Raw genomic sequence first — 115,343 nt, 5'->3', positions numbered from 1 at the left:
AAGAAATATACAAAAGCAAAAAAATAGGTTTGTTAGATATTACATTAACTCGGGCTTACACAACAGTTCCTTCTATGGAAACAAAGGATTCAGTTCAGCTATTTTTGCAAGAAATAGTAGCAGGTAAAAAGGCATCTCTCTATCTATACCTGGATGCATTGGAACGATTTCATTATTTTGTAGAGAAGGAAAATTTATTAAAGGAGCTATATAACTATCCATTCCACAAAAAGATTGACAACAAAACTTATCTTTTGATTTATGACGAATATAAAAATCAGCTTACGCAATTATCCAAAGATGCCAATGGATTTAACGATACCATACCTCTCTATCAAGAAACATATTTGAAGCGATATATTGAAAGGTATAACAGATCATTTCCCGATAAACGCGAAATATACAAGGCGAAAGATAAGAAGTTGATATACGACCTCGACATAAATATCGGTCTTGAAAATTGGAACGAACGCCCTGTTATCCTGGACAATGAACTAACTTATGGTATAGGTCTAAGGATAAACTTTCCAAGAAAGTTTCAGAACCGCTACCTCAAAATGAGTTTTTTTCTGACGCCTAATGTGCTGATTGGTTATGATCAAAATTCATACCGAAAAACCTCTTTGAAAACATTTGAGATCGCGGTGGGTAGTCACATAGGCGCTGGTAAAGTGCGTCCATACCTTGGCTTTATTTATAGCGGGATTTACGGCGGTTACCGGGAAGACTTTCTTGGGTTTCAGGCAGGAATCAGTTATAAACGCCGCATTAATCTTGAAATCGGGCATTTTGCTAATTTTTATTCGGTAGTTACAGAAACGTCCTTTCTGACCGCTCCCAGAATCAGCCTGCATTATATGATTAATTTGAATCAATAACCCCTACTCCCCAAAAGCCACCAGCAAATCCTCCACCCTAAACTCATCAAACCCCGCCACCACAATATCCGCCTCAGTCAGTATCGATTTATGCCCGATCCCTACTGCGAACATTCCAGCACCTTTGGCCGATTGAATGCCCGCTACTGCGTCTTCGAAAACTACGCAGTGCTCCGGTGCGATATGCAGATCATCTGCCCCCATTAAAAAGACCTGCGGATCGGGTTTGCCTTTCGTAATCCTGTTCCCATCCACAATGGTTTCAAAATACTTTAACATATCGATTCTTTCCAGGATCACACGGGCATTTTTACTCGCAGAACCCAGTCCGATTTTGATTGACTTTGCCTTTAAATCATCCAGAAAAACTCGGACGCCTGGCAAAGTATCGTCTGGTGTCATTTGCTGGCAAAGTTCGAGATAATGGGTATTTTTCTCCGTCGCCCGCCTTACTTTTTCATCTTCCGACAGCTCTACTCCGCCAATCGACAAAATAATATCCAGCGACTCCATTCTGCTGATCCCTTTCAGTAACTCGTTTTGGCTGTGAGACAAATCGAATCCCAGATCGTTGGCAACCTGGCGCCAGGCAATGTAATGAAACCTGGCTGTGTCTACTATTACTCCGTCCAGATCAAAAAGGCAAGCTTGTATTGAGGGCATATTATTTCAAATTTAATATCTTGCAAAATAGTAAAAATTCCCATTCCCCTGCTCCATGGCCAAAATCCGCTGGTTCTGCAACGGTTACCGGGGTTCTCAAAATCAATATAAAACATATGTCACTCGTCAATAAGGATAAATTTATCATTTACCAGGTTTTTACCCGATTGTTTGGTAATCAAAACAGCACCAACAAATGTTACGGGACCATTCACGAAAACGGATCCGGTAAATTCAATGACATTACTGATACCGCACTTTCTGCTCTGAAAGACTTCGGGATCACGCATATGTGGTATACCGGTGTGCTGGAACATGCGACACTGACCGATTATTCAGAGTACGGGATCGCCAGCGACCATCCATTGATCGTGAAAGGAATTGCCGGCTCACCTTATGCCGTCAAAGATTATTATGATGTTGATCCTGACCTGGCTGTTGATGTCCCTAATCGTATGCAGGAATTTGAGCAGCTTTTGGAACGGACACACCAACATAAACTCAAAGCAATCATTGATTTTATTCCAAATCATGTGGCCCGGCAGTACCATTCCGACGCCAGGGCTGTAGGCATCAAAGATTTCGGCGAGGACGATGATAACACTGTCACTTTCAGGCCTGACAACAATTTTTATTATATCCCAAACCATGATTTTGTAGTCCCGGAAGGGCATAAGCCACCGGTTGACGTAACTAGTCCGTACCATGAACGTCCTGCAAAAGCAACCGGGAATGATGTTTTTCAGGCTCAGCCCAGCCAGTACGACTGGTACGAAACGATCAAGCTGAACTATGGTGTGGATTACCTCAATAACCGCGCTACCCATTTTGCCCCCATTCCATCTACCTGGCGCAAAATGTACGACATTCTTCGTTTTTGGGCAGAAAAAGGCGTAGATGGTTTCCGGTGCGACATGGCGGAAATGGTGCCTGTTGAATTTTGGTCGTGGGTCATTCCGGAGGTAAAAAAAGTAAATCCGGAAGTGATTTTTATTGCAGAAATCTACAATCCGTACGAATATCACAATTATATCAACATCGGTAAATTTGATTATTTGTATGACAAAGTAGGTTTGTACAACTCCCTGCGCAGACTGATCGAAGGCCACGGTACCGCCGAGGACATTACCAGATTATGGCAGCAGGAATCGGGTGACATTGCCCCGAATATGCTCCGGTTTCTTGAAAACCACGATGAGCAGCGAATCGCTTCCAGGTACTTCGCGGGAGACCCGTGGATCGCGGTACCTTCCATGGCATTGAGCGCCACATTGCATACCGGCCCCTTAATGCTCTATTTCGGGCAGGAACTGGGAGTGAATTCAACCATTTCGGAAGGATTTCAGGGCGAGGATGGACGCACTACCATTTTCGATTACTGGGGCGTAACCGAATTTCAGCAATGGGTGAATGGCGGCAAATATAATCTGGACCAACTGACCAGCGAACAAAAGAAGCTGCGTGCATTCTATGAAAACCTGAATCATTTCGTCCTCGACAACGAAGCTGTATATGCCGGCGCATTTTACGATCTCCAATACGCCAACATTGACGGACAGAGCTACAACTACGACAAAACCTGCATTTACAGCTATCTGCGATACACTGACAAACAGAAACTTCTTTTCATTTATAATTTCAACAGGGACAATTCCATTGAAACAAATGTCAGGATCCCTCAAAATACCTGGACAGATTTCTTGAAACTGGACAACACTAACAACTACTTCCTCAAACCCGTTTTCCCGGATTTTATCACGGCTCACAATATCAAAACCGCTGAAATTACCTCAACGGGCATACATGTGGAGCTGCCGCCGGTATCTGTGCTCGTGTATGAAATCGTGGAGAATCAGCATTAAAATACCCAATTGTATAATTTTAACAGGTTTTATAACAAAACTCCAATTTGTGCTACGCCAAATCAAGAATGTTTAAATTTACTTTTAGTGGTTATGAGATACAAGCCGTTTTGGTTCCAATCGCAATAGTGCATTTGGTATAAGTGAACGCTTAACTGGCAGATTATGGATAGTGTTTTAATGCCCGAAAGAATAGATTATGCAGGAAAGCTAATAGAGATCATACGAGGCCGGTGGAAAGCAAAATCAGGAAGGAAAGCCAATTTTTCGGACATATTAAATGATATTTTGTTGGACCCGAGAGAGAAGGACCTGATCGCCGAACAAATTTTAGCCATACTTTTCTCTACGAAATTCGTCTCTCTTTTCACCGAATCCGAAATCGGCTCCAATAAAGGCTTTTTCTCAGACGCTTCGGCCAGGCTGAGCTTCAAATTTCTTCCTCCCGTTGACGAGCCTGGCGAACTCAGAACGCATTTTGATCAGCTCTTTTGCGATAAAAAGGATTACCATTGGGTTCAGGCAATCCCCGATGAAAAATGGAGCGAATCTCTCCAAAACCTTTTTAGGGAAATCAGCCCGACCGTCGGGAAATACATTAGAAAAGAAGTCCTAAACTCCATACTGATCCTAGCCCAGCGAGCAGCGACATTGGGGGTGGACCCTGAGGTAGTTTCCAAAATTCCGAAAGCCGACGACCTGGACTCTCCTTTTCTGGGTTTAAATCGGGAAGTGATGTTGTATGTGGAAAACACATTGAATTCCACAGACTATACAGAAACAGATCAGGATAATGATTACAAGCACATTCTGGTGATGATCAGCCAGTGCAAACGCCAGGTCAGCTACATTTACAAGCATAAGGATGTCTTCGGGATCAGTTTACAGCTTACCTACCTTGTCAGGCAACTCGAACAGTACCTTCGCAGACTCGCGCAACTACTGGAAGCGTTGCAAACTACTGACATTGAGCGGAAATGGCTGACCATTGTCACGTTGCTCAAAGAATTTGTTTACGCAGAAAACACCAGGTATAGCCTTCGGAAGCATTTTTCTACGAATCTTCAGTTGCTTGCGTTCAAGGTAATTGAAAACACGTCGAAGACTGGCGAACATTACATTGCATCTGATAAATCGGCCTACTGGAAGCTGTTTACCAGGGCTTTGGGAGGTGGAGTTATTGTCTCGTTTCTCTGCGCTGACAAAACGAGGCTGTATTTCCAGCATTTACCGATCTTTTGGGAAGCATTTTTTTACAGTGTGAATTACTCCGTCGGCTTCATGCTGATCCATATCCTGGGCTTCACGCTTGCCACCAAGCAGCCGGCGATGACGGCCTCTACCATTGCGGCCAATCTTAGTAATAACGGTGAAAATCCGGACTGGCTAAATTCCACCACCGCCCTGCTGATCAGGCTGATACGCAGTCAATTCATCTCACTGGTGGGAAATGCTATTATCGCTTTCCCCGTCGCATACGGGCTGGATTGGTTGTATTACAAGTATCTCGGCCATCACATTGCCGACCCGGCCAAAGCGATCAGGCTCATTACTGAGCTTAATTTATGGGAGAGCCTGGCGCTTCCTCACGCGGCACTTGCGGGTTTTTATTTAATGGTTTCCGGCCTTATCTCAGGGTATTATGAAAACAAATGGATTTACAACAAATACACATTGCGCGTCCGCAGCCACCGGAAATTGATCCGTCTTTTTGGCCAGAAAAAGCTGGACCGTATCGCCGGCTATTTTGAAAGGAATTTTGGCGGACTGGCTGGTAACCTCTTTTTAGGCATTTTCCTCGGTTCAACGAGCGCCATTGGTTTCACATTTGGCCTGCCGTTGGATATCAGGCACGTTACTTTTGCATCAGGCAATTTCGGGCTGGCAGTGGCGGGGCTTGATAACTATGTTTCGACGGATCTGTGGATCAACTCCATCATCGGCATCGCCGGTATTGGTATAATGAATGTGCTGGTGAGCTTTGGACTTTCTATTGCATTTGCACTAAAATCACGAAATGCAAGGATGAGCGAAGTGAAAAGCCTGATCGGGAATTTGTCGTGGCAGTTTTTCCACCACGGCCTAGCATTCTTTTTTCCAGTCAAAAATGTCGTTGAAACACAAGAGGAAATGCAGGAAGCATAAAGCAAGCACATTGACAAGATTGCAATTCGCCCTTTTGATCCTTATTTTTACATAATTGCCTATTTTGGCACTTATTTCGTTATAGAAAAAAACAGCAGCACCAGTTAACGTACCCGTTTAAAGAAGAAATTCAGTATGACCAGAATTTTCGTTTTATCCTTTTTAATTCTGTTTTCGAATGCATTACAGGCCCAGACAAGTCTGCAGAAAGTTTTCGGACAAAAAATGGATCTGCCTGAGAACAGGGATATCGGTACCCAGGTACTCAGGATGGGTGAATCGTTCATGGGGACGCCATATGTAGCAGGCACACTGGAAGGCAACCCTACGGAAAGACTTGTGTGCAAATTCGACGGACTGGATTGTACGACGCTCGTGGAAAGCGCTATTGCACTGGCCGTAGCCAAAGCTGAAAACCCTACTTACGAAGGCTTCAAAAACGAGCTGACCAAACTCCGTTACCGTGAAGGAGAAATCGACGGCTACCCTTCCAGGTTACATTACATTCTCGACTGGATGTATGAAAATGAAAAACGGGGGCGCCTGGAAGACATTACTGCGAAGGTAGGTGGCGTACCATTCAAAAAAGAGATCAATTTTATGACTAACCACGCAAACCTTTACGCGCCGCTGGCAGAAAGCGAGGTTTGGGAAAAAGTAAAAGAGCAGGAAAATCAAATCAATTCCCGCGAGCATTCCTACATTCCGAAAGCGGGCATCCAAAAGGCTGAACCGATGTTGCACGATGGCGACATTGTTGCTTTTACGTCGTCGGTTGAAGGGCTGGATGTGAACCATATGGGAATAATCAGTAAAGTTGGTAGCCGGGCCTATCTTATTCACGCCTCTTTATCCGGAAAGAAAGTGATCATGACCAACGTTCCTTTGGCAGAGTATGTAGCCTCTGTTCCAAAACACACCGGAATGATTGTGGCGCGCCTCAACGATATCTGATTCAATGGACCAATTTTTGGAAGTACTTGATTACAAAAACGCGCCTTGGTTAATCATTCTGCTCGCAGGCACCATTGGCCTGATCATGAGTGGTATATTTATCAGCGCGATTAAAGTAACTGCTTCAAAGAAACAATGGAGGGCCGTACGGGCCATTCGTGAAAACCTGAGCAGTGTACTCTATTTCTTTGGCCCACTGGTTTTCATAACTGCTGTCGTAAAAACATTCTCGCTTTCTCATCCGCATTACGAGTGGCTTTTTGCAATCAGCAAAACCTGCCTCATTGCCGTCACAACCTGGCTTATCACCCGCATTGTGATCATTGTCGAGAAAATTCTGATTGACAAACTTGATTTCGACACGCCGGATAACAATCAGGCGAGGCGGATGTTCACCAAGATCAAATTTGTCAAACGGATCGTCATTATCCTGATCATTACCATCGGTCTTTCGATCCTTTTGCTCAGCTTCGACAGTGTGCGGCAGTATGGAGTAGGAATACTAACGTCAGCTGGTATTTTCAGTGTTATTATCGGTTTTGCGGCTCAAAAGTCGCTTGCCAACCTGATGGCCGGAATTCAGATCGCATTCACCCAGCCCATTAAAATTGACGATGTAGTCATCGTGGAAGGCGAATGGGGACGCATTGAGGAAATTAACCTGACTTATGTGGTCGTCAACATCTGGGACCTGAGAAGGATCGTATTGCCGATCACCTATTTTATTGAAACTCCTTTCCAAAACTGGACACGTAATGAAAGCGCGCTGATCGGTACTGCTTTTTTCCAACTAAACTACCTCACTCCCATCCCAAAACTCAGGGAAAAACTCAAAGAGATCCTGGATCAAACACCGCTCTGGGACGGCCGCTCCTGGGCTTTGCAGGTAACCGACACGCAGGGACAATTGATGGTCGTGAGGGCATTAATGTCGGCGAGGAATTCATCCGACACATTCGATCTTCGATGCATCGTCAGAGAAAAACTCATTGAATTCATTGTCCAGGAATATCCCGACGCACTTCCTTCCACCCGTATTGAAGATTTCAAATCAGGCCCAGCCGGATTTCCCGGAACTCGTGTATAAAAAAATTGGCCTCCGGAAAATCCGAAAGCCAGTCTTTTCTTACTACTCACCTAACTCAATTTAACTCAATACTGTTTGTCTTTGATTTCTTCTGGCGGCCAGCGGGTGATCCGACAATGCGAGATGATATTGAAAACCAATCAGCTCCATATGTCCTCCCCTCTGGTCGTAATCATTTTTAAATCTTGTTATATTTTCCATGACGGTATGGTCTACATAAGGTGTATCTGAAAAATCCACCTGAACCATTTTGCCTTTGGGAATCGCTTCCAGTTTACTTTTCAGGCTTAAATAATTGGTAAATACAGCAGCTCTGGGCACATTGACGAAGGTTACATCTTTGTCGACCGTCACTTCAATTTTCGGGTTGAAAATGTGAGATATTTTAACGCCGTAAATAAGCTGGATCATCAGTTTCGTCAGGATACCGCATCCGATACCGATCAGCAGATCAGTACTCAGGGTTGCCACAATCGTTACCAGGAAAATGACCAGCTGCTCTTTTCCAATGTGGTAAATATGCCTGAATTCGGAAGGTGAAGCCAGACGGAAACCTACGAAGATCAACATTGCCGCCAAAGCTGCCACCGGAACCATTTTGGTCACCGGCGCAAGCAGCAACACAAATATCAGCAGGCATATTCCGTGGAAAAGATTCGCCCAGCGTGTTTTAGCACCATTATTAATATTGGCAGAGCTACGTGCCACTTCGGATATCATTGGAAGACCGCCCAGGATGCCCGCAACTACATTGGCCGCTCCTACCGCTGTTACATCACGGCTAAGGTCCGACTTGCGTTTATAAGGATCCAGCAGGTCTATCGCTTTCACTGTTAATAAAGATTCAAGGCTTCCTACCAGCGCAAACATGGCTACATATTTACTAAAAACAGGCAGCAGATCACCCGAAATTCCTGCAAAACTCACATGATATGCTAATGAAAAATCACCCGGATTGATCAATGGCTTAAAACTAGCATATGAAGGTTCGAACAAGTGGAAAAACTGGCCTAGCCCTATCGCTACGATCAATACCATTAAGGCCGGCGGGATTTTTTTCAGGAAAGAGAAAGACAAATACCGCCATCCGAACATGATCATTAAGCCCACCAGACCAATGATCGCAATGTGGTATTCCATATTCAAAATGCTGTGAGGAACCATTCCCAGCAATTCGAGCGGCTTTTTGCCTTTCAACTCAGATGGTGCAATGCCCACTGCAAGGTGAATTTGCTCCGACATAATAATGATTCCAATCGCAGCCAGCATGCCATGCACGGCCGAAAGCGGGAAAAAGTCAGCAAACCTCGGCAATTTCAACAGACCCATTAAAACCTGAACAACTCCTGCCACAACGATCGCACCCAATGCGAGGTGCCATCCCAAAACGGTATCACCTTTACCCAGCTCATTGACAGCCCCTGCCACAATAACGATCAGACCTGCGGCCGGCCCTTTAATCGTTAGCTCGGAATTTGTCAGAAAAGAAACAAGTATACCTCCTACAATCGCGGTCATAACCCCCATAATCGGCGGAAAATTACTTGCACCTGCGATCCCCAAACTGAGTGGCAGCGCAATGAGCGATACCAGAAAACCAGACATCAGATCCTGCTTCCAGTTTTCCTTTAAGCCTTTGAAACCCGTGGCCGGTTTCCATAAGGCAGGCTTTCCTGAGGCAGGATGTCCTGTTACTGAATTCATGATCGCTATTTGGATTGACAGGTAATTTTTGTTTGTGACTGACAAAAATTGCCTGAAAATGAATTAGAGAAACGCAAAAGAGAATGCTTCACAGCATGTACAAATCAAGACAGTTGATTTATGCTACAAAAAACATTTAGGGGTGTTAAAGGCACATTAACACCGAATTAAAAGAGAATTAAAAAGGCGGAAACCGCAGGATAAATGTAGTACCGGCACCCAGTTTCGACTCCACATCTATACTGGCTCCCTGCATGTTAATGATCCGCTTGGTCAACGCCAGGCCAATACCGTAGCCCGCCTCGCTGATTGTAGTGGCGCTTCTGTAGAATGTATCAAAAATGTATGGAAGTTCGTCCTGGGCGATACCGACGCCAACGTCTTTGAAATAAATTTTAATGAGGTCTTTCTGAATTTCCAGAAACACATTCACAGCTTTGTTCGAAGAGTATTTGCAAGCATTGTCCATCAGGTTCATGAACGCCGTGCGCAGGAGACTTTCATCGCCGTACCTTTTCAGCTGTTCTTCGTCATCAGGGATCTGGTCGTAGTGAATGTGTACATCATAACCCGGATTTTTTTGTTGTACCGATGCTTTGGCCTGCCATAACACTTCATCCACACGGATTTTCGAGAATGTTACCTTGAACGCATGCTCTTCGGTGCGGGCAAGTTCCAGCAACCTGCTTACCAGCTCATTCATTTCTTTGGCTTCGGCCCAAATCCCCTTCAATGCGTCCTGATACTCCGGTCCCGTCCTTTCTTTCATCAGGCCAAGCTCCGCCTCGCTCATGATCAGTGCGAGGGGCGTACGCAGCTCATGCGACGCGTGCGACACAAAGTTTTTCTGGGCGACGAAGGCGATTTCCACACGGTTCAGCATTTGGTTAAATGTCTGCGCCAGCAATGCCAGCTCATCCTTTTCCCTACCTACCGTTACTTTTTCATGCAGGTTACCAGCCGAAATGTTGTTCACCTGATCAATAATGTCAGACACGGGTTTAATGGCATCATTCGCAAACTGCCAACCCGCTACACCCACCAATACCAATGATAGCAGCCAGCCGATCACAAGAATTTCACGCAACCGCTGTAACTGGTTCATACCGGGGTAATCTTTTGCGACGGCGACTACCACCCAAGGCTTGCGATGATCCTGTAAAATGTGGCGAATGATGATGACCTCGTTCTTCTGGTATTTGGTATGAATCTCCTTTCCTCCCCTCGCCTCAGTCAACATGGCTTTGGTGAGATCGAAGCCTTCTTTTCCGCTGGTAAAGATCAATGAATCGGAACCGTCATAGATCGTAATTTCCTCGTCCAGCAGAACGGTATTGTTCTCTTTTTCTATTTTTTCAATGTCAGCCTTACTAATCCCGGTACTTGCTTCTACCAATTGCGCAATGGTCTGCCCGCGCTCATTCAAAAAAGAATAAAATTGCTTCTCCCGATACTGGTCGTAAAAGAAGTAAATGGACAAGCAGAACAAGGCCATGATAGAACCTACCAACATGGTGAAAAGAAGCGTCAGCCGGGACTTGATGTTCATTCCTCTTTGAAGATATAACCCATACCCACCACTGTGTGAATCAACTTGTTAGGATAATCTTTGTCCACTTTCTTTCTCAAAAAGTTAATGTAAACGTCGATCACATTGGTACCGGTGTCGAACCGGATGTCCCATACCTGCTCGGCAATGTCCACACGCGATACCACACGCCCGCGGTTACGCATGAGGTATTCGAGCAATGCAAATTCCTTCGCCGTGAGGTCGATTCGGTTTCCTCCTCTCCGCGCGACTTTTTCGTCGAGGTTCAGTTCCAGATCGGCCAGGCTCAGCACCTGATTGGACTGGTCCCTCGAATTGTTTCTTTGTGAAAGAACCTTGATCCGCGCGATCAGCTCGCGGAACTCAAATGGTTTAACGAGATAGTCATCGCCGCCGGCTTCAAAACCGTCCAGCTTGTCATCAATGGTCCCTAATGCCGTCAAAAATAAGATCGGGGTCGCAAGTCCGTCGTTTCGCAGTTGCTTGGCCAGGTCATACCCGTTGAGCAAAGGCAGGTTCACATCCAGAATGATCACATCGAACCGGTAATTGGATGCCATCTTTTTCCCGACCTGTCCGTCATAGGCCAGTTCAACTTCCCAGGATTGTTCTTCAAGGCCGCGTTTCAGAAAGCCTGCCAGTTTGGGTTCATCTTCAACGATTAATATTTTCATAGGGGGTTGACCAAGCGGTTTAGATGCCAAATGTTGCACACAATTTTCCATAAAAAAAGGCTGTCCGAAACAACGGGCAGCCTTTTTGTCTATATCCACACCATTAGAACGTTTGTATTTTTTAGAATACTACGTTCTATTATTATGCAAAATATAAAATTTAAATTATAAACAATAGGTATTTTTCTATTTTGACGAAATTTCATGTAGGTTTCAGTAGTAGTCGGTTCCGTTATCAAAATCCGAGCGATCATCGAATGCACCGTAATCATCCTCTTCCAGTCTCATTCCTTTTACTGCCTTTTTAATGAGCCCGATTTGCCCTGCGTGATACACATCATGCTGAATAACACCGTGTATCAATGTGTAATAGGAATAGTCACGGCCCGGTACAAACTCTTCCAGAAAGCTGTCACTTTCGATCTTTTCCAGTTCAGAAACCAGCTCTTCCTGCGACAAGCTCAGCTCCATCTGGATTGCTTCCCATTCAAATTCGTCCACGATCGGAAACTTCTTCCAATCCTTATCTTGTGTCTTGATATCAAACTCGGCATCGCCCTGAATCTTGCGTACGGCAAAAATACGCCAGGTAGTCATGTGGTAAACAATTTCAGCAATAGAGTGTGTATTGCTGCTTAACCTTACCTCAGCCATTTTGGGCGTTACGTCCCGCAGCGCCTCCACCACAGATGGACCATACCATGCTTCTTCGCTTTCGTAGGTGTCGTTCAGTACATCTATTATTCTTAAAATCTCTTCCTTTGTTTCCATATTTTTTTATTAAAGCGCCGCGCTAATTTACATTCTTTCGTTTCAATGATGATCGAAATTTCTTCTAAGTATTAAAGAGTTATTTTCCGGGAAACCATACTCTTCTTTGTCGTTCAATGAATGTCAATCTATTATCGCTGATCCAGGACGGACAAAAAAAAGTAGCACAGATCGTATTACGGCAGGTTTTGAAGACAGTTGCAACCAATTTTCCAGGATAATAGTCTCTTAAAATGTCGTTTTTATTTTAAACTAAAAAATTGAACCGGAAATAACCAAAAATAAAATGTTCGATTTCAAATTTCGTTTATTTAACAAATTTTAAATGCAAGACCAAAATGTTAAAAAAAGCCTCAATATTCCTTCTGATAGCCGGCCTGGGTCTCACTTCCTGCTCCAAAGATCCGATTAGTGATCTTTCGACAGAAGAAACACTGGTATATGTGACCAACCACGACAAGTCCGCCAACTACAAACAGTACAAGACTTTCAGCATTGTTGATTCAGTACTGATCGTTGAAAATGAACGTTCCGGTACAGCACTTACGGACATCGATCGCGCCCTACTTCAGCGTATCATGACCAATATGCAAAATCTTGGATACAAGTACGTTAGCCCAAAAAATAAGCCGGACGTAGGTATCAATGCCGCCTGGATTACCAACACTTATCTCAATGTAGTTTCTCAGCCATCGTCTTACTATGGCGGATATTGGGGTGGTGGTTACGGATATGGTTATCCGAGCTACTATAACTATTATGAAACCAGCGAAAGCTACTGGCTGGTGTCCATGGTGGATTTTAAGAACCCAAATACTGCGGACAAAACCTTCAATGTGATCTGGGATGCACAAATACGCGGTGCAGGTATCGGGGAAGAGCAGTACATTGACAAGATGGTTGACTCCGTTTTCGGCCAGTCTGATTATTTAAAAATCAATTGAAATGAAAAAACTGATCATTATAGCCCTGTTTCTTTCAGGCGGTTTGACTGCATATGCGCAGGAAAAACCCAAGCTTTATACGCTTCCATCTCCATTTGAACGTTACACGCATTACCTCGCGACAGCCCGCTTCATGGGTGCGGTGCCGCTGGGATCGTTCGCGGACAATTATATCGATAAGTCCTCTTTTCAGAATTTCTCTGTATCCATTGAGTGGGTTTTAAGAAACTCCCCGATCTCTGTCGGCGGTGAACTCGGCTCGACCTATTTTGAGAAAAGGGTACCGAGAGCCATCTATGAAAATGGCGAGGAAACGCTCTCTGCCGTTCAAACCAGGACATTATCGCAGTACCCGGTCGAGCTTTTTGGTAACTATAACTTTTTACCCAAAAATGCGACCGTACAGCCTTATGTGCAGCTGAGCGGCGGCGTCAGTATCGTCGACTATACGTTATACTACGGAAGCCTGTCAACCCAGCACCAGAAAGTTGCGCCCAAGTATGGCGTCGGTGTAGGATCCAGGTTTCTGTTTAAAAAAGACGGCTCTTTCGGCCTGGACGTGCGCGTCAAATACGACGGGACTTCCTACAAACATGAATACATTGAAAAAGGAGTATCTTCGGTAAATGGCTCAGTAGGCGTTTTCTACCGCTGGTGGTAATCTTCATAATGTGGTACGTAAAAACAGGATTTTGTCAAAAACATCGCTTCTCTGGGTTACCGGTATCATAGTTGTACTGGCTGGTTCGGGCATTTGGGCCTGGAACCGCTTCGGGCCTACCAAAAGCCAGTCTTATCCCGAAATAACAAAGGGTTTTCCGGTTGCGAAAACCCTTGATTCTTCTTCCAACGCCTGCGATCTCGTGGTGAGGCGCTACCGGCAAATTGGCATGGAAATGCAGTTTGAACTGGCTGCCAATGCAGGTGGTCTGGCTCCATACAATGTTCAAATTACCCAAAACGGAAAGGTACAGCAGTTCAGCTCCCTGCCGCATCGGTACGGAACCTGGCTCACGATCCCCAAAGCCGAACTTTCGGCAGGTCCTGCACAGATTAAAGTCACCAGCCTCGGCCAGCAAGGTTGCGAAACCAGCGCTGCTTTTGAATTTGACGGCAGCATTAAAGACGAAATTCCCGACGCCAGCTCCTGGATAAGGCATGGAAGTAAAGACAATTGGCTTGACGTCAGACCTGTAACAAAAAACGGAAAGCTGTATCTCAAAGACTTTGGCAACTATAATGACGGCAGGACGAAGGTGGTCATGATCGATGGTATCGCGATCAATGGTCTCGAAAAAGGCGTTGAGGTAAAACCCGGCTATTTGTATTCCGTGACGGCAAGGTGGATCGATGCACCATATAACGATTGGTGGAACCCAGTCAGAAACCGGTCGCTGCGCCAGCAAAACCTATGGATTTCCGGTAAAGCACCCGCCAGGGAAAATCCGGTACTGACGAGAATTGAGATCCCGGAATGGTTTTCACCGCCGACTGGACTCAATGTAACATTTGACACCAAATTCCCTGAATTTCAACCCATTGACGGCAAGCTGGTGATGCAATACCGGCTGAACAATTTTGTCCCCTCGGCCAATTATTACAATCGCGGGGTCAGGTACTTGCAAAATGGTGACGGGGATTTTCCTGTTTCCAAAATGCATTACACTGCTACGCCCAATTATTTTGATGATAAAGATGAAAAATGGTTTGGCCAGCTTTCCAAGCAGGAAGTAGAAGCAAAAGCAGGCGTACCCGGTTTTGGAGTGTATGCATTTGATTTCGAGTTCTGGAACCAGCATTATACCCCCGAAGTAAAGCAGCGCCTGATCTGGTTTTCAGAGGTTATCAAAAGAAATCACCCGGAAATGTACCTGATGGATTATTGGGGCGGCGGTGCCTATACCAATCCACATATTAATAAGGTTGGCGGTGCAAATCCAAAGGATTTCATGAAGGATTATGAAAATCCAAAGGCCAATAACTCCAACTTCGACATTTTGCCAAATGGTGAAAGCTTCCGGAATTTGTTCAACACGACGCCGATAGATGTTTATCCTAAACCCATGTTCGGTACCGACGAGCAGGGGAATTCACCTAATAATTTTGTCCTGCTTTCCGCTGTACATTCACTAAGGATCAACAAGTTGATACCCTACCAGAAGAATAATAAGTTCATTTTCTACGGCTGGAACAGGTACATGCCATTGTATAAAGACCCGATCGTCCCCTGGAATTACCAGCTTACTGATCCAAAGGGAGAGCTGATCATGAACCAGCTGGAAATGATGCCCGCCAGCCAAGCGCTGAGTTTTTCGTTGTTCTCACTCATTATGTTTGATGGCTACTACTTGTGGCAGGACGCCGGACCCAGCGGAAATGACCCGAATGCTTACCATGTTTCCAAAGACGGCCCCGGCTGGGGATTTGAATGGTACCCAACGGACGGCAAAACGCCTGAAAGTGAAATTGGCAAAAACCGAAAAAGCAAAGGCGACGCACCGGCATACTGGGACTTCCCTACCGAATATTACGTATTGGGCAACTGGATGGCCAAACAGGTAGAAGACGTTCTCAAAGGTGGCGCAAACCGCGACCTCGCTTTTCAGCTTGACGGCAAATGGCTTGAACCAAAGAAAGAACAAGCGTTGATTTCCATTGATCAGAAACTGCCTTTTATTACTTCTATTGTTAAAGGAAACCAGATCGTGGTCCTGGGAGTAGATTCATTTCAGTCGCCAAATGCCAATCGCGAAGTCAAAGTGCGCTTACCGGATGGTACCGAAACTACGATTGAGCTCTACGGAAACTGGCCGTCGCTATACCGCGGAACATTGAAAAAATAGCATCAAAATTCTAGGACAGCATTAAAATGAAAAAACACGGCCTGAGCCGTGTTTTTTCATTTTACGATATTCTTACATAACTACCCAACCATTTCAGGTGAGTACCGTATTTATGCATGATCTCCTTAACAGGTTCGTCGTCGATGTGTCCCAGGAATTCCACCAGGAACCACGCCCTGAATGCTGCCTCGCCACGCATCGGCCTGCTTTCAATTTTGGTAAGGTTGATCCCGCGGTCATTAAAGTCTTTAAGGAACTCATAAAGTACGCCCGGACGGTTGGTATTTGGCAAATTTGCGATAATGGTTGTTTTGTCATCACCGCTTTTAATGTTGGCAAAATCTTTGGCAAGAATCAAAAACCGCGTCCTGTTCTGATCGCTGTCCTCGATGTTGTCAAAAAGAATAGGGACCCCAAAAAGCCGTGCCGAAATAGATGAGCAAATAGCCGCCGAATCTACTTCCTGCCCCGCCAGCTTGGCCGCTTTGGAAGTCGAATCAACCGGGATCAATTCAATACCCATCCCTTCCAGGTACTCGCTAATGAACTTACCGCACTGCCGGAATGCTATATCTTTGGAGTAAATCCGCTTGATATCTTTCAGGCTGTCGGACTGGGAAGCAAACGTAAAATGCACCTGCAACAATATTTCCGCAACAATGGATAGATTCTTTTCTCTCAAAAAATCCACTGTTTCGATGACAATCCCTTCCTGATTATTTTCAATGGGAACCACCCCGAATTTCGCTCTGCCCGTTTCCACACTCTCAAAAACCGAGTGAATGGTAGGAAGCACCAGGTACTCGCTCATTCCACCAAAACGGCCCTCAGCCGCTTGATGCGTAAAACTCCCCTCGGGACCGAGATACGATACTCTTTCGGGTAATTCGAGGTTACGGGAAACGGCAAAAATTTCAAAAAAAATGGCGTCTATTGCCTGACGTGTCAGCAGCCCGTTGTTTCGCTTTTCAAGCCTGTCCAGGATCTGCTTTTCTCTTTCGGGACGGTAAATAATCGACTGCGACGAGCGTTTCAGTTCGCCAACCTTTTTCACAAGCTCCATACGCTCGTTCAAAACGTTCAAAAGTTGGTCGTCTAGGTCGTCAATTCTATTTCTTAAATCCTGTAATTCCACAAAGAATTTTCTAAATTAAAAAGATGAGCAATGCCCGTTATAAAGGAGTTCTTCATTCATTCATGTAAAGGCTAGCCTTTACGGATATTACTTTATGGGCGCCAAAGATAAACAATGCACTACCTATCCCGCCAATGCGAGTTCTTCGATGTTCTTTTCAATTTTCAGGTTATCAATGATAAATCGTTGTCTTTCAGGTGTATTCTTACCCATAAAATAACTCAACAATTTATGGATAGACGTCTCTTTTTGCAGGATCACAGGCTCCACACGCATGTCTTCACCAATGAAGCGACCAAACTCATCCGGTGAGATCTCCCCAAGTCCTTTAAACCTGGTAATCTCAGGTTTGCTTCCCAGCTTGCCAACCGCTGCCTGTTTCTCTTCTTCATTGTAGCAATAAATCGTCTCTTTTTTATTCCTAACCCTGAAAAGCGGTGTTTCCAGGACAAACAAATGGCCATTCCGAACCAGGTCAGGGAAAAACTGCAAAAAGAATGTCATCAGCAGCAACCGAATGTGCATGCCGTCCACGTCCGCATCAGTAGCGATCACGATCCTGTTAAAACGCAGGTTTTCTACACCGTTTTCAATATCCAGGGCATGCTGAAGCAAATTAAACTCTTCATTTTCGTAAACTATTTTTTTCGTTAACCCGAAGCAGTTCAACGGCTTACCTCGCAAACTAAACACTGCCTGAGTCTGAATATTGCGGGATTTGGTGATAGAACCACTCGCAGAATCACCTTCGGTAATGAACAAAGTGCTTTCGTAACGCAGCTCGTTTTTAAGATCGGTCAGGTGCAACCGACAATCTCTCAATTTCTTATTGTGGAGATTAGCCTTCTTGGCACGATCATTGGCCAGCTTCTTGATACCGGCCAGCTCTTTACGTTCTCTTTCGGACTGTTCAATCCTCTTTTTCAAAGCATCCCGCGATTCGGGGTGCATATGCAGATAGTTATCAAGCCTTTCCTTGACAAAATCGTTGACAAAAGTCCGTACCGTGGTGCTATTCGGGTCCGGCGTAATGGTATTGGACCCCAATTTTGTTTTGGTTTGAGATTCAAAAACAGGTTCCTGCACACGTATCGCCACGGCCGCGATGATAGACGAGCGGATATCTTCCGGCGCATAATCCTTCCCGAAATGTTCCCGTACTGCTTTCACCACCGCTTCACGGAAAGCCGCCAAATGCGTTCCTCCCTGCGTCGTGTACTGACCGTTAACAAAAGAATAATATTCCTCGCCGTATTGATTGCCATGGGTCATCGCAAATTCAATATCGTCACCTTTCAAATGAAAGATCGGATAACGCAATGTCTCTGCGTCCGATTTGCTTTGCAACAGATCCAGCAGCCCATTTTGTGAAATATACTTCTGACCATTAAAATTGATCGTAAGCCCGGCATTCAGATAGCAGTAGTTCCAGATCATATTATTCAGGTACTGGGGTATGTACTTGAAATTCTTGAAAATCATACCGTCAGGCTCAAATGCAATGTGCGTTCCATTGCGCTGGTTGGTTGGTTCCTCCTTCGATTCGTTTACAATTGCCCCCTGATGGAATTCGGCGTTTTTTGTTTTTCCCTCCCGGAACGACTGTACTTTGAAATACTGTGAAAGTGCGTTTACAGCCTTCGTTCCCACTCCGTTTAGCCCTACAGACTTCTGAAATGCCCCCGAATCGTACTTTCCACCGGTATTAATTTTCGAAACGCAGTCCACCACTTTGCCCAAAGGAATTCCCCTGCCATAGTCCCTCACTTCTACCCGGTGTTCTGTGATTTTGATCTCAATGGTCTTCCCATTGCCCATCATATGTTCATCGATGGAGTTATCCACGATTTCCTTTACAAGCACATAAATTCCATCATCTATCGACGAACCATCTCCCAGTTTTCCAATATACATCCCCGGGCGCAACCTGATATGCTCTTTCCAGTCCAGTGACCTAATACTATCCTCGTCGTATTGAACGTTGGTACTTTCCATAATTATAAATATTCTTTTAGGCGGATTTCTTATTTTGAATATTGTATTTTAATAATTTTGACTATTTATCGTTACCCTGTTATAACTTTGCGAGATACATGGCAAGCAGCCGATTACTAGAAATTCTTTAAAAATAGGAAAAATCTAATTTACTTTGCCATCATATACACATCCAGATAATAAGCATGCTCAGATTACAAATTCAAAAATACTAGTCTAATACATAGTTTTAATGAATTTTCAGCATTTCAATAGTACAATAATTCTTCTTATGAACAGATTCAAATTGGCTAAAACTTATAAATCTTTACTTCCTTATTTCCTAAGTTTAATAATTTCCCTACCAGCCCTTTCACAGGTAACTGCTCCGTCGTCTCAGACACCCGCCTCAGCCGGCAACCAGGGAAATCCTCAATCCAATACACCGAAAGGCAATTCCACAGGAAATCAGCCCGCAAGCCCTAATTCTCAATCTGGAAATCAACAGTCAGGAAACCCGCAATCAACTGATCAGCAGGGTGCTGACAAGGGAAAGAATGCTGCGAACCAAAACGGGGAAGCGAACACGGATCAAAGTAAAGTTAACAAAACCACATCATCCTCTCTTACTCCGGAGGAACAGGAAAAAGAAGCTTTTCGCCAGAAAATTTACGGCTACTCCCTGTTTGCAGATAAAAGCCTTAATCCAATTCCTGATATACAAATTGCCACGCCTACCAATTACATAGTAGGCCCTGGCGACGAGTTGAAAGTTTATCTCTACAACTATGCAGAGAGCACCTACGAAACTGTGGTTAATAAAGACGGATTCATCAGCATTCCACGTGTTGGTAACGTATTTGTTTCAGGAAGGACCATTGAAGAGGTAAGAAAGATATTAATTGACAAGTTTGCGAAGTTCACACCTGGTTTAATAGGTACCGGTGGTGAAACAGCCAGAACAAAATTGATGGTTACGCTGGGTGAAATACGCTCTGTCAAAGTATTTGTAACGGGTGAAGTGATCAATCCGGGAACATACGAAGTCTCTTCGCTATCATCCGCTTTCAACGCATTGTATCAGGCAGGAGGCCCTAACGAAATTGGATCTTTCCGCGATATCCGCGTAGTTCGTCAAGGCAAAGTCATTTCACGTATTGACGTCTATGACTGGCTTGTAAACGGTAAGATAGATGGTGATGTTCGTGTGCAGGACAATGACAATGTGGTGGTAGGCTATTATATAAAGAGAGCTGAAATCACAGGTATGGTGAAACGTCCGGGTATATATGAATTGAAACCGGAAGAAAAACTAGGAGATGCTTTACGTTATTCGGGTGGATTTAGTGACAGAGCTTACAGAGACAGGATTAAAGTTCAGCGCATAACGTCACGCGAAAGAAAACTCTTTGACGTCCCACAAGACAGCTATGATTCATTTGAAGTCGTTACAGGTGACTCCATTGATGTAGGAACCGTCTTGGACCGTTTTGAAAATAAAGTAACCATTGAAGGTGCGGTAATGCGTCCGGGAGATTATTCGCTGGACAACAGCCCGACATTGAAAAAACTGATAGACAACGCTGACGGATTGAGAGAAGACGCGTTCGTAGGAAGGGTAAATGTATTGAGAACCCGTACTGACCTTACGATTGAGAACATATCTCTGAATTACACTGATATCATTAATAATGTGGTACCTGACCTGGTACTCGCCCGACTTGACCAGATTATTGTACCATCAAGATTTGACATGGCAGAGACCGCTTATGTTAGTGTTGAAGGCGAAGTGAACAATATAAAAGTGGGTGAGAATGAAGGCAAGTTTCCCTACACAGCCAACATGACACTGGAAGACCTTTTGGTACAGGCCGGTGGGTTAAAAGAATCCGCATACACTTCCGAAATAGAAGTCGTGCGACGTAAAAGGGATAGCGTTGCAGGTGCCGCAAATGCACAGATTTCCGAGGTTTTCAAATTCAACGTGAGCCGTGACCTTTCGCTGAACAGCAAAGCGAGCAATTTTACGCTGTTCCCCTTTGATCAGGTAACGGTACGGAAATCTCCGAACTATGTGGAGCAACAAACCGTGTTTGTGGAAGGAGAAGTATTGGTCACAGGACCTTACACGATCGTCAATAAAAATGATAAGATAAGCGATATCATTAAACGAGCCGGTGGCCTGACGGAACTGGCTTACCCTGAGGGAGCTACCTTGCTGAGAAGAACATTGATCCAGAGCCTTGAACAGCCTACGGATTACGATGCAGCAGAGGCTACCGAAAAAAGCATTAAAAAAGGTACTATTTTAGGCGATCTTCCGAACGTTAAAGAAGAAAAGATCGGTATCGTATTGAAAAATATCTTGAAAAATCCTGGTTCTTTCGAAGACCTTGTTGTTCAGGAAGGCGACATTATCCGTATTCCTAAGAGGCTGGAAACAGTACAGGTAACCGGTTCTGTCCTTTACCCTACCACTGTAAAATACGGCAAAGGACTGGCATTTACAGATTATATCTCACAGTCAGGTGGCTTTACAATTCAGTCACTTAGAAAAAGTTCATACATTAAATATCCGAACGGCAATATTGACCGCACCAGAAGATTCCTATTCTTCAATGTGTATCCAAAAGTAGAGCCGGGGTCAGAGATATTTGTACCGGTGAGATCTGCTCCTGCATTGAACACTCAGCAGACTATCTCAACTGCGACTGGCTTACTTAGCTCGGTAATGGGATTAATTGTAACAATATTGGCTTTCCGCTCATTAAACTAACATGGCCACAACCACGCAAACCTTACACCCAATTCCAGACGACGAACTATCACCAAAGGAAGTCGTAGAGAAAGTACTTGTGGTGAAAACCGCAATATTCAAAAACTGGAAAATGATATTACTCCTGCCTATCGTGGGATTTGGAATAGGGTATGCCATGGATACCTACCTCAAAAAGCCTAATACTTATGAGGCTAATGTGGTTTTTAACCTGGGAGGGGGTAGCCAGGCTTCCGGCTTGGGAGACGTGGCAGGCTTACTTGGGTTAGGCAATGCTCCGGATGCTAACATTTTTACAGGGGAAAACTTTTTCTACTTTGTAAAATCACGTCCGGTACTCGAGAGAAATCTATTAAAGGAAGTCGAAATCCATGGCAAAAAAGAGATTTTCGCCAATTTCTACATCGATTCAAGTGGAATCAAGACCTCTGATTGGGAAGAGAGACCAGATCTACAGAAGTTCCATTTTCAGAGTAATGATATTAAAAAGCTCGACCTGAACTCGCGGATCGTACTGAATGCGATTGTGAAGAGAGCTGCTGAGGCTACTGATATCGCATCCCTGGATCGTAAGTCGTCATTTATTGCCATTTCTACCAAAATGGAAAATGAGACGCTGGCGGGAATGTGGGTTACTACGCTTCTGAAAACGGTGGAAGAGATGTATACTGAGAACCAAACTCAGAAAACCAGAAAAACATTACGCCTTCTGCAACATCGCGCCGACTCACTGGCGTTAGTATTGGGTATAGCGGAACACAAGCTTGCAAGGCAAATGGATTACAGCCAGCAAATAATGATGCCGGAAGCCAAAGTTTCGGCTAACAGTATGGAGCGTAAATCGACATTTCTCCAGCAGCTTTACTACGAAGCAATGGCCAATGCAGAGAAAATGCGTGTGTCCCTGGTTAGAGAAGCGCCTCTGTTCACTGAAATCGAAGGAATTAAAGTACCTTTGGATGTAAAGTCTGAAGATAAGAGAAATGCAAAAATAGGTGCCCTGGCTGGTCTGATGATCGCTTTGATTTTCACCTATTTCCGGACGGTGCTCACTCCTGCTCCAAAAGAAGAAAAGGCATAAACAATGGCATCACAACACACAATTACGATAAAGGCGGGAGGATCCGAGAAGGATTATTGGAAAGATCTCTGGCTGCACAGACAATTGCTTTGGATATTATCCAAACGGGACATTTCAGTCCGCTACAAACAAACACTATTGGGTGTCGCTTGGAGCGTGCTAAGGCCGTTTATGACCATGACTGTGATGGTCTTTGTTTTCAGTTACGTAGCAAAAATCGATAGTGATCCCGGAATCCCCTACCCATTAATGGTATTAAGTGGGTTAACGATCTGGACATTCTTTTCTAACACATTTCAGCAGATCAGCAATAGTATACTGCTTAATTCGAATCTCGTGTCAAAAGTATATTTCCCAAGGTTACTTATGCCGCTCAGCTCTATTGCCGTTGGTTTTGTTGACTTTCTGATCGCGCTTGGCATATTCATCGTGCTTACCCCCTTCTTCGATTACACGATAAGCTGGCAGATTATATACATTCCTTTCTTTGTTTTACTTACATTTATTACATCAATGGGCTTTGGCCTCGTTTTTGCCGTTTTGAATGTTCGTTTTCGTGATATTGGTCAGTTGATTCCGTTTTTGATACAAGTAGGAATGTATGTCTTGCCGGTAGCTTATCCGAGTTCACTTGTAAAGGATACATGGTTTGAAAAATATTATAATTTGAATCCGCTCGTTGGCATCATCGGAGGATTTCGCTGGTGTTTGCTGGGAGATAAATCGTATTTTAATCCACAAAGTTTATACTCGACTGTGATTATTTCCTTTTCGATTCTCGTACTATCTTTAATCTATTTTCGAAGGAAAGAGAACACATTTGTGGATCACATCTGAAAATTACACTAGGGCATGCCTGTAATCGTAGCTGAAAACATCAGTAAAAAATATATCATTGACCACCAACGCAAAAGCGGGTCAACAAGCCTGCGCGATGTCGTTACGGAAACCGTAGACAAGGTATTTTCAAGAAAAAAAGCGCAGGATGACTTTTCGGACAAAGAGGAATTCTGGGCACTTAAAGACGTTAATTTCAGTATTGACCAGGGCGACCGCATTGGCATAGTCGGTCATAACGGTGCCGGAAAATCTACTTTGCTCAAAATTCTTAGCAGGATTACAGAGCCTAGTACTGGCCAGATCAAGATCGAAGGCCGCATTGCAAGCTTACTGGAAGTTGGGACTGGCTTCCATCCTGAACTTACAGGAAGAGAGAATATTTTTCTGAATGGCGCTATCCTGGGAATGGCCAAAAATGAAATCCGTGAATCTTTTGATGCAATTGTGGATTTTGCAGGTGTTGAAAAATTCCTGGATACTCCTGTTAAACGATATTCGTCGGGTATGTATGTGAGGTTGGGATTTGCGATTGCAGCCCACCTTAACCCGGAAATCCTGATTGTAGATGAAGTTCTGGCAGTAGGTGATACTGAGTTTCAAAAAAAATGTCTCGGCAAGATGCGCGATGTATCCGAAAGCGGCAGGACTTTGATTTTCGTAAGCCACAATCTTACCGCCATTCAGGCACTTTGCAATAAATCTTTCTATTTCGAAAAGGGCAGACTGATCGATCAGGGGGAAACGACGCATATCGTCACCAACTACCTGAGCAAAGTATCCCACAAATCCCTTGAAAAGCATTGGGACAATATCGACAATGCACCCGGTAATGATCAGGTGCGTGTAAAACGGTTCAAGCTTTTCCCGGAATACCAGGACGACCTGAACCACATTGACGTTCGTACTCCCATTAATTTCCAATTTGAATTCTGGAACCTTGTTGAAGGTGCAACCCTTAATTTAAGCATGCACTTATATACATTCACCGGTGAATGTATCTTCAATGTTGGAACACAGGCTGAAACGTTTTCAAAAGGTCTCGTAAGCGGAACCTGCGAAATACCCGGCCACTTCCTGAATGACGGATCTTATGTGGTTTCCATGATGATCGTCAAAGACACCAGCACGGTTCTTTACAATATGGAAGAAGCGCTGGTTTTTGATATCGAAGACTACCGTGAAAATGTTACCTGGTATGGCAAATGGCCCGGATATATTCGCCCTCAACTTAATTTTTCCATTCGCCAAACTGAACACGTAGTGAATGATTAACGTCACTAAAACTTTTCTACCAGATCAGGAACAATATCTGCAGTACGTCCGGGAAATTTGGGAACGTGGATATCTTACCAATAACGGGCCGGTTTTACAGCAACTTGAAGCACAGCTTAAAGATTATCTGAAAGTCGATCACTTGTACTTTTGCGGCAATGGGACCATTGTGCTCCAAATCGCTATCAAAGCGCTGGAAATTACAGGAGAAGTAATCACCACGCCGTTTTCATACGTGGCAACATCCAATGCTATTCTATGGGAAAATTGCACGCCGGTCTTTGTTGATATTGATTCGGAGACTTTCAATATCGATCCCACGCTGATCGAAGCTTCCATTACTCCTTCCACTACGGCCATTTTGGCTACCCACGTTTACGGTAATCCTTGTGACGTGGAAGCGATTGAGGTTGTTGCAAAAAAACACAATTTAAAAGTCATTTACGACGCCGCTCACGCATTTGGCGTAACATATAAAGGCCGCTCTCTACTTTCTTATGGCGACCTGAGCACCTGTAGCTTTCATGCAACCAAGGTTTTTCACACCATTGAAGGAGGCGCATTGATTTCGAACCATCCTGAACTGGACAAGAAATTGCATTTATTGCGCGCATTTGGTCACCAGGGCGACGAGCATTATTTGTATGCAGGTATTAATGGAAAAAATTCGGAGTTTCACGCAGCGATGGGCCTCGCGGTACTGCCGCATGTTCGGGATATCATTAGTGCGCGTAAAGAAGTATTTGCTGCCTATGACAGCCTGTTGAACTGGGATATCCTTTACAAACCAGTCATCAACAAAGAAATTGAATATAACTACGCTTATTATCCGGTGGTGTTTCCATCAGAGCAAGTTATGTTTAAAGTTATGGATGCGTTACGGGAACAAGACATTATCCCGCGGCGGTACTTTTACCCTTCACTCAACACGCTTTCCTTCATGCCACGCCAAATTGCTTGTCCTGTTTCGGAAGATATCGCGGTAAGAGTGTTAAGTTTGCCATTATATGTTGGACTGCCCTATGAGGATATAGCCCGTATTTCCAGCATCATTAACGGTCACCTATCACCATAACCTTATGGTTTTTCTTTATTGGATAACCTTTTTGCTGTTTTTATACGGTACCAGTTTTGTTGCAAAAAGGATAGCACAACCTTCGCTTACAGAGTGGATCATTACCTGCTTCATTCTATTTGTTGGCAGCATCATTCCCACTGGCTTCGTCCTTTCTGCCCTGGATCTTACCGCGAATGTTTTTGCGTGGATCGTCGGTACCTATATTGCACTGGCGCTGCATTACATAATCTGGTCGTTTCTGGTAAGTAACAAACCGGAATACTCGATCAGAAGCATCATTGCCAATCGCGGATCAGCATTCCGGCTGTGGTTTAGAGAACTATCCCCCTATCTGAAAACGATTTTTGTGTTCATGTTTGGTACCCTCGCTATCATTGCGGTTACCAACCTGATTTTGGTCCTGTTTACTGTGCCCAATGAATGGGATAGCATGACCGGCCATTTAAACCGTGCCATTCGATATATCCAACGCGGCACAATGGCTCATTTCGGTGGAACGAACTGGAACATGGATACGTATCCAAAAAGCCCCACAACAATCCAGATATATTCCTATCTGATCAGCGGAAACATAGAGAATGCATTCAAACTTTTGCATCATGTTTCCTACTACATTACACTGGTCGCCATTTTTGGAATCGCTCAGAGAATAGGAAGAAATCTGTCCGCAAGCTTTTTCTGCGCACTTGCATACAGCATGTTCCTTGACTTTTTGATGCAGGCAGTAACAACCGAGACGGATATTGTACTGGCAGCATATCTAAGTTGTCTGATGTATTTTCTCTTCACCTATTACAGCAGCAGGGACTATAAATATCTTTATCTGGCTGGTATTACATTTGGAATTGCATTTGGGCACAAAGTGACATTCGCCCTGCTGCTTCCGTCTGTTTTTATAATCATGATTTACACGGTCTTCCTGGCACCCGATCTGAAAATATTTTTCAATCGGTTCATCAGATTAGCTGCGGCTATTTTCATCGCCATGCTGATCTACACTTTCCCGACCGGATACATTAAGAATATAATGGTTTTCGGGCACCCGATCGGTCCGCCAACCGCGTTAAAACACCAGTCCGTCGAGCGATTTGGGACTTTACCAAACCTTTTCGAGCAAGGCAGCCGGAATGTAATGCGGTATACCTACGAGTTTTGTAACCTCGACGGAATTCGGAATGCCCAATGGGGATACGATTTGAACACGTTCATGCGCAAACCATTGGTCCTGCTGGAAGACAAGCTGCATATGCGATTGGATGAGGAAACGTATTACACCATTGTCCCATTCGCGTTTCAGCGCCGTTTTGATAATTTCAATGCCAATCCATATTGGGGCATTTTTGGGTTTGCTCTCACACTTCCTCTCATTTTTCTGGTTCTAATACGTGTGTTCCGGTCACGGGTGCACTGGTTTTTGGCATTGGCATTTTGCCTTCATTTTGCAGCGATATCCTATTCAGCCGTTTATGATCCCTTTAAAGGCCGATATTTCATAGAGACCGGCCTGTTTGGCGTTCTATTCCTCTTATTGTTATTCTCAAATCATCGGCTGTCGATTATCAAGCCGAGGAGAAATATCTGGAAAGGTTATGTGATGATCGTTGTCGGTCTTGCATGCGTTTCAGCGATCATGTCTGTGTTTTTGAACATCAGATGTTTGCCTTTTCCTGCCTACGGTAATGAATCCGCATTGACAATGGACCGTATTAAATTTCAGACATTTGCACGACCGGACATCACGAAAGCATATGAACGTTACGATTCTATCGTACCCGCTAATGCCACAGTGGCACTTGCGACTATCAATGATGACTTCGAATATCCGTTGTATGGTGAAAAGCTTACCCGAAAACTGATCTCTATTAATCCTTTCGAACAAGGCTTGAAACCTATTCCCAAGGACGCCGACTATCTGTTTTATGCAAGAAGCGTCATCAATGACACCAGCAGGATCAAGGCATTGCCAACAGATATCCGCCTGGGCTCAGACACTACTATCACAGGATTAGCTGTAAAAGGACAGGACTATTACCTGAGAAAACTTAAATAGTAACCCCATGACCATTGCAATCATGCAGCCCTATATTTTTCCTTATATAGGCTATTTCCAACTGATCAATGCGGTTGATAAGTTTGTCATTTACGATGATGTAAATTATATCAACAAGGGCTGGATCAACCGGAACAACATCCTGGTTTCAGGTCAGGGCCACCTTTTTACTATTCCTTTAAAAGATGCCAGCCAGAATAAGCTGATCAATGAAGTAGAGCTTTCCAAAAATGATCCGTGGCAGAAGAAGTTTCTAAAAACCGTTCAGCAGTCGTATCAGAAAGCCCCATATTATCAAAAGGTTTTTGTTCTGATTGAAGAAATTGTAAATTTAGATGTTCAAACCGTTTACGAACTTACATTGAACGCACTGACCAGAACTTGTGCGTTTATGGAAATTAACACGGAAATTGTCCCCTCTTCATCAATATACAATAATACTAACCTGAAAGGACAGGAGAGAATTCTGGATATCTGTAAACAGGAGAACGCCAGCCATTACATCAATCCGATTGGAGGAATGGAATTGTACGATAAGAGTAAATTTGAAAAAGAGGGAATAAGGCTCGACTTTATTAAAAGTGTTTCAAGCCCCTATACTCAATTTAAAAATGCTTTCGTACCTTGGCTGTCGGTTATAGATGTCCTGATGTTCAATAGTCCCGACGATATCAGGAAACAATTGGAAGCTTACGAACTAATTTAGGAATGGCGAAGGTTATCGTTTTTGGAGTACTTGATACAGCAGAACTAGCACACTACTATCTAACTCATGACTCTGAGCATGAAGTTGCTGCTTTCACAATCAATCGCCAGTATATAGAGCACGATTCCTTTAAAGGAGTGCCTGTTGTAGCTTTTGAGGATGTGGAAACCATTTTCTCTCCCTCTGAGTATTCATTTTTCGCACCTATGACAGGACGGAACATGAACCGGAACCGAGAAGGCATCTACAACGAGGCCAAAGCGAAAGGCTATCAGTTCATTTCTTATATCAGTTCCAGGGCTACGATCTTCGATAAAAGTGTAATCGGTGAAAACTGCTTTATACTGGAAGATAATACCATTCAACCGTTTACTACGGTAGGGAACAACGTTGTCATGTGGAGCGGTAACCATATCGGCCATCATGGACAGATCAAAGACCACGTATTCTTCACCTCTCATGTGGTTCTTTCGGGTCATTGTGTAGTTGAACCATATTCATTTTTTGGGGTTAACAGTACGATCAGGGATTATACGCCTATCGCACAGGGGACTTTGGTGGGTATGGCCTCGGCGATCACCCGCGAAACGGAAGAGTGGGGCATTTACATTGGTAACCCGGCAAAAAAGGTTCCTGGCAAAAAGAGTTTTGAAGCCTACTGATACATTGGTATCCGTGTGAAGATTGGGAATCGGGGAAACCCGAAGTTTGGAGATAGCAATTTACTTGGTTAATGGAGCAGAAGAAAATACTATTTGTAAGTCACGATGCAAACAGGGCTGGGAGTCAGCTACTGTTGTTGCAGCTGCTTCGGTTGTTGAAAGACCGGGGCGTGCCGATGCATCTGTTACTTTGCAGTGGTGGAGAACTGGAACAGGAATTTGAGGAAGTAATCAGCATCACACGTCTATATCAGATCGATAAGGTCGCTCCCACCCCATTCACCGGAAAGCTGCTTAAAAAGGTCAATCTTTATAAATTATACGAAGAAAGATCTGTTCAGCGGGTCAATGAAAGAATTGCGGCTGAACTCGAACTTCAAAATATTGGATTGGTATTCATCAATTCCATTGCCAATTCAGGCGTTTACCACGACTTTCTCACATTTCTGCACCATTTGCCACTGGTATTATTTGTGCATGAACTGGGTATGTCGGTGAAGATCTATACGCACGAAAAACATCTGAACTTTCTATTAAAGAAAACAGATCACCTTATTGCGGTTTCTCACGCGGTAGCCAACTATTACGTCAAGAAATATAATTTCCCCGAAAAACACGTCAGTACTTTTACGTTGATCGACCATGATCACATTGATCAAAAATTAAAATCGATCCAGCATGACCTGCTCGAAAAAACATACAGGATCCCCGAGGATGCGATTGTAGTAGGAGGTTGCGGAAATGCGGAATGGCGTAAAGGAAATGACATTTTCAACTGGATCGCCAAGCGGGTAATTCATAAAACCACGCCGCTGCCCGTTTACTTTGTATGGATCGGTGCAGGTCCCCAGCATGAGATATTCGAACTCATTGAGAGCGATATCAGGTTGATGGGGCTAAGCGACCGGATTATATTGGTACCACCTACTGCTAACGCGCTGGACTACATTAACCGCTTCGACATTCTATTGCTTAGCTCACGCGAAGACCCTTATCCATTGGTAGTAATGGAAGCTGCTTTACAAGAGATTCCGGTGGTGTGTTTTGAAGATGCAGGCGGCGCTCCCGAACTGATCGAATCTGACGCAGGCTTTGTGGTTCCTTATATGGACATATCCGCGGCTTCGGAAGCCATCATTCAATTGGTACTGGATCCTTCCATGAGAGATGCAATGGGTCAGAATGGCCGTAAGAAGGTATTGGAAAGGCACAATACGGACAAAAGCGTGGCGAGGATCGAAGCCATCATTCAAAAGTATTTACCTTTACAGGTTTCGGAACAGCAAAATCAATGACCATTGCCTTTACTATTTGCTCCATCAATTACTTAGCGCAGGCCAGGACACTGGGAGATTCACTCAAATCCACCAACCCGGATGTACTTTTTTTTATAGGCCTGGTTGATGCACTGAATGGTGTGGAGTTTGAAGATTCGTACGCGCCAAAATACCCGATGATCGAAATCGATAAAATTGACATCCGGGATTTTCAGGAAATGTGCGACCGGTATAATATTACGGAGCTGAACACAGCTGTCAAGCCATTTTATTTCACCTACTTTTTCAAACATTACCCGGAAGCAAAAAATGTAATCTATTTTGATCCGGATATCATTGTTTTTCAGCCATTAACCGAATTAAAACATTCACTGTCCAACCATAGTGCAGTTCTGACACCCCATATCAACACACCGATTGAGGATCAGCTGACCCCAAACGAACTGCATCACTTAAATACCGGCGTTTACAATCTTGGTTTTGTAGCTTTTAGTCGTAGTGAAGAAAATACCCAGTTTATCAGCTGGTGGGAGGAAAAATTGAGATACGAATGCCTGATTGATCTTTGCAACGGTCTTTTCGTAGATCAAAACTGGATGAATTTTTTACCGGTTTTTGTTCCGAACACCCATTTGGAAAGGAACCCGGGATACAATGCTGCCTACTGGAATTTACACGAACGTGCCTTCAAACAAGAGGACGACACCTTTTATGTAAATGGTACCGATCCGTTGATTTTCTTCCATTATAGTGGCTACGATCCTGCAAAACCTGAAATACTGTCCAAATACCAGGACCGGTTTGAGCTCGGAAAACGGAAAGACCTCACTGCATTGTTTGATCTTTACCGAAACAATCTTATAAACAATGGTAATGCATATTACCGAAAATTTCCCTGCGCTTACATCAAACCTACCCCCGTACGTCGTTATCAGCGGGTAAGAAAGTTTTTAAAAATGCCAGTCAATTACGTGATTGGTCAGCTTGAAACGATCTGATGAAAGAGCTGGTAACTGTTGTCATTCCGATATTGAATCCGCAGATTAATCCTACGGAGGAAATGATGTTGCACCATTGCCTGGAAACACTGCATAAATATCCATTGATTTTCATCGCAGGCGAAGGTGCAGATCTTTCTATTGTCAGGGAGCATAATGAGAATATTGACGTCATTTATTTTCCAAACAAATATTTTCAATCGAGAAACGACTTCGCCGGCCTGCTGCTGATGGAGGATTTTTATGACCGGTTCAACTGGTGTGATTTCCTGCTCGTGCATGAACTCAACAGCTGGGTAATCAAAGACGAGCTGTATTATTGGTGCAAGCAGGGTTATGATTATTTAAAGTCGGGACCGGTATATGATTCAGTCACGAAGAGCAAGGACGGCGTTATTTCGCGAACTTTGGGCCTGAATGATGAGGAAAAACGATTATTCGGAAGTGGTTATGACGACAATGGCCTTTACCTTTGTCGGATTGAACGCATGACAAAAACGCTGAAAGCAAAGAATAAGGAGGCATATGCGTATCGTCATGATGACAAATTACCGAATGCCGATTCCGTATTCTGGGATATTGAAGCCAATCGTTTCTGGCCTTATTTGCGAAAACCGACTATACCAGTAAGAAATTATTTTGCTCAAAATGCAGCAAACCTCAACAAAAACAAAACATTACCATTTGCAATAACAGGCATATCGCGGGCGAACATTCAAACTTTGCCCTATTTCAAAGCACTGCCGGAAGCAGATTAATCGTACATGAATATTATATATACAGTATGTAACCGGACAAACCTAAACCACGCGCTGGTTCTGGCAGACTCCGCGTTACGCCACCAACCCAATGATACTTTTTACCTTTGCTGGGTTGACACACTACCGCTGAACAATCTTCCATCACACATCAAATTGCTCGATGTCGCTCAAATCAACATCCCGCAATTCAAAAACATGGAAGCCCGATACTATCATTTTGAATTGCTTCCGGCTTGCCGTCCGTGGTTTGCATTGGAAATATTAAAGAAGAACCCGGAATGCGAACGCATTACTTTTCTAGCGCCGACTGTTCTGCTTACGCAATCCATGGAAGACGTTGCAAATACCGGTGCCGATATTCTCCTAACCCCCAACATTAACAAGCCGCTGGCCCCATCCGATATTTTGGATGATAAAAGGATCCTTAATGTAGGTATGTTCCATTCGGGAAGCTGGGTTTTGAAATCGGGTCCATTGACCATTCAAACATTGCAATGGTGGGGCGAAAGGACCATTGACAGGGCCAAATTTGACCTGTGCAATGGCATGAACACCGATCAGCTTTGGCTGAATTACATTCCGGTTTGGGTGCCGGATACAATTCACGCCCAACATCCGGGCTGGCATTACGGACTTCATGCAGTGTTAAACAGAAACCTGGTTTCTGAAAAAGATGGTTTTACAATTGATAATCAACCATTAATTTCAGTCGACTTTGCCGGACTCGATCATTTTGATCCGATTTGGTCCAATCACGCAGGCCTTTTGCAAAAGAGTAACGCATTGAAAGCATTGTACTCGGACTATAAAAGATCACTAAAAAATCTTCCTGCATACGCGCAGACAGACGGCGTGCCTGGCTATGGAAAACCGGCAGACATCAAGAAAAACAGGATTTTAAGAAATAAACTTGCGGATAAGCTAAAAGCTTTAACCGTCTATATCGATCAGTTTTAATTTACAGCGGAAAAAGGATTCTATGCATTTCCTTGAACAAAGCACGCAGGACCTGCGGAATTTTATATCAGGCTTAAAAACCAACACACACCAGGGCGGGGCTTCAAAATATCCGAAGCTGACGGTTATCACACCTTCATACAACCAGGCGGCCTATCTTGAACGCACTATACTCAGCGTTTTAAATCAAAATTACCCCAACCTGGAATACATTATTGTCGACGGTGGTTCCACTGACGAAAGTGTTGAGGTGATCAAAAAATATGAAAAGTACCTTTCCTGGTGGGTTTCCGAGAAGGACCGCGGCCAGGTTCATGCCATCAATAAGGCGCTTGAACGCGCAACCGGGGACTACATTACCTTCCAAAATTCAGACGATGTATATTTTCCGGGCACTTTCAGTCGTTTTGGAGAGGCAGCTTTAAAATACCAGTCTGACATCCTATACGGTGATCTGTACATGATCACGACCGACGATGAGGTGACGGAGATTTTGAAAACGACGTCATACAGTTTTACCTGCCAGATTTTGGAAGGTATGCAAATTCATAATCAGTCCTTGTTTTTCAAACGATCGCTGATCCGGCAATACGGAACATTTGACGAAAGCTACCGGTTTGCATTCGATTATGAGTTTATAACCAGGTACACTTCTCATGCAACTACCTCGATACGCAAAATCGACGGACTGGGTGGAGCGTTGCGGGTTCATGCTGACGCTAAGTCGTCAACCATTGCATCGGTGGGAAAAGAGGAACATTCGAAAATACAAAAATTGTACATTTCAACGAACAGTTCCTCTGCTCTCAACAAAATGAGGTATCTTTGGTGCCGGATTCGCAAAATATCTTACTTCGTCCTGCGATTGGATATAAAATACATTAGTTTCAGATTATCCAGATGAATTGGAGTTTACTTAATGTAGCCACAAATTTTAACTATCTCAGGTACTCAGTGGGCATCGCGATGATGTTCAACGGATTCCCTCTGATATTTTTTATCCGCGATACCCTGGGTGTAGGACCAGCCAGCAGTGTTTTTACAGCTATTTTCTTTTCGCTGGCACTTTTGCTGATGGTACCGCCAACCATTTTCAAGCGTCTATATAAGCCCAATGTTATTCTATTGAATCTCGGAATAGGCTTTCTCGCACTGACCTTGTATTATTTCTTTTTCATGAATTCAGTGGGTAAATCAGTGGCGGACATTGGCAACTTTGTCTTCACATTCGGCTTTATAGCCCTGCTGCTTCACGTTCCGAATGACGTCAAGGATACGCTTATTATGGTACTATTTCTCTTCTCCTTTTTTACCAATATCACGCTCGTCTACTCGCTCCTTACTGACCCTAACTGGACGCCCGGTATGCGTGCGGCGGTGAGTTTTGCGAACGAAGGAGCCCAGCCGGGAGGAAATCCGCACATTACTGCCCGTAATGGCGTCATTTGCATGGTATCCGCATTTGTAATGCTCAGCCGGACGCCAGGTATATTGACCAAAATATTTCTGTTCTTTTCCATTCTTTTTGGTCTGGGAGTACTCGTGCTTTCACTTGCCAAATCCAGCTATCTGGGTGTCGGTATCATGATCGGCGCTTACTTTCTCTTTCAGTTCAAATTCTCCAATATCACTACGGCAATCCGGAATGCATTCAAGTTCCGTAATATGCTGTTTATCATATTGATATTAGTCGGTATCAACTATTTCCTCAGCCGGTACGGCGATATCCTGAACCTCTTACTAGGCTATTGGGATATTTTTGAGAACCGGATTCTGGATGTAATCTTTACCTCTACCGGGGTAAAACTTTCGGATACCGCCGATGTCGATGCCTCCGCGATGGGCCGCGTAAGTGGTTTTGGCGAATTCCTTGAAACACTATTCTCCTGGGAAGTATTTTTGGGTAGAGGGTATAAAAATGAGTACCTGGACGTCCCTATTCTCGAATCGTGGGTTAACCATGGGATATTCGGGTTTGTATTTTTTGCGAGTTTCAACTTTTTCCTGTTCATTTTCGCAATCCGGGAAGTCAAAAGATATACCAATCCACTCACTACATTCCTTGCCTATTTCTTTTTGTCAATGATGGTTTTGCTGGTTACCGGCGGAAGGCCATACGATATCGCTTTCTGGTTCCCTTATTCCGTCATGATCCGCTTCCTGGGAATCCGCTATCTGGATAATATCCGTAAACCTGTTCCTAATAATACGTTGACAACCGTAACGTCTTAAAATACAGCATCCTTGATCTGTTGATTCAGGAGCTCCAACCACACGCATGAAAGACCGAGTTGAACAACTGGATGGATTAAGGGGCATTTTTGCAGTTCTCGTTATCGCCCACCACCATAATGCATTTAAGGAGTCGGTCTTCTATAACAATTTCTTTGTCATCAACGCCAGCCTTTTCGTTGACTTTTTTTTCGTTCTGAGCGGCTTTGTGATCGCATTGAATTATGTCAATCGCATTCACACTCCCAGGGATTTTTTTACATTCCTTAAAAAGCGCTTCATTCGCCTGTATCCTCTCCTTTTTTACACCGAAGTGGTTTTTATAATCGCCAACTTGCTCGGAGAACAGAGCCCTTTGAAAAATGTCGGAAGTCTGGGACTGAGCTATTACTTTTTTACAGCTTTTGATACCCTCACTTTTATGGGTTCCAGTACCGTTTTTGGCGCGTGGATCAGCAATAATTATCCTTCCTGGTCCATTTCAGCAGAAATGATTTCTTACCTGGTTTTTGGGTTGGTCCTGTTGCTACTGCCCCGGTTCAAATATTTCGTATTCATTTTAATCACCATTCTTTCCGCGGTTTTCATCTATTCGCGGGGCGAGTACCTACTCGCATATGACTATGGTTTCGTCCGTGCGCTGCTGAGTTTCTGTTTGGGAATATTTACACATCTCTTGCTCAGTAAAAAAAGCTTTCATCTTTCTGCATTCGAAATTCCCTTTTTGCTGTTTCTCGTGCTGTCCATGTACTGCGTCCACCATTTGGACCTAAACCTTTGGAAACTGGTTTTCCCCTTCATTTTTGCATTAGGCATCATTATTTTCAGCAGTTCGACGGGCATAGTGACGCAGCTGCTTTCGAGTAAGCCTTTTCAATATCTGGGTAAAATCTCTTATTCTATCTACCTGAACCACGCCATTGTGCTGATCTTTGTCAATGTGGTTCTTTTTCGCGCATTGAAATCTCCGGAAAATGAATGGATGTTCGGACTTTCGCTGGCCTTGTCCATAGCGCTGACGATCCTGTACTCGCATTTCACATATGAATGGGTGGAGAAGCGGTTTGGTAAATTTTTGAAAACCCGACTGAACTGACATTACCCTAATGTGGCATGGTCTTTATCTCGTTAAATTCATCCACAAGCTGCAAACCTTTCGCCGCTCAGGTTGGTTACTACATAAACAGATATTTGAAATCATGGCAACATTCTCAGAACTCATCAACAGCAACAAACCGGTCCTGGTAGACTTTTCAGCGGAATGGTGCGGCCCCTGTAAAATGATGAAACCCATTTTGGAACAAGTGAAAGCCGACCTGGGCGACAGCGCGACCATTATCAAAGTAGATGTGGATAAAAATCAATCTGCTGCGAATGCTTACAAAATTCAGGGCGTGCCGACTCTGATTGTTTTCAAACATGGCAAACCAATGTGGCGGCAATCCGGAGTGGTACAGGCAGACCAATTGAAATCAGTCATTAAAAAATACATCTAAGAGTCTCCGAAGCAATTTTCAACAGTAATGATCCGAAACAACAGCCTGGAAGTAGTTAGTAACCTTGATTTTAGCCTTGGACAACCTGATCAAGGCAGTTATGAACAATACAAATTTGTAAACTGCACTTTCTCGGATCTTTCAGGAATTGATTTCATCGATTGCATTTTCCAGGACTGCAATATGAGTAACGTCAATGTTAAAAATTGCAAGATTTCAGACATTGCATTCATCAATTGTAAATTGACGGGAGCCAACTTTTTCGAAAGTAAAGAGTTTGCCTTCGCCGCTAATTTTGAAAGTTGCATTCTCGACTACGCCATTTTCGACCGAAAAAAACTGAATAAATCAGCATTCAATAACTGCAAAATTCATGGTGCCGACTTCACCCAGGCCGATCTTTCCAAATGCAAAGTGCATAACTGCGATTTCTGGGATGCGGTTTTTTTTAATACCAATTTGCAGGGCGTTGATTTCAGTACCAGTAAGAACTTCACCATTGATCCCACCGCCAACAGTATCAGGAAAGCGAAATTCCTCTCTTCCGATCTGGCCGGGCTTTTGACCAAATTTGACATAATTATCAAATAGAATTTTGTCTGGCTTCCCTTTTTTTGTTTCTTGGCGGAGTTAAATTTTATAAACGGGATCATGTCAATTCAACTATTCGCGGAAAGGGTTTTTACAGGCATAGAAGTTCTTGAAAATCAATTAATCACAATCCAGGATGGTAAAATTGCCGGAATGGAGAACGCGAAACCCGATCCCGGAATTACAAAAGTTGCCAATCTCGCCCCCGGGCTTTTCGACAGTCACATTAACGGCGGTGAAAAATATTATTTTACCGAGAGAGCCGACGAAGAAACGATTGATGACATATACCAGGCCAGCCTGAATACCGGCGCCGCCTACGTGCTTCCAACCCTGATCACATCTCCACGGGAAAATATTTTAAAGGGGATAGAAGCCACTCGTAGCTATATTTCCAAAAATCCTGCATCCGGTGTTCTTGGTATGCATTTGGAAGGACCATTTCTGAACCCGATCAAACGCGGCGCTCATCTTTCGGAATATGTACGAAAGCCTGGCAACGAGGAACTTGCTGAAATCATCAAATATGGGAAAGGCGTGATCAGGCTGATCACCATTGCACCTGAAATGTTCACGGACGACCAGCTGGCTATGTTGCTGGAATCCGGTATCACCGTTTCCGCAGGTCATTCCAATGCTACCTATGAGGAAGCCACCAGCGCATTTGGAAAAGGAATTCAGCTGGTTACCCATTTATATAATGCCATGTCAGCGTTCGGGCACCGGCAGCCCGGCCTGGTAGGCGCTACTTTTGACACGGAATCAGTGTATGCCCCTATCATCATTGACGGCGTACATTGCGATTTTGGAGCAGCAAGTGTGGCTTATAAGATCAAAAAAGACAAGCTTTTCCTGATCTCCGATGCACTATTCTTAGGAGAAAAAGTAACTGAATTCAAATGGGGTGAATTTGATGCTTACCTTAAAAATGGTCGTTATACCAATTCAGATGGAAATTTGGCAGGCGCAACGATCTCACTCGGAGATGCAGTTCGCAATGCTGTTCAGCACGTAGATATCCCTTTGCAGGAAGCAATTGAAATGGCAACCATCCGACCCGCGACAGCATTAGGTTTGAATGACAAGATCGGAAGCATTGCCATCGGCTATCCCGCCACGTTCACAACTTTTGACGATAACCTGGACTTGTTCCATGTCCTGTCACCCAGGGCTTAAGCCCTGGGCAATACGGGCCTAGATTATAGCACGAGCATACCGCTCTCCCTCAGCTGTACCCAGGTAGCAGATTTGCTGAATGCCTCAAAACTGCCCAAACCGGCAGTTTCGAAGTCATTTTTCAGTTGTTCCAATGAATATGGTTCGGGATTCGAGATCAGCAGATCAGGGAGTATTTCCACGAGCCACTCTCCTACCGGCACATTCGTTTCGACCGCCCATTCTTTCTTTTTGTTAAAAAAAACGAGCTCCCCCACTTCCAGTACTTTTTTACCGCGCTGCTCTTCAAATACAGATAGTTCCGGAACGCTGCCAAGCCAGGTTACAATCGCATTGGGACGTACATTGGAATCAGCAGGTTCGCTAATGCTTCTTTCAATGTATTTGGGAGAAACAGAAGTCGTAGGCACCTTGAAATCAAACCACCTGGAAAGCGGAAAATCCAGGCAAACCCCATGCATATAATTGAACAATGATTTCCTCAACCCCTCTGCGAACCGGTCGTGATCAGCACCGAGCGGATCCTGGTGTTCAAGATCATTATTCGCAAATTTGCCCGTATTCGGGCCTAAACGCATGACATCAAACTCTTCCGGGTATAAACCGACCGGGCTGTGGGCAGTCATCGCAAACCGATGCCAGAACCCCGATTGGACTATCCCGACCTGAAAAAGCTGCCGCACCATTTCCAATGCGTCAATCGTTTCGTGAGCAGTTTGCGTCGGAAAGCCATACATCAGGTAGGCGTGCACCATGATACCTGCCTGCGTAAATGCATCCGCTACCCGGGCCACCTGAGCAACAGTAACTCCCTTTTTCATTCTTTCCAGCAACCGGTCCGAAGCTACTTCCAGGCCGCCGGAAATCGCAATGCATCCGGAAGCTTTCAGCAGCAGGCAAAGATCAGGCGTAAAATTCTTCTCGAAACGGATATTGGTCCACCAAACTACCGTGATTTTGCGCCGTATGATTTCCAATGCCAAGTCCCTCAATAAGGCAGGTGGTGCCGCTTCATCAACAAAATGAAACCCATTCTGCTGGGTTTGTGCAATGATTTCTTCAATCCTGTCACATAACAACGCCGCCGTCATAGGTTCGTAGCGACGGATATAGTCAAGGGAAATGTCGCAAAACGAGCATTTACCCCAATAACAGCCGTGCGCCAGCGTCAGCTTGTTCCATCGCCCATCACTCCAAAGGCGGTGCATTGGATTGACGATTTCAATGACGGACAAATAATCATGCAATGGCAGATCGCTGTAATCGGGCGTGCCGGTATCACGCTGCGGAACATCCTTTTCCTTCGCACCATTGTGGTAAATTACTTCACCATCGACCAGCGAATAAACCCTTTTCAGCATCGAAAGTGACCTTTCTCCGTCCAGATATTCCAAAAGCGACAGCAAAGGCGCTTCGCCATCGTCCAGGCAAACAAAATCAATGTAATTGAAAACCCTCGGTTCTTTCAATGAGCGAAGTTCGGTATTAGCAAAACCGCCACCCATTACTATTTTGATCTCAGGATAATGCGCTTTCAGGTACTGACCGCATTTGAAGCCACCATACAGATTACCAGGAAACGGGACCGAAATGCAGACAATATCAGGGGCGTATTTCTGAATTTTTTGTTCCAATACTTTCTTCAATGTGTCTGACAAAAGCGTATCCGGCATTTCCAGCGCCTGTTCCATTTCATCGAAACTGGTCGCCGACCTTCCCAAACGCTCAGCATAGCGGCTAAACCCAAAATGCGGATCGACTGCTTCCTGAATCAAATCTCCGAGATCTTCCAGATATAATGTAGCCAGGTGACGCGCTTTATCATGAATTCCCATGGTTCCGAAAGCCCAGTCCATGTCTTCCAGCTGCTGAAACCTACTGGCTTCAGGCAGATAGCTTCGATCACAAATGCTGTGAGCTAGTGTAGGATTTATATTTTTAAGAAAACGGATGACGGGATCAATGGTACTGATATAATCATCTTTGAGCGAATAAATCCGGAAACTATTGTCACTCAGTTCAATGTCAGAAGCGTCCAGGTCTGAAAACAGCTTTTTTAGACCTTGCGAAGAGAACAATTCAAGGATCACATCAATACCCAGATCGGCCTGATACGACTTCCTTCCCAAAGTGTTCAGAAATCCTTTCAGGTAAGCAGTGGCGGGATAAGGCGTATTAAGCTGGGTAAATGGCGGGGTTATGAATAATGTCTTCTTCACAGATGCTGATTTTCTTCATCGCAAAGTTAGGGGTTTTGGAATTTCAAACCCGATCTATGTTCGCGCAACAGGAGATATAATACTCCGAACGCTTTTTGAAATCGTTAGCAGTCAGTGAATGAACATCAGCAAAACTTACATTTTCAAATTACGGTATATCATTCCCGATTTCGTGGTCATATCATTTGGCTCGGTACTGATATTGGGATTTATCCGGTGGTTTTTCTTTCTCGAATATCCGATCCTCGAAATCAAGGAAGAGGTCTGGAATTTCTGGATACCGGTCATTTTCCCGTGGATTCCCAATTACTTCTGGTTCGGGCACAAGTTCAAATTTCTTACATTCAAAAAAGACATTGAAAAAAGGCGCTTTTCCTTTCAGCTCATCATATGGTTCGCCATGGGAATTATGCTTATTTTCTCCCAGCACTATCTCACCACCACGACCGGAAAGCTACTGACCGTTAAAAATGTCAAGGAAATTCAAAAACATGACCGAGTAAGATACTACCGCATTACCGATTTTGCTGTGCACAAGTTTATTGGCGGTGTACAAACTCATTTCAGGGTCTCGGGCAAGTGGAACTCGGATCTTAACATTACCATTTACTTTGTTAATCCTATTTTAACGCATAAAACACAGCACATCGTTACCACTCCCGCATATTGGTACGGAGTAAAATTTCACAAAAGAATCAGCAATTTGGGTAGCAATGCGAAGAAGGAAAGAAAGTATCAGGCCTTTTTCAAAGAGTGTGTGACCAAAATGGAAAAGTATGATTACCACAAACTAGATCATTTCGAATGCAAACCTGCATCTGTGGACAGGGAAAACTTCCGCACAGCAATCCAGTTTGCAACCAGGGCTAATGTAAAAAACGATGTAATGGTGCTTGAACCAGTTTTCGAACCTTACGAAAAACGCGACGGACACAAACTCGCATGGATGTTCGGATCATTTATTATAGGATTGGCAATTCTGATGCTCACATTGATCAAACCGGCATTGATGGAGAACGAAGAACTTAATGCGGTTCCGGATTTTTCAGGCCCGAATGAAAATTGAAATTGACTGCCCTTCCCTTCCTGCCATCCTCTCGTATTTGGAAAAAGCCAATAAGAAGTATGTTATGAAAATATGAATTGAGCGACGCTGCTAGCCTGTTTGATTTCAAATGAGGTATTATTGTTATCGGAAAAATAACAAATCTTTATGCGGCACCTTACCCAACTATATTTCAAATCGTTTTTTACGCTTATTCTACTATTATCCTGCTGTTTAGCTTATTCACAAGAGAATAAGACTTATCCTGCGTCAGTTTTTCCCGACCGCATCATACTGGGTTACAAAGGCAACCCTGCCATTTCACAGGCCGTTAACTGGCGTACCGATTCTACAGTTACCAATGCCGTTGCAGCGATTTCGGAAGCTGATCCCTCGCCGGATTTTCAACCACATGCGAAAATAGTAAAGGCATTGACCCAACCTACGATTTTAGATGGCAAAACTGTCCTCTACCATGAAGTGAATTTTACAGATCTTAAACCAGCCACGCAGTATGCCTACCGTGTTGGAAATGGCAAGCAATGGAGCGAATGGTTTCATTTTAAAACCGCTTCTGATAAGCCAGAACCGCTTTCCTTTGTTTATTTTGGCGATGCTCAAAATGATATTCGCTCGATGTGGTCACGGGTAGTACGTGGCGCTTACTCGAATATTCCGAAGGCCAATTTCCTTATTCATGCCGGGGACCTGATCAACCGTTCCAATAGTGATTATGAATGGGGCGAATGGTTTGAAGCCGGTGGCTGGATCAATGGTATGGTACCGAATTTGGCAGCGCCTGGTAACCACGAATATTTTACAGATACAGATAAAAAAGAGAAGGTTTCGAAACACTGGCGGCCACAATTTGCATTACCGGAAAACGGCCCGGACGGCTTACAGGAAACCGCCTACTACATTGATTATCAAGGAAGCAGATTTATTTTTCTTAACTCAGAAGAAGCAACCATTGGTCGCAAAGAACTTGATAAACAGGCAGATTGGTTTGAGCAGGTTGTGAAAGAAAACCCGAACCGCTGGACCATCGTTGTTCATCACCACCCGATTTTTTCAACCAAAAAAGGACGTGACAATGATGAGTGGCGCGATAAAATGGAACCACTTTACAGAAAACACAAAGTTGACATTGTGTTGCAAGGCCACGATCACACTTACGGCAGAGGCATCAATATGCCTGTGGGGCAGAGTCGCAAGAAACCGGATGGCCCTATATATGTAGTGTCGGTGAGTGGTCCAAAACAGTATGACATCGGTTTACAAAACTGGATGGACAGGGCCGCTTCCAATACGCAGCTTTATCAGGTGATCACGGTTGAGCAGAACAAACTGTCTTTCAAGGCTTTTACAGTGAATGGTGATCTTTACGACGCTTTTGACCTGAATAAAGACAAAGCGGGAAGTAACACATTAGTTGAGCTTTCCACAGCTCTGAAAATGCAGGAAAGACTGGAATTGCCTGAGCGTTACCAGAAAAGCTTCAAAGAAGCCGAGCTGAAAGAGTATAACGAGCGCTACCAGGAATATAAAAAGCGGAAGGGTATTAAGTAAAAATAAAACAAGACTTGGTAAGTCTGCCAGACTTGCCAAGTCTCGGAGCTATCCCATCATCTGTTGAATGTTCATTCGCGCCTACATTAAATCTCAAAGCCAGTGTGCTGGACCGAAATGATCCGTACCAGCGCTAAAATTTTGTGTAGCATTTTTCAGATTATTTCTTCGAGGCCCAAAGAATAGCGTTTTTGAAAATGGTTTTGTAGTCTGCGCTTTCGAACAGCACAGGCGAATGTCCCATAAAAATGTAGATATTTCTCGCCTTCATTTTGGGATTGGACCAGATCACCGGATGGTCGCCCATTTTGATCTTCGAGTCGGGCGAGTAAGTCGATTCGTCCACACTCGCGATCACATTTACATTCGGCCTCGGGCTCTTATCGTAGATGTACCATTCCTCTTTTTTGACCAAAAATGAAGCGGGAACACCTTTCATAACCGGATGCTTTTTGTTTTCAACGTTGACTGTCGCCGCAGCAAAATCGGCAATGTAGTTCTTGTACCTGATTCCGCCCATAAAATCCGAAAACCAGGGCCAGATCTTGTATCCGTCAAACTCTCCAAGCAATGTCGCGTGATGAAAACCGATCCAGCCACCTTTGCCTTCATTGATATATTTTTCAAAAGCCCCCACAGCCTCCGGTTTCCAGGCATAGGGAACGTAATCCAGCTGAATAATCAACTGATAATTTGCAAGATAGGCCTCGTTGATCGGATCTGTCTTATCAATGTAATCAATGGAAAAATTTTCTTTACCAGCCAGCGAATCCAGCCATACTCTGGCCGCTTTGGAATACGCAATATGGTGCCCACCAGGTTCCGCCATCGCCAGAACCTTGAATTTTGATGGTTTCGACTGACCTTTTGAATCAATAGAAAAAAACAAAAAGACAACAATCAAATAAACGGGAAGCTTCCCGAACACATTGTTCATAGGATTTAGGAGATTTAGGAATCATTACGGCCTCATTTCAGAACCGGCAAAAGTATGCTGCTGCTGTTTTTAGAATCGTGGTGAATGGTAATCCTGGACTTTTGAAAATCCGATTCATTCGCTTCAAAGATATTGACGAACTTCTGCGGATTCCGGTCCACCAGCGGAAACCAGCTGCTCTGTACCTGCACCATTATCCGGTGCCCTTTTTTGAAGGTATGGGCTGTTTCATTCAGCTTTACTGTCACTTTCTCGATCTTATCTTTTATAAAGGGCTCTGGCTTAGAAAAGCTATTCCGGAATTTCCCACGCAGCACTTCGGCACGCACCATTTGCTGGTACCCGCCCATTTGTATTGCCCGCTGACCATCCTGAGTCGCGGGCAAGGTCGCTCCTGCAGGCCACACATCAATCACTTTCACGATAAAGTCAGCATCCGTACCGGTTGTGGAAACCATTAGATTCGCAATGATTTCGCCGGTCAATGTCACATCGTCGGTCAATGTATCTGTCTGAAATGTCAAAACATCCGGACGCCTGGCAGCAAACCGCTGATCTTCGGCCATGTACTCATTGTTACGGTTGCCGCCGATCACATTGGTATAAGGAACTGGTTTGGCCGGATCACTTTCATATTCCGACGCACTTTTAGCAGCAGTCGGTTTGGTTGTCGAAAGCTTACCCTTCGCATCAAAATAGTAGGATGTAGGCTGGCTGTTTTTAGGTGGCCACACATCATAATTTTTCCATTGATTAGAGCCCGTTTCGAACACAGTTACCTCAGGCTGATCGAATGTGCCTTTTCCTTTCAGGTAAAAATTAAAAAATCTGGTCTCAATTTCCTCCTGAAAATACTTGTTCACATCAGCCCCAAACTGGTACTGAGCAAAAGATTTCCAACTCGGCGATGCCCAGCCCCCATGCGTCCAGGGTCCCATTACCAGCCGGTTGTTGTTACCCGGCGTTTGCTTTTCAATGGCCGCATAAGTTTTCAATGCGCCATAAAGATCCTCCGCATCAAACCAGCCTCCGACTATCAAAACAGCAGGTTTGATGTTTTTCAAATGGTTTTTAATATTTCTCGATTGCCAGAATTCGTCGTAAACCGGATGCGCCACTGTTTGTCGCCAGATACTATTTTCATCAGCAAAATAAGGAGCGGCATTCGCTTTTTTCAATGGTCCAAAGTCTAGAAAATATTGGTAGGCGTCATTGAATTTCACATTGAAATGGCTTTGGTAGTTTTGCCCGTCCTGACTTTTCGGACCATCAAAACCACTGTAAAAACCAAAATTATCCATTAAAAAGAATGCCCCGTTGTGGTAGCAATCGTCGCCAATGAACTCGTCGGACATCGGGGCTTGCGGTGAAACTGCTTTCAATGCAGGGTGCGCATCAGGCAAGCCGGCGGAAGAGTAGTAGCCTGGAAATGAAATCCCCGATTGGCCCACATTGCCATTGTTTTTGGTATTTTTCAACAACCACTCGATCGTATCATACGTATCGCTGGACTCGTCGACATCCTTGTTACTCTTTTTTACATCAATGGCCGGAGTCATTTCACGGAAGTTTCCTTCGCTTTTGTAGCGGCCCCGCGCATCCTGATAAACGAAAATGTACTTTTCACGCATCAGATAACCATTGGGCCCCAGGCTACGGCGGTAATTATTCGCCCCATATGGCCGTACCGAATAAGGCGTCCGATGCATCAGGATCGGGTAACTTTGTGAAGAATCAATCGGTGTGTAAATGGCGGTAAAAAGCTTTACACCATCCCGCATGGTAATGTATTGTTCTGTCTTTTTGTAATTATTCCTAACCCAGCTTGTGTCCTGGACGGTAGTATTTTGTGCATTAGAAAAGAATGAGGTAACCAGCAAAAGGCAACAGAGGAAACTTATTTTCATGACTTACAATTATTTGATGAAGAATATGCCCACCAAAAATACAGAAGAAAGTGGTTGGCGTGCTTAAAACTTTTACCTTCCCGAGAAATTGCCTCACTCAAATAAATGAAACGAATAATCAAAAAGACTTTTATGATATTTTTTATATTACTGGCATTGCTGGTACTAGCCGTGGTCATGTTTATGCAGCAACCACAATTTGGAAAACAACCCTCCGGTGCCCGACTGGAAAGAATTAAAAAATCGGCCAACTATCGCGACGGGCAGTTTCAAAATGAAAGCTTTACGCCTGACCTGGCCGAAGGTGCTAGTTATTTCAAAGTGATTACGAAATTCTTCTTCGGCAAAAGCAAGCACAACCTCCCTGGTGCTACTATTCCTTCGCAAAAAACTGATTTGTTGCATTTAAACCCCGATGAAGATGTGCTGGTATGGTTTGGCCATTCGTCCTACTTCATGCAGATTGACGGCAAAACGATACTGGTCGATCCGGTCTTCAGCGGAAGTGCCTCGCCTCTCAGTTTCACAACGCCGAGTTTCAAAGGTACGGACGTGTACAAAGTTGAAGATTTTCCAAACATTGATTACTTGCTGATCTCGCATGATCATTACGACCATTTGGATTATGAGACGATCTTAAAACTCAAATCCAAAGTCAAAAAAGTAGTTACCGGACTCGGTACCGGCGAACATTTCGAGCTTTGGGGCTATGATCCGGCTGTTTTGTTGGAAAAAGACTGGAATGAAGAGGCTGATCTGGGGAATGGTTTCAAAGTCAATTTCACGCCGGGGCGTCACTTTTCCGGTCGTGGTTTTAGCCGGAACAAGGCACTTTGGGTCTCGTTCGTGCTGCAAACTCCAAGTAAGAAGATCTTCGTAGGCGGCGATTCCGGGTATGATCATCATTTCAAAAAGATTGGAGAGCAGTTCGGGCCATTCGACCTCGTGCTACTCGAATGCGGACAGTATAACGAATATTGGAAATACATTCACATGATGCCGGAAGAAACCGTAACAGCAGCCAAAGAATTACGCGCCGCCAAACTAATGCCCGTACACTGGTCGAAATTCTCCCTTTCCCTCCACGACTGGAACGAGCCCATCGAAAGAGCCACCATCGAAGCCAAAAAGCAAAATATGCCACTAGTAACCCCCATGATCGGCCAGAAAGTGGATTTGAATGGGGATATGGTTTTTGGGGAATGGTGGAAGGCGGAGGCTTTGCAGGTTGAGTAAATGTAAAAACAACTTGCATTACAAGTAACAAAATTGTTACTTTACGAAATACACACTATGAAATCAAGTAATGACATCAAAAGAATTGCTCAGTTTACTTATAGATGATGGTTGGTTTAAGAAAAGTCAAAAAGGAAGTCACTTGCAGCTAATGCACCCTACCAAGGCGGGGAAAGTTACAGTTCCAATGCACAAAGGAGACGTTAGACCTGGGACTTTGCACAATATTTTGAAACAGGCCGGGCTTAAATGACAATCCAGTTGGCAGAGGCCGGGGATTCAATCGACGTTAAAACTTTCAATAATGAAATCAAATCAAACCGTAAACAAAGACAATATCATCACACTGATTGTAGAGGGCGAAGGGAATTCTCTTTGGGGCCGCGTTCAATACGAAGACAATCTTATTGTTGATGAAGCCAGCTCTATCGAACAGTTAAAAATAAATATGCAGCAGTTGTTGTTCGATTTCCACGATCTTAATGCTGACTCGTACGAATTTCGAATCGAATATGATCTGACTGTTTTTTTCCAGCAATTTGATTTTTTAAAGGTGACTAAAATCGCCGAAGTATCTGGTCTTAATGGAAGTTTGGTGAGGCAATATGCTAGTGGAAAAAAATATCCTTCTGCCAAGCAAGTCGAAAAGATTGAGAATGCGATCAAGCAATTGGCTCATAGGCTTGAACAAGTGCACATTTACGCGCATTGAATTAGGTAACTCTATAAGCCGGAATTTTCAAAGAAACTAAGAGATATGACTCAAGAACTCGTTGAGAAATTTAAGGCTTACGCCGAAGAACGTCGAAAGGAAAGAGAAGCTTCCACAGATCGCGCCGGGCTTGCGCGAAAACGCTTGCAGAAAATAGGCTACCTCGATGAGAATGGAGAAGTGAGTGAGGCCTACCGCGGAGGAATTCCTAATCGCATTGAAACAATTAGGCTAATAGTATCTAAATAACGGGGGAGATAAGGAGCCCGTTGAGTTGGAAAAGACACTAGAAATTCCCAAATTTGGTTAGCAAGGAAAAGTAGATTCACCATTCAAATACACATTATGGATCAGGAAACAGTTGATAACGTGAGAGCTGTGATTGCAGAAAAGGAAAGAGCTATTTTCAACTCTGATAATCCAAAAATAGCTGCTACTAACTACCTTATTGAAGTAGGTTATTTGAATCCTGATGGCTCGGTCTCAGAAAAATATAGAGATGGAATCATTGAACCAGATAAGACTTCCGTAAGAAAGAAAGAGAAAGTATCCGTTTAAAGGCCGCTATCTCATATTTATAGTTTTCTAACAAATACGATATTTGATAATTATTCAAATATTACACACACTATTTTATGAATCAATATTACTACCGTAACACCACCGTGTTTGGTTTTCATGGATGCCGCAATGACATCAAACAGGATTTGCTGACAGGCAGGAAGAAATTCAACATCAGTACTAAGTCTTATGATTGGCTGGGCTCTGGTGCTTTACCCCGGCAGCGCATTTCGCGAACACGACCATATACACCTATGCGTTCGGAATCCCGATTTATTGACCGAGTTGTTCGACCCTGAGGACTACGGGTAGCTTTGAAACACAAATCAAGCCAAAACCACTTCCATCAACTTCTCGCCAAGACTGTGAATAGCATCTTCTAATTTTTTGGCCTGTTGCTCCGACGGAAATTTCGTACCAGCAACGTAATGTCTTACCAGCGAAGGATTTAGACCGGCACGTTTTGCTATTGCTCCTACTTTTACATCATCAAACAACTCGAAAAAAGCACTGAGATCATAAACATGGTCAAAGTGAATATTGCTGATATTCAGATTCTTCCATTCCTCGAAAGCCTTCCCCTCGTGATTGATATAATCATCAAGCAATTCCAACAAATTCTTCTCAATTTCTTCCAGGTTTTTGCCGGAAGTAACGGGAAGGTAACCAGGAACATTATCGATGCGTCCCCAAAGTTCGCCGTCACCTTTTTCAACTATTATTGTCAGTTTCATATCGTTCTTTATTTTAGACCGGACAGTTTCAAGATTTTACGGAGTGTTCCGATTGGAATGTCTTTGCTTCCATGAAATGGTACCGGGAGAGATCCATTTTTATCAGGATGCTGGAAAATCCGATGGCTTCCGCTACATCTCACTTCTTGCCATCCGCTTTCTTCAAGCAGTTTGACTAACTGTTTAGCATTCATAAATTATAGTGTGTGAGCAAAAAAATAAAGGTCGCAAATTTGCGACCTTTATCAAATATCTTTCGATAAAATTTTCAGTTAGTCTTCCCCAACTCCTGCACCTGCCTCTCCAACTCCCTTATCCGATCCTCCTGCCGCAAAGCCTTACGCTGCAACTCAATAAATTCATCTTTGGTAATGGTAATCAGGTTCTCCGATGGATGATCTTCAATGTTCCCCTGGCGGTTGTCTCGGTTATCCTTCAACATTGAATCTACACCGCAAACTAACCATTCTAAGTTGACATTTGAATATTTGATCAAAATTTTACCCAACACCTCCACTCCTACTGTCTTCTGGTTTTTAATCGGTTTCGCAATTGCTCCTTTTGAAACTCCAATGGAAGCCTCAAATGATGTGATTGATATTCCTAGATATTCTATTAGGTGCTTTAAACGCTCAGAAAACATTTTGGATAAAATTTTCTTCTAAATAATTTGTTGATCAAAATTTTCTTCACATCTTTGCTCAACAAAAACTGTTAAACGCAAATTACACATTATATGCACATGGAAACAAGTTCAAGTCAGCGCAGGGGCGTTTCGATTAAGCAACGGTTGCTGGCACGTTTTGGAAAGGCTAAGGAAATTGTGGGGCCAGGCTGGAAAGATGCACTGGCGAAATCGGATCCGTTTTTCAATACGCGGGAAGGTGAAGCCTTCATGCGGTCGGTAGCGCAGGCTTACTCGGATCCCAAGCGGGGGCATGTGGACCGTATTGAATGTGTAATGCTGGCTTTGGAAAAGATTTCAGGAATCGACGAGCGTTCGATTTGACTTGTAATCTTCGGCTCGGACATGCCACAGATCTTTTCTAAAAAACAAATGGCTAAATGACTGTTTGATTCACAAACCAGCCATTTAGCCATTCTCAAAGTCAGTACTTGACTATTGATTTTAATTCACTTTCGTAAAACGTAACCTTGACGTTTCGCCGCCGTGAGATATTTTAATGAAATAATTCCCGGTTGAAAACCGCTTCACATTCAAACGGTGATTGTTTTTCCCTTCCGTGATCTGAATCTGCGATTTGCTGACCTCCACACCCGAAACATCATAAATGCTAAGGTTTGACAAGCCCGATGTGCGGGATGAAAATTGAAGATCTACATAATCCTGCGCAGGATTAGGCGCTACTACCGTTCCTGATATCGTCGCCGGGGTTACAGAAACAATTTTGCTCCTTTGGAATGTCCCGTCAGTATCAATTTGTTTCAGCTGATAGTAGTTAGTGCCCAGCAATGGATTCTTGTCAACAAAACGATACTGGCCTACTCTCTGGTCGGTTAGCGATACTTTGCCAAGCATTTGCTCATTCTTCATCTGGCTGTCATAACGAAGCACTTCGAATTCTTTTCCATCCTGTTCAGAAACCACTTCCCAGGATAATTCTACGCCTTTTTCAACCACTGCTCCTTTAAAATTTGAAATATAAATCGGCAGAGGAACATTCACTCCGAAGTTCATCGCACTCGCCGTAGACTTACAGTTTCCGCCCTCTACTTGAAGTGTATACACCCCAGTCGGCAATGTACCAAACTGGATCACAGGATGGTTATCTTGTGGCGCGACGCGGTTTTGGCGAAGTACAGTACCACTTTGTAAAATCTTCCAGTCAATGGCGAAAATGTTATTCCCGTCAAAAAGGAATGAAAGAGTAGTTTCGTCAGAAGACAATATGGATTGCAAACTTGGCCCTCTTGAACATGCAGTACGGGTATCGGTAGCAGCAACGCTGAAACTTTTAACCGTTGGAGATGCCGCCTTACAATCTACCGGTGTAAGTTCGAAGTTGTATGTTCCATTTTGCAGGTAATTGAATGTCAGTGCTGTTGAATTGGTAGCCAGCGTACCCGTTTTCCCGCTTGCTACTGCATACGTTCCTTGCAAAATACGCCACGAGAAAGTGTGAAGGTTATTGCTAGCATAGTTAACCGTGATACCGCTAGGCGTGATATTGGTGATCGTAGTCGTTGCCGCAGCCGGTCCATTCAGGCAGTCGGGGATCGTTACTACGGGCGGGTTAATGGTAAAATTGAGCTTCGTTACTGCCGAGGTACAGTTTCCTCCTTCGATTTCCAATGAATAATTACCAGCCGCAAGTGAAGCGTAGGTAAGATTAACCGTTTTAGCGCCGGCCAGGTCGGGTGTTGTGCCTGTTCTTACGTCAGTAGTATTCGATTTGATTCTCCATTTCACGGTACTGATCCCCGTTCCATCGAAAGTGAATTGCAGGCCTGTTTGTGTAACATTTGTAACCGTTTTCAATGTCGGTCCAGCTGTACAATTGTTTTCTACGATAGGTGTTGCCGATTTTGGAACAATCGGCCAGAAGCAGCCGTCGACCATCTGAGTAGTCAGGACATTCTTCCATTTTGCACTCATGTAACTACCGTTTGCTCCCTGAATGGTAAAATTGAGCAAGCTCATATTGTAGTTTGTCGTGCGGTCGTCATTCTCACCCTGCTTAATCATTACCCTTAGCATACCGTCTACGTATTTGGTATACTGGTAAGTGTTCATGCCTCCACCTACATAAGTACCAAGCAAATCGCCGTTAGTCATTACAATACCGTTGCAGGTAATTTGCCCGTCTCCGGTACGTCCCAGCAAATTGCTTGGTGCAGTACTCGGGTCCACCGGATTGACGCAGTTACTGATCGTTGCACCGTCCGTCGGGTTGTCCTGAAATGTACCTTCTTTCAAATGGTAAAGAATCCAGATGTTGTCAGCGATCCGGCCATTCCAGTTCAGATAGATCCTGTTGTCCTGAATTCTGACGTTAACGGGCTGATTGTCCTGCGTGTGGCCGAGCAACTGACCATGCTCCCAGGTACGGCCTCCACAAGATACTTTGGTGGCAAGCGGTGCAGCGGTTCTGCTAGGGCTCTTACTTGCGATGGTAAAAGGCGCGTCCGCAGACTCAGCGTAAGGATTTTTAATTTCGTATGAACTATTCAAACCACTCATCACGACAACATCCGATTGACTGTTGTCGGTGTGTGTACTGTCGGCACTAAAAGGTGTACTTCTGATGCCTTCATGCGGAGCCGCTACAACCGACCCCGCCATTCCTCCTGCAAAAACAAGTTTTAATAAAAAATTCATAGTTTGTAAAAATTTGTGGGCTATAATAATTGTGTGTTTAATCCATTAATATATTAGTAACTTATTCTATCGTTGGCGCCAAATATACTACAAACCACTATAAACATTTCGTACAACAATAGAATAAAATTACTATACGAACGTCTTCGGACTTAGCCTTTTAGCAAAAATCGCGGCATACGGCGTGGAAATGCGGAAAACAAAAAAACCGTCCTGATCCAGGACGGTTTTTTGAAGATTGAAAGTGCAATCGCACGGTTTGTGACCCATAGGGGAATCGAACCCCTGTTTCAACCGTGAAAGGGTCGTGTCCTAACCGCTAGACGAATGGGCCGACTGGTCTCCTACTTCGCGCGTTTTTTTGCACTTTCTTTCACTTTGCGATTCCTTTTTCCGAAATCGTGGTGCAAAGATGCACGGTTGGATTTTAAATTGCAACTCCCCTGACGAAATAAAATTGAAATATTTTTTAGTTCTCTCATTTACAGACGATTCAATTCAAAAGTTTTTTTTATCCTTTTCCCCATGGCGGTAAATTCAGGTAACTTTCTAAATTTGGGTTTACGGGTTTTCACAAATCTCTTCCTATGACCAAATTTATCCGGTACTTCCTGTTACTCCTCTTGACAAACCAGGCCATTGCACAAAGCATCACTCCCGATGAGTACCTCGGGTTTCCGCTAGGTTCCAAATTTGCCTTTCATAGCCAGATCACCGATTACATCAATACGCTGCAAGCCCGGAACCCTGACCGCATGAAAATAACGCGTTACGGGACCACCAATGAAGGAAGACCTTTAATGGTTGCATTTATTGCTTCACCAGAGAATATGAGCAAGCTGAATGCGATCCGGGAAAATCATTTGAAGAGCATAGGTATGCTTCCGGGCAAGCCCGATGCCAGTGTTCCGCCCATTGTATGGCTGAGTTACAATGTTCACGGGAATGAGTCTGTTTCGGCTAATACGAGCATGAAAGTTGTTTACGAGCTGCTCAACAAAAACAATGCACTCACACAGGAGTTTCTGAAAAACATGGTGATCATGATCGATCCCTGCATTAATCCCGACGGATATGAACGCTATTCGCAATGGTACAACCGCGTACAGAATGTAACTCCGGATGTTACCCCATTTGCATTGGAACATGACGAACCCTGGCCAGGTGGCAGGTTTAATCACTATTTGTTTGACCTGAACCGTGACTGGGCCTGGCAAACACAAAAGGAGACGCAGGAAAGGATCGTGCTGTACAACCAATGGATGCCGCATTTTCACGCCGATTTCCACGAAATGGGCCCGGCAAGAAGCTACTACTTCCCTCCCGCCGCTAAACCCTACAATAAGGACGTTACGGCATGGCAGCGTCAGTTCAATGAACTGATCGGAGAGTACTGCCGCAAATATTTCGACAAAAACAACTGGGCCTACTTTACCAAAAATGACTATGACCTGTTTTATCCAAGTTATGGTGATACCTGGCCCACAGCCAACGGTGCCATCGGCGTTACTTACGAGCAGGGCGGCGGCGGCCGCGCCGGACTGGCGCTGGAACGTGAAGATGAGCACGACACATTAACCCTGAAAAACAGGATCGACCATCATTACGCGACGAGCCTTGCTACTTTGGAAGCAGTACTATCTCAAAAAGACAAGGTGGTTTCAGAGTTTATCAAGTTTCATCAGGATGCGATTAATGCGCCGATTGGAAACTTTAAAACTTACGTGATTAAAGCGAAAGGCAATGAAGAGCGTATCCGGTCATTTGGCAGCTGGATGGAGAAACAAGGCTTCACGTATGGTATTGCCGGAAAATCTATTTCAACCAAAGGTACCGAGCTCACAACAGTTACGGAACAGGCGATCAAAATCGAAAACAATGATTTGCTGATCAGCGCTTACCAGCCCAAGTCCAATTTGCTGCGCATTCTGTTTGATCCCAAACCGGTACTGGAAGACTCTGTTACTTACGACGTTACCAGCTGGGGACTTGCCTATGTTTTTGGACTAAAAGCCTATGGTTTGAAAGAGAAACTGGTCCCGGCTGCCTATCAGCCTGCAAAGATCGAAAACCCCATACCGGCCTCCTCGCCTTACGCTTACATTGCCAATTGGTCGGAAGTGGAGGATGCTGTGTTCCTGGCTGATCTTTTGAAAAACGGGATTTTGGTTAAAACCTCCAATGTACCGTTCGAAATGGACAAAATTTCCTACTCGGCTGGGACATTGATTATCACCAAAAAAGGGAATGAGAATGTCGCATTCGATAAGCTGGTAACTTCTCTTGCGACAAAGCATCACATTCAATTGATGCCCGTTAAAACTGGCTACGTGAGTTCAGGGCCCGACTTTGGTAATGACAATGTTGTCGCGATCAAAGCACCGAAAATTGTGGCGGTATCCGGAGACGGCATATCCCCGACGGCTTTTGGCGGCGTGTGGCATTTTTTTGAACAACAAATAAAATACCCGGTAACTATCGTCAGCGCTGCCCGTCTGGCCAGCCTACCCTGGAACGAGATTGACGTCCTGATCTTACCGGACGGCAGATATGGTGACATTATTAATGACAAACACCTGGAAGCATTGCAAAATTGGGTGAAGAATGGTGGCAAGATTATTGCAATGGAACGCGCGACAGAGGCATTTATGAACAAGCCCGGCTTTGCGCTCAGCAAGAAATTTTCAGACAAAAAGAAAGACGCCGACTTTTTCAAGAAATTCGGGGAACAGCAACGCGAAGAAGCCAGCGACTCATCACCGGGAAGTATGTTTCAGATCACCCTGGACCCTACCCATCCTTTGGCATTTGGTTGCAGCAAAGAATATTTCACGATCGTGCGGGATGCGTACGAGCGGGAATATCTCAAAGACGGCTGGAATGTGGGCTACCTGACCGAGGACGGGTACAAGGCAGGTTTTGTTGGAACAAAAATGACCGGAAAGCTAAAAAACACCCTCATCATGGGCGTACAAGACCTGGGACGCGGGCACGTCGTTTACCTCATGGATGATCCCGTTTTCAGGTCGATGCTTTATAATGGGAAGATCTTGTTCAGTAACGCGGTGTTTAGGTAATGAGTGGATTTTTAATGAGTGAATTGCGAATGAGTGAATGAGTGAATGGTAAAATTAAAATATTCACTCACTCACTCATTCACTAACTCACTCATTAAAAATACCGCACGGCCAACTCGTAACCCCTAAGCCCCAGCCCGCAAATCATACCTTTGCAGCGGGAGGTAAGGTAGCTGTGGTGACGAAATGATTCCCGGGCGTGGATGTTTGAAATGTGAACTTCCACGGCTGGTGTCGTTACCGCAGACAGCGCATCGGCCAATGCAATGGAGGTATGGGTATAGCCGCCTGCATTGATCACAATTCCGTCAAAAGTAAAGCCGACCTCATGAATTTTGTCGATCAATGCACCTTCGTGATTGGATTGAAAGTAATGCAGTTCTATTTCCGGGAAAGTGCTTTTCAATGTTTCAAAATAATCATCAAATGACTGATTACCGTAAACGCCGGGTTCACGTTTTCCCAAGAGATTCAAATTAGGGCCGTTCAGGATCAGTATCTTTTTCATTTGGCAACACAGGATTTAATATTTTTCTTCTTCCTATTATATGTGGCAAAGCTACATCAAACATTTTAAAAATTACCTGCGGCTCGAACGTTCGCTATCCGGGAATTCTGTGGATGCGTACGTCAGGGATGTGGAAAAGCTGGAAGAATTTCTGGAACTAAGTGAAATTACCCTACCGCCTGCAAAAATTACCGAAGAGCATCTGGCCGCATTTTTGAAATACCTGTCTGACCTAGGCCTGGCGGCACATTCGCAGGCACGAATGTTGTCCGGGATCAAGGCTTTTTTCAAGTATCTTTTACTGGAAAACGAAATAACCGAAGATCCTACGGAGCTACTGGAATCACCGCGGCTCCCCCGAAAACTTCCTGACGTGCTTTCGTACGAAGAAATCGAGTCCATGCTGGCTGCTATCGACCATTCCACGCCGGAAGGTACCCGAAACAGGGCCATTATGGAGGTATTATACAGCTCTGGCCTGCGCGTTTCCGAGCTCACGGGCTTACAGCTTACCCATTGCTATTTCGACATTGGTTTTATCCGGATACTTGGAAAAGGAGACAAGGTAAGGTTGGTACCGATCGGGAAAGAAGCGATTAAATACACGCAGATCTATCTGGAACATGTCAGGAATGACATTGCTGCTCAAAAGGACAGCGAAGACATTGTTTTCCTGAACCGGAGGGGCGGACAACTTTCCCGTGTCATGATTTTTTTAATGATCAAAGACACCGCCGAAAAGGCTGGAATTGACAAAAATGTGAGTCCTCACACTTTCCGACATTCATTTGCAACCCACCTCATCGAAGGTGGCGCCAGCCTGCGGGCGGTTCAGGAAATGCTGGGCCACGAATCTATTACTACTACGGAAATTTACACGCATTTGGACCGTGATTACCTGAGGCAGGTTATCACCGAGTTTCATCCACGGGCCTAGGGTTATTTGATGTCTTCCAAAAGGGAGTCTAATTTCAGGGAATCCGCATCGGGAGTGGCTCCGGGCAATGCACGGTTCAGCTGCTTTGGCTTGTTCCACGGTGCAGTAGTACGGCTTGACATGTCGTAAGAAATGTAGGCAAACAGCGTTACAAACAATATAAAAACAATGATAAAAATCCGGCTGTTCTTGTTGGGTTTATTCATTTCACTCATCTCCTCTAACCTGCTTTGGTGTTTTGTAAAGGACAAGATCTCCGGTTTTTGCAGATATCTCCTCCCACTTCTGTTCTTTAAATTCAACGATCGCAATCGCACCTTTTTTCATGGAACCAATGCTCGCGCCCGACAGATACTCTGCGAAGTAGGTGATATCCGGGTTATGGCCGAAAAGGATCAGCGACGACGACGTTTCCGAAACGTGCGTTACCGCATGAAGGTAAGCCCTGGGCCCGCCGTCATAAATGTCTGCCTGTGATTTAATGGCCGATAGGTCCACGCCAAGCTGCTCAGCAATGATTTCCGCAGTTTTGTAGGCTCTCGAAGCCGGACTGGAGATGTAAACATCCGGGTTGATCTTTTGCTCCGACAACCACTTACCCATCACCAGAGCTTCCGATAACCCTTTATTATTGAGATTTCTATCAAAATCCTTTATTCTGAAAGTCTGGTCCTCCGCGGTGGCGTGGCGGACTAAAATGAGGGTCTTTTTCATGCGTTTATTTTTTTTCAAAAATACAGAATCTCAATCGGTAAATATCCGCGCGGCGCACGAAAAAATTAGGTGTAATCATTTGACCATTTAATGTACTGAAACTACCTTTCGACATTAATTATTCTATCAAGCGCGACAAATAATCCGTAATTTTGTTCCTTAGGTATTGAATAGAAATCCATTATAAAGCATACCATGTTACAATTTTTGAAATATGTCCTGGCCACGTTCGTCGGAATAATCGTTTTTATCTTTCTCTCCTTTTTCATCCTGGCTGGTATTGGCTCCGCATTATCATCGGACGACACCGTGGTGGTTGAAGACAAATCAGTACTCAGGCTCGACCTCAACCAGCCCATTCAGGAAGTTGGGGTAGATAATCCCTTTGCCGAACTTGGCGGCCCATTCGGAGGAAATGAAAATGTGGTAGGATTGAAGGATATTCTGGAAGCATTGAAAAACGCCCAGATTGACGACAAGATCAAAGGTGTTTATCTGAAAACAGAAGGACCCGGTGCAGGCTGGGCAACTCTTGAAGAGATCAGAAACCAGCTAATTGAGTTTAAAAAATCAAAGAAATTTGTTGTTACCTACGGTGAAACTTATTCCGAAAAAGGATACTACATCGCTTCCGTTGCGGACAAAATATACCTTAACCCAGCCGGTGGCTTAGAATGGAACGGGCTTTCAGCCGAATACAGTTTCTTCAAAGGTACTTTTGACAAACTGGAAATCAAGCCATTGGTGTTCCGGGTTGGTGAATTCAAAAGCGCGATCGAGATGTTCTCTCGTCAGGATATGAGCGAAGCGAGCAAAAAACAATCTATCGAACTCATTCAGGCTATCAATAACAACTTCCTGAAAAATATCTCCGCTTCCCGCAATATCTCCACCGAAGAATTGAAAGGATTGGCCGATTCTCTGGCTGTTGAAGATCCTAAATCTGCATTGAAATACAAATTTGTGACGAATCTTGGTTACCAGGATGAATTGGAAACCGTTCTGAAACGCGATCTGAAAATCGAGGAGAAAAAGGGGATTTCTTACATTGGTGTTGAAAAATATCTCAAAGGCGAGAGCAAGATTAAGGAAGGTGATTTCAATAACCGTGTAGGCGTTTTAGTAGCAGAAGGTGAAATTACCAGCGGCGACGGCGGTGACGAAAATATTGGCTCTGAAAAATTTGTAAAAGAACTGAAAGAGATCCGCGAGAATGATAAAATCAAAGCGGTTGTGATCCGTATCAACTCTCCCGGCGGCAGCGCTCTCGCTTCTGATGTGATGTGGAGAGAAATCCAGCTTACTGCTAAAAAGAAACCTGTAATTGCCTCCATGTCGGACGTCGCCGCATCAGGTGGCTACTATATGGCAATGGGCTGCGATACCATTGTAGCTCAGCCGAATACAATCACCGGCTCTATCGGTATCTTCGGATTGATCTTTAATGTGACTGATTTTATGAACAATAAGCTGGGTATCACCTTCGACGGTGTAGGCACCAGTCCCCACGCTGATTGGCCCACTGCTACACGCGATATGACGGATTTTGAAAAATCAAGGATTCAGAAAAGCGTGAATGAGGGTTATGAGACATTTACAACAAAAGCGGCGGCTGGCAGAAAAATGTCGGTTGAAAAACTAAAAAGCCTTGCTCAGGGCCGCGTTTGGTCAGGTGTAGAGGCTAAGGAAAATGGTCTTGTGGATGTTTTAGGTGGTGTGGATGATGCGATTAAAATTGCTGCCAAAGCTGCTAAATTGAAAGAAGGTGACTACCGCGTTCGCTACTACCCGGAAAAGAAAAAGCCATTCGATGAGCTTTTGACCAAAATCATGGGTGATAACGAGGAAAAAGCAACAGCCAAAACACTGGGAGATCTTGCCCCATACGTCAAAATGTATAAAAAACTGATGAACATGGGCGGCACCCAAACCAGAATGCCTTTTGAGCTGATTATCAGATAAAAAGAAGCCTATTTCAACAAAAAATCCTTGCTCCGACCGGCAAGGATTTTTTATTAGTCAACTTTCTGGCCGGTCATTTCATCAATTTCCTTACGGACGATAAGTACCGCATGTTTGTTTGGAAAAATGGCAATGCCGTCTTGCCTGGCATAAACCTTTGTAAATTCCGCCCCGAAATAGAGGATAATGGAAGAATAATAAATCCAGGTGAGTAAAATGACAATGGACGCTGACGTGCCGTATGCTGCTCCCAGGTCGGACTGGCCCAGATAGAAGCTGATAATAAACTTACCAATCAGAAAGAGGATTGCCGTAAAAGCAGCTCCAACCATACATTCCTTCCAACGAAGTTCCCCATCGGGCAGCACTTTGAATATCACTGTAAACAACGCGGTAATGATCGTCAGCACCAGCCCCAGGTTCACAATGTAGAAAACAACAACTGACGCCTCTGAAAAAAGCCGTTCCAGCCTGTTGCTGAGCAGATCGACCAAAGCACTCGCCCCTAGCGAAACGACCAGCAAAAATCCCAGTGTAAGAATGAGGGAAAAAGAGATCAGTCTGTTTTTCAGGTATTGCAGCCAGCCTTTTTTAGGTTTTGATTTGATTGACCAGATATAATTGATCGAATCCTGCATTTCAGCAAAAACCCCGGTTGCACCAATCAACAACGTGCCGATTCCCAACGCAGCTGCGATTCCTGATTTGTTGGATAGTTCTGCATTTTTCAGGATCTCCTGCAACTGAGCCGCAGCACTTGCACCGACAAGTCCCCGGATCTGTCCAAAAAGCTCGCCCTGAATCGCATCTCTGCCAAAAAAAATACTAAAAACCGAGATGATGACCAATAGCATCGGGGCGAGTGAAAATATGGTATAGTAGGACAACGCCGCACTCAATTTCAGGCCGTTATCATTCATAAATTCACTAAAGCTTTCTTTTAGGATAGAGAAGTATAGTTTGATGTTCTTCATAATCAGAGTGATCGCTGTTAATGTGTTGTGCTTTTTGAAGTTAGTCACAAATATTCATGCCACAGTCGGCTAGTGAAAAAACTCTTAATCAATGCAAACAACACATTCTCGTGAAAAAGGGTGTTTTTCACCGGACGTTCCGAGAAAACCCACATTACCGGTCCCAATGGTTTGAACTAGTTTAGTGGAATCTTTTAACCCTCAAAACTAACCATTATGGCAGAGCTAGCGCTTAAAGCATTTCACGCATGGAAAGAGTCACATGATCTGAGAAATTCAAAAGTAGGATCACAAAGCGAAGTAGACTTGACTGGCGAGCAGGAAGTAGTGTATTTTTACAAAAGTACTTTAAAGGCAATCCTTGACGAGAAGCCGACCAGTATCGTGATCCGGTTTGGATGTTCCGACGCCGGCAGCAAATTTCGTTTATTGGACGCGGCAATTCAGGGGCGTGATGGCTCGGACGGCTTCACTAATACGTATTTGAGCCATAAGACTCTAGGAACTGGCGCGGATGAATTAAATCCTCCCGGCTGGTTGCATTGTGAAGGTTACTTTAAGGAAAGAAATCAGGTCATCAATGACAAAAAGTATTCTTTTCAGTTTGAAGACGAGCGCGGCGGTATCCGCCATAGCGTAGCCGATTTCACGACTTGGTTTGATCAGCTTGATCCCAATGGTGAGGTAGCGGCCTATTTTCTTCGCGATCATGAAAAAACAACGGTTGGGTTTGTAGATGCAGGATTCAACCCATTAAGCCCAACGACCATTTTCCAAATATTTGACCAAGGCAATAAATGTTGCCCATAAACCAAGTTAATGAGTAATTACATTTACACATTCGTTCTGATTATATGCGTTTTGGTGGGATTTTACCACCAAAACGCGTTAAACAAGCCAGTCAGTTACATCTTTTGGCTGGTTTGCATCACACTATTAGTAGAATCCATCGGCCTGTACAATTTGAAGGTTGCTCACAAAAGCGTCGAATGGCTCTACGACTCGTTTCTATTCGTCGAATACGCATTAATGGCTCTCTATTTTAGAGATATCATCGTCTCGGTGCCCATAAAAAAGACCATAATGGTCAGTATCCCGATCCTTTTTTCCTGGATACTGGTCTCATTCATTTTCAGCCGGGAAATGTTTCTCTGGACTTCCATTTCATTCTTGCTGGTTGCTTTCCTGCTATGCATTTATTCCTGTGTTTATCTCCGGCAAATGCTGCAAGTCCATATCGAAGATCATCTCTCTCAAAATCCCCATTTCTGGATATCAACCGGCATACTCTTTTTCTATGCGGGAACATTTTTTCAAAGTGGGCTGCATAAATACCTTGCTACTGTTGACCGAGAAACCGCCAATCAGTTGTATATGATTATAAATCACATGCTTAATATTATATTGTACAGTTTATTTACTTATGGTTTTATATGCAAAGCCAAATATCAGAAGTTGCCATCATAGTGATTGCGGGAACCGTACTGGTATTATTTCTACTTCTGTTCCTTGTGTCCTTTTTTTATATTTTTCAAAAACGGCAACTCCAAAACCGTCAGGAAAAAACTATCCTTCAGGCTCAGTTTTCTCAGGAAATTCTTAAATCTCAGGTCGAGGTTCAAAACGCTACCATGCAGCAAATTGGCCAGGAGCTTCACGACAACATTGGTCAGCTTTTGTCCGTCGCCAAAATCTACCTGAATATTTTGGAAGGGACGAAACAGAAAGAGGAGGACAAGGAATACATTAAACTCACCAATGAAATCGTGGGGCAATCCATTCACGACCTGCGCGCGCTGACCAAAAGCCTCGACGGCGACTTCGTTGAACAGTTCGGATTGCAGGAAAGTATCTCGCATGAACTTCAACGGATTCGTAAAACCAAAAAATTCCAAACCGAGATCAGCATTCTTGGAGAACAATATCCATTGGGCTTTGATATAGAAATCATTCTGTTCAGGATTACCCAGGAAGTTTTAAACAATGCTCTTAAACATTCTGAGGCTCAAAACATTAACGTAAGAGTACACTATACCACCGACAATTTTTTACTTTGCATTTATGATGACGGGAAGGGCTTTAATTTTGATCGTGTCAATACAGGTATATTGCACAATTCCGGTGCAGGAGTCAGAAATATTCAGCGGCGTACCGAGCTGATCGGAGGCGACTTCCAGATCGAGACCGGTGCCGACAAGGGAACCAAAATCGAGATTAAATTGCCGAAACCATCCATTACAGCGGATTCATCACAAACTTAATTCTATAAATTTAAAACCATGAAAACTACCATCGCAATAGTTGATGATCATGAACTAATGGCCAAAGCCCTATCGGGATTGGTTCAAAAATATGAAGATTACGATGTCCTTTACGAGGTGTTGGGTGGCAAAGAGCTAATTCAACGCATCAAGCTGAACATGGTCCCTGACATTGTTCTACTGGACATTAATATGCCGGAAATGGACGGCTATGAGACGGCGCTCTGGCTAAAAAACAACTATCCGGAGATTAAGATACTTGCACTTTCAATGAATGACAAAGAGGAGTCGATCGTCAAAATGCTCCGCAATGGTGCCGGTGGCTATTTGCTGAAAGGCTGCAAACCGCATGAACTCAAACAAGCGTTGGATTCTATCGTTCAAAAAGGATTTTACTACACAGAATACATTACCAGCCAGCTCATTAAAAGCCTCAACCCGGAAACGTTCCAAAACCCGCTGGACCTGTTAGGATTGAATGAGCGGGAGACACAGTTTATCAAACTTTCGTGCAGCGACCTGACTTACGCGGAGATTGCCGACAAAATGTGCGTAAGTCCCAGAACCGTTGATGGTTACAGGGAATCGGTCTTTCAAAAAATGAATGTAAAAAGCCGCGTGGGAATGGTACTGGAAGCGATCCGGCTGAAACTGTTCGAGGTTTAAATTTTACAACAATAAACCAGCCAGCGTCGCGGACATATAGGAAGCCAAAGTACCGCAGATCAGCGCTTTAAATCCTAATCGGGCCAAATCGGCGCGACGTGAGGGTGCGAGTTCACCAATACCTCCTACCTGGATCGCAATGGAGCTAAAATTAGCAAATCCGCACAATGCAAAACTGGTTATCACAATGGTTTTGTGATCCAATGTATCTTTCATCTTCACCATATCGAGATAGGCGACAAACTCGTTGATCACCATTTTTGTCCCCATTAGCGAGCCGGCAGCCTCAATATCCTTTGCCGGTACGCCCATAGCCCAGGCAAAAATGGAAAAAACCTTTCCTAAAATGTAATTGAAGCTCAGTTGCGGGAAAGAAAGCAATCCTCCAATGTAACCCAACAGATAATCAAGCAACGCAACAAGTGCTATGAAGCCAATTAACATCGCAATTACATTGAAACCCACTTTTAAACCTTCGCTGGCACCGGCCGCGATAGCATCGAGCAAATTAGCATGCGTTTTCTGGATCTCTAATTTGACAGCACCTTTTGCGTCTGACTGGAGAGTTTCAGGAAAAACTATTTTTGAAATAACTAATGCGCCTGGCGCTGCCATTAAACTGGCAGCAATAAGGTAAGGTGCAGGTACGCCCAATGAAATATAGACTGCCATAACCCCTCCGGCAATACAGGCAAAACTACCTGTCATAGAAGCCATTAACTCAGAATTAGTCATATTCTTAAGATAAGGCTTGATCATAATCTGTGCTTCTACCTGGCCTACAAAAGTGCTGGCTACGTTTGAAAGTGCTTCGACCCCGCTGACGCCCATTAACCAGTAAACCAATCTTGCAATGAGAGAGACTACCCTTTGCATGATGCCAAGGTGATACAGCATGTTGACTAAAACAGCAACAAAAATGATGGTAGGAATAATCTTGAAAAAGAATACAAAGTCGTTCCCCGGACCGAAAGCGCGTTGCATGAGATCAGGCCGCACAAGCGTACTAAAAACAAAATCGGCACCCTTATCTGAGAAGGAAAGTAATTTCTGAACTTTTTCGCCCAGCCATTGAAAAATGGCCTGACCTATATCTGTACGGAGAATGAAAACGGCAAGTCCGAATTGAAGTGCAAGCCCTACGCCTACTGTTCGGTAATTAATTGCTTTTCTGTTGTTCGACATTGCGAAGGCAATGCCAAGAATCAAAATAATACCTAGCAGTCCCGTAAATCTTTCCATAAATATTCCGTTGTCACTTTTTTGCCAAAGGTGCAAAATAACAACAAAATACTTGTAAGTTACCTATGACTCAAAATATCAGGAATGAGCCCAATTATTTGCTTGATTTGTCTGATTCCCTGGCGGAAGCGGAAAGATCCGATTGACGGTGAATGATCTTCCATGAGTTGGCTTCTTTGCGAAACAAAACCGTTACATGCAGGTCGATTACCCTTCCGTTTGCAAGCTTGTAGTGCTCTTTTTGTAACAGATAACCCTGGCCAGCAGCTTCATGGCTTGCTATCTTTTCAAAAGTGTATGTTGATTCTTTCGACAGTTGTTTGCTCGTCGCATTTAATGTAGCCTCAACGGCCTGCCATCCTTTAATTTCGCCCACTGCCTTTTCATCGAAAATAGTCACGTCTTCTTTATGTGACCACATTGATTTGGCGAGGTCAGGATTGCCTTTTGAAAGTTCACTATTTGCTTGTTGCAACTTCTCAATGGCAGCATTGAATGATTCAACCGGGAAAGTTTTTTGAGGGCTTGCGCTGCTATAACCGGCAGTGACGACATTTTGGTTGACCTCCCTGGCTTTTGTTCTGTATTTGAACGAAGAGGCTAGAAGGATAAGTAGGATGAATACGGAAATATTTCTTTTCATGGCTAATAGATATTATCTTCTCTGGGATCTGGTTACAAATATCTCAGTTAAAGTATTTAAAAAATAGAGTATAAATACCTGATTATAGTACGTGGTTCCACTTAAATACGTCCTTTGTCTAAAAAAATTATATTTCGGGCACAAAAAAAGGAGAACGGTAAAGACCGTTCTCCACATGAACCCGATTACTACTTTGAATTAATATCCTAAAACCGGCGAAAGCCATTTTTCAATTTCTTCAAGCGGCATATTTTTTCTTCTTGCATAGTCCTCCACCTGATCCTTAAATATCTTACCCACAGGGAAATACCTGCTTTCCGGATGGGAGAAATACCAGCCACTCACACTACTTGCGGGGTACATAGCATAGCTTTCCGTGAGGGTGATACCCAGTTGTTCAGCACCCAGTAAATCGAACAGCATTCGCTTTTCAGTATGGTCCGGGCAGGCAGGATAGCCAGGTGCCGGACGGATACCCATATATGCTTCCTTAATGAGGTCTTCATTTGTCAGATCTTCACTATCAACGTAGCCCCATAATTCCTTACGGACCCGCTCGTGCATCAACTCGGCAAGCGCTTCCACCAACCTGTCGGCTAGTGCTTTCACCATAATGCTATTGTAGTCGTCGTGGTCTTTTTCGTATTTATCAAGAAGCGCCTCTATTCCGATCCCGGCAGTTACTGCAAATCCACCTACATAATCCGTCTGCCCTGTTTCCAATGGCGCCACAAAGTCTGAAAGGCAATAGTTGGGCAGGTTGGATGCTTTCTGGCTTTGTTGCCTCAAATGATGAAGAACCACTGCCGTGTCGGCAACCAATTCTCCCGCATTCAGATTCTCCAATCCTTTCTGGCTGATCTTGTATTCTATGTGCTGATGCGAACCGTGTCTCTCACAGGCAACCTCACGGGATTGTTCCTCAAAATGATGCAGCACAATGTCGTCCTGGATAGAATTGGCAGGCCAGAAACCAATTACCGCCTTCGCTTTCAAAGTTTTATCACGAATGATCTCTCCCAAGAGTACCGCAGCGTCTTCAAAAAGCTTCATTGCTTCCGCGCCAACCACTTTGTCTTCAAATATCTTGGGATACTTGCCGTGCAGCTGCCAGGTCTGGAAGAATGGCGTCCAGTCAATGTATTTGGCAATATCGGCTAGTTCGTAGTCGTCATAAACCCTTGTTCCCAAAAATTGCGGCTTGGTGGCTTTGAAATTACTCCAATCGATTTTTGCCTTATTATTTCGGGCCTTGTCAATGGCAACATGCGCTTTTTCACCTCCTCTTTTCGCGTGATCGTCACGAAGTTTGGCGTATTCTGCTTTGATGTTTAGCAATACATCTGCCTGGCTTTGATCGCTCTGAATCAGCTTGCCTGCGACCGGTACCGAGCGTGAAGCGTCGAGCACGTGAATGACCGCACCTGAGTAATTCGGATCGATTTTTACGGCCGTATGTATCCTGGAAGTGGTTGCGCCGCCGATCAGCAATGGCATTTTGAAATTCCGGCGCTCCATTTCTTTTGCCACACCGACCATTTCATCCAATGAAGGCGTAATCAATCCCGAAAGACCAATGATATCAACATTATGTTCAAGCGCCGCTGCGAGGATTTTGTCCGTAGGCACCATTACCCCAAGATCAATGATCTCGTAGTTATTGCAACCCAACACGACGCCCACGATATTTTTTCCAATGTCATGAACATCACCTTTTACGGTTGCGAGCAAAATTTTACCAGCAGAATTACTGCCCTCGCTTTTTTCAGCTTCGATAAATGGCTGCAAGTAGGCAACCGCTTTTTTCATCACCCTTGCAGACTTAACAACCTGTGGCAGGAACATTTTACCCTCACCGAACAAATCACCTACAATACTCATCCCGTCCATCAAAGGGCCCTCAATCACCTCTAATGGCCTGCTGAATAAATGCCGGCATTCCTCCGTATCCTCATCTATATAATCCGAAATCCCTTTTACCAATGCATGTGAAATACGTTCCTTAATTGGCAACAGTCGCCAGGTCAGATCCGGGCCGGTTTGCGTTTTCCCTTTGTCCTTTACAGTTTCTGCGTATGTTACCAAACGCTCGGTAGAATCAGGACGACGGTTTAGAAGCACGTCTTCCACTAACTCCAAAACGTCTTTTGGTATTTCATCGTAAATGCCAATTTGCGCTGCATTCACAATTCCCATATCCATTCCAGCCTTGATCGCGTGGTACAAAAACGCAGTATGGATCGCCTCACGAACAGGTTCATTGCCTCGGAAGCTAAACGACACATTGGAAACACCACCCGATACTTTTGCATGCGGCAGGTTCTCCTTGATCCAGCGAACCGTATTGATGAAGTCAACCGCATAGTTGTTATGCTCTTCCATACCGGTCGCCACGGTCAGAATGTTCGGGTCAAAAATGATGTCTTCGGCCGGGAATCCTACTTCATCCACCAAAATTCGATATGCCCTGGCGCAAATTTCTTTTCTTCGTTCAAAATTATCCGCCTGACCTTGCTCATCGAATGCCATTACCACAGTGGCAGCGCCATAGCGAAGTACCGTCCTTGCCGACTCTTTGAATTTCTCCTCACCCTCTTTCAGCGAAATAGAGTTTACAATGGACTTACCTTGTACACACTTCAAACCCGATTCAATCACTTCCCATTTGGAAGAATCGATCATGAGCGGAACTTTGGAAATATCGGGTTCAGACGCAATAAGGTTCACAAAAGTCTTCATAGCCTCCACACCATCGATCATCCCTTCGTCCAGGTTGACATCGATCACCTGCGCGCCGCTTTCCACCTGCTCACGGGCTATAGTAAGTGCTTCGTCGTATTTACCTTCGCGGATCAGCCTGGCAAATTTCTTCGAACCAGTTACGTTACAACGCTCACCAATGTTCACAAAATTGGTCAGCTCAGTGATTTTCACCGGTTCGAGCCCCGACAGCTTCATTACTGTATCGGCCGCAGGTAATGATCTTGGGCTGTACTTTTTTGCAAGGTCCGCAATCACCCGAATGTGTCCAGGCGTAGTCCCGCAGCATCCACCAATGATATTGATCAGATTGTCCCTCAAAAATCCGTCAATCACCTCACCCATTTGCTCCGGTGTTTCGTCGTATTCGCCCATTTCATTAGGCAAGCCTGCATTCGGGTGGGCAGATGTGTAAAAAGGTGACTCTTTTGCCAGAATCTGCACATATGGCCGCATTAGGTCGGCACCTAACGCACAGTTCAAGCCAACCGATAGAAGCGGCAAATGCGAAACAGAAGTCAGAAACGCTTCGGTAGTTTGCCCCGACAATGTACGTCCCGACGCATCGGTAATGGTTCCGGAAATCATGATAGGCAATGCCTCGCCCTCAGCAACTCTCCATGACGGTAGTCTCTCAACTTTTCCGTTTTTGGCGTCCGTAAAAAATTTATCTATTGCAAAAAGCGCTGCTTTTGCATTCAAAGTATCAAAAATCGTTTCAACAAGCAGCAAGTCGCAACCTCCGTCGGTTAAGCCTTTTACCTGCTCATAATATGCCTCCACGAGCTGATCAAAGCTGATAGCACGAAATCCCGGATTATTTACATCCGGCGATAACGAAGCAGTACGGTTAGTCGGCCCGATAGAACCGGCTACAAATCTTGGTTTGTCGGGTTCATTTTCAGTGAAAGTATCCGCTACTTCGCGAGCCAGTCGTGCTGACTCAAAATTGAGCTCATACACCAGCGCCTCCATGCCGTAATCGGCCATGGCAATGGTAGTCCCCGAAAAAGTATTGGTTTCTGCAATGTCCGCCCCTGCCTCAAAGTAGGCGGCATGAATTTCTTTAATGATATCAGGGCGGGTTAATGAAAGCAGGTCATTATTTCCCTTAATGTCTTGCGGCCAATCACTGAACCGTTCCCCCCTGTAATCGTGATCCTCCAATTTGTAACGTTGGATCATTGTACCCATAGCGCCGTCAAGTACCAGAATGCGGGTTTTCAGAATGTCACGGATATCTGCTTTTTGAGTTGCTACCATTTATTTTCTCTTTTAACTAACTGATTATATCTCGCCGGAAAAGCCAGAGGCTTACAATGTCACAAATTTAACTCAATAGATGTTTTGTTCAATAAAATCAAAAAATTCAGACGAATAGTCTATCAGTTTCAAGTCTGATAAATTATTTATCTATATTCGACCCGTACTAAAACTGAATAAAGATATTCTATCTATGTATAATCTGGATGATACCGACGCCAAAATCCTTCATTTCCTGCAACAGGATGCTACATTGAAAACACGGGAATTGTCGGAAAAGTTAAACCTCTCCTACACGCCGGTATACGAACGGGTGAGAAGACTCGAAAAAGAAGGGGTTATCAAAAAATACGTCGCGCTTGTTGATAGAGAGAAAGTTGGGAAAAAGCTGATGGCCTTTTGCAACATTGCGCTCAAAGAGCATTCCAAGGTAATGGGGGAGAAATTTGTTAAGGCGATCTCGGCCATGCCCGAGGTAATGGAGTGTTTTAATATTTCGGGAGACTACGATTTTTTATTAAAAGTAGTAGTGGACGATATGTCGCAGTACCAGCAATTTTTAATGCAAAAACTCGGGTCACTGGATAATATCGGGAGCACGCACAGCCTGTTTGTAATGGGAGAAATCAAAAATTCATCCGCATTGGAAATGCTGCCTGATAAAAAATAAATACGGAGCCGGAAAATCCAGCGCCGTATTCCAACTCACCCCTAACAAAAGATTTTAATGCTTTTTATGTCTTCTCAGCGGCTGTTCCAATTCCTTATTGAAAGTACCGTCTGCATTGAATAACAATATCTTCACTTTATCGTCCTGCAGTATCCCTACAAAATACTCTCCTGCATCATTAGTAGCGGCCAGCTTGATCGTCGCACCCGCATATGACGAAGTAATATAATCTGTAATCGTGGAAGGTAATGCAGTAATTTCTATTTTAGTAAGCTTGGCTTTATGCCCGTGTTGCTTCAATTCTTCCTTGAAGGTACCGTCCGCATTAAACAACAGCCCCTTTGCAGTACCGTCCGCCAAAGTAATCGCTACCACCACTTTACCTGCCTGATCCTTGGCCGCATACTTAATCTCAGAACCCGGATAGGTAGTACTGATATACGTTGTAATGGGCGCTGCCAGATCTACCACCGCCACTTCCGTCAATTTACCTTTGCATTTACCAATCGTAACCGAATCCGTAGCTACCGAATACCTCGCCGCCGACTCTACCACATTTTCAAAATCAGAGGATTCCTCTACTGCATCCGGACTCGCCGCATCATCTTTCTGACAAGCAGCAAACCATACGCTCGTCAAAACAACCAGCAAAAGTGAAATTTTTTTCATGATCAACTCACGGGTTTTTGTGAATGTTTAAAACTGTTTTTAGGGATTACGCCTCCCGGGAATGTACTGTTGCAGCCAGCAGGCAATTTTTCCTCAATTTTTTAGTCCCAAAAAGCTGTACTTCCCGCTTTTTGATACCACCATATTTTTTCGTAATTTTTTGCAACATATTGATCGAGTACGGCGTAAGTGTTAAGTAAGTAATTCGATCCCTGACAATTTGATACCCTGACTTTGCTTTTTGGAAGAAAAATATCCTTTAGTGAAAACGACTTCAACTCGGTCGTGGCTGCATGCATCGCTGGCAACAGCCAGGCGCAGCGGCATCTTTATAAACAATTTTTCGGGTATTCGAAAAGCATTTGCCTTCGCTATACCGCCACTACTGAGGAGGCCGAAGAGGTATTGAACGAGGGATTTCTGAAGGTCTTTAATAATTTGGAAAAATATGACTGCAACCATCCTTTCAAGGCTTGGTTGCGAACGATTATGGTTAATACGGCGATCAGCTACTACCGCAAACATAAAAAGCATAGCGAGGATGTAATTGCTCTGGAGGATGCGCCGTACCCCAAATTTGAAGAAGATGTAATAAGCCAGATCACTGCGGATGAAATTCTTCAGCTGATCCAGCAGATAAAGCCTGTTTACAAAAACGTGTTCCTGCTGTACGTAGTAGATGGTTACAACCATCGTGAAATAGCAGATTTGCTGCAAATTAACGAAGCTACGGTACGATCACATTACGTTCGTGCCCGCGCCCGTTTGCAGCATTTAATTAAACAATATTACCCAAATCTCTTCCCAAGTGATTGGGCCGTAAAGTCATTCAGAGGAAATGAAAACTAATAAATTTGAGAACACTATACGCCGGAAACTAGAGAGTATCGAACCAGACTTTCATGAGCAGGACTGGGCGCGCATGCAAAATTATATGCACGCACACACTCCGCCGACTTTCTGGCAACAATACAGTTCGTGGGTAGGTTATGCTGCCGCTGCTTCGGTGACGACGGTGATGGCGTTCCTGTATGTGAACCAGCTGTCAAAAAACAACCACCTGGTTTCCGATGTTAAAAATCTGCAGAACCAGATCGAGGTGATTAAAAACCAGCCGGCTCCGGTTGCAAAAACGGATACAGTTTACCTGGTACAAAAGGAAATGGCTCCGGAAAATGCCTTTTCTGTTCCGCAAATACAGGATCGTCTGAGCTATGCCGAGTCACAAACTCTTGAAAATCAAAACTCAACGAAGGAAAATCAGGATTCACAAGCTCTATCCGACATTAATAACGGGGCACAAAATTCTGACCGCGTGACTTCCACTACATTACCCGAATCAGTTGCCAATGTTCCTGCTGAAAACTTCAATAAGAATGGATCAGGAAAAATCAATGAGACATATCCACGTCAAAACCCAGCAACCATTCAATCGCAGGAAACTGTGGAATTGGCAAAAAATGAAATTCACGCATCTTCTGGCTACGCTGGCGTTACTTCCGGGGCAGGACAAAAAGTACTTGGCACTGAATCAGGAATTTATGCGATTCAAAATGCCGTCGGAATGAATAATGGTTATGTTCTGTCGAGAAAAATGAGTTACAATCTTGCCAACAGGTTGTCTGTTAGGCAGGTACAACGTGCTTTTGCTCCGGTTGCTAATACGCAGCTGGCAAAGGCTACGGTTTCTGACAAAAAAGTGGAGAAAACAACTCAGACAGAGAACGTTATTCCGAAGCTGCCATTGAAAGTACCTTACCGTTTTGGCGGTGGGATACAGATAGAAAAAGGTGGCCAGGCAAAAACCATCGTGGCTGAAGTGCTCGTGTCCAAGAAGTTCTCCATCTCGGCAGGAATCAGTTGGTTGAAGGTAAAACCAATGGAGTTTTTTACCGAAAAGGTGTTCCGGGAGAAGAACAGAAAGGATTTCAAACAGACAAATCCTGGCGAGGTACCGTTGATATTTGAAATTTATAACATTAAGGTAAATCCTACACTTGTGCAGATTCCGCTTACCGTGGCTTTCCGTAACACATTAAAAGATGATTGGGCTTATTATGCCGGGGTAGGAACGAATATAAAGATATCTTCCAAGGAAAGGATCTCTTATGACTGCCAGGCACCGAACAATCTGTTCTTTAACCAGACTTTCGAACATAAAACCAATATTCCGGCAGTAAGTTCAGTTAATTTTTCACTGGGTATCGAGAAAACCTGGCATCCGATTGTAGTCCAGGCAGAAGGTTATTTATTTACCTACTTCAAACCGCTCACACCGTTTAGCAATAGTGCTGGCCCAGGTGTAAAAGTTAAGTTATTGTATCAGATAGGTGGTAAAAAAATGTAAATAGCATATCGGAACTTTCACGCACAATAATAGAAACTTGTTCGTGAAAGTTCTATTTTTGGCTTTTATTTACTTCCCTATTAACTAGCTTTTGAAATTCGCTGCAATAGACATTGGATCCAATGGTGCCCGTATGCAAATATCTTCGGTATTGCAGGACGAGGGTGTCTCCCGCTTTAAAAAAGTTGAATACGTCAGATTTCCTCTTCGGCTAGGTCATGATGTTTTTACGCAGGGCAGAATTACTTCCCAAAGTGAAGACCGCATGATGAAGCTGATGCTTGCCTACCAGCTGCTGATGGAGCTGCACGAGGTGGACGATTACATGGCTTGCTCTACGTCGGCCATGCGTGAAGCTGAAAACGGTTACGAAGTCCGTGAACATATCGAAAATCGTACCGGCATTCACATTCAGATCATTGACGGACAACGCGAGGCTGAGCTGGTGAACAATGTAGTTGTAAAATCACTGGGCGAAGGCCAATACATTCACATTGATGTTGGCGGCGGCAGTACGGAGCTGAATGTTTATAAAGATCGTCAGAAAATCAAAGCTAAGTCTTTCAAACTAGGATCGGTGCGGTTGCTGGAAGGCAAGGAGTCTAAAAACTCGTGGCTTAAAATAAAAGAATGGATCAACCAAAACGTTGATTACAGCCTACCTATTCAGGCCGTAGGGACAGGCGGTAACATTAATAAGCTCTTCGATCTTTCATCCAAACTAACGGAAAGCTCTACCAGCCTGGATGAAATTGTGAGAATGAAGGAGTACATTTCCCAGTTTACATTGGAGGAACGTATCAATAAGCTGCAATTAAACCCCGACCGTGCCGACGTAATTGTACCGGCAGGCGACATCTACACATCGGCAATGATATGGGCTGGCGCAGAAGTCATTCACGTTCCGGATGTGGGCTTGAAAGATGGAATGCTACAACTTTTATATGACAGGGCATGTCGCAAAAAAAAGGCCTGAAACCAGGCCTTTTAACAAACTCTTGCATATTGCTTACCAAACCTGTTCCAGATCCTTCGCAGAATATTTGTGATTTCTTTCCGTAAAGACAGAATCCTTTGCTTCTCGTTTCAGGTTCAAAGGATTCTTCTTGCTCAACTTGGCGATCGCCGCCACGGGGAACAATACAATGAAAAACACGGCGGACAAAAGAATCCTACCATTGATCGCACCTAATATCTCCGCTATTTTATACCAGCCCTTCACGATCAGGTCTCCGATCGCCGGAACTGCAATGCTTAACACGCCAACTACAGCGGCCGCAATCAGGAAATATGGGTATTGAGATTTGAAGATAAAATAAAGTACCACCAATCCGGTAACGATGACCAACTGGGCTTTGGCCTTTTCTGATTCACTCATTCTGATATTAATGATTAAATACAGTGATATTGGCAATCATAAGATCCAATATCACTGTAATGAATTTGAATGTAAAGTTTGAACTTCCGGCGCAACAAACTAGAACAATGTGTAGATAAAAGGAGCTACTGCTGAACCACCTCCTATTACGATCAGCACGCCAATCAATAGCAATACAATAATGACAGGAGCAAGCCACCACTTCTTGCGCTCCTTCATAAATGCGAACAAATCTGTTAAGAAATCCATTTTATTCTAATGTTTTGAAATTTAAAGTTAAAAAATTTTAATATTCTAATATAATTCTGAAATAAACAAAGTGTTATGGTTTCTTCATCGCTTTGTACAACCGGTCTGCGATGAGGCCATTCAACGCTGCACTGCCGTGTCCGTCGTTCTTTCCAACCACTCTTTCCTTCTCTGGAATCTTCACAATTCCATCATTGATGCCTACAACGGTTACTCCCTTAGATTTGAGGAAGTCCTCAACGGGTTTCGTATAGCCCGCACTCTTATCGATCTGAAATAAAAACGGAATGAAAACAGCATACATTTTAGCACCGATACTGTCCTTATATGCAGTCATTTCGGATAGATCACGCAAATGAGAATGGAGTACCGTCGTATCGGTATAGGCAGTTTGCACGAATTTTTCAAAAGTGCTGAAACCGGTGTGCGGTAGCTGCCAGTAGATAAAATTTGGAAGGTAAAACCGTTTTACAATAGTGGCCATCGGGCCTTTGAGATCTGCATAAGGTTCCGCTCCTGAAAGCGTCAATCCTTTTTCGCGACCCACTTTTTCAATGTCATTGGGAAAGTATTCAAGGATAACAATGTCAGGTTTAACCGGGAATTCCTTCAATCGCTTCGCTTCATCACGGGTATCAGCACCCGACATTCCCAGGTTATAAACATTATATTGATCAGTACCCAACTTGGATTCCAGGATATTCGAAAAACGCTCGTTCACATCCTTCAAACCATGGCCTGCGGCAAAAGAATCACCAATGACGAGCACCTGTTTTTTCCCCGACTCTTTTCTAACCTCTTTATCATGATAACCCAATGCATTTACGGGATTCCAGTATTTCTCCCACCATATCTGAGATGCTTTTGACAGCACTCCTTCATGGCTTTGCGGAATGTACATGAAAATGATTTCAAGGAAAATAAGTGTTACCAACAAGGGAACAGTAATGGTAACAATATTCGCAACCAGTCCTTTGGCTTTGCTTTTTACAACACCATAGTAGAAAATCCTGAGGATCTCAACGATAAGAAGCAACCAGAAAGCGAGCTTTGCCAGTCTGACGTACCAGCTGTCACTCTGCGGAAAACCCGGATAGTCAAATTTGACATGAAATTTATCCGGATAAAAAAGGAAGATGAAAATGAAGCCCAGGAAGATTATCCTTACCAAGCTTGTTACAATTTTAGATGCCATTTGTGTATGCTGATAATAGAAGGGTGCTTAATCCAGTACAAACTCTTCTTTCCAGTTGTCCTTTTCGAGCCATTCGGGCTGCTGCTTTTTATCAAATATAAAATTCCCAACAACCAGATAGTCCATCTCCGTGCGCATAAAGCATCTATACGCATCATTAGGCGTACATACAATAGGTTCTCCACGTACGTTGAAGCTGGTATTCACGATCACCGCATATCCTGTAAGTGCTTTGAATGAATCAATCAGTTCGTAGTAACGAGGATTTGTCTCCTTATGAACCGTTTGAATCCTGGCCGAATAGTCAATATGTGTAATCGAAGGAAGGTCTGAGCGTTCGAAATACAGTTTCTCCCGTAGGTCCATAGCGCTGTAATTGGCTGGTACCGGCTTGCGTCTGCTTTCGGCGACCGGATGTACCAACAGCATGTAAGGAGAAATACCCTCATAATCAAAGTAGTCACCACAATCTTCTGCCAAAACCGACGGAGCAAAAGGACGGAACGACTCTCTGTATTTGATTTTGAGGTTAAGCTTTTTCTGCATTTCAGCATTCCTTGGATCGCCCAAAATACTCCTGCCACCCAATGCCCGGGGGCCGAACTCCATTCTTCCTTGAACCCAGCCTACTACATTTCCTTCCGCCAATAACTTCGCAGCCTCAGTAGACAGATCCTTGAAATTCTCGTAATGTGTGTAAATCGCTTTATATTTCTTGGCAGTCAAGGCCACGTCAAGGTCCGAGAAAGTTGGCCCCAGATATGAGCCACGCATCGCGTCAGCTTTCCAGGTAATTTTTCGCTCTTCGTTGAAATAGATATGATATGCTGCCTGGGCCGCACCCAAAGCTCCTCCTGCATCACCGGCAGCGGGCTGGATAAATATGTCCTTAAATATGTTGGCTTTTTGCAGCTTTCCGTTAGATACGCAATTGAGTGCTACGCCTCCGGCCATACATAAGTAGTCGGCTCCGGTGAGCCTCTTCGCCTCTTTCGCCATGCGGATCACCGCTTCTTCTGTAATGTTCTGAATGGCAAGTCCCAGGTTGCAATGAACAGCTTCCAGGGCATCTTCCGGTCTTCTGGTCTTAAATCCGAAAAGCGCTTCCCATTTGTGCTCATTAACCATTTTGAGCCCGGTAGCATAATCAAAATATTCCTGATCAAGCCACACTGACCCGTCTTCTTTGAGGTCGACCAATTCTTTCAGAATGATTTCCTCATACTTCTTAATATCAGGAGAATCGGGGTTTCCGTAAGGCGCGAGTCCCATCAGTTTGTATTCGCCGGAATTAACCCTGAAACCAAGGAAATATGTAAATGCAGAATATAGCAGACCTAGCGAATGCGGAAATCTGAGCTCTTTAAGAATACTGATATCTTTGCCTTCTCCAAGACAAATCGATGCGGTTGCCCATTCTCCTACCCCATCAATTGTCAGAATTGCTGATTTCTCGAAAGGTGAAGGATAGAAGGCGCTCGCAGCGTGCGACAAATGATGTTCCGGGAAGAGCAGTTTAACTTTTTTCTTTTTATCGTAGCCGAGTTTGACCAGCTCTTCATTGATAAGACGCTTTAAAAACATCTTTTCCTTTATCCAGACAGGCATTGCGGTCAAAAAAGACCGGACACCCTTTGGTGCAAAGGCATAATAAGTTTCAAGGAGTCTTTCAAACTTTAAAAGCGGTTTGTCATAGAAAACAATGGCATCAAGTTCATTAAGCGACAATCCACCGTATTCAAGGCAAAATGCGACAGCATGGGAGGGGAACCCTGGATCGTGCTTTTTACGGGTAAAACGCTCTTCTTGTGCTGCTGCTACTATTTCACCATTATCAATCAGAGCCGCTGCCGAATCGTGATAGAAAGCCGAGATACCTAAAATTTTCATTAAAAATATTTAATTATATGTATAGTTACTGCCTATGGGGTCCAAAAGGCGTGCAAGTTAAGCATTTTGCTTAACCCTACAACCGGGCAAGGCCTTGGTTTTATCATAGCGAATGAACCAATTGTCTAATAATCAGCAATATATGTAACTCCCACGCTTACTACCGCCACTGGTACCAGCACACATCAGCACCATAAACAACTGATAATGAATCCATTTATGGTTAACATTAAATTATTACAACGCTTTTTGCCGGATAATAAATTGTACAATTTCATGAGCAAAATGCTGCGCTCCCGGTTCACTCACATGGCATACGTCGCAAAATAAAGTAGAATCTTTGGGCATGCGGTTCTTCATATCCAGAAACAAAACCCGATTTGCGGCGACCAATTTTTTCAGGATACGATTATGTACCTGCACGCCTTTTCTAACGCCTTCCGGTTTTCCCCAAATAGTGACTGGCGAGGCGTAATTGCAGCCTGCAAAATGTTTCATGTCACTTTCTTCACCTGTAAGTTTTACATTGTCGGGAAAATAAGTTGCATAGCTCATTAGCACCAGTTTATCCTTTCTGGAACGAGCGGTTGTGATAATTTTCTGGATGCTTTTTGGTAGGTTCCGGCGGTCTTAATGTCGGCGCCAAAACCTGCAAGCGCGGGGCCGACCTTGTCCTGGCTGATGTAAACTTTGTGAATAATCTTATCGCTCACCGTATCTATCTACCTCATATCACTATTTTAACTGGTTTGTGCTCTTCGTCGAGCGCTACAAAAGTAAATATGCCGGTTACGGCCTTTTCTCTACCTTCCTCGTACATCTTTTCCACAAAGATATCGACACGCACCTTCATGCTCGTGTTCCCCACGGTCTCTACCCTGCCTACCAACTCTATAATCGTCCCAGCAGGAATGGGACGCGTAAAATCAATGCGGTCGGAAGATACGGTTACGCAACGGAGCCGCGAAAAACGCGTAGCGGTAATAAATGCAATCTCATCCATCATCGACAACGCAGTTCCGCCGAAAAGTGTATCGTAGTGATTGGTGTTGTTTGGAAAAACGGTTTTGAAAACACGTGTTTCCGAGGCGAGTATCTTTTCTTCTAATGTCAAAACGTTGATTTATAAAAATGATATTTTATCTGTATTGTCAAAAATGGTTCTTAATAGCGAGGCTTACTAACTTGTCATCTCTACATAGCCTGGCTTCACACGGCTGACCTGAAACCTTTTCTTGAGGCGGATAAACGGTTTTTCAACAAAATACCAGGAGAGGGCCGCAACTCCAACAAGCAAGAAGAGGCTCAGGATTATGTTCGACTGCTCGGTCAATCTAACTTCAACATGAAATAAACGGCGAAAAAGCTTAATCATGAGCGGAACAATCAGATATGGTATCAACATATGGTACATGTATATGCCATAACTGATTTTACCGACATACCTTATGAAACGATTTTCAATAAACCTGCCAAAATAGGATTTAAATCCAGTCCCGTAGCTAGCTTTGGCCACAAGGTACAAACAAAAAATTGATGCCCCGGTTCTAAAAAAAAGCGCTTCAAAGAGCGATCTCTGATCAGCGGTACATAAAATGAAGAATACCAGGGCCCCATAGACTGCCCACCAACGAATATTTCTTACAAATTTCTCAGCAGCCTTGTCTTCCGCAAGTATAATTGCCCAGAGAGCTCCCATGCCAAAAGAATCCAGACAAGTGGGCACTAACACCCCGGCGTTATTCTCCAAAAAGAATAGCACACCGCGGGTTAGTAAAGCCAGAAATATCACACCAATAACAACCGTCTTCAAGAACCTATTTGGTACTTTCCAAATGATCAGAGGCCAAAAAATGTAAAATTGCTCTTCTACCGCCAATGTCCAGTAAATGGATAGCACGTCCGCCCAATTACTGAATTTATCGATGAGAAAGTTAGATCCGTAGAACAAATAGTATGCGGGATGTGTATATAATTGAGTTTCAATAGGATCAATGAATGTGTTATACTGCAAAAACCAAATACAAATTAGCACGAGATAATAAATTGGGAAAATCCTTAAAATTCTCCTTGTCATAAATGCTCTGTACAGAGAAAATATGCCTTCCTCCTCAATATCGACTTTATTCTCCAGTAAAATCCTCGTGATTAAAAAGCCACTCAGGACAAAAAACAATGTGACACCTAACGGGCCGTTTGCAATCATGTTAACACCCTGCCGGTCAGGTAGCCAATGAAACACTATAACCAAACCCACAGCGATCGCACGCAAACCATCCAGCTGGGGAAAATATACGTCTCGGAATTGAGCATTATTTGACATACAACAATTATCATTAGTCCACAAAAGTTCGGACTAATAATAATTGTGTTACCGTACAGTATCCCTAAGCGATTAGCATCCGGTAACTATGAGTTATCAAAGCGATTTAAAGGACGTCGATTACTAAAAACGCTGAGAGAAACTCAATGTCAATCGACTCTCTTTCTGCCAAGATGTAGTACCATTCCAGGTTATCACTGATAGTTATTTATTGTCACTAATGGTCATTGGTTGTCATTCATTGTCACTATTAGTCATTGATAGTGATGACCATAAATGACAATCCCCTGACCATTATGCCTACCTAGCCCTCAACAGTAACCGATTCGCGCAGCAAGCTAGCCGCGGAAATCATGTTTCGCAAAGCTGCTTCTGTCTCGGGCCACTTTCTGGTCTTTAATCCGCAGTCCGGATTTACCCATAAGTTTCTCGCTGGAATCACCTTCAATGCCTTTTCAAGGAGGTAAATCATTTCGTCGACCGTTGGTATTCGTGGTGAATGAATGTCGTAGACGCCCGGCCCGATTTCGTTCGGATAGTTGAACTCTGCAAATGCATTCAGCAGCTCCATTTGCGACCGGGAGGTTTCTATCGTAATCACGTCAGCATCCATTGCCGCGATGGAATCGATGATGTCATTAAACTCTGCATAGCACATATGCGTATGGATCTGGGTCTGATCGGCCACCCCGGCTGCGCTGAGGCGGAAAGCATCCACCGCCCAGGTCAGATACGTTTTCCAGGCGTGTTTTCTTAATGGTAACCCCTCGCGAATGGCTGGTTCGTCGATTTGTATTATTTTGATACCAGCCTTTTCCAGATCAACCACCTCGTCGCGGATCGCAAGCCCGATCTGAAAAGCGGTGTCCTTTCTCGGCTGATCGTCGCGGACAAACGACCATTGCAGAATAGTGACCGGTCCGGTCAACATTCCTTTAACCAGTTTTTCAGAATTAGCCTGTGCAAATGAAGACCATTTCACAGTCATAGGAGCAGGCCGCTCCACGTCACCATAAATAATGGGTGGCTTCACACAACGACTGCCATAGCTTTGTACCCACCCATTTTGCGTAAAAACAAAACCCGACAAGCTTTCGCCAAAATACTCCACCATATCATTCCGCTCAAACTCGCCATGCACCAGCACATCTATACCCAATTCTTCCTGCCAACGGAGCGAGCTGATAATTTCTTCCTTAATGCGGTTTTCGTAGACTTCCAATGTCAGCGTCCCTTTTTTCAGGTTGGCCCTCAGCTGCCTGACTTCATCCGTTTGCGGAAAAGAACCAATGGTAGTCGAAGGAAAGAGAGGCAGTTTCAATTTTTCCAGTTGAATGGCTTGTCGCACAGAGAACTGATTTAAACGCTCGAAATCCTCCTCTTTAATGGCCGCAGCACGCTTTTTAACCACTGGCTTATGGATCAGCAGAGAGTTTTTCCGGCTTCCAACAGCTTTCTGGTTTGCTATAAAATCCTCATCCGACGCCCAGTCTGTGCCAGCCAGCTTTGCAATGGTGGTCACTTCCTTCAATTTCTGTTTGGCAAAAGCCATCCAGTTTTTAACGTCTGGCGTCAGTACCTCTTCATTTTTTTCAAGATCCAGATCATACGGACTGTGCAGCAAGGAAGATGATGGTGCAACAAATACCCGATTTTCACCCAAAACTTTAACTGCTTCTGAGACAAAATCCAGCGACTTTTGATAGTCATTTTTCCAAATATTCCGCCCGTCGACGACGCCTAATGAAAGTATTTTAGACGAAGAAACGAATGCCGCATCTTCTAAAAGAGACTTGAAACTCTCAGCCCCTCTTGTCAAATCAATGTGCAGCGCGTCAATAGGTAAGCCGGTTGCGATCGGCAAGTTTTCTTCCAAGGCATCGAAAAACGTGGCTACCAGCACTTTCAGCTTCGGTAATGCTTCCCTGATCTGTGAGTATGCGCTTTGAAACGCTAGTTTTTCCTTTTCCGTAAGGTCCAGTACAAGGCCTGGCTCGTCCAGCTGTACCCATTCTGCTCCGCGGGCTGAAAGCTCTTTTAATACTGAAATATATATAGGTAGCAGATTATCCAGCAGATCAATTCTATCAAACCCTCCCTCTTTTTCTTTTCCCAAAAGAAGGTAGGTAACAGGCCCCACGAACACTGGCTTGGTCACAATGCCTTGGTGCAAGGCATCTTCAAATTCCAGCAAAACTTTATCCGAATACCGGCGAAATTTCTGGTTTTTGACAAATTCTGGAACGAGGTAGTGGTAGTTGGTGTCAAACCATTTGGTCATTTCCATTGCCTTAATGTCCAGCCCGTCGCGTTGAATTCCTCTGGCCATTGCAAAGTACAGGTCCAGCTCACGGTTGGATTTTCCGTCGATCAACTGATGATATCGCTCTGGAATGGCGCCAACCATTAACGAAGTGTCGAGAACGTGGTCATACAGCGAGAAATCGTTTGAAGGGATCAGATCAATGCCTGCCTCTTTTTGAGTTTGCCAGTTCTCACGGCGGATCTGCTGCGCTACTTTTTGAAGTGCCTCCCGGCTGATTTTGCCGGCCCAGAACTGCTCACTGGCTTTTTTGAGTTCGCGGTGGCTTCCCACACGCGGATAACCCAGGTTGTGTGATAACATTGCATTTGTGTTTAAAGAGTTAATAAAAACCCTGTGAAAACACCCTCCCATCCTGATGTAAATTGACTGGATACTGATCAGTACTTCATACCATAGCAGGATTTACATACATTGACAGATACCGAAAGGAACCAGACAATGCTGCTCACGCTGAAACAATATGTGGTAAATCAATGCGTGGCTACTCCCCTTTCGTGAGAGAATAGTCATTGAGAGTAATGGCAAGTCTCCTGGCTTGCATCATTCTGACCGCCCTTCTCGCTGTACCTGTGGTTTACAACAATGGGACACCAGGGTCAAAATTTGTCCATTTTAATGATTGGACTGATACTTACAGTAGCACGACTGCCCGTGATTTGCACACGGTTCCTTTTTGTTTTGCTAGTTTTGGATGAGGGGTCCAAAGCAAAAACCATTACCCCGATTGACGGGCGTTCACAAAGAACGTTTCAAATTTAAAGTGAAAATTTATCGGCTTTTCAACATGTAACCGATTTAAGTGAAGCCGTAAGAAATTAATAATGCTCTGCGATAAATTATCTTTTTTACCCAAAAATGTGCAGTTCAAAAAGTGATTTTTTCAACCCGATTTCTACCATTATCTTCACTTTTGAATCAATGAAGCAGCTTCTTCGTCGAGTATCAATTCTGCATTGAGATGATTCTGTAATGCGGTGGCAGGAAAGTCAGCGGTTACCGGGAACGCCAGCGCACGCTTGATCACTTCTGCCTTCGAGCTGCCTGAGGCCAGCAGAATAGCGGTTTTGGATTCAAGAATGTGTTTGATACCGACCGTTATTCCTCTGGTCAGGATGGTGGGTTTTTCAAAATATTTTTGCCCAACTTCCTTGGTCACGGTTTCCAGTTCTGAAATGTGGGCGTAAGTGTCCCACGGGGTTCCTGGCTCATTGAGGGCAAGGTGTCCATTCATTCCAACTCCCAAAACAATGAGGTCCAAACCGCCCAGACTCGCCACCACCTTGTTGACACGGTCGCATTCGGCCTGCGGATCAATAGCTTTCCCATCGAAAAAAACGATCTGATTGTCCCTTAATCCAATGGGTTTCAAAAAATCCTTGTCGAGCAGGTCCCGGCAGCTTCCGTTGTCATCGGCTCCCATTCCGATCCATTCGTCCAAGCCAATAAAAATACATTTGGAAAAATCGGCCATTCCCTTCTGATTCGCGGCCGCCAGTGTGTGGAACATGCCAAGCGGTGTACTTCCCGAAGGCAGGCAAATGACGGCATTGGGTTTATTGGCCAGTAAGGTCAGTACGCGATCTGCCGCAGCCAGGCTCATCGATTGGTAGTCCGGGTAAATACTGATTTTGGGAGTCATGTTTTGAAGTAATCTTAAACTGTAAAGGCGACAATCTAAACATTCTTTCCAGGTGGGTAAACATTTCTCTTTAAAAAACACCAAAAACTGCAAGCCCAACCCTAACTTTACCACCAAAATAAGCATTGTTCATTTACATTATCCTTATACCTTAAAATGGAATATCGTGTAGAAAAAGACACCATGGGCGAAGTGCAGGTACCTGCCCATGTATACTGGGGCGCTCAAACGCAACGCTCTATCCAGAACTTCCCTATTGCTCAGGATATTAATAAAATGCCAAAGGAAATTATCAAAGCCTTTGCATACTTAAAAAAAGCCGCTGCCATTACCAACTTTGAAGCGGGTATTTTACCAGAAGAAAAAAGCATCCTGATCGGTCAGGTTTGTGACGAGATCCTTACTGAGCAGCTCGATGATCAGTTTCCGCTGGTAGTGTGGCAAACGGGCTCCGGAACACAGTCTAATATGAACTGTAATGAGGTAATCGCCTACCGCGGACACGTTTTGCAAGGCGGTGACCTGGCAGACAAGACCAAATTTCTTCATCCCAATGATGACGTAAACAAGTCGCAGTCGTCCAATGATACTTACCCGACTGCTATGCACATTGCGGCATATAAAATCCTGGTGGATGTAACCATTCCGGGTATCATTAAACTGCGTGATACATTGAAAGCTAAATCTGAGGCTTTCAGAAATGTTGTTAAAATCGGCCGTACGCACTTCATGGATGCGACCCCATTGACATTGGGCCAGGAGTTTTCGGGATATGCCTCCCAGCTCGACCACGGTTTGCGTGCTATTTACAACACACTTGCTCACCTTTCTGAACTTGCTTTGGGGGGAACTGCCGTTGGAACAGGTATTAACACGCCAGAAGGTTATTCAGAAAATGTGGCACAACATATCGCTGCATTGACAGGTCTTCCTTTCATTACTGCTGAAAATAAATTTGAAGCATTGGCTGCACACGACGCCATTGTAGAAGCGCACGGCGCATTGAAAACAGTGGCTGTAAGTCTAATGAAAATCGGTAACGACATCCGTATGCTTTCCTCAGGCCCACGCTCGGGAATCGGTGAAATACACATTCCCGACAATGAGCCCGGAAGCTCTATTATGCCCGGCAAAGTGAACCCCACCCAATGCGAAGCCATGACAATGGTAGCTGCACAGGTTATGGGTAATGATGTGGCGATCGGTATCGGCGGATCAAATGGTCATTTTGAACTAAATGTTTTCAAGCCTTTGATGGCCTATAATTTCCTGCATTCTGCTCGCCTGATCGGTGATGTTTGCGTTTCTTTCAATGACAATTGCGCTGTCGGTATTGAGCCGCTGCATGAAAACATCAAAAAGCATGTGAACAATTCATTGATGCTGGTAACTGCTTTGAACACCAAAATCGGTTATTACAAAGCTGCCGAAATCGCTCAGACTGCTCACAAAAACGGATCAACATTAAAAGAGACTGCAGTAGCCCTCGGCTACCTGACTCCTGATGAATTTGATGCATGGGTCAAACCGGAAGAAATGGTGGGCGATAATAAATAGCCTGTCAAATCATCATTTTTATAGCTATTTTCAGTGCTCCGTTTGTTAACGGGGCACTTTTGATTTTAACCGGTTTGGAAAATGAACATTAAAACTGAGCTGCTTGCCGATCCGAGACATTCCAAATTGATCGCAATGCGGATCGCTGCCTACGCCTGTACTTCGGATGCTGCCTTTAAAGAATTGATACATTGTTTTCTTTCCGATGATTTCCGGCTTGCCCAGCGTGCTGCGTACAGTGTGAGCATTGCTTCGAAACAAAAACCACAAAGCATTCGACCTTATATAGGAGTACTGGTGAGCCAGCTGAAACGCGCCGACATTCACGACGCCGTGATCCGAAACAGTGCCCGGATACTGGAAGAGATCGCAATTCCCGAAGAATTTCATGGCGAGTTAATGGACGCGTGCTTTGCGTTGGTCCAAAACCGGCAGACCGCCATTGCGATCAGGGCTTTTTCATTGACTATCCTTTATAATCTCAGCAAAATTTATCCGGAAATTAAAAACGAATTACGCGTGATCATCGAAGAAGCAATGGACTTCGAAACACCGGCTTTCCGCTCACGTGGAAAGAAAATATTAAAACATATTTAATGCAGCGGGCCGCGTCAAACGTATTGAGGTTCAAGACGTTTAAGTTATATTTACATTCCACAAAAGCGTCTGCCTTGATATTAATAAGAACACACGTTTTGTCAGGATTAGCCAGGAAAAACTTCGTTAAGTAAACCTCAATCTTCCCGCTAATCTAACATGCACTCTTGGTCTACCTCCTACCAGCAGCTACGTCTGTTTTTCGACGGCATGCTATGTATGATGGCTTTTTACGCCTTCTTTTCCTTTCTCCAGCACCGAAAAGCAATTTACTGGCAATACGCATTGTACATATTTTGCATGATGATCACCTTTTACCTGGATGACATTGATTACCAGCGGGCCGACTATAAACCCGGGGCCAATTTCGCGGTTTCATTCATTGAGTCACTGGCTTTTTTACTATATATCCGTTTCGCGATCCTGCTGATCGAAATTCCAAAGCTGGACCCGTTCAGTTATAAGTTACTGAGATGGATGTCGGTCATTTTGTGCGTCCAGCTCGCGATCGATGTTTTGTTCCTGCTGAGCGATGTTCCCGACAACATTAAGACGAGTAACTACATTCTTTTCCGAGCCGTTCTCGCAATCGGTGCTTTAGTAGTGGTGCCCCGTATATTGAAACTCCACCAGGCGGCCATTGCCTATTTTATCGCCGGGTCCTTCTTTTTTGTGATAGGCTGCCTCACTGCATTGTCTGTCAATTACATACCAATTATTTTTACCAAAAATCCTGACAACCCGTTCTCCTACCCGGTAACTTACATGCAGTTTGGCGTGATCCTGGAAGTACTCTGCTTCACATTGGGAATGTCTGTCAAAAACCGCCAGAATGAGAAGGAAATGATACTAGCCCAGGCCCAGCTTATTGAACAGTTGCAGGAAAATGAAAAGAAGCAATCAGCACTCCGTCGTATCCGTGATGATATCTCGCGCGACCTCCATGACGAACTGGGTGCCGATCTGAGTGGCATAAGCGCCATGAGCCATGCCGCATTACGACAGTTTAAAAACCAGGAGGCTGTCACTGCTCATACCATTAAAACGATCGGAGAAACTTCCCGGAAGGTGGTAACCCGCATGCGTGAAATCATATGGAGCCTTAATTCTACACACGATTCGGTGGGCAACTTTTCATTCCGGATCAAAGAAACGGCTTATGCATTGCTCGAACATCAGCCGATTGAGCTGAATATGCAGCTGCCAGCCGAAGAAATAGACCTGTACATTCCGAATGACTGCCGGCGAAATCTTTTCCTGGTTTACAAAGAAATCCTGCATAATGTGGTCAGGCATTCTCAGGCACAGAATGTGAAAATTGATCTGTTTGTAAGTAATGACAACATTAATCTCGTCGTCAAAGATGATGGTGTCGGATTTGCGGGAGAGACTATTAAAAATTCCGGAAATGGCTTGCTAAACCTGCGACAGCGGACCGCCGCGTTTGGCGGCAAACTGAGTATCGATTCCTATCCGGGGCGGGGAACTACTATTAGTGTTTTATGCCCGATCGAGGACAATATAATTTCTGTTTAACAACAATAATATCGATGTCGAAAGTTAAAGCAAGTGCAAAAACAGGTAAAACGTTTTACCTTGCTTCTTTAAACATAAAAATAAATGATCATCTACTGCCATTCAATGCTGGATGAGCCGCTCAGGCAAAAGCTCGTTGACACATTATCGCCTCAGCATATCATTCATTTCCGAACCGAAACTACCAGCGACGAAGAGGCGTTATCGTCTTTTCAGTCCGCAAATTATATTCTCGGCAACCCACCAGTTCAATGGTTTGACAATGTTTCCGACAATCTCAAATTCTGGCAACTGGATTCGGCTGGCTTCGACCAGTTTGCTTCCGTCCCGCTAAAAGATGGTGTGAAAGTAGCCAATATGGGCGATTGGTTTGCCCGGCCCTGTGCCGAATCCATCGTAGGCGGTGTACTTGCACTTTATCGCGGACTGGACACCTTGACTTTGCTCAAACAAAAATCAGAATGGGTTGGAGCCAAGCTCCGTGCCGAATTAAAAATTTTGTATCAGCAAAATGTTATTATTCTCGGCGCAGGGACAATAGGACAGTCGGTCAACGCGATTTTAAAAGGACTGGGCTGCAACACGCATATGATGGCGAGAACTTCTCCCGAAGCAGATTTACATAGCCGTGAAGATTTAATGAATGCATTGCCGCACGCTGACCTGGTGATCAACACATTACCCGGAACTGCTACTTACTTTGTTGACACGGAATTTTTCTCTCAAATGAAAGACCAAAGCGTGTACGCAAGCGTAGGCAGGGGCAGTACGACGGACGAGCATGCATTGATAGCAGTATTGAATTCAGGAAAACTGGACGGCGCCGTGTTGGATGTTACCGAGATCGAACCGCTGCCAGAGGAAAGCCCGTTGTGGAAAATGACCAATGTAATACTTACCCAGCACACCGGCGGCGGGCACAAACATGAACACATGGGCAAAGTAGATTTATTCCTGAACAACATTTTCGCACTGGAAAGCGGTGGAAATGTGGCTAACGAGGTAAATCTGGTGAAAGGCTATTAATCAAATGATCAGTTCAGAAATTTTGACAACAGAAGTGAATATCATTGACAGTATCAGGGAAAAATATTTTCTCAAATTTGGGAATACAGACAAAATAAGGGTTTTCAGGTCGCCAGGCCGTATTAACCTCATCGGTGAACATACGGACTACAACAATGGATTTGTACTTCCTGCCAGTGTAGACAAAGCTGTTTATTTTGTAATCTCACCCCGTGAGGACGACCAGGTAATCCTCTATGCCGCAGATCTCGACGAGTCTTTCGCTTTTTCTCTCGGCGATCTATCCAAGCCTGAAAAGTCCTGGCCACATTACCAAATTGGCATTATCGAACAGGTTCAGAAAATGGGTCTCACTATCGGCGGCTTCCAGGCTGCTTTTGGCGGCGACGTGCCGGTTGGTGCGGGCTTATCCTCATCGGCCGCATTGGAATGCTGTCTTTTGTTTGCATTAAACGAAATGTATGGCCTGAACCTGGACCGTTTTAGCATTGTAAAAATGTCCCAGAAAGCCGAAAACGAATATGTGGGCGTTCAATGTGGCATTATGGACCAGTTCGCTTCTGCTTTTGGAAAAGAAGAAGCCGTAATCCGTTTGGACTGTCGCTCGCTGGATTACGAATATTTCCCGTTCCCCATGGACGAGTACCTGCTCGTACTTTGCGATACCAGCGTAAAACACTCGTTGGCTAGCTCTGCATACAACACCAGACGCTTGGAATGTGAGCAAGGCACGGCTATCCTTCAAAAATATGATGCTAAAATTCTGAGTCTGCGCGATGGTTCGCCAAAGCTCGTTGAAGAGCATAAGGAGGAATTAGGAGATGTCATTTACCGTCGCTGTAAATTTATCACCGAGGAGATCCAGCGCGTTCAGGATGCCTGTGACCTGCTTTTGGAAGGTAATATGGCTGATTTTGGCAAAAAAATGTATGCAACGCACCATGGCTTGCAACACGAATACGAAGTGAGCTGTCCCGAGCTTGATTTTCTGGTTGCCGAAACACAAAACAATTCAGCGGTACTGGGAGCGAGGATGATGGGAGGAGGATTTGGGGGCTGTACTATTAATCTTGTCAAAAAAGATGCTGTACCTGAATTTGAAAAACAAATGAAAAGCGCCTATCTGGAAAAATACCAGATCGACCTGCCTTGTTATAGAGTGAAAATTACAACCGGTACCGAAGAAATCATTACCAACTAATCTATTCCAGCAAACCAGCAACTCTTAACCTTTACTTATGAGAAGACTACCCATTTTACTCACCGCACTGATTGGATTTGGCCTTTTCAGTTGCTCCAAAACAAACAAAGAAGAAAAAATGATCAGTACCATTTCCAAAGAAGCATTCGGCGAACTGCCCGACGGCCAGCAGGCAGACCTTTACACGCTGACGAATGCCAACGGCATGACCGTAAACATCACCAATTACGGCGGTATCATCACTAAATTGACCGCACCCGACAAAAAGGGCGAGTGGGCCGATGTGGTGCTTGGATTTGACTCGCTAGCGCCATACCTGGCGGGACATCCCTTTTTCGGCGCGCTCGTAGGCCGTTATGGGAACCGGATCGCGAAAGGAAAATTTAAACTGGACGGCAAGGAATATACATTGGCTATCAACAATGGCCCCAATGCATTGCACGGCGGGATTAAAGGTTTTGATAAGGTAATTTGGAAGGCAACCGAAATTAATCAGGATTCGGTTGTGGGCCTTCAGCTGGAATATCTGAGCAAGGATATGGAAGAGGGATATCCCGGAAATCTGACTGTAAAAGTGGTTTATACATTGGATAATGACAATGCATTGTCCATCAACTACACTGCTACTACTGATAAAGCAACCGTTGTAAACCTAACCAACCACTCATATTTCAATTTGACAGGACTCAAAAGAGACATTCTGGATCATGAAGTTTCCATTGCGTCGGATAGTATTGTCCCTATTGACACGACATTGATCCCAACCGGCAAGCTACAAGCTGTGGAGGGAACACCATTTGATTTCAGAAAGCCGACCAAAATAAGTTCAGGTATTGATAAAGTGGAGGACGAGCAGATCAAAAATGGCGGTGGCTATGATCACTGCTGGGTACTTAAAAGGACCGAACCAGGCCTGATGTTGTTCGCAACCGTTAAAGACCCTGAAAGCGGCCGCTTTATGGAGGTTTTCACAACTGAGCCTGCTGTTCAGTTTTATACAGGGAACTTCCTGGATGGCAAGTTGAAGGGTAAAAATGCGACTTATTCCAAAAGATTTGCGCTATGCCTGGAAACAGAGCACTACCCGGATTCACCTAATCAGCCTCAATTTCCTACGACCGTTTTGAAACCGGGCGAAACTTATAATACTACTACTAAATACCGGTTTTCGGCCAAGTAGTTAAAAGAGGAAGCATTTAACACGAGGACAATGATAGAGGCACCGATATGGACGGCTCTGTCATTGTCCTTATTTTTTAGAATCTTTTGACTAATTTTGAGTCACACACTATAAAAGTAGCATGCCCAAAATTCTGGAATATTTTGGCATAGTTTTCTATTTCTATTCTAACGATCACTTACCGATTCATGTCCACGTTTCTTACAATGAGTATGAGACAATTTTTGAGATATTTTTCGAGGATGGGACATTAAAGGATCTTAAAATACGACCTGCTGCTGGAATAGAGGCATTGCCTACGCCTCAGCTTAAAGAGGCGAGAAAAGTAATCGAAGCATATGCAGAGGTTATCGTAAATCGCTGGACAGATTTTTTTGTATTGAAAAAGAAGGTGTCAAGTATAAAAATCACTCAGAAATTATGATACTGACAGTCAAGGTACTTGCGGCAAATTATATGTCGGATTATAAAATTTTGATCCAATTCAGCGATGCTACACAGCAGGTAGTTGATTTTGAAAATTTTCTCAAAAAAAATCAACATCCTCAGCACGATAAGTATAAAGAACTGAAAGAATTCAAAAAATTCAGAATAGAGAGAGGTAATGTCGTTTGGGGCAAAGACTGGGATCTTATTTTTCCCGTAGAGCAATTACATGCCGGACAACTACAATTTTAGCCCGGATATTTTATTAAAATTTTAATTACCAATGCTTACAAGAACCGTAAAAATCAGCAATGTTACCAATTTGTCCGATGCACGTTATTGCGCCGGAATGGGTGTGGAAATGCTTGGTTTTTCAATAGATGAAGATTCTCCCAATCATATATCTCCTAAAAAATTCGAAGATATCTGCTCCTGGCTGGCTGGCGTTACCCTGGTAGCAGAGACAGCCCAGACCAATGCAGAGTCAATTTTGAAGACATTGGCCAGTTATCCGGTCCACGCCGTGCAGGTCGAGGAACCCGGACTTCTAAATTATCTGCATAGCGAGTTAAGCCTCCCGCTGATATTGCGCGTTAGCGTTGACCTTTACGAAGCCGACGAAATTGACTCCATTCTGAGCCGCTATGAAGGCGACGTCTCTCATTTTCTTCTGGAAAGCGACAACAATGCTGAACTTTCCGAAACATGGATGCAGGTATTGGAGCGTTTAGGCGCCGAGTACCCGATATTAATTGGCTTTGGCCTGGATAATGAATTCACTGTCAGCGCGCTCACCGAACTTTTACCGAACCTAGGGATCGCTTTGCGTGGCAGCGACGAGATCCGTCCGGGTTACAAGGATTTTGGCAGTATGATGGATATTCTGGAAGCTTTAGAAGAACAATAGCCTCATTTTCCCCCTCAAAATTTAACTCTCCTCAAAAATATCCGTTTAACACGCCGTTTTACCGATAATAATTTTCCGGTTTACAGTATCTTGCATTACCTACTACCTTTGATTACAAATAAACGTTAAGCTAATCATGGAAAAGAAATTGCACCGCATACCTGACCAGGCAGTTTTTGGAGGAGTTGCTTCCGGAATCGCACAGTATTTACAAATTGATGTTGTAATTGTTCGGGTTCTCTTTGTTGTAATGTTATTGCTGCCAATACCTCCGAGCTTCGGATGGACAGGTATTTTATACATTATTCTCTGGGCGGTGCTCCCGACCGGGCCTGCGGGTGAAGTTTATACGACCACGACCAGCTTCGATTCTGACGCTGCAAAACCTTCCGAACCATTCTTCGATAAAAAGAGATCGGATCAGACAGTAATGATCCTTGGTGCGGTACTTGTATTCTTCGGTGCTGTGATGCTGATCGATGATTTTCCGATCTGGTATGAATTCAAGAGATATTTCTGGCCAATCGTGCTGATTGCCATTGGCGCATTCCTGATCCTTCGCCAGCGAGATAAGCAGCAGGAAACTAATTCAACTGTATATCCGACCACGCCTCCACCGTCGGCTCCCACTGAGCCGATAGCGCCCGAGCCTGACCCACAGCCTTACACGCCATTTACACCAGGTTCAACTACCACCACACATTTTCCGGAAGATCCTGAGAATAAGAAGCCGGATAATGATGAAGACGATCAGGTGATCAGGGTGAACTAGCATTGCCAAAGACCTATAAACTCTCTTTGAATCTCTCATTTTAACCAAAACCATAGCCATGAACTTTCGAAATATTTTCTGGGGAGTGATCCTCATTATTACAGGTTCCCTGTTCCTCGTAGAAGAACTAACTGCGTTTGATTTTGGCCGATTCTTCTGGCCCATTATCCTCATCGTAACCGGTGGCTTGCTTTTATTAAAAAATTACCTTCATTCTGATATTTCCAACCGTTCAAACATATAAGACTATGAAAAACTCACGCGGCATAGTTTGGGGTGGATTGCTTATCATTTTTGGAACACTCTGGCTTCTCCGAAGCATGAATATTCTGGATATCGATTGGGACGAAGTGTTGCCCTACTGGCCTGTTTTGCTGATTCTCGCAGGTGCGGTTTTGCTGGCCACTGGTAAGGAACGCGGTTCAGGCGGAGTTGTAGGTCTATTGATCACACTGGCGGTATTTGGGGCAATTATCAACCGTACGGACCGGGCATTTGACCGTCACAACAATTGGAATTTTGACTGGGACGACGACGATGGTGACCACGATTACGGGTATCATGATAATGACCATGATGATGACAATGATGATGACGACGATGACAAGGACGATGACTATCAGAAGGAACATTGGAACAGCAATGGAGAAAAGGCAATCAATGGCTTCTACAAGTACGATATGGAGGATTTTATCCAGAAAGCTAATTTCCATCTGGAAGGCGGAGCGGGTTCCTTCATACTGAATGGCAATACGCCCAGATTGTTTGAGGCCAATACAAAAAGTACAATCGTCGGCTTTTTGTCCAATACTTCCATCAACAAGCTGGATAATTCTGCGACCATTAACCTGAAAATGGAAGAAGGAAATGTCAAAATCAAAAATGGCGAGATTTCCAATCAGGCTAAAATTCAGTTAAACGAAAAACCAGTTTGGAACATTGATCTGGGTATTGGCGCTGGAAAAGGCAATTTCGATTTCAGTAATTACAAAGTTGAAAAGCTGAAAGTAAGTACCGGTGTTGCCGACATGGACATTAAAATGGGTGATAAGCTGCCCACTTCAAATCTGGATATTGAAGCAGGCGTTGCGTCCATCACCATTGAAATTCCAAAATCCGTTGGCTGCGAAATGCATATGGACGGCGCATTGAATGCCAAAAGTATGGATGACCTGGATAAAGTAAGCAACGGTTTGTATCGTTCGCCGGGTTATGAAAGTACTGCGAAAAAGATCATCATTCACTTCGAAGGTGGCCTGACGAGCATCAATATCAAGCGATACTAGCAGCCTGTTTCAAAACCGGCATTCATACAAATGAATATCTTTGCAGCTCATTGCAAGGATATTCATTTTTTTATGCTCAAAAAAGTCAGTTTTTCAGGTTTGCTATTGCTGTTTTGCAGTATTATTTCGTTTGCCCAGGAATTAAAAAAAGAACGGAATAAAAGTACCATTCCCGACATTGAGCAAAGAATAATCGACCAGGGATTGACAGACGTACAAAAGGCAAATTCTGAAATTTTGGTAGAATTGAAATATGCGACCACCGATAATTTCATGGGCAAAAATGTATACGGCGACCTCACCCGCGCGTACCTGCAACCTGAAATGGCGAAAAGACTTTCTAAGGCAGCGACGTTCTTAAAACAATACAAACCAGGTTACCAATTATTGGTCTATGATGCTGCAAGGCCCAATTCCGTGCAGTATAACCTTTGGAATGCATTGGACGACCTGAAAATTCCAGCCAGGAGCAAAACACAGTATGTCGCTGATCCTAAAATTGGCTCCAACCATAACTTTGGGTGTGCCGTGGACTTGACCATTGTGGATGAAAAAGGAAAACCGCTCGATATGGGCACAAAATTTGACTTTTTCGGCCCCCTAGCCTATCCACGTTCCGAGCAGGAGATGTTGAAAAAAGGCAAACTTTCCCAGAAGCAGGTTGAAAACCGGCAGATTCTCCGCAAAGTAATGACCCAGGCCGGGTTCAAAGCCAATACCACCGAGTGGTGGCATTTTGACGGCATGTCGAAGAGCCAGGCCCGGGCCAAATATGGGATGATTAAGTAAGCTCTATTCTGGCCGCACTGTGCTGCCTCCGGAAACTTTCTTTTCAACAACCGGACTACCTTTGTAGCGAACACTACTCGCGCCGCTGGCATCTACATCCAGGAGGCGCGAAACCCAAACGCGCGCATCGCTTGCTCCCGAAACATCGAGATCGGATTCTTCTGCTGCCCAGTCAAATGCATTCAGTTGAGAAGCGCCGGAAAGTTCGCCGTCCATAAATTTACCATCGCCAAATAAGTCCAGACGGGAAGCGCCGGACAAATCTAATTTCAAATTTCTGACGGATCCTTCAAAATCACATTTGCTGGCACCGGATAACTCAAATTCCAGTTCAGGCAAATTTTCAAAACCTTCTATCGACGCACTAACCGCGCCAGAAAAATCCACTCCTGCGATATCTGGCATAGTAATATCGATATCCATTGCCTTTCTGTGGCTTTTCCAGGAGTTATTGTAGCGGGCCACCAACTTTCCATCCTGAACAAAAACTTCAAGATCATCCAGGTCATTCAACTCACCGGTCGCAGAAACGGCAAATGCAGCTCCTTCCACAACATTGACCCGAAAAGCACTGCCCATTTCGAGCTCATCAAAATTTTTGAAATCATAAGTACGGGTACTCTCACCCCGCGGCGGTATATCGTCGTCAGAGTTAACATAAACGCAAGATTCTGAAATTGTTAGTAATGACAACCCTGCAAAAACTGAGAAAATAAAATGTTTCATGGCTAATAAATGTAATTGAAATGAATGCTATCACAGGGTTTTCAATGCTCACGCCCCTGTTTCGAATAGACAATCCAATGCATTTGCCCCCCTATCGAAAAAAAATAATTTTTATTCATAGGGGGAAGCGATCGGTTAATTGTCATGTTCAAAAGGAAATTTCAAACGTGGCAGCGACCGCTCTTCTATATCCGGATGTACTAATCGAAAGAGATTATCTATTTTTGACCGAAAATCAAAAAACGAAATCGGTGTACTCTTCCGACCCAGAAATAGTTGGCGCGATACGGCGAGGCGACGAACAGGCCTTCGAGCAAACGTTCCGCAGCTTTTATCCGCGCCTTTGTAATTATGCCTGTACTTTGCTCAAAGATGAGGAAGAGTCGGAAGAGGTTGTTCAAACTGTGTTTTTGACGATCTGGGAGAAAAGGGAAGATCTGGAAATCACACTTTCGTTGAAGTCTTATCTCTACCGCGCCGTACACAATCACTGCCTCAACCGTTTCAAACATGCGTCGGTCAGGGAAGTACATCGCGAGCATACCTTGAATTTTTCAGCGCAGTCTTACGAATCAGTCACAGAAGTAATTCACGCCAACGAGCTTGAAGATCGCATTGAAAAAGCGGTTAGTACCTTGCCCGAACAATGTCAGAAAGCATTCAGATTAAGTCGTTTTGAGGAATTGAAATATCAGGAAATAGCGGATCAGTTGGGGATTTCCATCAAAACCGTCGAAAATCAGATTGGTAAGGCTTTAAAAATCTTACGCGTTGAGCTGGCGGATTATCTGCCTACCGTGCTTTGGCCGGTTTATTTTATTGTCGAACAGTTAATCAGATCGTAACCATGAACTCATCTCATGAAAACATATCGGAGGAGCTGTTAGCACGTTATCTGGCAGACACCGCTTCGGAAGGAGAAAAAAATCAAGTAGAGATATGGTTGGCGCAATCCGACCTTAACAGGCAGGAATTTGCAAACTACCGTCTGATCTGGGACCACGCAGGCTCGGTTCAGAAGAAATTCACTGTCGACACGGACCTGGCGTGGAATAAGATAAAAATGAAGATGGATAAAAAGCCAGCGATCATTTCTTCAGATGACACTCTATCAAAAGTCCGGGAGGTAGATTTTACACAAACAACCATTCAAAAAAAGTTACCAATTCGCATTTGGGCAGTTGCAGCCGTGACCTTGCTCATTCTGTCATTCGGTTGGTTCCATTTCCGTTCACTACCTTCTGCTGAACAACGGGTTGCCACTACCAATAACACCACCGAAAAAGTTCTGCCGGACGGTACCAAGGTATTTTTGAACTATAACTCTTCTATAACATTCCCTGAAAATTTCGACGGTGATTTCAGAACGGTATCATTGCAGGGAGAAGCATTTTTTGATGTGAAACCCGATGCCGCCCATCCATTCATTATCAATGCCAACGGCACGGAAATCCGGGTTTTGGGAACATCATTTAATGTAAAAGCCTACAAAGAAGCCCCGGTTCGTGTGGATGTAAGCACAGGAAAAGTGCGTGTGAGCAAAGCCTCGCATAAAATTGACCTGATCAAAGGTGAAAGCGCTGAGGTGCTGGCCGACACGATCAGAAGTTTGCAGGCCAACATGAACATCATGGGGTACAAGACCCAGATCTTCGATTTCAATGCGGCCAATCTCAATGATGTCGTCTCCTCCATTCGCGAAGGATATCACGTGGATGTGCGGCTTTCCAATCAGCAGATCGCACAATGCAGGCTTACAATCCGGTTTGAGAAAGAACCGCTGGACGCTACACTGGCTGTAATCGCAGAAACACTTGATCTGGATTTGAGAAAAGAAGGAAAAGTATACTGGCTGGATGGAAATGGCTGTCAGTAAATTTCCATATCATCCTTTTGGTTTGAGAATCAACATTTTCGGAATCATTCTTTTAATGATTTTGTCAATCGCAAGTAATGTATCTGCGCAGGATCTGCTGGAAAAACGTATCTCGATCCGGGTTACGAACCAGCCGCTTGACGAAACCTTGCAAAAAATAGGCGACCTGGGCGATTTCAGTTTTTCTTACAGTCCCGACATGATCGATATCAAATCGAAAGTTTCGATACAGGCGATAAACCAGAGTGTGAGGGAAATATTAATTGAAATCTTTAAGGACAAGGTTACTTTCAAAGAGAGACGCAAATACATTATCCTGCAAAAAAATACAGATTACGACAAACCGGAAAAACCTGAGAATTTTAACCTCAACGGCTACATTATTGATAACAAAACTGGCCGCAAGCTTGCCAATGCGAGTATTTATGAATCTGTCACATTGGCTTCCGCCGTCAGCAACCGCTACGGTTATTACAAGATCCGCCTTCCTACTGCCCCTGCGGCCATTCGGCTGGAAATAAGAAAGGAAGACTATATCGGCAAGACCATCGCAATCCCAAACCGGCAGGATACTTATTTGCAGATAACCCTTACCCCAGACACATTAAAGCCGATATCAGGAAAACTGGTTGCACAAACCAAATCAAAGGTTGATTCCCTGCATCATAAAGTCGAAATTCCACAATTTTCCGCGGCATCGGCTCCCGCACCTTTCGCAGACACGATACGCCCGGAAGTAGCCATGAATCGTGGTCCCGACAGGACTACGGTTGAGTACGATAAATTCAAAAATACATACCGCAAAGTTCAAAACAGATTTGTCAGCGCCTTTGCTTCAGCCAGCCAGGCCATTCACACGAGAAACATTGAAGATACTTTACATCGACCATTTCAAGCATCCATTTTACCATTTTTAGGGACTAATCATCAGCTCAGTGGGAACATTGTAAACGATTATTCGATCAACCTGATCGCCGGATATTCGCTCGGCGTAAACAAGTTAGAAGTAGGCAGTATTTTTAATGTGGTGAGGGGAAACGTCAGGGGTTTCCAACTGGCCGGTGTCGGCAACATTGTCGGAAAGGACGTTGTCGGTTTTCAATATGCCAATTTTCTTAACCTGACCCTTGGCAATTTTACAGGTTTTCAAGGTACCAACTTCATCAACTATACCGGCAAAAATTTTAGAGGGTTTCAGGTTGCCGGTGTGGGGAATGTGGTGGTTGGCGTATTGGACGGGTACCAGTTCTCGGCGGGTTATAACTATGCCCATACTGTCCGTAAAGGTCATCAGATCGGTTTTGTAAATTATTCGGATTCGTCAGCTCACGTTCCGTTTGGTTTGTTCAGCTTCGTACAGACCAATGGTTACCGTCGCTATGAATTTTCGTCAGATGAACTCAACTACTTTAATACTGCATTTAAAACCGGTGTAAGCAGATTTTACAATATTTTCAGTTTGGGATTCAATGGTTTCTTATCGAACAAACCATTGCTTTCGCTCGGTTACGGGTTTGGTACTGCCCAGAAATTAGGCAGGGGCTGGATGGTCAATGCAGACGCTACTCTTAGTGTCGTCGTTCTCAAAAACCAGAAAATCGAAGACATTAACATTGGAATGCTTAAAATAGCGCTTGGGATTGAGAAGAAAATAGGGAATCAATTCGCACTTTTCGCAGGCCCAACATTAAATTTGCTGGGTGGCGAGGATAGTGGATTCTTTAAGAGCTCCGAAACTAAGGGCATTAGACCTATATGGATAGGCGAAAAACCAACCGCTTCAACAAAAGAATACACCTGGCTGGGTTTTCAGGCTGGGATCAGGTTTTGTAATTTGACTCGATAGTATTTTATGACTCCGACTCTTCTCGATCAATCCCTATCCTCAACTTCAACTGTCAGTGTTGCCATAATGCACGACTATTTAGTTAGTCCGTAAATTTACAAAATTGAATATCAACATATTAATTGATAAAGAGAATTTATCAAAACCCGATCCGCTTCCTTCCGTTCTGTATCGCAGTGCCTCCTACATATTCTTTTAGTTCCGCCAATTCCTTTTCAAAACCGCCTGAAAGTATCGGGAAGCGACACCAGGATCTTGGGTCAAGATTATGATCATCGAGATGAAATGATGGTGCATATCGCTCTCTTTTCCATTGGTTCCGGCTCCAAAGTTTAAAGAAACGCTCGGTCCAGCCGAGCAGTTGTTCACTGCCGTAAAGCCCTTTGTAACGAACATACAGATGTCGATAAGACTCCAATGGTGACTTTTTATCGCGAATAGCGAGCTTTTCGAGGTCATTCAAAAACTCATAAGGCATTAGATCCGCCTCATCCGTTTGCGTTTGTGCCAGTGGCCGCAATTCGGCAGTAGGCTGCAAGCTGTTAACCTTTTTGAGCCCTTCAATTTTAATGTGTTTTCCCTTCACTTCACACCCTACTGTTTCCAGCCAGCGAAGCCACTGCCGAAGGTAATGCTTGTCAATCCCCGCCAAAGGACTAATACTGCCGGATGTATCGCCGTCCATCGTAGCATACCCTACCGCAGCTTCCGAGCGATTGGACGTTGCCAGAAGCAAATGATTGGACAAATTCGTAAGCAGCCAAACGCCCGGGGCACGCACCCTCGCCTGAATATTCTGCAATGCAATGTCGTCCTGCTCCCAGGTCAATTTACGATCTATTTGCCCTTCAATCAATCCTTTATAAGTCTCAACCAGACCATTAATGTTAATATTGTAAAAAGTAGAACCAATCGATTCCGCCAGCGATTGAGCAGATTCAAGCGTATCCGTAGAACTGTTTTCTGTTCCCTGGTAGATGTTATGGATCAATGCTAATGCAAGATCTTCCTCCGTTTTGGCAGATTGGATTTCCTTAATATAAGATAGCTTTTCCTTCAACCGCTTCATTCCAATGCTTTCGTCGGCCAGCCTGATCATCAACCCACACAATGCAGTACAAGCACAGGAATCGGCGCCCCCCGAAAGTGAAATCGTAAAACCATTGGAGCGGCTTTTGCGCAAATAATCAAACAGCGCCAGACAAACCGCCCTCGCAAATTCCTCTTCCTTCAATGCGCCGCCTTTCTCAAATGGCTCAATTTCCGGAATCTGAGGCAATACCGGTTCCAATTCCGGGAAATCAAACCGTGCCGGAATGCGCCAGGTCCTTTCCTTGGAAGGCATCGCTATTTTGCTCTGCACCTGACTCAGCCTGGTGTATTCCGTGTCAATGACAGCGGTAGTGATCAGAAAATCTTCATAACTGAACCGGGGACTCGACGCTAACAAATCACCATTCGAAGCGATCATCGCATCGCCGTCGTAAATAGCGCGACCGGCTTCATTACCTAGTAAATTGGTATAAATATAACTGCAAGAAAATGCCCTGGAAGCATCTGTAACCAGTTTTTCCCGCGTCAAAAATTTATTGAACGCAAAATGACTCGCGCTCGGATTCAATATAATGTCCACTCCCCGCTCATAGTGCCTGCGGGCAGGACGATTGGAGACCCAGCCATCTTCACAGATTTCGAATGCAATTTTAACCCCATGCGACCCACCTTGAATAGGCCCGCTAGCGACATCAAAAACAATATCACCGATCGGATAAAACATCTGGTTCACCTCAATGCTTTCCACCACGCCCGGCTGCCACGGACGAAACCAACGCGCTTCATAATGGATACCGTTGTTAGCCAGGTTCTGTTTACAATAAAATCCCGCGATCTGCTTGTTAGAAATCAGGCAAGCTGCATTGTAAATACTTCCGTTATGCCGAACCGGTAATCCCAGGGCAACAATGATCCCCGCCGTTTCCTGCACAATTTCAAGCAGGCATTTCTGGGCCTGTTCCACCATGTCAGGCGCAAAAAAGTAATCCTCGCAGCCATATCCCGAGATGCAAAGCTCCGGCAGACAGAGCAAACTTACTTGTTGCTTTTTGGCCTCCTCGATAGCATGAATGATATTTCTGGTATTAGCCTCCCAGGACATTGGTGTCTGATTTACCACCCCGGAAGCTGCTTTGATCAATGGCATGGAAACTGATTTAATGGATATACCGGCAACTTAATAAAATTTGCCTTTTCGTACGGGCAAAGTTTTTCTCTATTTTTGTCAACATAAAAATTAACCAACAGATTCCTCTTGCAATTCCCCTCATTCATCGCCAAACGGATACGCCATAATGAAGCCGGCTCATTCTCAGCCACAGTTTCAAGGATAGGTGTCGCCAGTATTGCAGTAGGGGTCGCAGTCGGGATTATTGCCTTTGCTGTGTTGCTCGGCTTCAAGCAAACCATTCAGGAAAAGATATTTCTGTTCGGGGCGCATATTAATGTAAGCGCCTTTTCGCAGGGCAATACCTACGAAGAAGGCCCGCTCGCACTTCAAAATCCGGTATCTGCGGCATTGCCCTATATGCCCGAAATCAAACGATGGCAGGCAGTAGCACATAAATCTGGCATCCTGAAAACACCCGACGAGATCAAAGGTGTGGTCATGAAAGGTGTCGGCAAGGACTATGACTGGGCTACATTCAAAAAGAACCTGGTATCAGGGAGATTAATCGGTCACACCGATTCGTCTTCCATTAAATACGGTTACTCCTCCGAAATTTTAATCAGTGAAAAAATCGCGTCGCAACTCCGCCTCAAAGCCGGTGATGATGTGATCATGTACTCGCTCCAAAATCCGCCGCGCCCGAGAAAATTGAAAGTGAGCGGCATTTATGACACCCAAATGGAGGAGTTCGACAATAATCTTATCATTGGAGATATCGCGCTCGTTCAACGTTTGAATGGCTGGGGCAAAGATTCCATCGGTACTTATGAGATCTATCTAAAAGACTTCCGGAAGCTGGATGCTGTTGCAGGCGATTTGAGAAGGGTACTGCCACCAGCTGTGTACCTGCAAAAAGTAACTAGCTCATTTCCCCAGATCTTCGATTGGCTGATATTGCTCGATCGTAACACCGCCGTATTTCTAACACTCATTCTCTTCGTCGCCTGTTTCAACATGATCTCCATTTTGCTCGTCATGATCATGGAGAGGACGCCATTGATAGGTCTTTTAAAAACACTCGGAAGTCCTAATAAGCAAATTAGAATGGTGTTTCTGAGAGTGGGGTTGTATATGGTAAGACAAGGCCTGATCATTGGCAACATTAGCGGACTGGCCATTTGCTGGCTGCAATATCAGTTCAAACTCATTCCGCTCGACCCGGTCAACTACTACATGGACACCGTACCCATTGTTTTCGACTGGCCCATTTTTGTGATGGTCAACATTGTGACCGCGATTATTTCAGGGCTAATATTATTGATACCCACGCTCATTATCACCAAAATACAGCCCATTAGGGCATTGCTTTTCAAAAAGTAAGTTTACTTTGAATTACGAAAGGAGCTTACTGAGCAAACGAAAATCGGTAGTAAAATCGACCGGCGGCAGAAATTTCACCTGCTTAAATTCCGCAGCGGCTGGATTCAGTATCACATTTCTTTCCGAAGGGACAATAGCAGACGGCACTGTAAACGCAACTATGGACAAGTCTCCCAAAATTTGCTCTCCAAGCCATTGTGAGTAGGTAATGTCGTCAGCCCACGATTTTTTCAAAAGCTTTTCCTCAGTATTAAAAATCAGGTTTGGGTCATCAGGGATTTCAATGCGCAATAATGCAATGCGCTCCATATTTTCCTTATGATTGGCATGAACAAATTTTTCCAGCAAGGCTAGCGAAATGTGCTCGCTCGTGTAAATGCAGCCGTGACCAACCGGGTTCCACCGTCCGCCAAACAGCTTTGCACCCGTTCCGGTAAAATCATTAATGTATTGCTTTGCCGCCAGCCGGTATACGATCATATGTAAACCCCGTGTTCAATCCGGCCCAGCTCATTGCAGATCAGCTTCACGCCCCAGAAAGATTTCAGGGTAGCAAAATCCTGTACCTGCCCCAGCACAACCCGAGGCGTACGCAGCCATTCCTCCAAAGCTTTACTCGACGCAAAAACCAGCAGTCCCAGCTCAGCCATATTCGCTAGCTGGTGCAAATGCTCTGCATACAACCCTTCAAATGGCTTGTTTTCTTTGAGATAGCGCTGCAAAGTCCTGTCACTAATGTGCAAGATCTCCGCCCACTCTACTTGTGTGAATGGTAGCTTTTGAGATAAATCATGAAACTGGCTAACCTGAAAAAGATCAATGCGTTTCATGGCCATATACATTACTTCCGGCTCAGCTGCAATCCTGAGAGGAATGCTTTGCTCTGGCATTTTATATTGTATATCTTTCATCAAATCCGAATTTTGTCACACTAAGATACGACTTTCTTCGCGATCTCAAAAAGCCTTCAAAACAAATTTTACCACATTGCTTTATGCAATGCCTCTGCTGCCCGCAAAAGTGTTTCATCATGTTTGGCAAAACAGAATCGCAACGTTTTGTAATCCGTGATTTCGTTATAAAAAGAGGATACGGGAATCGATGCTACGCGAGCCTCCACGGTTAGCCTCTCAGCAAGGACCTGGTCTTTTTCGTCAGATAGTTTTTCATAGGATACATTCTGGAAAAAGCTCCCTTCCGAAGGTTTCATAATAAACCCAATGTCCTTGATCGCATCCAGAAAAAGGTCTCGCTTCCGCTCATAAAACGCCGAAAGTGCAAGGTAATGTGTCGGCTCTGCCAGATACTCTGCCACCGCAAACTGGAATGGTGTAACAACGCTGAACACCAAAAACTGATGTATTTTTCTAAATTCTACCGTCAGCTCAGCCGGTGCGAGACAGTAGCCGAGTTTCCAGCCGGTCGTATGAAAGGTTTTCCCGAAGGAGCCACACAAAAATGTGCGCTCCGCAAGTGATGGAATGGACGCAGCCGAAATGTGGGGACGATCATCAAATACAATATGCTCGTAAACCTCGTCGCTGATCACCCAAAGATCATGTTCCTCTGCGATCTCCGAAAGCTGCTGCAGATCGGAAAGCTCCCAAACCTTCCCTGTCGGATTATGAGGTGTGTTAATGATAATGGCCCTGGTTTGCGGGCTGATTTTGGAACGGACATCCTCCCAATCAATGGATTCGTACTGCGGATCAAGCGTTACAAACACCGGTACGCCGCCATTCAGCTCGATAGCAGGCACATAACTATCATAAGCAGGCTCAAAAACGATCACCTCATCACCCCGGTTCACGACGGTGCTAATCGCCACATACAATGCCTCAGTAGCTCCACTGGTAACCGTTATCTCCGATTCAGGATGATATTCCCTTGAACCCGATGCATACACTTTCTGTGAAATCGCCTCTCTAAGCCCCATTACCCCGGCCATCGGTGCATACTGGTTTTTTCCCTGCCTGATGTACTTATCGACCAGTTTTTGCAAATCGGGCGAACAATCAAATTCAGGAAAACCTTGCGCAAGATTAATGGCCTGATTCTCTTCCGCAAGCCGCGACATTCTGGTAAAAATAGTAGTCCCAACCCTGGGAAGTTTCGACTGTATCCTGGCCTTTAAAACCATATGAGATCAATAATTTAAATTCATGGTTCAACAAAAAACCCGCATCGGGGCAGGTTCTGCCAAATATAATGGATGATAGCCTGGGTATTTTAACAGTCTTATTTTTTAGAAAATGTTTTAGTATAAAATCTCATTACACACTTTTAGATTTAACCAAATTCCTAGCCCGTATCCCATGCATATCATCCGCCCGCTGTTGCTAATCCTATTTTTTGGCGTTGCTTCCACCTGTCTTTTTGCGCAAACCATTCAATGGCAGGAGATATATCCGGGTGTGTGGAAAGGCCTGGTTGGCAAGCCTGATGATTATGACTTGCTAAAAGCAGCGGATACCGGACCGTCCGTGGCATTGAATAAACTGGCTAAGGCCGATTTCCCTTTAAACAAAGCCGACATTACAGCACAGTTCGACCACGGGAAAACCTATCTCCGGTTACCATTACAAGCCAATGAACAGCTTTTTGGATTTGGTTTAAATTTCCAGACGGTACACCAGCGTGGAAAAATTCTTCATCTGCATACCGACCATTATGGTAAGTCCGACAATGGACGTACACATGCTCCTGTCCCTTTTTATGTGTCTTCGCTGGGGTATGGCGTGTTTGTCAACTCAGCCAAATACATTGATGTCTACGCCGGTTCCAATGTCCGTAAAGACAGTAAGAACCCGCCGAAAGTAATGGACCGCAATACTGATAAAAACTGGGACGCTCACCCCTACTCCGACGCGGTAGAAATGCTGATTCCGGCGGAAGGCATTGAAATTTATGTTTTCGCAGGACCTAAGCCATTAAATGCAATTCAACGCTTCAATTTGCTGAGCGGCGGCGGATGTTTGCCGCCTCGCTGGGGCCTGGGCTTTACCCAGCGGGTGCATCGGCTGTACACTTCCGAGCAGGTGAAGCAGGAAGCCAAAGCATTTGAAGAAAAAGGTTTCCCATTAGATTTTATTGGCCTCGAACCTGGCTGGCAAAGCAAATCTTACCCCTGTACATTTGAATGGGACAAATCCCGCTTCCCTGATCCTGCTGGCTTTGTGAAACAAATGGATGCTATGGGCGTCAAAATCAACCTTTGGACTAATCCGTATGTTTCACCGGACGCAGGAATTTATAAAAAAATACTGCCGTATACCGGCTCGCATACCGTTTGGAATGGCGTAGTACCAGACCTTTCCATGCCCGAGGCGAGAAAAATACTCTTTGACCAGTTTGAAAAAGAGCACGTCAAGATCGGCGTTGGCGGTTATAAGATTGATGAAGTAGACGGTTTTGATTCCTACCTCTGGCCTGATGTAGCGACTTTTCCTTCCGGCCATACTTCCGAACAAATACGCCAGACTTACGGCCTGCTGGTTCAGAAACACAGCTACGAGATGTTTCGGAGAAATAATTCCCGCACCTACGGGCTCGTACGGGCGTCAAATGCAGGAGGAGCGTCATTTCCCTATGTGATTTATAATGACAATTACAGCCACGAAGACTTCATTACCGCATTGATCAACAGCGGGTATGCGGGTGTACTTTGGACGCCCGAAGTACGTGCTTCCAAAACGGCCGAAGAATGGCTGAGACGTTTCCAAACCGTTTGCTTTTCACCCATGGCCATGATCAATGCATGGTCGAGCGGCATGCAGCCGTGGACATTCCCCGAAGTTGCGCCACAGATCAAGGCGATAGCAGAGTTACGGATGCAAATGATGCCTTACTGGTACTCCGAATTTGCCAAGTACCATTACGAAGGAACGCCTCCATTCCGCGGAATGAGCCTGGAAGAAGGCTTTGGCAATGCAGTTAAAAAGGAGGTTACCAGTGTCAATCATCAGGAAAATCCCTACGAAGAAGCTGTTACCAGGGAAGTGAAAGACCAATATATGGCTGGTGAATATTTGCTGGTGGCTCCGCTCTTCACCGGACAAACTTCCCGGAAAGTAGTGCTTCCAAAAGGCAAATGGTATGACTTCTACACCGGAAAACTGGCGGGTGACGGCGAGGTGATCACAGTATCGCCCGGGCTGGATATCATTCCGGTTTTTGTCAAAGACGGTGGTATCATTCCTATGATGCCTCCAATGCTCCACGCTCCGAAAGCCGGGCAAAAAGTCAATCTGGAAATTCGCCATTATGGTACCAGTAATGGAAGCTACAAGCTGTACGATGACGACGGCACCACTTTCGACTACGAGAAAGGGAATTTTGCCTGGCGGGAAATCAAGGTAGAGCGGCAGAAAAACGGTGCATTGCAGGGTAGCATTTCAAAAGAGGAGACCGGAAAGCCCAACACTGTTGGAACCGTAACCTGGCGCTACATGACCAAATAGCTACATCGCATCAAGGTCACGAAAGTCCGACGTAAAATGCTTCGTTTCCAGCGGGTTCCTGGCCAACTCTTCGGCCAGAAATTCGGGGTATACTGGCACAGTAGTGAGCTCATTCACATCTATCCATTTAAAAAGCAGCTCCTCCTGCCCTTCCGCACCTAGAAAATCATCCTGACTTGTTAAATCAGGGATATTCATTTTGAAGTAAAAACCGATCTCGTGGTGTTTTTTGTCATTATACCGAAAGAAATTCTCAGATACCCAGAGCATTTCGCCGACCTGCACATTCATACCCGTCTCCTCCTCCATTTCCCTCACCAATGTATCTTTTGAAAACTCAAATAGCTCTGCGCGTCCGCCGGGAAGGCTCCAAAAATTATCAGAGGGCGTTTTATGCAAAAGTACTTTACCGTTTAAGATCGCGACACCCGCAACCCGGTAGTTGAACAGAGCATCGTCAATAGGCAGACTTATCATTTGCTTTTTTAACCGTTTATTGTTCAATGGATTTACCGGCAGATGATTCCCTGATCATCAAGGAAGTTTTCAACGACCTGATCTCATAGTCTCCCGTTTTCTGGGGATGTTCGATCAGCCGGATCAATAATTCCACGGCCTGTTGGCCCATTTCCATCGCAGGTTGAACAACGGCGGTTAATGGTGGGTTCAATAATTCGGCAACACTGATATTGGTAAAACCTACGATCGCGATTTCGTCCGGTATCTTGATATTGCTCTTTTGCAGCACAGACATGCAGCCCGTCGTAAGTCTGTCGCTGGCGGTGAAAATGGCATCGGGCGGTTCTGGCATGTCGAGCATTTCATGTACCGCCGCCTCATTTTCACTCACTACCTTACCTCCATGGTGACAATACTTCACATAAGATTCTTCAAACGGGATACCGAAGTCCTCCAATGCCTGTTTATAACCAGCCAGCCGCTCCGTCGTGATCGACAGGTAAATTGGGCTTGTTAAATGCGCGATGCGTTTTCTGCCCGTCAGAATGAGATGCTTGGTCGCTTCGTAGCTCCCTGCAAAATTATCTGCTACTACTTTATGTGTTTCAATTTCTTTCGGTACCCGGTCCAGAAAAACAATGGGGAGACCTTTTTCCATTAATTCCTGAAAGTGCCGCAAATTGGTTGTCAAACTGGAAAGTGATATCAATAGGCCATCGACTTTACGGGACACCAGATAATTGGTGTTGGCAACCTCACGCTCATACGATTCGTGACTTTGAAAAATCACCACATGGTAGCCGAGATTATATGCAATCGACTCGATCCCATTGATCAGCTGCGAAAAAAAGTGGTTGGCAATTTCAGGAATAATAACCCCAATAGACTTGCTTTTGCTGTCTTTTAAACTCAGTGCGATGGGGTTCGGCCGGTAATTCATTCGCTCGGCATACTCCATCACCAGTTTTTTGGTCTCCGGATTAATTTCGTAGCTATTCCGCAAAGCACGTGAAACCGTCGATGTCGAAAGGTTCAGTGCTTTGGCAATATCTTTTATGGTAATTGTTTCCAAGAAAAATGGGTTTATTCCAATTTAATGTTTGATTAAATATACTTTTTTCAAACCTAAGTTAATGCATTAAATGCAGAAGAATTTTGAAAGTAAGGGAAGGTTTAGCCTTCATAGTCTCAACTGATAACGTTCCCGATAACGATTGCACAAAAAAAGACAATTCATTATTTGATATTTCTAATTATTCAATCTAAACTCGTTTGGCGGATACGCTCTTTAAGACCGACGCTAAAATGATCGGATACCCCGAAAAAGACAAATTAGAAACCCCTAATGAATATTGTTAATTTATTTGACCTAAAAGGCAAAAAAGCGCTCATCACCGGATGCAACCGCGGAATAGGAAAAGCAATGGCGGAAGCACTGGCAGAGGCCGGCGCCGACATCATAGGCGTATCGTCTTCCCTCAGCCTCAATGATAGTGAAATTCACCAGTCCATTAGCCAAACAGGCCGTAATTTTTATCCTTACCAGGTCGATCTTGGGAACAGAGAAAGCCTTTACGCGTTCATTGAAAAGGTAAAAACGGAACATCCGCAAATTGATATCCTGATCAATAATGCCGGAATTATTATGAGACAACCCGCCGCAGAGCATTCCGACGCCTATTGGGACCAGGTTTTGAATATCAATCTGGACGCGCCGTATATTCTTTCCCGGGAACTGGGCAAGGAAATGATTGCCCGTGGTTATGGAAAAATCATTTTTACCGCTTCGCTGCTCACTTTCCAGGGCGGGATCAATGTGCCGGGTTATACTGCTTCCAAGAGCGCTATCGGTGGGCTGATCAAAGCACTGGCCAATGAATGGGCGGGCAAAGGCGTGAACGTGAACGGCATTGCGCCGGGCTACATTAATACCGACAATACCGAAGCATTGCGAAACGATCCGGTCAGAAGTAAATCCATTCTGGACCGCATTCCTGCCGGCAGGTGGGGTATGCCGGAAGATTTCAAAGGCCCAGCCTTATTTCTCGCATCCGACGCATCCAGCTACGTAAATGGCACCATCCTGACCGTCGATGGCGGCTGGATGGGAAGATAATATTTCAAAAAACCCACCAACCATGCAAATCAGATTTGAAAGCAGCCGCAAAGAAGTATCTCAAATGAATACCGAGGCTTTGCGCGAGAATTTTTTAGTACCGGATATTTTCGAGAACGACAAGATCAATTTTGTTTATACCCATTACGACCGTGTGATGATCGGAGGCGCGATTCCGGCGACAAAGTCACTTCAACTGGAAACGTACGATGCATTAAAAGCAAACTACTTTCTGGAAAGACGCGAGATCGGGATCATTAACATTGGAGGAGACGGAAAAATTACTGCCGATGGTAATACATTCGAAATCAGCAAGCTTGGCTGTGTTTATGTAGGAAAAGGAACGCAGGAAGTAACATTATCGAGCAATGACCCTGCGAATCCCGCTGTGTTTTACTTGTTATCCTCACCTGCACATCAATCCTACCCTGCCCGTTTATTCACAAAAGAAGACGCCACGCCGGTCACAATCGGGAGCATGGAAACTTCCAATCACCGGACCATTTACAAATACATTCATTTGGACGGGATCCAGAGTTCCCAGCTTGTCATGGGCCTCACGGTATTGCAAACAGGGAGCGTCTGGAACACGATGCCTTCGCACGTTCACGACCGCAGAATGGAAGCTTATTGTTACTTCGATGTACCTCAAAACCAAAGAATTTTACATTTAATGGGCGAACCTTCCGAAACCCGACATTTGTGGGTGGCCGACAGGCAGGCGATTATTTCACCGCCCTGGTCGGTCCATTCAGGTTGTGGAACTTCAAACTACTCATTCATATGGGGCATGGCCGGAGAAAATAAGGATTACACAGATATGGACGCGGTCGCCATCGCAGATCTCAAATAAATCAAAATGGAAAGCATAAAAGGGAAGCAGTTTATTTCAGATTCAGACATTCCGTGGGAAGATTTGGGCGGTGGATTGAAAAGAAAAATCATGGCTTATGATGACAGTTTAATGATGGTCAAAGTAGCTTTTGAAAAAGGCGGAGTTGGCGTACTGCACAGCCATTTTCATACGCAAATGAGTTACATCGAAAGTGGTGAGTTTGAAATAACCATATCGGGCAAAAAAGGTATTCTGAAAAAAGGAGACGCCTACTACATCCCACCCGACGCCATTCACGGTGCATTATGCCTCGAACCAGGCACGCTGGTCGATATTTTCAATCCGATGCGGGAAGATTTTGTGAATAAATAGTCTGCTAACAAACCTACTGCCAACACATTGATGTATAAACTTTTAAAACGATTCCCGATTCTGCTTTTCCTGACAGCCATCATAGCTGTCTCCAATGTTTTGGCGCAGGACATTCCGCTATCCAGGCAAATGGCCGACTCTTTCATTACAAGGCATAAGGATTCAATCCTGGTAGGGAAAAACACCATTACCCGCTGGGACTACGAGCAAGGACTGATGCTCAAAGCCATTGAGAAAGTATGGTGCCGCACAGGTGAAGGAAAGTATTTCGAATATATCCGCAAAGACATTGACCAGTATGTACAGGCGGATGGCAGTATACGGACTTATAAATTCGACGAGTTCAACATTGATAATATCCCTCCCGGCAGAGCTTTGCTGACCTTATACCAGCAATCCCAGCCCGATAAGGAAAAGTACAAAAAGGCCGCCGACCTGCTTTGGAAGCAACTGGAACAACAGCCGCGGACGAAAGAAGGCGGTTATTGGCACAAAAAACGGTATCCTTACCAAATGTGGCTGGATGGCCTGTTCATGGGCGAACCATTCGCCGCGGAATACAGCGCGCTGTTCAACCATCCCGATCATTTTGAGGACATTGCGAAGCAATTTGCATTGATCGAAAAATATGCGGTAGACGAAAAAACAGGGCTGGTATACCACGCTTACGACGAAAGTCGTGAGCAAAAATGGGCAGATCCTAAGACCGGCAGATCACCTAATTTCTGGTCGAGAGCGATTGGGTGGTATGCCGTAGCCTTGGTGGATGTACTCGATTATTTCCCAAAAGATCATCCAAGACGCGCCGATCTGATCAAATACCTGCAAAGACTTGCGCCGGTTTTGGCCAGATATCAGGACAAAGATTCCGGGGTATGGTACCAAATGATTGATCAGGGAACGCGAAAAGGCAATTATTTGGAAGCCTCAGCCTCGTGTATGTTCGTATACGCACTCGCAAAAGGCTCGCGGCTGGGCTACATTCCTGAATCCTTTGCTGAAAATGCAAAAAAAGGTTATCAAGGTATTCTCAAAAATTTCGTTGAAAAAGAAGCAGATGGATTGCTAAGCCTCAATAAAACGGTGAGCGTAGGTGGCCTGGGTGGCACACCTTATCGCGACGGCAGCTACGAATATTACCTCAGCGAGCCGATCCGGAAAAATGATTTGAAAGGAGTTGGCCCATTCATTTTCGCCAGTGTGGAAATGGAGATCGCGAATGAAACGGCGGTTGGGAAAGACAAAACAGTCGGCCTGGACTATCATTTCAATCATGAGTTCAGGAAAGGCGCTAATGGAGAAAATGAGCGGTTTCATTATACCTGGGAAGACAGGCAGCATTCAGGCTTCTGGCTCTGGGGGAACACCATTCGCGAGCTGGGCGCCAAAACCGTTTCCGTTCCAGCTCCTACCGCAGCCAGTTTGAAAGGCATTGACATTTACATTATTGTCGATCCTGATACCAAAAAAGAAACATCTGTGCCCAATTTCATAGGTCCAGATGACATTGCATCCATTGAAAAGTGGGTCAAGGCAGGCGGCGTGCTGGTACTCATGGCCAATGATACTTCGAACTGTGAAATCCCTCATTTCAATCAGCTGGCTAAGGTTTTCGGGATCCAGTTCAGTAATAAAAGCCGGAATATGGTGCAGGGAACACAATTTGAACAAGGCAAATTATTGATTCCAGCCGATAACAAATCGATCTTCAAAACAGCCAGCAAAATTTACATTAAAGAGCTATCGCCGCTGATCCTGACACCACCTGCCAAGTCGGTATTAACGGACCAGGGTGACGTCATTTTGGGTATTTCCAAATACGGAAAAGGCCTTGTATTCGCTGTGGGAGATCCGTGGCTGTACAATGAATATGTTGATGGCCGGAGGATTGACACCAGCTTTGAAAACTTTGAAGCAAGTAAAGATCTGGCTGGCTGGCTACTGAAACAGGTTGTTAAAAAGTAAAATCGTAACGTTATGGGCAATCTTTTTCGAGAAAATCTGCGTCAGTTAAGAAGCCAGCCGTCGGTCACTGTTCCGGATGACTCCATTTTTCATTTACCAGAAAAAGTACTGCAATTCGGAACGGGGGCCTTCCTGCGTGGGCTTGCTGATTATTTCATTGATAAGGCCAACAGGCAAGGTGTTTTCAATGGCAGGATCGTGATCGTAAAGTCCACAGAAGACGGTGACCTGAAAGCGTTTGAGCGGCAGGACAATCTGTACACGATTTGCACCCGAGGAATTGAAAACGGTGTTAGTAAGGAAGAAAACATTATTTCCTCCGCAATCAGCAGGGTTTTATCAGCCAAGACACAATGGTCGCTTGTGCTGGACCTGGCTAAAAATCCGGCTGTCAGTATCGTTATTTCAAATACCACCGAAATCGGCATTCAGCTCGTTCAGGATGACATTTACCAATGGCCGCCTGTGTCATTTCCTGGCAAACTATTGGCATTTCTGTATGCTAGATATGTAGCATTCGGAGGCAATCCTGATTTTGGCGTGGTGATCATTCCCACTGAGCTAATCACTGATAACGGCAAAAAACTGGAATCGATCGTGCTGGAATTAGCCCATAGGAATGGTCTGGAAGGGGCATTTATCGACTGGCTCGAACAAAGTAACTTTTTCTGCAACTCCCTGGTGGATCGCATTGTACCGGGTAAGCCCGAGGAGACCATACTGAAAGGCCTGGAAGAAGAGCTCGGCTATCGCGACGAACTGCTCATTACGACGGAAC

The 115,343-nt window shown here is 44.4% G+C and carries 106 protein-coding genes, 1 tRNA gene and 1 riboswitch (2 of these 108 running past the window's edge); of the genes, 67 read left to right on the top strand and 40 right to left on the bottom strand.

Annotated elements, in window-relative coordinates; genetic code table 11:
* Nucleotides 1-878 carry the 3' portion of a hypothetical protein gene (locus ON006_RS31735; protein ID WP_244821851.1) on the top strand. Its footprint begins 214 nt before the window's first position, so the window shows 878 of its 1,092 coding nt (coding positions 215-1,092); its start codon lies off the left edge, out of view; the stop codon is at nucleotides 876-878.
* 3 nt (nucleotides 879-881) lie between these two features.
* Here ON006_RS31735 and pgmB read toward each other — a convergent pair whose 3' ends face one another.
* Nucleotides 882-1,541 (bottom strand): beta-phosphoglucomutase, encoded by a 660-nt coding sequence (gene pgmB / locus ON006_RS31730; protein ID WP_244821852.1) that lies wholly within the window; start codon nucleotides 1,539-1,541, stop codon nucleotides 882-884.
* Nucleotides 1,542-1,657: 116 nt separating this feature from the next.
* Here pgmB and ON006_RS31725 point away from each other — a divergent pair, with 116 nt between their 5' ends.
* From ON006_RS31725 to ON006_RS31710, 4 genes are all read left to right on the top strand, one after another.
* Nucleotides 1,658-3,403, top strand: a complete 1,746-nt coding sequence (locus ON006_RS31725; RefSeq protein WP_244821853.1) for an alpha-amylase family protein — start codon at nucleotides 1,658-1,660, stop codon at nucleotides 3,401-3,403.
* A gap of 165 nt (nucleotides 3,404-3,568) precedes the next feature.
* Nucleotides 3,569-5,548, top strand: a complete 1,980-nt coding sequence (locus tag ON006_RS31720) for a site-specific recombinase (RefSeq protein WP_244821854.1) — start codon at nucleotides 3,569-3,571, stop codon at nucleotides 5,546-5,548.
* Nucleotides 5,549-5,683: 135 nt separating this feature from the next.
* A complete protein-coding gene (locus ON006_RS31715) occupies nucleotides 5,684-6,502 on the top strand; it encodes an N-acetylmuramoyl-L-alanine amidase-like domain-containing protein (RefSeq protein ID WP_244821855.1) in 819 nt (272 codons plus the stop codon).
* Between the two features lie 4 nt (nucleotides 6,503-6,506).
* Nucleotides 6,507-7,589 (top strand): mechanosensitive ion channel family protein, encoded by a 1,083-nt coding sequence (locus ON006_RS31710; protein WP_244821856.1) that lies wholly within the window; start codon nucleotides 6,507-6,509, stop codon nucleotides 7,587-7,589.
* A gap of 60 nt (nucleotides 7,590-7,649) precedes the next feature.
* Here the strand turns inward: ON006_RS31710 and ON006_RS31705 are convergent, their stop codons facing one another.
* The 4 genes from ON006_RS31705 to ON006_RS31690 form a co-directional block, all read right to left on the bottom strand.
* Nucleotides 7,650-9,293, bottom strand: a complete 1,644-nt coding sequence (locus ON006_RS31705) for a SulP family inorganic anion transporter (protein ID WP_244821857.1) — start codon at nucleotides 9,291-9,293, stop codon at nucleotides 7,650-7,652.
* 178 nt (nucleotides 9,294-9,471) lie between these two features.
* On the bottom strand, nucleotides 9,472-10,842 hold the full coding sequence (locus ON006_RS31700) for a HAMP domain-containing sensor histidine kinase (RefSeq protein ID WP_244821858.1): 1,371 nt from the start codon (nucleotides 10,840-10,842) through the stop codon (nucleotides 9,472-9,474).
* Entirely contained in the window at nucleotides 10,839-11,516 is a 678-nt protein-coding gene (locus tag ON006_RS31695; RefSeq protein WP_244821859.1) for a response regulator, read from the bottom strand. Before ON006_RS31695 ends, ON006_RS31700 begins: the two co-directional genes overlap by 4 nt.
* Before the next feature lie 213 nt (nucleotides 11,517-11,729).
* Nucleotides 11,730-12,287 (bottom strand): DinB family protein, encoded by a 558-nt coding sequence (locus tag ON006_RS31690; protein ID WP_244821860.1) that lies wholly within the window; start codon nucleotides 12,285-12,287, stop codon nucleotides 11,730-11,732.
* Between the two features lie 338 nt (nucleotides 12,288-12,625).
* Here ON006_RS31690 and ON006_RS31685 point away from each other — a divergent pair, with 338 nt between their 5' ends.
* Genes ON006_RS31685 through ON006_RS31675 form a run of 3 tightly spaced genes read left to right on the top strand, consistent with a single transcriptional unit; the run spans nucleotide 12,626 to nucleotide 16,074 of the window.
* Nucleotides 12,626-13,231, top strand: coding sequence for a DUF4136 domain-containing protein (locus tag ON006_RS31685; protein WP_244821861.1), 606 nt, complete (start codon nucleotides 12,626-12,628; stop codon nucleotides 13,229-13,231).
* A 1-nt stretch (nucleotide 13,232) separates the two neighbouring features.
* Nucleotides 13,233-13,892, top strand: a complete 660-nt coding sequence (locus ON006_RS31680; RefSeq protein ID WP_244821862.1) for a hypothetical protein — start codon at nucleotides 13,233-13,235, stop codon at nucleotides 13,890-13,892.
* 31 nt (nucleotides 13,893-13,923) lie between these two features.
* Complete coding sequence (locus ON006_RS31675) at nucleotides 13,924-16,074, top strand: hypothetical protein (protein WP_244821863.1); 2,151 nt, start codon at nucleotides 13,924-13,926, stop codon at nucleotides 16,072-16,074.
* Nucleotides 16,075-16,135: 61 nt separating this feature from the next.
* On the opposite strand, the gene pheA is transcribed toward ON006_RS31675, so the two are convergent.
* Both pheA and ON006_RS31665 read right to left on the bottom strand, forming a co-directional pair.
* On the bottom strand, nucleotides 16,136-17,209 hold the full coding sequence (gene pheA, locus ON006_RS31670; protein ID WP_244821864.1) for a prephenate dehydratase: 1,074 nt from the start codon (nucleotides 17,207-17,209) through the stop codon (nucleotides 16,136-16,138).
* Between the two features lie 123 nt (nucleotides 17,210-17,332).
* Nucleotides 17,333-19,204, bottom strand: a complete 1,872-nt coding sequence (locus ON006_RS31665; RefSeq protein ID WP_244821865.1) for a DNA topoisomerase IV subunit B — start codon at nucleotides 19,202-19,204, stop codon at nucleotides 17,333-17,335.
* Between the two features lie 271 nt (nucleotides 19,205-19,475).
* Here ON006_RS31665 and ON006_RS31660 point away from each other — a divergent pair, with 271 nt between their 5' ends.
* The 18 genes from ON006_RS31660 to nagA all read left to right on the top strand — a co-directional run bounded on the left by ON006_RS31660 (nucleotide 19,476) and on the right by nagA (nucleotide 39,136).
* Nucleotides 19,476-21,959, top strand: a complete 2,484-nt coding sequence (locus ON006_RS31660; protein ID WP_244821866.1) for an SLBB domain-containing protein — start codon at nucleotides 19,476-19,478, stop codon at nucleotides 21,957-21,959.
* A 1-nt stretch (nucleotide 21,960) separates the two neighbouring features.
* Entirely contained in the window at nucleotides 21,961-23,040 is a 1,080-nt protein-coding gene (locus tag ON006_RS31655; protein ID WP_244821867.1) for a hypothetical protein, read from the top strand.
* Nucleotides 23,041-23,043: 3 nt separating this feature from the next.
* Complete coding sequence (locus tag ON006_RS31650) at nucleotides 23,044-23,877, top strand: ABC transporter permease (RefSeq protein ID WP_244821868.1); 834 nt, start codon at nucleotides 23,044-23,046, stop codon at nucleotides 23,875-23,877.
* Between the two features lie 15 nt (nucleotides 23,878-23,892).
* The gene (locus ON006_RS31645) at nucleotides 23,893-25,152 is read left to right on the top strand and encodes an ABC transporter ATP-binding protein (RefSeq protein WP_244821869.1); all 1,260 of its coding nucleotides are present in this window, start codon (nucleotides 23,893-23,895) and stop codon (nucleotides 25,150-25,152) included.
* A complete protein-coding gene (locus ON006_RS31640; protein WP_244821870.1) occupies nucleotides 25,145-26,227 on the top strand; it encodes a DegT/DnrJ/EryC1/StrS family aminotransferase in 1,083 nt (360 codons plus the stop codon). The genes ON006_RS31645 and ON006_RS31640 overlap by 8 nt, the downstream gene beginning before the upstream one ends.
* A 4-nt stretch (nucleotides 26,228-26,231) precedes the next feature.
* Nucleotides 26,232-28,280: an ArnT family glycosyltransferase gene (locus tag ON006_RS31635; RefSeq protein WP_244821871.1), complete on the top strand. Its 2,049-nt coding sequence runs from the start codon at nucleotides 26,232-26,234 to the stop codon at nucleotides 28,278-28,280.
* Nucleotides 28,281-28,287: 7 nt separating this feature from the next.
* Nucleotides 28,288-28,986, top strand: coding sequence for a WbqC family protein (locus tag ON006_RS31630; protein WP_244821872.1), 699 nt, complete (start codon nucleotides 28,288-28,290; stop codon nucleotides 28,984-28,986).
* A 2-nt stretch (nucleotides 28,987-28,988) separates the two neighbouring features.
* Nucleotides 28,989-29,648 carry an acetyltransferase gene (locus ON006_RS31625; RefSeq protein ID WP_244821873.1) on the top strand — a complete coding sequence of 220 codons (660 nt, stop codon included), beginning with the start codon at nucleotides 28,989-28,991 and terminating at the stop codon, nucleotides 29,646-29,648.
* Between the two features lie 71 nt (nucleotides 29,649-29,719).
* Complete coding sequence (locus tag ON006_RS31620; RefSeq protein WP_244821874.1) at nucleotides 29,720-30,943, top strand: glycosyltransferase family 4 protein; 1,224 nt, start codon at nucleotides 29,720-29,722, stop codon at nucleotides 30,941-30,943.
* Nucleotides 30,940-31,923 carry a glycosyl transferase gene (locus ON006_RS31615; RefSeq protein ID WP_244821875.1) on the top strand — a complete coding sequence of 328 codons (984 nt, stop codon included), beginning with the start codon at nucleotides 30,940-30,942 and terminating at the stop codon, nucleotides 31,921-31,923. The genes ON006_RS31620 and ON006_RS31615 overlap by 4 nt, the downstream gene beginning before the upstream one ends.
* On the top strand, nucleotides 31,923-32,681 hold the full coding sequence (locus tag ON006_RS31610; RefSeq protein ID WP_244821876.1) for a DUF5672 family protein: 759 nt from the start codon (nucleotides 31,923-31,925) through the stop codon (nucleotides 32,679-32,681). The genes ON006_RS31615 and ON006_RS31610 overlap by 1 nt, the downstream gene beginning before the upstream one ends.
* A 6-nt stretch (nucleotides 32,682-32,687) precedes the next feature.
* Entirely contained in the window at nucleotides 32,688-33,641 is a 954-nt protein-coding gene (locus tag ON006_RS31605; RefSeq protein ID WP_244821877.1) for a hypothetical protein, read from the top strand.
* A 22-nt stretch (nucleotides 33,642-33,663) separates the two neighbouring features.
* On the top strand, nucleotides 33,664-34,545 hold the full coding sequence (locus tag ON006_RS31600) for a glycosyltransferase family 2 protein (protein WP_244821878.1): 882 nt from the start codon (nucleotides 33,664-33,666) through the stop codon (nucleotides 34,543-34,545).
* Complete coding sequence (locus ON006_RS31595; protein WP_244821879.1) at nucleotides 34,542-35,873, top strand: hypothetical protein; 1,332 nt, start codon at nucleotides 34,542-34,544, stop codon at nucleotides 35,871-35,873. Before ON006_RS31600 ends, ON006_RS31595 begins: the two co-directional genes overlap by 4 nt.
* A gap of 46 nt (nucleotides 35,874-35,919) precedes the next feature.
* Complete coding sequence (locus ON006_RS31590) at nucleotides 35,920-36,969, top strand: acyltransferase family protein (protein WP_244821880.1); 1,050 nt, start codon at nucleotides 35,920-35,922, stop codon at nucleotides 36,967-36,969.
* A gap of 103 nt (nucleotides 36,970-37,072) precedes the next feature.
* Nucleotides 37,073-37,369 (top strand): thioredoxin, encoded by a 297-nt coding sequence (trxA, locus tag ON006_RS31585; protein ID WP_244821881.1) that lies wholly within the window; start codon nucleotides 37,073-37,075, stop codon nucleotides 37,367-37,369.
* Between the two features lie 27 nt (nucleotides 37,370-37,396).
* Nucleotides 37,397-37,960 carry a pentapeptide repeat-containing protein gene (locus ON006_RS31580; protein ID WP_244821882.1) on the top strand — a complete coding sequence of 188 codons (564 nt, stop codon included), beginning with the start codon at nucleotides 37,397-37,399 and terminating at the stop codon, nucleotides 37,958-37,960.
* A 60-nt stretch (nucleotides 37,961-38,020) separates the two neighbouring features.
* Entirely contained in the window at nucleotides 38,021-39,136 is a 1,116-nt protein-coding gene (nagA, locus tag ON006_RS31575) for an N-acetylglucosamine-6-phosphate deacetylase (protein WP_244821883.1), read from the top strand.
* 23 nt (nucleotides 39,137-39,159) lie between these two features.
* Here nagA and ON006_RS31570 read toward each other — a convergent pair whose 3' ends face one another.
* Complete coding sequence (locus ON006_RS31570) at nucleotides 39,160-41,355, bottom strand: B12-binding domain-containing radical SAM protein (RefSeq protein WP_244821884.1); 2,196 nt, start codon at nucleotides 41,353-41,355, stop codon at nucleotides 39,160-39,162.
* A 118-nt stretch (nucleotides 41,356-41,473) separates the two neighbouring features.
* Here ON006_RS31570 and ON006_RS31565 point away from each other — a divergent pair, with 118 nt between their 5' ends.
* The gene (locus ON006_RS31565) at nucleotides 41,474-42,421 is read left to right on the top strand and encodes a hypothetical protein (protein ID WP_244821885.1); all 948 of its coding nucleotides are present in this window, start codon (nucleotides 41,474-41,476) and stop codon (nucleotides 42,419-42,421) included.
* Between the two features lie 147 nt (nucleotides 42,422-42,568).
* The gene (locus tag ON006_RS31560) at nucleotides 42,569-43,969 is read left to right on the top strand and encodes a purple acid phosphatase family protein (RefSeq protein WP_244821886.1); all 1,401 of its coding nucleotides are present in this window, start codon (nucleotides 42,569-42,571) and stop codon (nucleotides 43,967-43,969) included.
* Nucleotides 43,970-44,129: 160 nt separating this feature from the next.
* Here the strand turns inward: ON006_RS31560 and ON006_RS31555 are convergent, their stop codons facing one another.
* Complete coding sequence (locus ON006_RS31555) at nucleotides 44,130-44,906, bottom strand: ThuA domain-containing protein (RefSeq protein ID WP_244821887.1); 777 nt, start codon at nucleotides 44,904-44,906, stop codon at nucleotides 44,130-44,132.
* 32 nt (nucleotides 44,907-44,938) lie between these two features.
* Nucleotides 44,939-46,813 (bottom strand): CocE/NonD family hydrolase, encoded by a 1,875-nt coding sequence (locus tag ON006_RS31550; RefSeq protein WP_244821888.1) that lies wholly within the window; start codon nucleotides 46,811-46,813, stop codon nucleotides 44,939-44,941.
* Nucleotides 46,814-46,918: 105 nt separating this feature from the next.
* Here ON006_RS31550 and ON006_RS31545 point away from each other — a divergent pair, with 105 nt between their 5' ends.
* The 5 genes from ON006_RS31545 to ON006_RS31525 all read left to right on the top strand — a co-directional run bounded on the left by ON006_RS31545 (nucleotide 46,919) and on the right by ON006_RS31525 (nucleotide 49,319).
* Nucleotides 46,919-48,049 carry an MBL fold metallo-hydrolase gene (locus ON006_RS31545; RefSeq protein ID WP_244821889.1) on the top strand — a complete coding sequence of 377 codons (1,131 nt, stop codon included), beginning with the start codon at nucleotides 46,919-46,921 and terminating at the stop codon, nucleotides 48,047-48,049.
* A gap of 70 nt (nucleotides 48,050-48,119) precedes the next feature.
* The gene (locus tag ON006_RS31540) at nucleotides 48,120-48,302 is read left to right on the top strand and encodes a type II toxin-antitoxin system HicA family toxin (RefSeq protein ID WP_244821890.1); all 183 of its coding nucleotides are present in this window, start codon (nucleotides 48,120-48,122) and stop codon (nucleotides 48,300-48,302) included.
* Between the two features lie 51 nt (nucleotides 48,303-48,353).
* Nucleotides 48,354-48,761, top strand: a complete 408-nt coding sequence (locus ON006_RS31535) for a hypothetical protein (RefSeq protein ID WP_244821891.1) — start codon at nucleotides 48,354-48,356, stop codon at nucleotides 48,759-48,761.
* Nucleotides 48,762-48,806: 45 nt separating this feature from the next.
* The gene (locus tag ON006_RS31530) at nucleotides 48,807-49,010 is read left to right on the top strand and encodes a hypothetical protein (protein ID WP_244821892.1); all 204 of its coding nucleotides are present in this window, start codon (nucleotides 48,807-48,809) and stop codon (nucleotides 49,008-49,010) included.
* A gap of 96 nt (nucleotides 49,011-49,106) precedes the next feature.
* Nucleotides 49,107-49,319 (top strand): hypothetical protein, encoded by a 213-nt coding sequence (locus ON006_RS31525; protein WP_244821893.1) that lies wholly within the window; start codon nucleotides 49,107-49,109, stop codon nucleotides 49,317-49,319.
* 329 nt (nucleotides 49,320-49,648) lie between these two features.
* Here the strand turns inward: ON006_RS31525 and ON006_RS31520 are convergent, their stop codons facing one another.
* The 3 genes from ON006_RS31520 to ON006_RS31515 form a co-directional block, all read right to left on the bottom strand.
* Complete coding sequence (locus ON006_RS31520; protein ID WP_244821894.1) at nucleotides 49,649-50,056, bottom strand: helix-turn-helix domain-containing protein; 408 nt, start codon at nucleotides 50,054-50,056, stop codon at nucleotides 49,649-49,651.
* 8 nt (nucleotides 50,057-50,064) lie between these two features.
* A complete protein-coding gene (locus ON006_RS32395; protein ID WP_374760222.1) occupies nucleotides 50,065-50,250 on the bottom strand; it encodes a type II toxin-antitoxin system HicA family toxin in 186 nt (61 codons plus the stop codon).
* A 74-nt stretch (nucleotides 50,251-50,324) separates the two neighbouring features.
* Nucleotides 50,325-50,699: a helix-turn-helix domain-containing protein gene (locus tag ON006_RS31515; RefSeq protein ID WP_244821895.1), complete on the bottom strand. Its 375-nt coding sequence runs from the start codon at nucleotides 50,697-50,699 to the stop codon at nucleotides 50,325-50,327.
* A gap of 99 nt (nucleotides 50,700-50,798) precedes the next feature.
* Between ON006_RS31515 and ON006_RS31510 the strand changes: the two genes are divergently transcribed.
* Entirely contained in the window at nucleotides 50,799-51,065 is a 267-nt protein-coding gene (locus tag ON006_RS31510) for a hypothetical protein (protein ID WP_244821896.1), read from the top strand.
* 120 nt (nucleotides 51,066-51,185) lie between these two features.
* Here the strand turns inward: ON006_RS31510 and ON006_RS31505 are convergent, their stop codons facing one another.
* Nucleotides 51,186-53,396, bottom strand: a complete 2,211-nt coding sequence (locus tag ON006_RS31505; RefSeq protein ID WP_244821897.1) for a T9SS type A sorting domain-containing protein — start codon at nucleotides 53,394-53,396, stop codon at nucleotides 51,186-51,188.
* 262 nt (nucleotides 53,397-53,658) lie between these two features.
* Nucleotides 53,659-53,730 (bottom strand) — tRNA-Glu (locus ON006_RS31500).
* A 253-nt stretch (nucleotides 53,731-53,983) separates the two neighbouring features.
* Between ON006_RS31500 and ON006_RS31495 the strand changes: the two genes are divergently transcribed.
* Complete coding sequence (locus tag ON006_RS31495; protein WP_244821898.1) at nucleotides 53,984-56,473, top strand: M14 family zinc carboxypeptidase; 2,490 nt, start codon at nucleotides 53,984-53,986, stop codon at nucleotides 56,471-56,473.
* Nucleotides 56,474-56,567: 94 nt separating this feature from the next.
* Here ON006_RS31495 and aroQ read toward each other — a convergent pair whose 3' ends face one another.
* Nucleotides 56,568-56,981, bottom strand: a complete 414-nt coding sequence (gene aroQ / locus ON006_RS31490) for a type II 3-dehydroquinate dehydratase (RefSeq protein WP_244821899.1) — start codon at nucleotides 56,979-56,981, stop codon at nucleotides 56,568-56,570.
* A 40-nt stretch (nucleotides 56,982-57,021) separates the two neighbouring features.
* On the opposite strand from aroQ, the gene xerD reads away from it, so the two are divergent.
* The gene (gene xerD / locus ON006_RS31485; RefSeq protein ID WP_244821900.1) at nucleotides 57,022-57,918 is read left to right on the top strand and encodes a site-specific tyrosine recombinase XerD; all 897 of its coding nucleotides are present in this window, start codon (nucleotides 57,022-57,024) and stop codon (nucleotides 57,916-57,918) included.
* Between the two features lie 2 nt (nucleotides 57,919-57,920).
* On the opposite strand, the gene ON006_RS31480 is transcribed toward xerD, so the two are convergent.
* Nucleotides 57,921-58,124 (bottom strand): hypothetical protein, encoded by a 204-nt coding sequence (locus tag ON006_RS31480; RefSeq protein ID WP_310590204.1) that lies wholly within the window; start codon nucleotides 58,122-58,124, stop codon nucleotides 57,921-57,923.
* A gap of 1 nt (nucleotide 58,125) precedes the next feature.
* Complete coding sequence (locus ON006_RS31475) at nucleotides 58,126-58,632, bottom strand: SixA phosphatase family protein (protein WP_244821902.1); 507 nt, start codon at nucleotides 58,630-58,632, stop codon at nucleotides 58,126-58,128.
* 195 nt (nucleotides 58,633-58,827) lie between these two features.
* Here ON006_RS31475 and sppA point away from each other — a divergent pair, with 195 nt between their 5' ends.
* A complete protein-coding gene (sppA, locus tag ON006_RS31470) occupies nucleotides 58,828-60,594 on the top strand; it encodes a signal peptide peptidase SppA (RefSeq protein WP_244821903.1) in 1,767 nt (588 codons plus the stop codon).
* Nucleotides 60,595-60,647: 53 nt separating this feature from the next.
* Here sppA and ON006_RS31465 read toward each other — a convergent pair whose 3' ends face one another.
* A complete protein-coding gene (locus ON006_RS31465) occupies nucleotides 60,648-61,568 on the bottom strand; it encodes a YihY/virulence factor BrkB family protein (RefSeq protein WP_244821904.1) in 921 nt (306 codons plus the stop codon).
* 216 nt (nucleotides 61,569-61,784) lie between these two features.
* Between ON006_RS31465 and ON006_RS31460 the strand changes: the two genes are divergently transcribed.
* Complete coding sequence (locus tag ON006_RS31460; RefSeq protein WP_244821905.1) at nucleotides 61,785-62,378, top strand: hypothetical protein; 594 nt, start codon at nucleotides 61,785-61,787, stop codon at nucleotides 62,376-62,378.
* Nucleotides 62,379-62,605: 227 nt separating this feature from the next.
* On the opposite strand, the gene ON006_RS31455 is transcribed toward ON006_RS31460, so the two are convergent.
* Nucleotides 62,606-62,764, bottom strand: coding sequence for a hypothetical protein (locus ON006_RS31455; protein WP_244821906.1), 159 nt, complete (start codon nucleotides 62,762-62,764; stop codon nucleotides 62,606-62,608).
* 237 nt (nucleotides 62,765-63,001) lie between these two features.
* Here ON006_RS31455 and ON006_RS31450 point away from each other — a divergent pair, with 237 nt between their 5' ends.
* On the top strand, nucleotides 63,002-63,829 hold the full coding sequence (locus ON006_RS31450; protein ID WP_244821907.1) for a sensor histidine kinase: 828 nt from the start codon (nucleotides 63,002-63,004) through the stop codon (nucleotides 63,827-63,829).
* Between the two features lie 18 nt (nucleotides 63,830-63,847).
* The gene (locus tag ON006_RS31445; RefSeq protein WP_244821908.1) at nucleotides 63,848-64,495 is read left to right on the top strand and encodes a response regulator; all 648 of its coding nucleotides are present in this window, start codon (nucleotides 63,848-63,850) and stop codon (nucleotides 64,493-64,495) included.
* Nucleotides 64,496-64,498: 3 nt separating this feature from the next.
* Here the strand turns inward: ON006_RS31445 and ON006_RS31440 are convergent, their stop codons facing one another.
* The 3 genes from ON006_RS31440 to metH form a co-directional block, all read right to left on the bottom strand.
* On the bottom strand, nucleotides 64,499-65,737 hold the full coding sequence (locus tag ON006_RS31440) for a NupC/NupG family nucleoside CNT transporter (RefSeq protein WP_244821909.1): 1,239 nt from the start codon (nucleotides 65,735-65,737) through the stop codon (nucleotides 64,499-64,501).
* A gap of 94 nt (nucleotides 65,738-65,831) precedes the next feature.
* Entirely contained in the window at nucleotides 65,832-66,380 is a 549-nt protein-coding gene (locus tag ON006_RS31435; protein ID WP_244821910.1) for a nuclear transport factor 2 family protein, read from the bottom strand.
* A 198-nt stretch (nucleotides 66,381-66,578) separates the two neighbouring features.
* Nucleotides 66,579-70,403 carry a methionine synthase gene (gene metH, locus ON006_RS31430; RefSeq protein ID WP_244821911.1) on the bottom strand — a complete coding sequence of 1,275 codons (3,825 nt, stop codon included), beginning with the start codon at nucleotides 70,401-70,403 and terminating at the stop codon, nucleotides 66,579-66,581.
* Nucleotides 70,404-70,596: 193 nt separating this feature from the next.
* Between metH and ON006_RS31425 the strand changes: the two genes are divergently transcribed.
* On the top strand, nucleotides 70,597-71,073 hold the full coding sequence (locus ON006_RS31425; RefSeq protein ID WP_244821912.1) for an Lrp/AsnC family transcriptional regulator: 477 nt from the start codon (nucleotides 70,597-70,599) through the stop codon (nucleotides 71,071-71,073).
* Between the two features lie 54 nt (nucleotides 71,074-71,127).
* Here the strand turns inward: ON006_RS31425 and ON006_RS31420 are convergent, their stop codons facing one another.
* Complete coding sequence (locus ON006_RS31420) at nucleotides 71,128-71,742, bottom strand: hypothetical protein (RefSeq protein ID WP_244821913.1); 615 nt, start codon at nucleotides 71,740-71,742, stop codon at nucleotides 71,128-71,130.
* A 234-nt stretch (nucleotides 71,743-71,976) separates the two neighbouring features.
* On the opposite strand from ON006_RS31420, the gene ON006_RS31415 reads away from it, so the two are divergent.
* From ON006_RS31415 to ON006_RS31405, 3 genes are all read left to right on the top strand, one after another.
* Nucleotides 71,977-72,591 carry an RNA polymerase sigma factor gene (locus ON006_RS31415; RefSeq protein WP_244821914.1) on the top strand — a complete coding sequence of 205 codons (615 nt, stop codon included), beginning with the start codon at nucleotides 71,977-71,979 and terminating at the stop codon, nucleotides 72,589-72,591.
* Nucleotides 72,581-74,089, top strand: a complete 1,509-nt coding sequence (locus ON006_RS31410; RefSeq protein ID WP_244821915.1) for a hypothetical protein — start codon at nucleotides 72,581-72,583, stop codon at nucleotides 74,087-74,089. The genes ON006_RS31415 and ON006_RS31410 overlap by 11 nt, the downstream gene beginning before the upstream one ends.
* A gap of 91 nt (nucleotides 74,090-74,180) precedes the next feature.
* Nucleotides 74,181-75,065: a Ppx/GppA phosphatase family protein gene (locus tag ON006_RS31405; protein WP_244821916.1), complete on the top strand. Its 885-nt coding sequence runs from the start codon at nucleotides 74,181-74,183 to the stop codon at nucleotides 75,063-75,065.
* A gap of 33 nt (nucleotides 75,066-75,098) precedes the next feature.
* Here the strand turns inward: ON006_RS31405 and ON006_RS31400 are convergent, their stop codons facing one another.
* The 9 genes from ON006_RS31400 to ON006_RS31360 all read right to left on the bottom strand — a co-directional run bounded on the left by ON006_RS31400 (nucleotide 75,099) and on the right by ON006_RS31360 (nucleotide 85,089).
* Nucleotides 75,099-75,467, bottom strand: a complete 369-nt coding sequence (locus tag ON006_RS31400; RefSeq protein ID WP_244821917.1) for an SxtJ family membrane protein — start codon at nucleotides 75,465-75,467, stop codon at nucleotides 75,099-75,101.
* A gap of 99 nt (nucleotides 75,468-75,566) precedes the next feature.
* Nucleotides 75,567-75,716, bottom strand: a complete 150-nt coding sequence (locus tag ON006_RS31395) for a DUF5989 family protein (protein WP_015812275.1) — start codon at nucleotides 75,714-75,716, stop codon at nucleotides 75,567-75,569.
* A gap of 73 nt (nucleotides 75,717-75,789) precedes the next feature.
* Complete coding sequence (locus ON006_RS31390) at nucleotides 75,790-76,887, bottom strand: SGNH/GDSL hydrolase family protein (RefSeq protein WP_244821918.1); 1,098 nt, start codon at nucleotides 76,885-76,887, stop codon at nucleotides 75,790-75,792.
* A 51-nt stretch (nucleotides 76,888-76,938) separates the two neighbouring features.
* Nucleotides 76,939-78,801, bottom strand: a complete 1,863-nt coding sequence (locus tag ON006_RS31385) for a carbamoyltransferase family protein (protein WP_244821919.1) — start codon at nucleotides 78,799-78,801, stop codon at nucleotides 76,939-76,941.
* Nucleotides 78,802-79,038: 237 nt separating this feature from the next.
* Nucleotides 79,039-79,356, bottom strand: a complete 318-nt coding sequence (locus tag ON006_RS31380; RefSeq protein ID WP_244821920.1) for a hypothetical protein — start codon at nucleotides 79,354-79,356, stop codon at nucleotides 79,039-79,041.
* A 172-nt stretch (nucleotides 79,357-79,528) separates the two neighbouring features.
* Nucleotides 79,529-79,915 carry an acyl-CoA thioesterase gene (locus ON006_RS31375; RefSeq protein ID WP_244821921.1) on the bottom strand — a complete coding sequence of 129 codons (387 nt, stop codon included), beginning with the start codon at nucleotides 79,913-79,915 and terminating at the stop codon, nucleotides 79,529-79,531.
* 66 nt (nucleotides 79,916-79,981) lie between these two features.
* Nucleotides 79,982-81,124 (bottom strand): acyltransferase family protein, encoded by a 1,143-nt coding sequence (locus ON006_RS31370; protein WP_244821922.1) that lies wholly within the window; start codon nucleotides 81,122-81,124, stop codon nucleotides 79,982-79,984.
* Nucleotides 81,125-81,428: 304 nt separating this feature from the next.
* Nucleotides 81,429-83,750, bottom strand: coding sequence for a 5-methyltetrahydropteroyltriglutamate--homocysteine S-methyltransferase (metE, locus tag ON006_RS31365; protein ID WP_244821923.1), 2,322 nt, complete (start codon nucleotides 83,748-83,750; stop codon nucleotides 81,429-81,431).
* A 203-nt stretch (nucleotides 83,751-83,953) separates the two neighbouring features.
* A riboswitch (cobalamin riboswitch) is annotated at nucleotides 83,954-84,182 on the bottom strand.
* Between the two features lie 172 nt (nucleotides 84,183-84,354).
* Nucleotides 84,355-85,089: a 6-phosphogluconolactonase gene (locus ON006_RS31360; protein WP_244821924.1), complete on the bottom strand. Its 735-nt coding sequence runs from the start codon at nucleotides 85,087-85,089 to the stop codon at nucleotides 84,355-84,357.
* Nucleotides 85,090-85,245: 156 nt separating this feature from the next.
* Here ON006_RS31360 and fumC point away from each other — a divergent pair, with 156 nt between their 5' ends.
* The 13 genes from fumC to ON006_RS31295 all read left to right on the top strand — a co-directional run bounded on the left by fumC (nucleotide 85,246) and on the right by ON006_RS31295 (nucleotide 96,366).
* Entirely contained in the window at nucleotides 85,246-86,646 is a 1,401-nt protein-coding gene (gene fumC, locus ON006_RS31355) for a class II fumarate hydratase (protein ID WP_244821925.1), read from the top strand.
* 81 nt (nucleotides 86,647-86,727) lie between these two features.
* A complete protein-coding gene (locus tag ON006_RS31350) occupies nucleotides 86,728-87,243 on the top strand; it encodes a HEAT-like fold family protein (protein ID WP_244821926.1) in 516 nt (171 codons plus the stop codon).
* Between the two features lie 159 nt (nucleotides 87,244-87,402).
* On the top strand, nucleotides 87,403-88,779 hold the full coding sequence (locus ON006_RS31345) for a sensor histidine kinase (protein WP_244821927.1): 1,377 nt from the start codon (nucleotides 87,403-87,405) through the stop codon (nucleotides 88,777-88,779).
* Nucleotides 88,780-88,863: 84 nt separating this feature from the next.
* Nucleotides 88,864-89,805, top strand: coding sequence for a D-2-hydroxyacid dehydrogenase (locus ON006_RS31340; RefSeq protein ID WP_244821928.1), 942 nt, complete (start codon nucleotides 88,864-88,866; stop codon nucleotides 89,803-89,805).
* Nucleotides 89,806-89,809: 4 nt separating this feature from the next.
* On the top strand, nucleotides 89,810-91,006 hold the full coding sequence (galK, locus tag ON006_RS31335; protein ID WP_244821929.1) for a galactokinase: 1,197 nt from the start codon (nucleotides 89,810-89,812) through the stop codon (nucleotides 91,004-91,006).
* Nucleotides 91,007-91,043: 37 nt separating this feature from the next.
* A complete protein-coding gene (locus ON006_RS31330) occupies nucleotides 91,044-92,186 on the top strand; it encodes an aldose epimerase family protein (protein WP_244821930.1) in 1,143 nt (380 codons plus the stop codon).
* 121 nt (nucleotides 92,187-92,307) lie between these two features.
* Nucleotides 92,308-92,610 carry a DUF4160 domain-containing protein gene (locus ON006_RS31325; RefSeq protein ID WP_244821931.1) on the top strand — a complete coding sequence of 101 codons (303 nt, stop codon included), beginning with the start codon at nucleotides 92,308-92,310 and terminating at the stop codon, nucleotides 92,608-92,610.
* Nucleotides 92,607-92,864, top strand: a complete 258-nt coding sequence (locus ON006_RS31320) for a DUF2442 domain-containing protein (RefSeq protein ID WP_244821932.1) — start codon at nucleotides 92,607-92,609, stop codon at nucleotides 92,862-92,864. Before ON006_RS31325 ends, ON006_RS31320 begins: the two co-directional genes overlap by 4 nt.
* A 31-nt stretch (nucleotides 92,865-92,895) precedes the next feature.
* The gene (locus ON006_RS31315; RefSeq protein WP_244821933.1) at nucleotides 92,896-93,519 is read left to right on the top strand and encodes a beta/alpha barrel domain-containing protein; all 624 of its coding nucleotides are present in this window, start codon (nucleotides 92,896-92,898) and stop codon (nucleotides 93,517-93,519) included.
* 136 nt (nucleotides 93,520-93,655) lie between these two features.
* Nucleotides 93,656-94,291: a PspC domain-containing protein gene (locus ON006_RS31310; protein ID WP_244821934.1), complete on the top strand. Its 636-nt coding sequence runs from the start codon at nucleotides 93,656-93,658 to the stop codon at nucleotides 94,289-94,291.
* A gap of 58 nt (nucleotides 94,292-94,349) precedes the next feature.
* Nucleotides 94,350-94,535, top strand: coding sequence for a LiaI-LiaF-like domain-containing protein (locus tag ON006_RS31305; protein ID WP_244821935.1), 186 nt, complete (start codon nucleotides 94,350-94,352; stop codon nucleotides 94,533-94,535).
* Between the two features lie 4 nt (nucleotides 94,536-94,539).
* Nucleotides 94,540-95,577 (top strand): toast rack family protein, encoded by a 1,038-nt coding sequence (locus tag ON006_RS31300; RefSeq protein WP_244821936.1) that lies wholly within the window; start codon nucleotides 94,540-94,542, stop codon nucleotides 95,575-95,577.
* A gap of 30 nt (nucleotides 95,578-95,607) precedes the next feature.
* Entirely contained in the window at nucleotides 95,608-96,366 is a 759-nt protein-coding gene (locus ON006_RS31295) for a M15 family metallopeptidase (RefSeq protein ID WP_244821937.1), read from the top strand.
* A 3-nt stretch (nucleotides 96,367-96,369) separates the two neighbouring features.
* Here ON006_RS31295 and ON006_RS31290 read toward each other — a convergent pair whose 3' ends face one another.
* Nucleotides 96,370-97,092, bottom strand: a complete 723-nt coding sequence (locus ON006_RS31290) for a head GIN domain-containing protein (protein ID WP_244821938.1) — start codon at nucleotides 97,090-97,092, stop codon at nucleotides 96,370-96,372.
* Nucleotides 97,093-97,316: 224 nt separating this feature from the next.
* Here ON006_RS31290 and ON006_RS31285 point away from each other — a divergent pair, with 224 nt between their 5' ends.
* From ON006_RS31285 to ON006_RS31275, 3 genes are read left to right on the top strand one after another with little or no spacing between them, the layout of a single operon-like run.
* Entirely contained in the window at nucleotides 97,317-97,937 is a 621-nt protein-coding gene (locus ON006_RS31285; protein WP_244822267.1) for an RNA polymerase sigma-70 factor, read from the top strand.
* 2 nt (nucleotides 97,938-97,939) lie between these two features.
* Nucleotides 97,940-98,968 (top strand): FecR family protein, encoded by a 1,029-nt coding sequence (locus ON006_RS31280; protein WP_244821939.1) that lies wholly within the window; start codon nucleotides 97,940-97,942, stop codon nucleotides 98,966-98,968.
* Nucleotides 98,969-99,023: 55 nt separating this feature from the next.
* Nucleotides 99,024-100,814 (top strand): peptidase associated/transthyretin-like domain-containing protein, encoded by a 1,791-nt coding sequence (locus tag ON006_RS31275; protein WP_244821940.1) that lies wholly within the window; start codon nucleotides 99,024-99,026, stop codon nucleotides 100,812-100,814.
* Between the two features lie 139 nt (nucleotides 100,815-100,953).
* On the opposite strand, the gene nadE is transcribed toward ON006_RS31275, so the two are convergent.
* Nucleotides 100,954-103,014: an NAD(+) synthase gene (gene nadE, locus ON006_RS31270; protein WP_244821941.1), complete on the bottom strand. Its 2,061-nt coding sequence runs from the start codon at nucleotides 103,012-103,014 to the stop codon at nucleotides 100,954-100,956.
* Between the two features lie 108 nt (nucleotides 103,015-103,122).
* Between nadE and ON006_RS31265 the strand changes: the two genes are divergently transcribed.
* Nucleotides 103,123-104,358: an ABC transporter permease gene (locus tag ON006_RS31265; protein ID WP_244821942.1), complete on the top strand. Its 1,236-nt coding sequence runs from the start codon at nucleotides 103,123-103,125 to the stop codon at nucleotides 104,356-104,358.
* A gap of 12 nt (nucleotides 104,359-104,370) precedes the next feature.
* On the opposite strand, the gene ON006_RS31260 is transcribed toward ON006_RS31265, so the two are convergent.
* From ON006_RS31260 to ON006_RS31250, 3 genes are all read right to left on the bottom strand, one after another.
* On the bottom strand, nucleotides 104,371-104,838 hold the full coding sequence (locus ON006_RS31260; protein WP_244821943.1) for an RES family NAD+ phosphorylase: 468 nt from the start codon (nucleotides 104,836-104,838) through the stop codon (nucleotides 104,371-104,373).
* Entirely contained in the window at nucleotides 104,835-105,269 is a 435-nt protein-coding gene (locus ON006_RS31255) for an Xre family toxin-antitoxin system antitoxin (RefSeq protein WP_244821944.1), read from the bottom strand. The genes ON006_RS31260 and ON006_RS31255 overlap by 4 nt, the downstream gene beginning before the upstream one ends.
* Before the next feature lie 68 nt (nucleotides 105,270-105,337).
* The gene (locus ON006_RS31250; RefSeq protein ID WP_244821945.1) at nucleotides 105,338-106,498 is read right to left on the bottom strand and encodes a methionine aminotransferase; all 1,161 of its coding nucleotides are present in this window, start codon (nucleotides 106,496-106,498) and stop codon (nucleotides 105,338-105,340) included.
* Between the two features lie 175 nt (nucleotides 106,499-106,673).
* On the opposite strand from ON006_RS31250, the gene ON006_RS31245 reads away from it, so the two are divergent.
* Entirely contained in the window at nucleotides 106,674-108,818 is a 2,145-nt protein-coding gene (locus tag ON006_RS31245) for a glycoside hydrolase family 31 protein (protein WP_244821946.1), read from the top strand.
* Here ON006_RS31245 and ON006_RS31240 read toward each other — a convergent pair whose 3' ends face one another.
* Together ON006_RS31240 and ON006_RS31235 are read right to left on the bottom strand one after the other, a co-directional pair.
* Nucleotides 108,819-109,295, bottom strand: coding sequence for an NUDIX hydrolase (locus ON006_RS31240; RefSeq protein ID WP_244821947.1), 477 nt, complete (start codon nucleotides 109,293-109,295; stop codon nucleotides 108,819-108,821).
* A 16-nt stretch (nucleotides 109,296-109,311) separates the two neighbouring features.
* Nucleotides 109,312-110,349 carry a LacI family DNA-binding transcriptional regulator gene (locus ON006_RS31235; RefSeq protein WP_244821948.1) on the bottom strand — a complete coding sequence of 346 codons (1,038 nt, stop codon included), beginning with the start codon at nucleotides 110,347-110,349 and terminating at the stop codon, nucleotides 109,312-109,314.
* Between the two features lie 273 nt (nucleotides 110,350-110,622).
* Between ON006_RS31235 and ON006_RS31230 the strand changes: the two genes are divergently transcribed.
* The 5 genes in view from ON006_RS31230 to ON006_RS31210 are tightly spaced (at most 30 nt apart) and all read left to right on the top strand, a layout consistent with a single transcriptional unit that may run on beyond the window.
* Nucleotides 110,623-111,393 carry an SDR family oxidoreductase gene (locus tag ON006_RS31230; protein ID WP_255772941.1) on the top strand — a complete coding sequence of 257 codons (771 nt, stop codon included), beginning with the start codon at nucleotides 110,623-110,625 and terminating at the stop codon, nucleotides 111,391-111,393.
* 22 nt (nucleotides 111,394-111,415) lie between these two features.
* Nucleotides 111,416-112,246: a 5-dehydro-4-deoxy-D-glucuronate isomerase gene (gene kduI / locus ON006_RS31225; protein ID WP_244821949.1), complete on the top strand. Its 831-nt coding sequence runs from the start codon at nucleotides 111,416-111,418 to the stop codon at nucleotides 112,244-112,246.
* Between the two features lie 6 nt (nucleotides 112,247-112,252).
* Nucleotides 112,253-112,600 carry a cupin domain-containing protein gene (locus ON006_RS31220; RefSeq protein WP_244821950.1) on the top strand — a complete coding sequence of 116 codons (348 nt, stop codon included), beginning with the start codon at nucleotides 112,253-112,255 and terminating at the stop codon, nucleotides 112,598-112,600.
* Nucleotides 112,601-112,630: 30 nt separating this feature from the next.
* Nucleotides 112,631-114,565 (top strand): glycoside hydrolase family 88 protein, encoded by a 1,935-nt coding sequence (locus ON006_RS31215; protein ID WP_374760223.1) that lies wholly within the window; start codon nucleotides 112,631-112,633, stop codon nucleotides 114,563-114,565.
* Nucleotides 114,566-114,577: 12 nt separating this feature from the next.
* Nucleotides 114,578-115,343: the 5' end (the start) of a tagaturonate reductase gene (locus tag ON006_RS31210; protein WP_244821951.1), read on the top strand. Its footprint extends 779 nt past the window's final position; only the first 766 of its 1,545 coding nucleotides appear in the window; it begins with the start codon at nucleotides 114,578-114,580; the stop codon falls past the right edge of the window.

This window comes from Dyadobacter pollutisoli, from assembly GCF_026625565.1.
In the GTDB taxonomy this organism is placed as follows: domain Bacteria; phylum Bacteroidota; class Bacteroidia; order Cytophagales; family Spirosomataceae; genus Dyadobacter; species Dyadobacter pollutisoli.
This window is presented reverse-complemented; position numbering and strand designations above follow the sequence as displayed.

Excerpts from the sequence above, each read along its gene's own strand:
- ON006_RS31255 (WP_244821944.1), bottom strand. The coding sequence starts at position 105,269 with ATGAAAGATATACAATATAAAATGCCAGAGCAAAGCATTCCTCTCAGG.
- ON006_RS31360 (WP_244821924.1), bottom strand. The coding sequence starts at position 85,089 with ATGACTCCCAAAATCAGTATTTACCCGGACTACCAATCGATGAGCCTG.
- fumC (WP_244821925.1), top strand. The coding sequence starts at position 85,246 with ATGGAATATCGTGTAGAAAAAGACACCATGGGCGAAGTGCAGGTACCT.
- ON006_RS31455 (WP_244821906.1), bottom strand. The coding sequence starts at position 62,764 with ATGCATAGCAGGAAAGCAACCAGCAAGAATGAAATGGAAGTCCAGAGA.
- ON006_RS31560 (WP_244821886.1), top strand. The coding sequence starts at position 42,569 with ATGCGGCACCTTACCCAACTATATTTCAAATCGTTTTTTACGCTTATT.
- ON006_RS31555 (WP_244821887.1), bottom strand. The coding sequence starts at position 44,906 with ATGAACAATGTGTTCGGGAAGCTTCCCGTTTATTTGATTGTTGTCTTT.
- ON006_RS31545 (WP_244821889.1), top strand. The coding sequence starts at position 46,919 with ATGAAACGAATAATCAAAAAGACTTTTATGATATTTTTTATATTACTG.
- ON006_RS31640 (WP_244821870.1), top strand. The coding sequence starts at position 25,145 with ATGATTAACGTCACTAAAACTTTTCTACCAGATCAGGAACAATATCTG.
- ON006_RS31245 (WP_244821946.1), top strand. The coding sequence starts at position 106,674 with ATGCATATCATCCGCCCGCTGTTGCTAATCCTATTTTTTGGCGTTGCT.
- ON006_RS31630 (WP_244821872.1), top strand. The coding sequence starts at position 28,288 with ATGACCATTGCAATCATGCAGCCCTATATTTTTCCTTATATAGGCTAT.
- ON006_RS31465 (WP_244821904.1), bottom strand. The coding sequence starts at position 61,568 with ATGAAGAACATCAAACTATACTTCTCTATCCTAAAAGAAAGCTTTAGT.
- ON006_RS31650 (WP_244821868.1), top strand. The coding sequence starts at position 23,044 with ATGGCATCACAACACACAATTACGATAAAGGCGGGAGGATCCGAGAAG.
- kduI (WP_244821949.1), top strand. The coding sequence starts at position 111,416 with ATGCAAATCAGATTTGAAAGCAGCCGCAAAGAAGTATCTCAAATGAAT.
- metE (WP_244821923.1), bottom strand. The coding sequence starts at position 83,750 with ATGTTATCACACAACCTGGGTTATCCGCGTGTGGGAAGCCACCGCGAA.
- ON006_RS31705 (WP_244821857.1), bottom strand. The coding sequence starts at position 9,293 with ATGAATTCAGTAACAGGACATCCTGCCTCAGGAAAGCCTGCCTTATGG.
- ON006_RS31625 (WP_244821873.1), top strand. The coding sequence starts at position 28,989 with ATGGCGAAGGTTATCGTTTTTGGAGTACTTGATACAGCAGAACTAGCA.
- xerD (WP_244821900.1), top strand. The coding sequence starts at position 57,022 with ATGTGGCAAAGCTACATCAAACATTTTAAAAATTACCTGCGGCTCGAA.
- ON006_RS31445 (WP_244821908.1), top strand. The coding sequence starts at position 63,848 with ATGAAAACTACCATCGCAATAGTTGATGATCATGAACTAATGGCCAAA.
- ON006_RS31600 (WP_244821878.1), top strand. The coding sequence starts at position 33,664 with ATGCATTTCCTTGAACAAAGCACGCAGGACCTGCGGAATTTTATATCA.
- ON006_RS31350 (WP_244821926.1), top strand. The coding sequence starts at position 86,728 with ATGAACATTAAAACTGAGCTGCTTGCCGATCCGAGACATTCCAAATTG.
- ON006_RS31665 (WP_244821865.1), bottom strand. The coding sequence starts at position 19,204 with ATGGAAAGTACCAACGTTCAATACGACGAGGATAGTATTAGGTCACTG.
- ON006_RS31280 (WP_244821939.1), top strand. The coding sequence starts at position 97,940 with ATGAACTCATCTCATGAAAACATATCGGAGGAGCTGTTAGCACGTTAT.
- ON006_RS31540 (WP_244821890.1), top strand. The coding sequence starts at position 48,120 with ATGACATCAAAAGAATTGCTCAGTTTACTTATAGATGATGGTTGGTTT.
- ON006_RS31550 (WP_244821888.1), bottom strand. The coding sequence starts at position 46,813 with ATGAAAATAAGTTTCCTCTGTTGCCTTTTGCTGGTTACCTCATTCTTT.
- ON006_RS31495 (WP_244821898.1), top strand. The coding sequence starts at position 53,984 with ATGACCAAATTTATCCGGTACTTCCTGTTACTCCTCTTGACAAACCAG.
- ON006_RS31620 (WP_244821874.1), top strand. The coding sequence starts at position 29,720 with ATGGAGCAGAAGAAAATACTATTTGTAAGTCACGATGCAAACAGGGCT.
- ON006_RS31320 (WP_244821932.1), top strand. The coding sequence starts at position 92,607 with ATGATACTGACAGTCAAGGTACTTGCGGCAAATTATATGTCGGATTAT.
- ON006_RS31655 (WP_244821867.1), top strand. The coding sequence starts at position 21,961 with ATGGCCACAACCACGCAAACCTTACACCCAATTCCAGACGACGAACTA.
- ON006_RS31300 (WP_244821936.1), top strand. The coding sequence starts at position 94,540 with ATGAAAAACTCACGCGGCATAGTTTGGGGTGGATTGCTTATCATTTTT.
- ON006_RS31410 (WP_244821915.1), top strand. The coding sequence starts at position 72,581 with ATGAAAACTAATAAATTTGAGAACACTATACGCCGGAAACTAGAGAGT.
- ON006_RS31380 (WP_244821920.1), bottom strand. The coding sequence starts at position 79,356 with ATGAGCTATGCAACTTATTTTCCCGACAATGTAAAACTTACAGGTGAA.
- ON006_RS31295 (WP_244821937.1), top strand. The coding sequence starts at position 95,608 with ATGAATATCTTTGCAGCTCATTGCAAGGATATTCATTTTTTTATGCTC.
- ON006_RS31325 (WP_244821931.1), top strand. The coding sequence starts at position 92,308 with ATGCCCAAAATTCTGGAATATTTTGGCATAGTTTTCTATTTCTATTCT.
- ON006_RS31680 (WP_244821862.1), top strand. The coding sequence starts at position 13,233 with ATGAAAAAACTGATCATTATAGCCCTGTTTCTTTCAGGCGGTTTGACT.
- ON006_RS31715 (WP_244821855.1), top strand. The coding sequence starts at position 5,684 with ATGACCAGAATTTTCGTTTTATCCTTTTTAATTCTGTTTTCGAATGCA.
- ON006_RS31395 (WP_015812275.1), bottom strand. The coding sequence starts at position 75,716 with ATGGATTTCTTAACAGATTTGTTCGCATTTATGAAGGAGCGCAAGAAG.
- ON006_RS31610 (WP_244821876.1), top strand. The coding sequence starts at position 31,923 with ATGAAAGAGCTGGTAACTGTTGTCATTCCGATATTGAATCCGCAGATT.
- ON006_RS31425 (WP_244821912.1), top strand. The coding sequence starts at position 70,597 with ATGTATAATCTGGATGATACCGACGCCAAAATCCTTCATTTCCTGCAA.
- metH (WP_244821911.1), bottom strand. The coding sequence starts at position 70,403 with ATGGTAGCAACTCAAAAAGCAGATATCCGTGACATTCTGAAAACCCGC.
- ON006_RS31215 (WP_374760223.1), top strand. The coding sequence starts at position 112,631 with ATGTATAAACTTTTAAAACGATTCCCGATTCTGCTTTTCCTGACAGCC.
- ON006_RS31515 (WP_244821895.1), bottom strand. The coding sequence starts at position 50,699 with ATGTTTTCTGAGCGTTTAAAGCACCTAATAGAATATCTAGGAATATCA.
- ON006_RS31305 (WP_244821935.1), top strand. The coding sequence starts at position 94,350 with ATGAACTTTCGAAATATTTTCTGGGGAGTGATCCTCATTATTACAGGT.
- ON006_RS31340 (WP_244821928.1), top strand. The coding sequence starts at position 88,864 with ATGATCATCTACTGCCATTCAATGCTGGATGAGCCGCTCAGGCAAAAG.
- ON006_RS31510 (WP_244821896.1), top strand. The coding sequence starts at position 50,799 with ATGGAAACAAGTTCAAGTCAGCGCAGGGGCGTTTCGATTAAGCAACGG.
- aroQ (WP_244821899.1), bottom strand. The coding sequence starts at position 56,981 with ATGAAAAAGATACTGATCCTGAACGGCCCTAATTTGAATCTCTTGGGA.
- ON006_RS31230 (WP_255772941.1), top strand. The coding sequence starts at position 110,623 with ATGAATATTGTTAATTTATTTGACCTAAAAGGCAAAAAAGCGCTCATC.
- nagA (WP_244821883.1), top strand. The coding sequence starts at position 38,021 with ATGTCAATTCAACTATTCGCGGAAAGGGTTTTTACAGGCATAGAAGTT.
- ON006_RS31385 (WP_244821919.1), bottom strand. The coding sequence starts at position 78,801 with ATGAAAATTTTAGGTATCTCGGCTTTCTATCACGATTCGGCAGCGGCT.
- ON006_RS31440 (WP_244821909.1), bottom strand. The coding sequence starts at position 65,737 with ATGGAAAGATTTACGGGACTGCTAGGTATTATTTTGATTCTTGGCATT.
- ON006_RS31535 (WP_244821891.1), top strand. The coding sequence starts at position 48,354 with ATGAAATCAAATCAAACCGTAAACAAAGACAATATCATCACACTGATT.
- ON006_RS31315 (WP_244821933.1), top strand. The coding sequence starts at position 92,896 with ATGCTTACAAGAACCGTAAAAATCAGCAATGTTACCAATTTGTCCGAT.
- ON006_RS31220 (WP_244821950.1), top strand. The coding sequence starts at position 112,253 with ATGGAAAGCATAAAAGGGAAGCAGTTTATTTCAGATTCAGACATTCCG.
- ON006_RS31725 (WP_244821853.1), top strand. The coding sequence starts at position 1,658 with ATGTCACTCGTCAATAAGGATAAATTTATCATTTACCAGGTTTTTACC.
- trxA (WP_244821881.1), top strand. The coding sequence starts at position 37,073 with ATGGCAACATTCTCAGAACTCATCAACAGCAACAAACCGGTCCTGGTA.
- ON006_RS31660 (WP_244821866.1), top strand. The coding sequence starts at position 19,476 with ATGAACAGATTCAAATTGGCTAAAACTTATAAATCTTTACTTCCTTAT.
- ON006_RS31240 (WP_244821947.1), bottom strand. The coding sequence starts at position 109,295 with ATGATAAGTCTGCCTATTGACGATGCTCTGTTCAACTACCGGGTTGCG.
- ON006_RS31250 (WP_244821945.1), bottom strand. The coding sequence starts at position 106,498 with ATGGTTTTAAAGGCCAGGATACAGTCGAAACTTCCCAGGGTTGGGACT.
- ON006_RS31450 (WP_244821907.1), top strand. The coding sequence starts at position 63,002 with ATGCAAAGCCAAATATCAGAAGTTGCCATCATAGTGATTGCGGGAACC.
- ON006_RS31520 (WP_244821894.1), bottom strand. The coding sequence starts at position 50,056 with ATGAAACTGACAATAATAGTTGAAAAAGGTGACGGCGAACTTTGGGGA.
- ON006_RS31480 (WP_310590204.1), bottom strand. The coding sequence starts at position 58,124 with ATGAATAAACCCAACAAGAACAGCCGGATTTTTATCATTGTTTTTATA.
- ON006_RS31710 (WP_244821856.1), top strand. The coding sequence starts at position 6,507 with ATGGACCAATTTTTGGAAGTACTTGATTACAAAAACGCGCCTTGGTTA.
- ON006_RS31400 (WP_244821917.1), bottom strand. The coding sequence starts at position 75,467 with ATGAGTGAATCAGAAAAGGCCAAAGCCCAGTTGGTCATCGTTACCGGA.
- ON006_RS31615 (WP_244821875.1), top strand. The coding sequence starts at position 30,940 with ATGACCATTGCCTTTACTATTTGCTCCATCAATTACTTAGCGCAGGCC.
- ON006_RS32395 (WP_374760222.1), bottom strand. The coding sequence starts at position 50,250 with ATGAATGCTAAACAGTTAGTCAAACTGCTTGAAGAAAGCGGATGGCAA.
- ON006_RS31420 (WP_244821913.1), bottom strand. The coding sequence starts at position 71,742 with ATGAAAAAAATTTCACTTTTGCTGGTTGTTTTGACGAGCGTATGGTTT.
- ON006_RS31290 (WP_244821938.1), bottom strand. The coding sequence starts at position 97,092 with ATGAAACATTTTATTTTCTCAGTTTTTGCAGGGTTGTCATTACTAACA.
- sppA (WP_244821903.1), top strand. The coding sequence starts at position 58,828 with ATGTTACAATTTTTGAAATATGTCCTGGCCACGTTCGTCGGAATAATC.
- ON006_RS31690 (WP_244821860.1), bottom strand. The coding sequence starts at position 12,287 with ATGGAAACAAAGGAAGAGATTTTAAGAATAATAGATGTACTGAACGAC.
- ON006_RS31310 (WP_244821934.1), top strand. The coding sequence starts at position 93,656 with ATGGAAAAGAAATTGCACCGCATACCTGACCAGGCAGTTTTTGGAGGA.
- ON006_RS31565 (WP_244821885.1), top strand. The coding sequence starts at position 41,474 with ATGAACATCAGCAAAACTTACATTTTCAAATTACGGTATATCATTCCC.
- ON006_RS31435 (WP_244821910.1), bottom strand. The coding sequence starts at position 66,380 with ATGAAAAGAAATATTTCCGTATTCATCCTACTTATCCTTCTAGCCTCT.
- ON006_RS31580 (WP_244821882.1), top strand. The coding sequence starts at position 37,397 with ATGATCCGAAACAACAGCCTGGAAGTAGTTAGTAACCTTGATTTTAGC.
- ON006_RS31720 (WP_244821854.1), top strand. The coding sequence starts at position 3,569 with ATGGATAGTGTTTTAATGCCCGAAAGAATAGATTATGCAGGAAAGCTA.
- ON006_RS31685 (WP_244821861.1), top strand. The coding sequence starts at position 12,626 with ATGTTAAAAAAAGCCTCAATATTCCTTCTGATAGCCGGCCTGGGTCTC.
- ON006_RS31370 (WP_244821922.1), bottom strand. The coding sequence starts at position 81,124 with ATGTCAAATAATGCTCAATTCCGAGACGTATATTTTCCCCAGCTGGAT.
- galK (WP_244821929.1), top strand. The coding sequence starts at position 89,810 with ATGATCAGTTCAGAAATTTTGACAACAGAAGTGAATATCATTGACAGT.
- ON006_RS31530 (WP_244821892.1), top strand. The coding sequence starts at position 48,807 with ATGACTCAAGAACTCGTTGAGAAATTTAAGGCTTACGCCGAAGAACGT.
- pgmB (WP_244821852.1), bottom strand. The coding sequence starts at position 1,541 with ATGCCCTCAATACAAGCTTGCCTTTTTGATCTGGACGGAGTAATAGTA.
- ON006_RS31595 (WP_244821879.1), top strand. The coding sequence starts at position 34,542 with ATGAATTGGAGTTTACTTAATGTAGCCACAAATTTTAACTATCTCAGG.
- ON006_RS31635 (WP_244821871.1), top strand. The coding sequence starts at position 26,232 with ATGGTTTTTCTTTATTGGATAACCTTTTTGCTGTTTTTATACGGTACC.
- ON006_RS31590 (WP_244821880.1), top strand. The coding sequence starts at position 35,920 with ATGAAAGACCGAGTTGAACAACTGGATGGATTAAGGGGCATTTTTGCA.
- ON006_RS31460 (WP_244821905.1), top strand. The coding sequence starts at position 61,785 with ATGGCAGAGCTAGCGCTTAAAGCATTTCACGCATGGAAAGAGTCACAT.
- ON006_RS31645 (WP_244821869.1), top strand. The coding sequence starts at position 23,893 with ATGCCTGTAATCGTAGCTGAAAACATCAGTAAAAAATATATCATTGAC.
- ON006_RS31475 (WP_244821902.1), bottom strand. The coding sequence starts at position 58,632 with ATGAAAAAGACCCTCATTTTAGTCCGCCACGCCACCGCGGAGGACCAG.
- ON006_RS31345 (WP_244821927.1), top strand. The coding sequence starts at position 87,403 with ATGCACTCTTGGTCTACCTCCTACCAGCAGCTACGTCTGTTTTTCGAC.
- ON006_RS31525 (WP_244821893.1), top strand. The coding sequence starts at position 49,107 with ATGGATCAGGAAACAGTTGATAACGTGAGAGCTGTGATTGCAGAAAAG.
- nadE (WP_244821941.1), bottom strand. The coding sequence starts at position 103,014 with ATGCCATTGATCAAAGCAGCTTCCGGGGTGGTAAATCAGACACCAATG.
- ON006_RS31695 (WP_244821859.1), bottom strand. The coding sequence starts at position 11,516 with ATGAAAATATTAATCGTTGAAGATGAACCCAAACTGGCAGGCTTTCTG.
- ON006_RS31505 (WP_244821897.1), bottom strand. The coding sequence starts at position 53,396 with ATGAATTTTTTATTAAAACTTGTTTTTGCAGGAGGAATGGCGGGGTCG.
- ON006_RS31330 (WP_244821930.1), top strand. The coding sequence starts at position 91,044 with ATGAGAAGACTACCCATTTTACTCACCGCACTGATTGGATTTGGCCTT.
- ON006_RS31275 (WP_244821940.1), top strand. The coding sequence starts at position 99,024 with ATGATTTTGTCAATCGCAAGTAATGTATCTGCGCAGGATCTGCTGGAA.
- ON006_RS31700 (WP_244821858.1), bottom strand. The coding sequence starts at position 10,842 with ATGAACATCAAGTCCCGGCTGACGCTTCTTTTCACCATGTTGGTAGGT.
- ON006_RS31605 (WP_244821877.1), top strand. The coding sequence starts at position 32,688 with ATGAATATTATATATACAGTATGTAACCGGACAAACCTAAACCACGCG.
- ON006_RS31260 (WP_244821943.1), bottom strand. The coding sequence starts at position 104,838 with ATGATCGTATACCGGCTGGCGGCAAAGCAATACATTAATGATTTTACC.